Source organism: Flavobacterium sp. ov086 (genome assembly GCF_900187965.1).
Classification (GTDB): Bacteria; Bacteroidota; Bacteroidia; order Flavobacteriales; family Flavobacteriaceae; genus Flavobacterium.
Genome location: NZ_FZNL01000012.1, coordinates 1 through 115,343, shown reverse-complemented (window position 1 = coordinate 115,343; position 115,343 = coordinate 1). Strand labels below are relative to the sequence as shown.

Annotated in this window: 99 protein-coding genes, 3 tRNA genes and 2 pseudogenes; 71 read left to right on the top strand and 33 right to left on the bottom strand. The window is 33.5% G+C overall.

The window, feature by feature from the left end; translation table 11 throughout:
- The first annotated feature begins 234 nt into the window (after nucleotides 1–234).
- From CHB81_RS14340 to CHB81_RS14315, 6 genes are all read left to right on the top strand, one after another.
- A complete protein-coding gene (locus tag CHB81_RS14340; protein ID WP_089352545.1) occupies nucleotides 235–1,296 on the top strand; it encodes a sterol desaturase family protein in 1,062 nt (353 codons plus the stop codon).
- Nucleotides 1,297–1,301: 5 nt separating this feature from the next.
- Entirely contained in the window at nucleotides 1,302–2,021 is a 720-nt protein-coding gene (locus CHB81_RS14335) for a thioredoxin domain-containing protein (protein WP_089352544.1), read from the top strand.
- Nucleotides 2,022–2,096: 75 nt separating this feature from the next.
- Nucleotides 2,097–3,359 carry a YeiH family protein gene (locus CHB81_RS14330; protein WP_089352543.1) on the top strand — a complete coding sequence of 421 codons (1,263 nt, stop codon included), beginning with the start codon at nucleotides 2,097–2,099 and terminating at the stop codon, nucleotides 3,357–3,359.
- 175 nt (nucleotides 3,360–3,534) lie between these two features.
- A complete protein-coding gene (locus CHB81_RS14325) occupies nucleotides 3,535–5,178 on the top strand; it encodes an arylsulfatase (protein ID WP_089352605.1) in 1,644 nt (547 codons plus the stop codon).
- Between the two features lie 180 nt (nucleotides 5,179–5,358).
- Nucleotides 5,359–6,279, top strand: a complete 921-nt coding sequence (locus CHB81_RS14320) for a family 2A encapsulin nanocompartment shell protein (RefSeq protein WP_089352542.1) — start codon at nucleotides 5,359–5,361, stop codon at nucleotides 6,277–6,279.
- A complete protein-coding gene (locus tag CHB81_RS14315; RefSeq protein WP_089352541.1) occupies nucleotides 6,263–8,197 on the top strand; it encodes a family 2A encapsulin nanocompartment cargo protein cysteine desulfurase in 1,935 nt (644 codons plus the stop codon). The genes CHB81_RS14320 and CHB81_RS14315 overlap by 17 nt, the downstream gene beginning before the upstream one ends.
- A 148-nt stretch (nucleotides 8,198–8,345) precedes the next feature.
- Here the strand turns inward: CHB81_RS14315 and CHB81_RS14310 are convergent, their stop codons facing one another.
- A complete protein-coding gene (locus CHB81_RS14310) occupies nucleotides 8,346–9,422 on the bottom strand; it encodes a glycosyltransferase family 2 protein (RefSeq protein ID WP_217899730.1) in 1,077 nt (358 codons plus the stop codon).
- A gap of 215 nt (nucleotides 9,423–9,637) precedes the next feature.
- The gene (rocD, locus tag CHB81_RS14305) at nucleotides 9,638–10,891 is read right to left on the bottom strand and encodes an ornithine--oxo-acid transaminase (RefSeq protein ID WP_089352539.1); all 1,254 of its coding nucleotides are present in this window, start codon (nucleotides 10,889–10,891) and stop codon (nucleotides 9,638–9,640) included.
- Nucleotides 10,892–11,092: 201 nt separating this feature from the next.
- On the opposite strand from rocD, the gene CHB81_RS14300 reads away from it, so the two are divergent.
- The 4 genes from CHB81_RS14300 to CHB81_RS14285 all read left to right on the top strand — a co-directional run bounded on the left by CHB81_RS14300 (nucleotide 11,093) and on the right by CHB81_RS14285 (nucleotide 14,645).
- Entirely contained in the window at nucleotides 11,093–11,545 is a 453-nt protein-coding gene (locus CHB81_RS14300) for an Lrp/AsnC family transcriptional regulator (protein WP_089352538.1), read from the top strand.
- Between the two features lie 132 nt (nucleotides 11,546–11,677).
- Nucleotides 11,678–12,451, top strand: a complete 774-nt coding sequence (locus tag CHB81_RS14295; RefSeq protein WP_089352537.1) for a dienelactone hydrolase family protein — start codon at nucleotides 11,678–11,680, stop codon at nucleotides 12,449–12,451.
- Between the two features lie 159 nt (nucleotides 12,452–12,610).
- The gene (locus CHB81_RS14290; protein WP_089352536.1) at nucleotides 12,611–13,621 is read left to right on the top strand and encodes a DUF3667 domain-containing protein; all 1,011 of its coding nucleotides are present in this window, start codon (nucleotides 12,611–12,613) and stop codon (nucleotides 13,619–13,621) included.
- A gap of 7 nt (nucleotides 13,622–13,628) precedes the next feature.
- Entirely contained in the window at nucleotides 13,629–14,645 is a 1,017-nt protein-coding gene (locus CHB81_RS14285) for a M28 family peptidase (RefSeq protein WP_089352535.1), read from the top strand.
- A 173-nt stretch (nucleotides 14,646–14,818) separates the two neighbouring features.
- On the opposite strand, the gene rho is transcribed toward CHB81_RS14285, so the two are convergent.
- Entirely contained in the window at nucleotides 14,819–16,711 is a 1,893-nt protein-coding gene (gene rho / locus CHB81_RS14280) for a transcription termination factor Rho (protein WP_089352534.1), read from the bottom strand.
- 183 nt (nucleotides 16,712–16,894) lie between these two features.
- On the opposite strand from rho, the gene CHB81_RS14275 reads away from it, so the two are divergent.
- The 3 genes from CHB81_RS14275 to CHB81_RS14265 all read left to right on the top strand — a co-directional run bounded on the left by CHB81_RS14275 (nucleotide 16,895) and on the right by CHB81_RS14265 (nucleotide 19,083).
- Nucleotides 16,895–17,302, top strand: a complete 408-nt coding sequence (locus CHB81_RS14275; protein ID WP_089352533.1) for a DUF4293 domain-containing protein — start codon at nucleotides 16,895–16,897, stop codon at nucleotides 17,300–17,302.
- Nucleotides 17,303–17,461: 159 nt separating this feature from the next.
- The gene (locus CHB81_RS14270; RefSeq protein ID WP_089352532.1) at nucleotides 17,462–18,124 is read left to right on the top strand and encodes a response regulator transcription factor; all 663 of its coding nucleotides are present in this window, start codon (nucleotides 17,462–17,464) and stop codon (nucleotides 18,122–18,124) included.
- Between the two features lie 38 nt (nucleotides 18,125–18,162).
- A complete protein-coding gene (locus tag CHB81_RS14265; RefSeq protein WP_089352531.1) occupies nucleotides 18,163–19,083 on the top strand; it encodes a sensor histidine kinase in 921 nt (306 codons plus the stop codon).
- A gap of 7 nt (nucleotides 19,084–19,090) precedes the next feature.
- Here CHB81_RS14265 and CHB81_RS14260 read toward each other — a convergent pair whose 3' ends face one another.
- The gene (locus CHB81_RS14260; protein WP_089352530.1) at nucleotides 19,091–19,585 is read right to left on the bottom strand and encodes a metallophosphoesterase; all 495 of its coding nucleotides are present in this window, start codon (nucleotides 19,583–19,585) and stop codon (nucleotides 19,091–19,093) included.
- 223 nt (nucleotides 19,586–19,808) lie between these two features.
- A complete protein-coding gene (locus tag CHB81_RS14255) occupies nucleotides 19,809–21,725 on the bottom strand; it encodes an SPFH domain-containing protein (protein WP_089352529.1) in 1,917 nt (638 codons plus the stop codon).
- 494 nt (nucleotides 21,726–22,219) lie between these two features.
- Between CHB81_RS14255 and truA the strand changes: the two genes are divergently transcribed.
- The 6 genes from truA to CHB81_RS14220 all read left to right on the top strand — a co-directional run bounded on the left by truA (nucleotide 22,220) and on the right by CHB81_RS14220 (nucleotide 28,641).
- Entirely contained in the window at nucleotides 22,220–22,960 is a 741-nt protein-coding gene (gene truA / locus CHB81_RS14250; RefSeq protein ID WP_089352528.1) for a tRNA pseudouridine(38-40) synthase TruA, read from the top strand.
- 149 nt (nucleotides 22,961–23,109) lie between these two features.
- Entirely contained in the window at nucleotides 23,110–24,864 is a 1,755-nt protein-coding gene (locus CHB81_RS14240) for an ABC transporter ATP-binding protein (RefSeq protein ID WP_089352526.1), read from the top strand.
- A gap of 143 nt (nucleotides 24,865–25,007) precedes the next feature.
- Nucleotides 25,008–25,592: an NUMOD4 domain-containing protein gene (locus CHB81_RS14235; protein WP_089352525.1), complete on the top strand. Its 585-nt coding sequence runs from the start codon at nucleotides 25,008–25,010 to the stop codon at nucleotides 25,590–25,592.
- A gap of 328 nt (nucleotides 25,593–25,920) precedes the next feature.
- Nucleotides 25,921–27,309: a dihydrolipoyl dehydrogenase gene (gene lpdA / locus CHB81_RS14230; protein WP_017496030.1), complete on the top strand. Its 1,389-nt coding sequence runs from the start codon at nucleotides 25,921–25,923 to the stop codon at nucleotides 27,307–27,309.
- A 200-nt stretch (nucleotides 27,310–27,509) separates the two neighbouring features.
- Nucleotides 27,510–27,968 carry a copper resistance protein NlpE gene (locus CHB81_RS14225; protein WP_089352524.1) on the top strand — a complete coding sequence of 153 codons (459 nt, stop codon included), beginning with the start codon at nucleotides 27,510–27,512 and terminating at the stop codon, nucleotides 27,966–27,968.
- Nucleotides 27,969–28,149: 181 nt separating this feature from the next.
- On the top strand, nucleotides 28,150–28,641 hold the full coding sequence (locus tag CHB81_RS14220; protein WP_089352523.1) for a YgcG family protein: 492 nt from the start codon (nucleotides 28,150–28,152) through the stop codon (nucleotides 28,639–28,641).
- 116 nt (nucleotides 28,642–28,757) lie between these two features.
- On the opposite strand, the gene CHB81_RS14215 is transcribed toward CHB81_RS14220, so the two are convergent.
- Together CHB81_RS14215 and CHB81_RS14210 are read right to left on the bottom strand one after the other, a co-directional pair.
- Nucleotides 28,758–29,924 carry a thiol-activated cytolysin family protein gene (locus CHB81_RS14215; protein WP_089352522.1) on the bottom strand — a complete coding sequence of 389 codons (1,167 nt, stop codon included), beginning with the start codon at nucleotides 29,922–29,924 and terminating at the stop codon, nucleotides 28,758–28,760.
- Nucleotides 29,925–29,943: 19 nt separating this feature from the next.
- Nucleotides 29,944–30,777: a hypothetical protein gene (locus CHB81_RS14210; RefSeq protein WP_089352521.1), complete on the bottom strand. Its 834-nt coding sequence runs from the start codon at nucleotides 30,775–30,777 to the stop codon at nucleotides 29,944–29,946.
- A gap of 287 nt (nucleotides 30,778–31,064) precedes the next feature.
- Between CHB81_RS14210 and CHB81_RS14205 the strand changes: the two genes are divergently transcribed.
- The 22 genes from CHB81_RS14205 to CHB81_RS14100 all read left to right on the top strand — a co-directional run bounded on the left by CHB81_RS14205 (nucleotide 31,065) and on the right by CHB81_RS14100 (nucleotide 46,579).
- A complete protein-coding gene (locus tag CHB81_RS14205; RefSeq protein ID WP_089352520.1) occupies nucleotides 31,065–31,964 on the top strand; it encodes an arginase family protein in 900 nt (299 codons plus the stop codon).
- 120 nt (nucleotides 31,965–32,084) lie between these two features.
- Nucleotides 32,085–32,762 (top strand): carbonic anhydrase, encoded by a 678-nt coding sequence (locus CHB81_RS14200; RefSeq protein WP_089352519.1) that lies wholly within the window; start codon nucleotides 32,085–32,087, stop codon nucleotides 32,760–32,762.
- Between the two features lie 421 nt (nucleotides 32,763–33,183).
- Nucleotides 33,184–33,573 (top strand): DUF1801 domain-containing protein, encoded by a 390-nt coding sequence (locus tag CHB81_RS14195; protein ID WP_089352518.1) that lies wholly within the window; start codon nucleotides 33,184–33,186, stop codon nucleotides 33,571–33,573.
- 61 nt (nucleotides 33,574–33,634) lie between these two features.
- Nucleotides 33,635–34,315, top strand: coding sequence for a DUF4919 domain-containing protein (locus CHB81_RS14190; RefSeq protein WP_089352517.1), 681 nt, complete (start codon nucleotides 33,635–33,637; stop codon nucleotides 34,313–34,315).
- 9 nt (nucleotides 34,316–34,324) lie between these two features.
- Nucleotides 34,325–34,765 carry a GNAT family N-acetyltransferase gene (locus tag CHB81_RS14185; protein WP_254921107.1) on the top strand — a complete coding sequence of 147 codons (441 nt, stop codon included), beginning with the start codon at nucleotides 34,325–34,327 and terminating at the stop codon, nucleotides 34,763–34,765.
- 15 nt (nucleotides 34,766–34,780) lie between these two features.
- Nucleotides 34,781–35,281: a hypothetical protein gene (locus CHB81_RS14180; RefSeq protein WP_089352516.1), complete on the top strand. Its 501-nt coding sequence runs from the start codon at nucleotides 34,781–34,783 to the stop codon at nucleotides 35,279–35,281.
- Nucleotides 35,282–35,360: 79 nt separating this feature from the next.
- The gene (locus CHB81_RS14175; RefSeq protein ID WP_089352515.1) at nucleotides 35,361–35,951 is read left to right on the top strand and encodes a hypothetical protein; all 591 of its coding nucleotides are present in this window, start codon (nucleotides 35,361–35,363) and stop codon (nucleotides 35,949–35,951) included.
- Between the two features lie 343 nt (nucleotides 35,952–36,294).
- Nucleotides 36,295–36,894, top strand: a complete 600-nt coding sequence (locus CHB81_RS14170) for an NAD(P)H-dependent oxidoreductase (RefSeq protein WP_089352514.1) — start codon at nucleotides 36,295–36,297, stop codon at nucleotides 36,892–36,894.
- Nucleotides 36,891–37,250, top strand: coding sequence for a DUF4180 domain-containing protein (locus CHB81_RS14165; RefSeq protein WP_089352513.1), 360 nt, complete (start codon nucleotides 36,891–36,893; stop codon nucleotides 37,248–37,250). The genes CHB81_RS14170 and CHB81_RS14165 overlap by 4 nt, the downstream gene beginning before the upstream one ends.
- A gap of 35 nt (nucleotides 37,251–37,285) precedes the next feature.
- Nucleotides 37,286–37,747: a hypothetical protein gene (locus CHB81_RS14160; protein ID WP_089352512.1), complete on the top strand. Its 462-nt coding sequence runs from the start codon at nucleotides 37,286–37,288 to the stop codon at nucleotides 37,745–37,747.
- Nucleotides 37,748–38,072: 325 nt separating this feature from the next.
- Nucleotides 38,073–38,558, top strand: coding sequence for an SRPBCC domain-containing protein (locus CHB81_RS14155; RefSeq protein ID WP_089352511.1), 486 nt, complete (start codon nucleotides 38,073–38,075; stop codon nucleotides 38,556–38,558).
- A gap of 93 nt (nucleotides 38,559–38,651) precedes the next feature.
- A complete protein-coding gene (locus CHB81_RS14150) occupies nucleotides 38,652–39,548 on the top strand; it encodes an NmrA family NAD(P)-binding protein (protein ID WP_089352510.1) in 897 nt (298 codons plus the stop codon).
- Between the two features lie 12 nt (nucleotides 39,549–39,560).
- Complete coding sequence (locus CHB81_RS14145; RefSeq protein WP_089352509.1) at nucleotides 39,561–40,475, top strand: AraC family transcriptional regulator; 915 nt, start codon at nucleotides 39,561–39,563, stop codon at nucleotides 40,473–40,475.
- 65 nt (nucleotides 40,476–40,540) lie between these two features.
- On the top strand, nucleotides 40,541–40,957 hold the full coding sequence (locus CHB81_RS14140; RefSeq protein WP_089352508.1) for a hypothetical protein: 417 nt from the start codon (nucleotides 40,541–40,543) through the stop codon (nucleotides 40,955–40,957).
- A gap of 35 nt (nucleotides 40,958–40,992) precedes the next feature.
- Nucleotides 40,993–41,673 (top strand): aspartate/glutamate racemase family protein, encoded by a 681-nt coding sequence (locus tag CHB81_RS14135; RefSeq protein WP_089352507.1) that lies wholly within the window; start codon nucleotides 40,993–40,995, stop codon nucleotides 41,671–41,673.
- Between the two features lie 83 nt (nucleotides 41,674–41,756).
- Nucleotides 41,757–42,125 (top strand): nuclear transport factor 2 family protein, encoded by a 369-nt coding sequence (locus CHB81_RS14130; protein ID WP_089352506.1) that lies wholly within the window; start codon nucleotides 41,757–41,759, stop codon nucleotides 42,123–42,125.
- A gap of 80 nt (nucleotides 42,126–42,205) precedes the next feature.
- The gene (locus CHB81_RS14125) at nucleotides 42,206–42,628 is read left to right on the top strand and encodes a DUF1801 domain-containing protein (RefSeq protein WP_089352505.1); all 423 of its coding nucleotides are present in this window, start codon (nucleotides 42,206–42,208) and stop codon (nucleotides 42,626–42,628) included.
- 6 nt (nucleotides 42,629–42,634) lie between these two features.
- Nucleotides 42,635–43,732 (top strand): MBL fold metallo-hydrolase, encoded by a 1,098-nt coding sequence (locus CHB81_RS14120; RefSeq protein WP_089352504.1) that lies wholly within the window; start codon nucleotides 42,635–42,637, stop codon nucleotides 43,730–43,732.
- Nucleotides 43,733–43,779: 47 nt separating this feature from the next.
- On the top strand, nucleotides 43,780–44,307 hold the full coding sequence (locus CHB81_RS14115) for a GNAT family N-acetyltransferase (protein WP_089352503.1): 528 nt from the start codon (nucleotides 43,780–43,782) through the stop codon (nucleotides 44,305–44,307).
- Between the two features lie 20 nt (nucleotides 44,308–44,327).
- Nucleotides 44,328–45,452: a lactonase family protein gene (locus CHB81_RS14110; RefSeq protein WP_089352502.1), complete on the top strand. Its 1,125-nt coding sequence runs from the start codon at nucleotides 44,328–44,330 to the stop codon at nucleotides 45,450–45,452.
- Between the two features lie 18 nt (nucleotides 45,453–45,470).
- Nucleotides 45,471–45,998, top strand: a complete 528-nt coding sequence (locus CHB81_RS14105) for a GNAT family N-acetyltransferase (protein ID WP_089352501.1) — start codon at nucleotides 45,471–45,473, stop codon at nucleotides 45,996–45,998.
- On the top strand, nucleotides 45,998–46,579 hold the full coding sequence (locus CHB81_RS14100) for a TIGR00730 family Rossman fold protein (protein ID WP_089352500.1): 582 nt from the start codon (nucleotides 45,998–46,000) through the stop codon (nucleotides 46,577–46,579). The genes CHB81_RS14105 and CHB81_RS14100 overlap by 1 nt, the downstream gene beginning before the upstream one ends.
- Before the next feature lie 14 nt (nucleotides 46,580–46,593).
- Here the strand turns inward: CHB81_RS14100 and CHB81_RS14095 are convergent, their stop codons facing one another.
- A complete protein-coding gene (locus CHB81_RS14095; protein WP_089352499.1) occupies nucleotides 46,594–47,427 on the bottom strand; it encodes an AraC family transcriptional regulator in 834 nt (277 codons plus the stop codon).
- Between the two features lie 85 nt (nucleotides 47,428–47,512).
- On the opposite strand from CHB81_RS14095, the gene CHB81_RS14090 reads away from it, so the two are divergent.
- The 6 genes from CHB81_RS14090 (at nucleotide 47,513) to CHB81_RS14065 (ending at nucleotide 51,404) form a co-directional block, all read left to right on the top strand.
- Entirely contained in the window at nucleotides 47,513–47,905 is a 393-nt protein-coding gene (locus CHB81_RS14090; protein ID WP_089352498.1) for a DoxX family membrane protein, read from the top strand.
- A gap of 5 nt (nucleotides 47,906–47,910) precedes the next feature.
- Entirely contained in the window at nucleotides 47,911–48,861 is a 951-nt protein-coding gene (locus tag CHB81_RS14085) for a polysaccharide deacetylase family protein (RefSeq protein WP_089352497.1), read from the top strand.
- Between the two features lie 127 nt (nucleotides 48,862–48,988).
- A complete protein-coding gene (locus CHB81_RS14080; protein ID WP_089352496.1) occupies nucleotides 48,989–49,669 on the top strand; it encodes a porin family protein in 681 nt (226 codons plus the stop codon).
- Between the two features lie 109 nt (nucleotides 49,670–49,778).
- A complete protein-coding gene (locus CHB81_RS14075; RefSeq protein WP_089352603.1) occupies nucleotides 49,779–50,246 on the top strand; it encodes an SRPBCC family protein in 468 nt (155 codons plus the stop codon).
- Between the two features lie 102 nt (nucleotides 50,247–50,348).
- The gene (locus tag CHB81_RS14070) at nucleotides 50,349–50,717 is read left to right on the top strand and encodes an iron chaperone (RefSeq protein WP_089352495.1); all 369 of its coding nucleotides are present in this window, start codon (nucleotides 50,349–50,351) and stop codon (nucleotides 50,715–50,717) included.
- A 6-nt stretch (nucleotides 50,718–50,723) separates the two neighbouring features.
- Nucleotides 50,724–51,404: a 2'-5' RNA ligase family protein gene (locus tag CHB81_RS14065; RefSeq protein WP_089352494.1), complete on the top strand. Its 681-nt coding sequence runs from the start codon at nucleotides 50,724–50,726 to the stop codon at nucleotides 51,402–51,404.
- Nucleotides 51,405–51,505: 101 nt separating this feature from the next.
- Here CHB81_RS14065 and CHB81_RS14060 read toward each other — a convergent pair whose 3' ends face one another.
- The 3 genes from CHB81_RS14060 to CHB81_RS14050 all read right to left on the bottom strand — a co-directional run bounded on the left by CHB81_RS14060 (nucleotide 51,506) and on the right by CHB81_RS14050 (nucleotide 53,326).
- Nucleotides 51,506–51,883: a VOC family protein gene (locus CHB81_RS14060; protein ID WP_089352493.1), complete on the bottom strand. Its 378-nt coding sequence runs from the start codon at nucleotides 51,881–51,883 to the stop codon at nucleotides 51,506–51,508.
- Nucleotides 51,884–51,965: 82 nt separating this feature from the next.
- Nucleotides 51,966–52,667 (bottom strand): VanW family protein, encoded by a 702-nt coding sequence (locus CHB81_RS14055; protein ID WP_089352492.1) that lies wholly within the window; start codon nucleotides 52,665–52,667, stop codon nucleotides 51,966–51,968.
- The gene (locus CHB81_RS14050; protein WP_089352491.1) at nucleotides 52,664–53,326 is read right to left on the bottom strand and encodes a class I SAM-dependent methyltransferase; all 663 of its coding nucleotides are present in this window, start codon (nucleotides 53,324–53,326) and stop codon (nucleotides 52,664–52,666) included. The genes CHB81_RS14055 and CHB81_RS14050 overlap by 4 nt, the downstream gene beginning before the upstream one ends.
- A 329-nt stretch (nucleotides 53,327–53,655) precedes the next feature.
- Between CHB81_RS14050 and CHB81_RS14045 the strand changes: the two genes are divergently transcribed.
- Nucleotides 53,656–54,750 carry an acyltransferase gene (locus CHB81_RS14045; RefSeq protein ID WP_254921102.1) on the top strand — a complete coding sequence of 365 codons (1,095 nt, stop codon included), beginning with the start codon at nucleotides 53,656–53,658 and terminating at the stop codon, nucleotides 54,748–54,750.
- Between the two features lie 3 nt (nucleotides 54,751–54,753).
- On the opposite strand, the gene CHB81_RS14040 is transcribed toward CHB81_RS14045, so the two are convergent.
- The 3 genes from CHB81_RS14040 to CHB81_RS14030 form a co-directional block, all read right to left on the bottom strand.
- Nucleotides 54,754–55,179: an SMI1/KNR4 family protein gene (locus CHB81_RS14040; protein WP_089352489.1), complete on the bottom strand. Its 426-nt coding sequence runs from the start codon at nucleotides 55,177–55,179 to the stop codon at nucleotides 54,754–54,756.
- Between the two features lie 55 nt (nucleotides 55,180–55,234).
- A complete protein-coding gene (locus tag CHB81_RS14035) occupies nucleotides 55,235–55,912 on the bottom strand; it encodes a DUF2625 domain-containing protein (protein ID WP_089352602.1) in 678 nt (225 codons plus the stop codon).
- 97 nt (nucleotides 55,913–56,009) lie between these two features.
- Nucleotides 56,010–58,157, bottom strand: coding sequence for a cation:proton antiporter (locus tag CHB81_RS14030; protein WP_089352488.1), 2,148 nt, complete (start codon nucleotides 58,155–58,157; stop codon nucleotides 56,010–56,012).
- Between the two features lie 321 nt (nucleotides 58,158–58,478).
- Here CHB81_RS14030 and CHB81_RS14025 point away from each other — a divergent pair, with 321 nt between their 5' ends.
- From CHB81_RS14025 to CHB81_RS13985, 9 genes are all read left to right on the top strand, one after another.
- Nucleotides 58,479–59,906: an L-serine ammonia-lyase gene (locus tag CHB81_RS14025; protein ID WP_089352487.1), complete on the top strand. Its 1,428-nt coding sequence runs from the start codon at nucleotides 58,479–58,481 to the stop codon at nucleotides 59,904–59,906.
- Between the two features lie 138 nt (nucleotides 59,907–60,044).
- Nucleotides 60,045–61,241, top strand: a complete 1,197-nt coding sequence (locus CHB81_RS14020; protein WP_089352601.1) for an SH3 domain-containing protein — start codon at nucleotides 60,045–60,047, stop codon at nucleotides 61,239–61,241.
- A gap of 49 nt (nucleotides 61,242–61,290) precedes the next feature.
- Complete coding sequence (gene panB, locus CHB81_RS14015) at nucleotides 61,291–62,109, top strand: 3-methyl-2-oxobutanoate hydroxymethyltransferase (RefSeq protein WP_089352486.1); 819 nt, start codon at nucleotides 61,291–61,293, stop codon at nucleotides 62,107–62,109.
- Nucleotides 62,110–62,217: 108 nt separating this feature from the next.
- Nucleotides 62,218–62,568, top strand: coding sequence for a four helix bundle protein (locus tag CHB81_RS14010; protein WP_089352485.1), 351 nt, complete (start codon nucleotides 62,218–62,220; stop codon nucleotides 62,566–62,568).
- A 71-nt stretch (nucleotides 62,569–62,639) separates the two neighbouring features.
- Entirely contained in the window at nucleotides 62,640–63,329 is a 690-nt protein-coding gene (locus CHB81_RS14005) for an RluA family pseudouridine synthase (protein WP_089352484.1), read from the top strand.
- 76 nt (nucleotides 63,330–63,405) lie between these two features.
- Entirely contained in the window at nucleotides 63,406–64,734 is a 1,329-nt protein-coding gene (locus CHB81_RS14000) for an aldehyde dehydrogenase (RefSeq protein WP_089352483.1), read from the top strand.
- Nucleotides 64,735–64,853: 119 nt separating this feature from the next.
- Nucleotides 64,854–65,648 carry a hypothetical protein gene (locus CHB81_RS13995; protein ID WP_089352482.1) on the top strand — a complete coding sequence of 265 codons (795 nt, stop codon included), beginning with the start codon at nucleotides 64,854–64,856 and terminating at the stop codon, nucleotides 65,646–65,648.
- 96 nt (nucleotides 65,649–65,744) lie between these two features.
- Nucleotides 65,745–69,791: a PAS domain S-box protein gene (locus CHB81_RS13990; RefSeq protein ID WP_089352481.1), complete on the top strand. Its 4,047-nt coding sequence runs from the start codon at nucleotides 65,745–65,747 to the stop codon at nucleotides 69,789–69,791.
- A 91-nt stretch (nucleotides 69,792–69,882) separates the two neighbouring features.
- Nucleotides 69,883–70,734: a neutral zinc metallopeptidase gene (locus tag CHB81_RS13985; protein ID WP_089352480.1), complete on the top strand. Its 852-nt coding sequence runs from the start codon at nucleotides 69,883–69,885 to the stop codon at nucleotides 70,732–70,734.
- A 347-nt stretch (nucleotides 70,735–71,081) separates the two neighbouring features.
- On the opposite strand, the gene CHB81_RS13980 is transcribed toward CHB81_RS13985, so the two are convergent.
- The 5 genes from CHB81_RS13980 to CHB81_RS13960 form a co-directional block, all read right to left on the bottom strand.
- Nucleotides 71,082–71,155: transfer RNA gene (locus CHB81_RS13980), tRNA-His, on the bottom strand.
- Nucleotides 71,156–71,458: 303 nt separating this feature from the next.
- Nucleotides 71,459–71,532: transfer RNA gene (locus CHB81_RS13975), tRNA-His, on the bottom strand.
- Nucleotides 71,533–71,608: 76 nt separating this feature from the next.
- Nucleotides 71,609–72,325: a bacillithiol biosynthesis deacetylase BshB1 gene (gene bshB1, locus CHB81_RS13970; RefSeq protein ID WP_089352479.1), complete on the bottom strand. Its 717-nt coding sequence runs from the start codon at nucleotides 72,323–72,325 to the stop codon at nucleotides 71,609–71,611.
- Between the two features lie 156 nt (nucleotides 72,326–72,481).
- A complete protein-coding gene (locus CHB81_RS13965; RefSeq protein WP_089352478.1) occupies nucleotides 72,482–73,558 on the bottom strand; it encodes a chorismate-binding protein in 1,077 nt (358 codons plus the stop codon).
- Nucleotides 73,559–73,563: 5 nt separating this feature from the next.
- Entirely contained in the window at nucleotides 73,564–73,992 is a 429-nt protein-coding gene (locus CHB81_RS13960; RefSeq protein WP_089352477.1) for a PaaI family thioesterase, read from the bottom strand.
- 128 nt (nucleotides 73,993–74,120) lie between these two features.
- On the opposite strand from CHB81_RS13960, the gene CHB81_RS13955 reads away from it, so the two are divergent.
- The 12 genes from CHB81_RS13955 (at nucleotide 74,121) to CHB81_RS13900 (ending at nucleotide 99,370) form a co-directional block, all read left to right on the top strand.
- Nucleotides 74,121–75,632, top strand: a complete 1,512-nt coding sequence (locus CHB81_RS13955; protein WP_089352476.1) for a hypothetical protein — start codon at nucleotides 74,121–74,123, stop codon at nucleotides 75,630–75,632.
- Nucleotides 75,633–75,659: 27 nt separating this feature from the next.
- Nucleotides 75,660–76,244, top strand: coding sequence for a hypothetical protein (locus CHB81_RS13950; protein ID WP_089352475.1), 585 nt, complete (start codon nucleotides 75,660–75,662; stop codon nucleotides 76,242–76,244).
- A 171-nt stretch (nucleotides 76,245–76,415) separates the two neighbouring features.
- Nucleotides 76,416–78,275 (top strand): endonuclease, encoded by a 1,860-nt coding sequence (locus CHB81_RS13945; RefSeq protein ID WP_089352474.1) that lies wholly within the window; start codon nucleotides 76,416–76,418, stop codon nucleotides 78,273–78,275.
- Between the two features lie 316 nt (nucleotides 78,276–78,591).
- Nucleotides 78,592–82,245 (top strand): phosphoribosylformylglycinamidine synthase, encoded by a 3,654-nt coding sequence (purL, locus tag CHB81_RS13940; protein WP_089352473.1) that lies wholly within the window; start codon nucleotides 78,592–78,594, stop codon nucleotides 82,243–82,245.
- Between the two features lie 511 nt (nucleotides 82,246–82,756).
- Complete coding sequence (locus CHB81_RS13935) at nucleotides 82,757–85,162, top strand: TonB-dependent receptor (protein ID WP_089352472.1); 2,406 nt, start codon at nucleotides 82,757–82,759, stop codon at nucleotides 85,160–85,162.
- Between the two features lie 143 nt (nucleotides 85,163–85,305).
- Nucleotides 85,306–85,737, top strand: coding sequence for a hypothetical protein (locus CHB81_RS13930; protein ID WP_089352600.1), 432 nt, complete (start codon nucleotides 85,306–85,308; stop codon nucleotides 85,735–85,737).
- A gap of 180 nt (nucleotides 85,738–85,917) precedes the next feature.
- Nucleotides 85,918–87,696, top strand: a complete 1,779-nt coding sequence (locus CHB81_RS13925) for a long-chain fatty acid--CoA ligase (protein ID WP_089352471.1) — start codon at nucleotides 85,918–85,920, stop codon at nucleotides 87,694–87,696.
- Nucleotides 87,697–88,149: 453 nt separating this feature from the next.
- Nucleotides 88,150–89,664: a reverse transcriptase family protein gene (locus CHB81_RS13920; protein ID WP_089352470.1), complete on the top strand. Its 1,515-nt coding sequence runs from the start codon at nucleotides 88,150–88,152 to the stop codon at nucleotides 89,662–89,664.
- Between the two features lie 18 nt (nucleotides 89,665–89,682).
- Nucleotides 89,683–92,973 carry a WGR domain-containing protein gene (locus CHB81_RS13915; protein WP_089352469.1) on the top strand — a complete coding sequence of 1,097 codons (3,291 nt, stop codon included), beginning with the start codon at nucleotides 89,683–89,685 and terminating at the stop codon, nucleotides 92,971–92,973.
- Between the two features lie 3 nt (nucleotides 92,974–92,976).
- Nucleotides 92,977–94,623, top strand: a complete 1,647-nt coding sequence (locus CHB81_RS13910) for a hypothetical protein (RefSeq protein WP_089352468.1) — start codon at nucleotides 92,977–92,979, stop codon at nucleotides 94,621–94,623.
- Nucleotides 94,624–94,943: 320 nt separating this feature from the next.
- The gene (locus CHB81_RS13905) at nucleotides 94,944–98,036 is read left to right on the top strand and encodes a DUF6493 family protein (RefSeq protein WP_089352467.1); all 3,093 of its coding nucleotides are present in this window, start codon (nucleotides 94,944–94,946) and stop codon (nucleotides 98,034–98,036) included.
- A gap of 5 nt (nucleotides 98,037–98,041) precedes the next feature.
- Nucleotides 98,042–99,370: an SWIM zinc finger family protein gene (locus CHB81_RS13900; protein ID WP_089352466.1), complete on the top strand. Its 1,329-nt coding sequence runs from the start codon at nucleotides 98,042–98,044 to the stop codon at nucleotides 99,368–99,370.
- Nucleotides 99,371–99,463: 93 nt separating this feature from the next.
- On the opposite strand, the gene CHB81_RS13895 is transcribed toward CHB81_RS13900, so the two are convergent.
- The 14 genes and pseudogenes from CHB81_RS13895 to CHB81_RS26880 form a co-directional block, all read right to left on the bottom strand.
- Nucleotides 99,464–101,359 carry a tetratricopeptide repeat protein gene (locus CHB81_RS13895; RefSeq protein ID WP_089352465.1) on the bottom strand — a complete coding sequence of 632 codons (1,896 nt, stop codon included), beginning with the start codon at nucleotides 101,357–101,359 and terminating at the stop codon, nucleotides 99,464–99,466.
- On the bottom strand, nucleotides 101,349–103,907 hold the full coding sequence (locus CHB81_RS13890) for a ribosomal protein L7/L12 (protein ID WP_089352464.1): 2,559 nt from the start codon (nucleotides 103,905–103,907) through the stop codon (nucleotides 101,349–101,351). The genes CHB81_RS13895 and CHB81_RS13890 overlap by 11 nt, the downstream gene beginning before the upstream one ends.
- Before the next feature lie 7 nt (nucleotides 103,908–103,914).
- Nucleotides 103,915–104,613, bottom strand: coding sequence for a hypothetical protein (locus CHB81_RS13885; protein WP_089352463.1), 699 nt, complete (start codon nucleotides 104,611–104,613; stop codon nucleotides 103,915–103,917).
- Nucleotide 104,614: 1 nt separating this feature from the next.
- On the bottom strand, nucleotides 104,615–105,745 hold the full coding sequence (locus tag CHB81_RS13880) for an AAA family ATPase (protein WP_089352462.1): 1,131 nt from the start codon (nucleotides 105,743–105,745) through the stop codon (nucleotides 104,615–104,617).
- A 42-nt stretch (nucleotides 105,746–105,787) separates the two neighbouring features.
- Nucleotides 105,788–106,414: a hypothetical protein gene (locus CHB81_RS13875; protein ID WP_089352461.1), complete on the bottom strand. Its 627-nt coding sequence runs from the start codon at nucleotides 106,412–106,414 to the stop codon at nucleotides 105,788–105,790.
- Between the two features lie 249 nt (nucleotides 106,415–106,663).
- A complete protein-coding gene (locus tag CHB81_RS13870) occupies nucleotides 106,664–107,209 on the bottom strand; it encodes a 3'-5' exonuclease (protein ID WP_089352460.1) in 546 nt (181 codons plus the stop codon).
- A gap of 20 nt (nucleotides 107,210–107,229) precedes the next feature.
- Nucleotides 107,230–107,796, bottom strand: a complete 567-nt coding sequence (locus tag CHB81_RS13865; protein ID WP_089352459.1) for a metallophosphoesterase — start codon at nucleotides 107,794–107,796, stop codon at nucleotides 107,230–107,232.
- A gap of 91 nt (nucleotides 107,797–107,887) precedes the next feature.
- On the bottom strand, nucleotides 107,888–108,394 hold the full coding sequence (locus CHB81_RS13860) for a hypothetical protein (protein WP_089352458.1): 507 nt from the start codon (nucleotides 108,392–108,394) through the stop codon (nucleotides 107,888–107,890).
- Nucleotides 108,395–108,503: 109 nt separating this feature from the next.
- Nucleotides 108,504–108,662, bottom strand: coding sequence for a hypothetical protein (locus CHB81_RS26890; RefSeq protein ID WP_176427529.1), 159 nt, complete (start codon nucleotides 108,660–108,662; stop codon nucleotides 108,504–108,506).
- A 52-nt stretch (nucleotides 108,663–108,714) separates the two neighbouring features.
- Nucleotides 108,715–109,845, bottom strand: a complete 1,131-nt coding sequence (locus CHB81_RS13855) for a slipin family protein (protein ID WP_254921099.1) — start codon at nucleotides 109,843–109,845, stop codon at nucleotides 108,715–108,717.
- Nucleotides 109,846–110,751: 906 nt separating this feature from the next.
- On the bottom strand, nucleotides 110,752–111,537 hold the full coding sequence (locus tag CHB81_RS13850; protein ID WP_089352598.1) for a hypothetical protein: 786 nt from the start codon (nucleotides 111,535–111,537) through the stop codon (nucleotides 110,752–110,754).
- A 234-nt stretch (nucleotides 111,538–111,771) separates the two neighbouring features.
- The gene (locus CHB81_RS13845; RefSeq protein WP_089352457.1) at nucleotides 111,772–112,341 is read right to left on the bottom strand and encodes a DUF5565 family protein; all 570 of its coding nucleotides are present in this window, start codon (nucleotides 112,339–112,341) and stop codon (nucleotides 111,772–111,774) included.
- Nucleotides 112,342–112,798: 457 nt separating this feature from the next.
- A tRNA-Asp gene (locus CHB81_RS26885) sits at nucleotides 112,799–112,871 on the bottom strand.
- Between the two features lie 20 nt (nucleotides 112,872–112,891).
- Nucleotides 112,892–112,962 (bottom strand): annotated as a pseudogene (locus CHB81_RS26880).
- A 1,142-nt stretch (nucleotides 112,963–114,104) separates the two neighbouring features.
- Here CHB81_RS26880 and CHB81_RS13835 point away from each other — a divergent pair.
- Both CHB81_RS13835 and CHB81_RS27155 read left to right on the top strand, forming a co-directional pair.
- Nucleotides 114,105–114,980 (top strand): hypothetical protein, encoded by an 876-nt coding sequence (locus CHB81_RS13835; RefSeq protein ID WP_089352455.1) that lies wholly within the window; start codon nucleotides 114,105–114,107, stop codon nucleotides 114,978–114,980.
- A gap of 44 nt (nucleotides 114,981–115,024) precedes the next feature.
- Nucleotides 115,025–115,204: pseudogene (locus CHB81_RS27155) on the top strand (transcriptional regulator); the annotation flags it as partial.
- Between the last annotated feature and the right edge of the window lie 139 nt (nucleotides 115,205–115,343).

Here is a 115,343-nt window from a genome sequence, read left to right as displayed (position 1 = left end):
ATTAAATTCTACTAATTTTATAGAATTAATAGTTTTATTTTTAAATTTACGACTTAAAATAACTTAAAAGAGTTTTAAAAAACATACAACCATATAATATACATTAAGATGAAAAGAGTAGACTATGAAATTATAGGAAAAAAAATCATCGTGGGAGCGATCGTTTTTTTAGTTCCGCTAGTCATATTAGCGGGAGGTTTAGCATTAATTAATCAATTTTTAAAATAAGAAATCATGGCAATAGTTCAAAGAGAAAAACTTACAAGAGATCTAATTATCAGTCTTTTTATTTACAGTTTGCCTGTAGTGGCAATTTTCCTTTATTTTAAACTAACAAATGGTGTTGTAGCAGAATCGCATATTACATTACCATCATTTTTAGAATTTTCGAAACCCGCATTCGAACACATCAGAACTTGGGGATTAACCGTTTTTATGTTGGTTTTGGGTATTATCGAATTTGGCGCAGGTTTATATGATGATCAATGGACCGGTCAGGAACGCAAAGTAGATATCATTTGTTTCCTTGCTCCAAAATTGCTTTTACCACCGGTAATTGCTTTTTTCAGCTTAACAGCTTTACCATATTTAATCCCAAATCTTGCTAACACACTTTCATGGGTTCCGTTTTGGGGAGGTTTTTTCCTTATCGCAATTGCTGATGATTTAACGCAATACTGGTACCACCGTTTACATCATCAAGTCCCATTTTTATGGCGTTTTCATAGAACACATCATTCAGCTCCATACATGGGAATGGCAATGGCTTCAAGACAAAACTTTATATATACTGTTTTCTTTTCGCAAATTTACTTAACAGCAACACTAACTTATTTAGGTTTAGGATTACCGGCATTATTTGTTTTAGTGATTAAAAGTTTTATCACTTTGGGAGCGCATTCAAGTATTGCTTGGGATAAACCATTTTACAAATACAAAGTTTTACATCCTATTGCATGGGTTTTAGAACGCCTAATCTCAACTCCGGCAACACATCACGCACACCATGCTGATACAAGTGGTGACGGTGTTGGGCACTTTAAAGGTAACTTCGGAAACATGTTTTTCCTTTGGGATGTTATCTTCGGAACCGGGTTAATCACCCGTAAATTCCCGCAATCATACGGCACGAAATCATACAAACAAGAAGAATGGTATGCTCAGTTTTTATGGCCAATATTCAAATCTAAAAAAGAAGGAAGTCCGCTTGCCGAAGGTGTATTATCATTGCCAATAAAAGCAAGACCAGAGAATGTTACACCAAGTCCGGTTTATTACGAACAGGCTCAATCTTAAAAATCATGAAGAAAAATAAAACAATCAAAAACAGTATTACAATGTTAATACTGTTTTTATCTATAATTGGTTTTGCCCAAAATGAAAAATCAAACACCGTTTCGCTTGAGGTTTTTTACACGAAAATTCAGAGTCAAAAAAATCCGCAGATAATTGATGCCAGAGGTCCCGAAGAATTTGCTTTAAACCATATCATTGGGTCTATAAATTTTAACTCACAATCAGCCGATTACAATAAACAAATTGCTAAATTAGATCAGTCAAAACCCGTATTTATCTATTCGATTGGAGCGGGAAGAAGTGTACAGCTTGAAAAAGAATTACTGAAAATCGGTTTTTCAGAAGCATATACTTTAGAAGGTGGAATTGCCAATTGGATTGGTGGCGGGAAACCATTTTTTGCCAATTCAAAAAGTAAATTAAATTTAGCCGAATACAAAAAAATCATTTCTGAAAATAATGATGTTCTGGTTGATATTGGTTCTAAATATTGTGGCGCCTGCAAAAAAGTAAAACCAGTTTTAGAAACCATCAAGGCACAATATGGAGATAATTTAAAAATCGTAGAAATTGATTTGGAAGATAATCCGCAAGTAATCGCTGATTTAAAAACAGTGAAAGTCTTCCCTACTTTGATTTTATATAAAAAAGGAAAAATTGCATTTAAAAAAGATGGTTTAGGTGATTTGAAAAATGATGTTGATGTGGCTTTAGCTTCAAAATAACAATTTAAAATCATTGATTTAATCTCCTGCAAGGTTTTGAAAGTCTTGTAGGAAAACAAACTAATAAACATTAAAATGTCGACCCAAACAAAACAATTTACCCTTCACGAAGATTGGACAGTCGTTATTCTGGGATTTATCACAATCGGAATTTCTCTTTTTATTTTTCTTCCCGAAATTCCCATATTCAAATGGTCAAACACAACAGATCTGCACAATGATGTATTTGATTCCGGGAATCTAAAAATCATCGCATTGCAATTTTTAGATTTCATTTCTATTGGAACAATCGGCGCTTTTTTAGTTGGAAAATCGGTTAAGAATTTCTTGTTCGTTTTCCCTATAGTCTATATACTAACAATTCTTGCTTTGATTATCGCAGGAAACACAACTATAAAAGGATTCAATCTCGAAGCCGTAATTTTTAGTTTGATTATTGGTTTAGCGATCAGTAATTTTTTCAAACTTTCGGACTGGTTTCGTACAGCACTTTCTACAGAAATATTTGTAAAAATTGGATTAATTTTATTGGGAACCAGTGTTATTTTTTCAGACATTCTAAAAGCAGGTTCTTTAGGATTATTTCAGGCTTTGATTGTGGTATTATCCGTTTGGTATTTTGCTTTTTGGTTGTGTAAAAAACTAAAAGTCGATGACGAATTGACAATGATGATTTCCAGCGCTGTTTCTATCTGCGGAGTTTCTGCAGCAATCGCAACATCTGGAGCAATTAAAGGAGATTCTAAAAAACTATCGTATGTTATTTCGATTGTCTTGGTAACCGCAATTCCCATGATGATTTTAATGCCCATAATTGCTAAATATTTCAACTTTCCAGAAGAAGTTACCGGAGCCTGGTTGGGAGGAAGTATTGATACTTCGGGCGCTGTTGTCGCATCTGGAACTTTGGTAGGCGAAACAGCATTGAAAATTAGTACCATTGTAAAATTCTCTCAAAATGTATTGTTAGGATTAGCCGCTTTTGCCATTTCCGTTTATTGGACTTATACCCATAATAAATCAGCAGAAGCTGTTGAATCAAAACCAACTTTGGGTGTGATTTGGGAACGTTTTCCAAAATTTGTACTTGGATTTATCGCTGCTTCATTAATCTTTTCTTTTCTATTGACGTCAGAAGTTAGAGATGAAGTTAAAGACAGTTTGAAAAATATTCAGGGAATTTGGTTTGCTTTAGCTTTTACGAGCATAGGTTTAGAAACCAATTTTAAAGATTTATTGAGTAACAACAGCCGAAAACCTTTATACGCCTTTTTGATCGCACAATTATTCAATGTGATTATCACGCTGATTATTGCCTTTTTGCTGTTTGGTAAATAATCATATCTATAATCTTTGTCATCCTGAACGAAGGACGGATTAAAATCCATCCCTACAATATAATCCGTTCCTCCGGAACTCTTTATAAAATTCCGGAGAAATGATAAATTTTGTAGCAAGGGATTTTAATCCCTTGAAACGCAATGATTTCGACAAATTAAAAATATCAATCATAATGAAAAAAACACTTATTACATTCAGCCTTTTATTAGCCTTTAGCTTTACAATTCATTCGCAAAATCAAACAAAACCCAACATTGTTTTAATTATGGTGGATGATATGGGTTATTCTGATTTAGGGAATTATGGCTCGGAAATCAAAACTCCCAATCTGGATAAATTTGCTCAGGAAGGTTTGCGCTTACGCGAATTTTACAATAATTCGATCTGCGCGCCTACAAGAGGATCTTTGTTAACAGGACAATATCAACACAAAGCCGGAATGGGATTTTTTGATATAAATCTGGGATTGCCAGCCTATCAGGGATATTTAAATAAAGAATCGTTGACCTTAGGTGAAGTTTTTCGTTCTGGTGGTTACAGCACTTTACTTTCGGGAAAATGGCATGTTGGTTCTGAAGATCAGGCGCAATGGCCGAATCAGAGGGGTTTTGATAAATTTTATGGCATTTTAAAAGGTGCTTCAAATTATTTTGATACTAAACCTTTGCCTTTCGGAAAAACACCTTATCCGGTAAAACTGATCAGAAACAATGAAGAACTACATCCAAAAGATGATTCGTATTATTTTACAGATGAGATTGGAAACAATGCTGTGACTTTCCTGGACGAACAAAACAAAGAAAATAAACCATTCTTTTTGTATTTGGCTTTTACCGCTCCACATTGGCCCTTGCAGGCAAAACCTATTGACATTGCCAAATACAGAGGGAAATTTGATGAAGGCTGGGATGTTTTAAGAGAAAAAAGAATAGAAAAATTAAAAGCAAGCGGCATTTTACCTGCTGACCAAACTATAGCGCCAAGAGATCCTGAAGTGCCGGAATGGAACAAATTGACTTATGACGAAAAACAATTCTGGAAAGCAAAAATGGAAGTTTACGCTGCAATGGTAGACAATATGGATCAAAATGTGGGGAAAGTTTTAGAAAAATTAAAAGCGCTTAAAAAAGACAAAAACACATTGATTATTTTTATTTCAGACAATGGTGCCCAAGGAGGTTTTAATACTTATAATCCGCTAGGTCGTGGTTTGGTTCGAAATGACGGACCTGTTGGAACTTCGGGATCATTTGATTATCAAGAACAAAACTGGGCTTATTTATCAAATACTCCGCTTCAGCAGTATAAAAATAATATGCACGAAGGCGGTTTCAGTTCTCCTTTTATTGCTTGGTTTCCCTCTAAAATTAAAGCGGGCAGAATCGATAAAGGAACCGGGCATATCATTGACCTCGCTCCTACTTTCTATGAATTGGCCGGAATTGAATATCCCAAAGAATATAATGGTGTGACGACAAACCCCTTGGTTGGAAGCAGTTTGTTGCCTGTTTTATTTAATAATGTTTCGCAGGTCGATAGAGGCGCACCATTATTTTGGGAAAGAGCAGGAAACAGAGCCGTAAGAGATGGTAAATGGAAATTAGTTTCGACATATCCATCCTACGAATGGGAACTTTATAATATAGAAACTGACAGAGGTGAAACCACAAATGTAGCACAGCAAAATCCCGGAATTGTAAACAAACTTTCGGCTGCCTATTTTGATTGGGCAGATAAAACCGGAGTTGTAGAATACAGCAAATTCAAATTGAAACCGGAAGTAATGCCTGGCGGAGCACTTTTAAAAAGGCAATAAGTAAAGATGCCGTAATTCTGACTATCAACAACTTATAAATTATTTAAAGCAAATTAAACCTCATTTCTTTTTGAGTGCTTTTATTTTTAACATAAATTTACTTATAGCGTAAAATAGGGCTCTGTCACTTGAAACCTATTAACATCTTAAAACAAAAAATAACCTTTAAAGCATTAAATCATGGCTGAATCAAAACAACAACAGACCGCATTAGGCGACGTAGCAGCAAGACAATTAGCAATTGCAACACGTACAGTTCCTCAAATTGGAACTATATCTCCGCGTTGGCTAACGCATCTTTTGCATTGGACTCCGGTAGAATCAGGTGTATTTCGTTTGAATAAAGTAAAAGACGGAAGTCACATAGAAGTAGATTGTTCTGCAAGAGACGAAAGAGTTTTACCAAACACTTTTGTCGATTATATTGATAATCCAAGAGAATACAATCTAGCCGCTGTTCAGACAATTGTAGAAGTTCATACACGTGTTTCTGATTTGTACAGTAAACCGTACAATCAAATTTCAGAACAGCTTCGTCTGGCTATCGAAACCATCAAAGAACGTCAGGAAAGCGAATTAATAAACAATAAAGATTATGGTTTGTTGAGCAATGTTGCTCCTTCACAAATTATAAAAACCAGGACTGGCGCACCAACACCAGACGATTTAGACGAATTATTGACTAAAGTATGGAAAGAACCGGGTTTCTTTTTGTTGCATCCTTTGGCAATTGCCGCTTTTGGCCGTGAGTGTACACGTCGTGGTGTTCCGCCTCCAACAACTTCTTTATTTGGATCACAGTTTTTGACCTGGAGAGGAATTCCGCTAATTCCATCAGATAAATTACCTATCAAAAACGGAAAATCTAAAATCATTCTTTTAAGAACCGGAGAAAGCCGTCAAGGTGTTATCGGATTGATTCAGCCGGGATTACAAGGCGAGCAATCTCCTGGATTATCGGTTCGTTTTATGGGAATAAATGAAAAAGCAATTGCTTCTTACCTTGTATCTCTTTATTGCTCATTGGCAATTTTAGTAGATGACGCCATCGCTGTTCTTGAAGATGTAGAAATAGGAAAGTATCATGAGTACAAATACTAACAACAACGGTTTACCAAACATTGACGATTTGCAAAATTTAGCAAACGAGCTGTTCAGGACTTTACCCAATGAGTTTCCGAAAGAAATTTCGTTGACTCCGGATAAAAACGAACATCCTCGTGCTACTAAAATTGCAGAAACGTTATTGCAGTCCGGAAATGTAGGTAATACAGCTCCGATTTCTGCACAAGATCCGTTGAATATTCAGCCAACCCAAAATTCATTTAGTGGTTTTGGAACGACTCCAACAGTTGCTAATTATGGCAATACAGGAGCTTCGGCTTTATATCCAAATGCCGGTGCCGGATTTAATCCGCAAAGTGGTGTCACAACATCAGGAGTTCAGGAAGATTACAATCTAAATATGAATAATCCGCATACGGGTTTTTATGATACTAATTTAAAAAATGGAGCATCGCCACAATTGAACGAAGACTCGTTTTTCTCCCAATTGCTTCTGAATAATGAATATTTGCCATTTCAAACGGAGAATTCTTCTTTTGAAATCGAATTACAAACGGCTTTAGCAACAGTTGATACACAATTTAAAAGACGCGACATTTCTCCATTAAATGGAGATGGAGCGGGAAACAACTATTATTTCTTAGATCAGAATCCTTTTGCTTTTGATAAAAAAAGCCCAAATGCGATTGTTGGAAATACTTTTGGCTCTAAAGAAATTACTGGTATTACAGGTTCACATTTTAATGCAGAATTAATCAAAAAAGATTTCCCGATTCTAAGAGAAACCGTAAACGGAAAACCTCTGGTTTGGTTTGATAATGCAGCAACAACTCAAAAGCCACAATCGGTAATTGATCGTATTGCGTATTTCTACGAACATGAAAATTCAAATATTCATCGTGCAGCGCATGAATTAGCGGCACGAGCTTCTGACGCTTATGAAGCTGCACGCGAAAAGGTAAAAACCTTTTTGAATGCTAGTTCTGTAAACGAAATTGTATTTGTTCGCGGTGCAACGGAAGCAATCAATCTGGTAGCGCAAAGTTGGGGCGATCAGAATTTAGCTGCCGGAGACGAAATCATTGTGAGTAATCTGGAACATCACGCGAATATTGTTCCGTGGAAACGATTGGCTGACAAAAAAGGATTAAAGTTAAGAGTGATTCCCGTTGATGATGACGGTCAAATTTTATTGGATGAATATGCTAAACTGCTCAATCCGAAAACACGTTTGGTCGCTTTTACGCAAGTTTCAAATGCATTAGGAACTGTAACTCCTGCTAAAAAAATTGTTGAAATGGCACATTCTGCTGGAGCGAAAGTTTTAATCGACGGCGCACAATCCGTTTCTCACATGAAAGTGGATGTTCAGGATTTAAATCCGGATTGGCTTGTTTTTTCGGGGCACAAACTATTTGGTCCAACTGGAATTGGTGCATTATACGGAAAAGAAGATTTACTGAACGAAATGCAACCGTATCAAGCGGGCGGAAATATGATTCAGGATGTGACTTTTGAGGAAATCAAATACCACAAAGCACCCAATCGTTTTGAAGCAGGAACAGGAAATATCGCTGATGCAATTGGTCTTGGAGCCGCTATCGATTACGTAACAAAACTAGGAATTGAAGCAATCGGGCAATACGAACATTATTTGTTAGAATATGCCACAAACCTCTTAAAAGAAATTCCTGACGTGAGATTGATAGGAACGGCTAAAGATAAAGCAAGTGTGCTTTCTTTTACTCTTCAAGGTTATTCAAATGACCAGGTTGGTCAAGCGCTTAACAAAGAAGGTGTTGCTGTAAGAACCGGACATCATTGTGCACAGCCAATTTTACGACGAATGGGTGTTGAAACAACTGTACGTCCTTCATTGGCATTTTACAATACCACTCAAGATGTAGATACGTTTATCAAAACCTTATGGGAACTTAAAAAAGTTAGGTTTTAAAATAAAAAAAGAGTCAATGCTTTATAAACATTGACTCTAAAGAAATAGTTACTTTTTTTGATATTTTAAGTAATTATAACCAGAAGGCGTTCGCTGTGGCGAACGCCTTTTTATAGTATAAATATAACGATTTAAACTTTCAATATATTTAATGTTTATACTCTTTATAAAAAAAATCTTTAGATCTTTCCTTCTTAAAAAATTCACGGTTATGTAAAACCGATTCATGTTTATCTTTAAATTTTCCTGCCATTTCATTATAGTAAACAGCTTTTTCAATATCACCATTGTTGTAATAACAAACTGCTAACTCTATAGCAGGAACAAAATTCCAAGAGTCAACCATGATTATACTAGCATCATTAGGAATTTCCAACGTTAATATATGTTCATACCAATAAATGGCTTTTCGATAATCTTGATTTTCTTTATAAATAGCTGCTATTTCACAGCAAGATTCTGCTCTGGGAATATCATAAGAAAAACTTTGGAAAAAATATTTCAAGGCATTATCATTATCCCCTAATACCTTATAAATTTTACCAATTTCTAAACAAGCATTTATATTATCACCAGGGGCACCTTGTTTTGTATCTAGAAATTTATTAAAGAATTTAATTGCTTCTATATGCTTCTTGTGATCTCTTAATTCTCTTGCATAATAGTATAATGATCTTGAAGAAAAAGGTAAATTCTTTCGAAGCTGTTCTTCATAAATTTTTAAATTTCTATCTGAAAAGGCATCTATTTTTTTATGTGTTACAGCAATTTCAGATATTAAGTAATTGTCACGATATTCAATGTATTCATGAACAGGATCATTCCATTGATAATTATTAAGTCTCTTTAGTAATCTTTCTCTATGAAAAGAATATATCGGATTATTATTATTGTCTACAACATAGTTATAGTTCATCAAAACTATATCAATTTCTGGACTAAGCGTCTTCTTTAAATCCAAAAATGCTGCTTTATCCTTTTCAATTATAATATCGTCTGCATCTAACCACAACTGATAATCCATTGTGGCTTTAGAAAAGGCAAAATTTCGTGCTGCAGCAAAATCATTTATCCACTCAAAGTCATAGACTTTATCAGTAAATGAATAAGCTATTTCTTTCGTTCGATCATTAGAACCTGTATCAACAATTATAATTTCATCAACAATTTCCTTTACAGAATTAAGGCAATTTGCTAATGTATCCTCTTCGTTTTTTACAATCATACATAAACTTATTGTTACCATATCTTATCCGAATAAATTAATAATTTGCTTATTTGTGATTTTTTTTGCAAAATTAATTCACCTAACAAGTTCTTAATAGCCTTCAAAAGGTTTAATTATGTTAAAATAGTACTTTATTTTAAAGCTCAAAAAAAAAACCATATTCGGTGTTCCGAATATGGTTTTTACAGTTTTACAAACTAAATATTTACGAATTAATCTCTAAACTCATTTAGGGATTTTTCTATAATTTCAAGACATTCCTGAATTTGCTCTTCGGTCATAACCAAAGGCGGTGCCAAACGAATTTTATTCCCGTGAGTTGGTTTTGCTAATAATCCGTTATCTCTGAATTTTAAACAAATTTCCCAAGCCAAATCAGAATCCTCTCCACAATTAATCACAATGGCATTCAATAAACCTTTTCCTCTAACTAAAGTAATTAGATTGTTACGTTCTGCAATTTCGTTCAAACCTTTTCTCAAAAGGATTCCTAAACGTTCTGCGTTTTCTGCTAAATTTTCGTCTTTAACCACTTCAAGAGCAGCAATTGCAACCGCAGCAGCAACAGGATTTCCTCCAAAAGTAGATCCGTGTTGTCCAGGTTTAATTACATTCATGATTTCGTTATTTGCTAAAACTGCCGAAACTGGATAAACTCCACCAGAAATTGCTTTTCCTAAAATCAAGATATCCGGTTGTACATTTTCGTGATGAACAGCTAATAATTTTCCGGTACGCGCAATTCCCGTCTGAACCTCATCTGCAATAAACAATACATTATGTTTCTCACACAACGCTTTTGCTTTCGCCAAATATCCTTCTGATGGCACATAAACTCCCGCTTCACCCTGAATTGGTTCTACTAGGAATCCTGCTATATTTTTTGATGATTCTAAAACTTTTTCAAGAGCTTGAAGATTATCATATTCTATTTTTATAAATCCTTCTGTAAATGGACCAAAGCTTTTACGGGCAGTTTCATCATTCGAGAAAGAAATAATTGTAGTTGTTCTTCCGTGAAAATTATTCTCACAAACAATAATCTGTGCAAGATTTTCGTGGATTCCTTTTACTTCATAAGCCCATTTTCTACAAAGTTTCAAAGCCGTTTCAACCGCTTCTGCACCCGTATTCATTGGTAATACTTTATCAAAACCAAAATAATTGGTTACAAATTCTTCGTAGTTTCCTAATTTATCATTGTAAAAAGCACGAGAAGTCAAAGACAATTTCATTGCCTGATCCGTCATTGCTTTTACAATTTTTGGATGGCAGTGACCTTGATTTACTGCAGAATAAGCCGATAAAAAATCATAATACTTTTTTCCGTCAACATCCCAAACATATACTCCTTCTCCTCTTTCTAACACAACTGGAAGTGGATGATAATTGTGAGCTCCGTATTTGTTTTCTTTTTCGATCAAAACCTCAGACTTTGATGAAAGTACTTCTTGCTTATGTCCCATGATAATTTATTTTTATTGAAGCAAAAATATAAAATTTATTTATTTAAATGCAATAATCAACATGTTTTAACTCAATAATAGCTTTTATAAAAACAAAATAACTTATTTTAACACAATTATAAGTCATTTTACCTTTCATATTTAAACAACAAATGATAGTTATTTTTATCTTTACATAAATTAAACGAAAAAAAATATTGCATGGATATCTTAGACGAGTTTGACATTAAAATTATAAAGGAATTAGAAAAAGATGGACGAATTGCATATTCTACCATTGCCACTAATTTAAAAATTTCAAATACTATGGTCCACCAACGTATTAACCGTTTATTTGAACAAGGAATCATAACAGGCATTAAACCTATTTTGAACGAAAAACAAATTGGTTACGATTGGGCTTCTTTTACAGGTATTACACTAAATAAAGATTCCGATTCAGAGCGAATTATCGAAGCATTAAAAGAAATACCTGAAATTACCGAATGTTATTTTGTAACCGGATCTTTTACACTATACCTTAAGATTACGGCAAAAAACCACGAACATATGCGTAGAATATTATATGAAAAAATCGATAATATTCCCGGAATTGCCAAAACTGATTCTATGATTGAATTAGGATGCGCTTTTAAACGAAATATCACCTTATAAAGCATAAGAATAATTTTAGAATTCAATAGATTATTAATTCCGAAAGCCAAATGTTATAAACCTCAGAAGAAATGACTTTTGAGGTTTTTTTGTAACATATTATTTCTGATATTTGTTAAAAATTGTGAGAACATGAAAAATTCTGCCCTATTACTTTTTGCGACTATATTGTTTTCTAACACTATAAATGCACAATTAAAACCTGTGAAATACGCCGATGGAAATCAGGTATTAAACGGTTTATTAATAAAATCAACTAAAAAAAGCAGCAACAATCCCGGCATTCTTCTTATACCTGCATGGCTTGGAATCGACAAAGCCTCGAAAGATATTGCCGAGAATTTATCAAAGCTGGGGTATACCGTTTTCATCGCTGATATTTATGGTGAAGGAAACTATCCGAAAAACACAACAGAAGCAGGAAAAATAGCCGGTCACTATAAAACTAATTATGCCGAATATCAAAAACGCATCAATCTGGCTTTACAGGAATTAATAAAATCGGGGGCAAATGCAGACAATATTGTAGCTATCGGATATTGTTTTGGAGGAGCGGGAGTTCTGGAAGCGGCTCGTGGACATTTGAATCTAAAAGGTGTTGTTTCATTTCATGGAAGTTTAGCCAGAGATGCCAGTCGTTCTGTAGAACCAATTACTGCTAAAGTTTTAGTTTGTCATGGTGCTGATGATCCATACGAATCTAAGGAAGAAATTACAGCTTTTCAGCAAGAAATGCGTGACGCAAAAGCAGATTGGCAAATGATTTACTATGCAAATGCTGTTCACTCTTTTACAAATCCGGAAGCCGGAAACGATAATTCTAAAGGCGCTGCTTACAATGCTGTAGCTGCAAAAAGATCATTCGAACATTTACAGCTTTTTTTAAATGAAGTTTTAAAAAAATAAGGTTTAAGCCCACAGGTTTAATAGATTTACACAGATTATTTAAAAAAAGTGATCCCACAGACTAAAAAGAAACCAGCGTAAATCCGTTTAATCCGCGTCATCCATGGGCAAAAAAAACATAAAAACCCAACCATAAACCACATATCAATAAAATAACCAATGTCACACAGTCCGATTAGAAAAGACAAAACCTGCTTAAATTGCAGACATGTTGTCGAACAAAAATTTTGTCCAAATTGCGGACAGGAAAATACAGATAGCCGAAAAACATTTCATCACTTGTTTATCCATTTCTTTGAAGATTTGACGCATTATGAAAATGCTTTTTGGAAAACCATCAAAAACTTACTTTTCAAACCTTCTACTTTAACCAAAGAATATCTGTCAGGAAAACGATTGTCTTATCTGGCTCCAGTTCGTCTTTATATTTTTATCAGTTTTATTACTTTTCTTTTAATTGCTTTATTTCCAAATAAAGTAAGTGAAAATCTTAACAAAAGTCAGGAAGAAATTAGTTCAAATTTTGAAAAACCCAGCAAAGACAAAACTAAAAATCACAGTGATAAAAACTATGTGCAAGAAAAAACGATGAAACAAATCGATAAAAAGTACTTTCAAATAAAATCAATGAAAGAGATCGATTCGATTCAAAAGTATGGTAAGGAAAGTGAAAAACTTTCTGATTTTGGATATTGGATTTACGAAAAGGCTGTTCATGTTACGGAGCATAATACTAAAAAGGAAATCATTGAAAAATTTATAGAATCTTTTCTTCATAATATCCCAAAGATTCTCTTTATCATAATGCCTTTCTTCGCCTTTTTCTTATGGATTTTTCATAACAAAAAGAAATGGTATTACTTTGATCATGGTATTTTTACCTTACATTATTTCTCATTTCTTCTTTTAATATTTCTGATCTTATTTATTATCAACAAAATAATTGGCTTATTTGGAGAAGATACTCCACTTACGGTTGTAGGCAATATTATTAATTTTGTAGGTATTCTCTGGATGTCTTATTATTTTTATCCCGCACATCATCGTTTTTATGGAGAAAGCAGAATAGTGTCGTTTGTTAAAAGTTTTATCTTATTTTTTATAAACTTCTTTTTTATCCTATTTTTACTCGTTTTTTATATGTTATACATATTTATCAATTTACACTAACTAATCAATGAAAAAAATTATAGTCTTATTATTAGTTGCATCGGCGTTTTCTTGTAAAAATACGCAGGCTGTTGCTTCTAAAGATAACTCAGATCCGACTAAATACATAAAAGTCATTACCGAAAAAGATCTTAAAGAAATGCTTTATATTGTAGCTTCTGACGAAATGGAAGGCCGCGAAACCGGATCAAAAGGTCAGAAAAAAGCAGGTTTATACATGATCGACCAATACAAAAAAAATGGTATTTCGTTCCCAAAAGGAGCAACAGATTATTACCAACATATTCCTGCTTCGTTCCTGAATGCAAAACGTAACGAAAACTTACCTGATTCAGAAAATATCTGGGCTTATATTGAAGGTTCTGAAAAACCAGATGAAGTTTTGGTAATTTCAGCACACTACGATCACGTTGGAATTAAAAATGGTGAAGTCTATAACGGAGCTGATGATGACGGTTCCGGAACTGTAGCTGTTATGGAAATAGCTAAGGCATTTGCAAAAGCTAAAAAACAAGGTCATGGCCCAAAACGTTCTATTTTATTCCTTCATGTAACTGGTGAAGAACACGGTTTACATGGATCTCGTTATTATTCTGAAAATCCATTATTTCCAATTGCCAACACTATTACTGATATCAATATCGATATGATTGGTCGCCGCGATGTAGAACATGCTAAGACAAACAACTACGTTTACGTAATTGGTGCTGACAGATTATCTACCGATTTGCACAATATTGTAGTAGCGCAAAATGATAAATACACCAAATTAGATTTAGATTTTAAATTTAATGACCCAAAAGATCCAAATCATTTTTATGAACGTTCTGATCATTACAACTTCGCAAAAAACGGTATTCCGGCAGTTTTCTTTTTCAACGGAGTTCATGAAGATTACCACGGTAAAGGCGACGAACCTCAAAAAATTGAATACGATGCTTTAACAAAAAGAGCACAACTGGCTTTTGTCATTGCCTGGGATTTAGCCAATAGAGAGAATAGACCGGTAGTTGATAAAAAGTAGGCTCAAAGGTTCAAAGTTACAAAGGCTCAAAGTTTTTTTTATAGACTAAAGTCTATTTAGAGCAAAACAAAAAGGGATGAGTTTTAAAACTCATCCCTTTTTTATATTATAGATTTCAAATGAAAACCTCAGAACCTTTGCCACTTTGAACCTTTGAGCCTTTGTCCCTTTCTCTAGTCATTCATAGAAATCAAAAACTCTTCGTTATTTCTAGTTTTCTTGAAACGATCGTTTACAAAATCCATAGATTCAACAGGGTTCATATCTGAAAGATACTTACGCATAATCCACATTCTTTGTAAAGTTTTTTCGTCTAATAATAAATCATCACGACGTGTACTTGACGAAGTAAGATCAATTGCAGGGAAAATACGTTTGTTAGCGATTTTACGATCCAATTGAAGCTCCATGTTACCTGTACCTTTAAATTCTTCAAAGATAACCTCATCCATTTTAGAACCTGTTTCAGTCAATGCAGTTGCGATAATACTTAATGAACCACCGTTTTCTACATTTCTTGCAGCTCCAAAGAAACGTTTTGGTTTTTGTAATGCATTTGCGTCAACACCACCACTTAATACTTTACCAGAAGCTGGCTGAACAGTATTATAGGCTCTTGCCAAACGTGTAATCGAATCTAATAAGATTACAACATCATGCCCGCATTCTACCAAACGTTTTGCTTTTTCAAGAACGATATTAGCAATTTTTACGTGCTCTTGCGGTTCTCTGTCAAATGTTGAAGCGATAACTTCACCACGCACGCTACGTTGCATATCTGTAACCTCCTCTGGACGCTCATCGATCAAAAGAACAATAAGGTAAACTTCCGGATGGTTGGCAGCAATTGCATTTGCAATGTCTTTTAACAACATTGTTTTACCCGTTTTAGGCTGAGCGACAATCATACCACGCTGTCCTTTTCCTATTGGAGAGAATAAATCGATAATACGAGTTGAAACTGAACTGCCTTTTTCGGCTAATTTGAATTTTTCTGAAGGAAAAACCGGTGTCAAGTGCTCAAAAGAAACTCTGTCACGAACAACTTGCGGATCGTGACCATTAATTTTAAGTACACGAACTAAAGGGAAAAATTTCTCACCTTCTTTTGGAGGACGAACCACTCCCTTTACAGTATCTCCGGTTTTAAGACCGAATAATCTGATTTGTGAAGTTGATAAATAAATATCATCCGGAGAAGCTAAATAATTATAATCTGATGAACGTAAGAATCCGTATCCGTCAGGCATCATTTCAAGAACACCTTCACTTTCGATAATTCCGTCAAATTCAAAATCTGAATCTCTGAAATTACTCTTTTTATTTTTATGATTTGGATTTTGATTCCCAGTATTCACATTTCCGTTCCCATTTGGATTTGGATTTGGATTTTGGTTTGGGTTTTGATTCGGATTCTGGTTTTGGTTTGGATTTTTCTGATTCGGATTTATCTTTTTTACCGGAGCAATACTCTCTGTTTTTTCTGCAATTTCTTTTTTCTCTTCTACTGGAGTCTGTGCTTCAGGAGCTGTTTCTTCAATTTCTTCAGAAACTACTTCTTTTGCAGCTTCTTTTTCTTTTTGAAGGGCAACCTTTTTCTCGTAAGCTGATTTATTAAACTTTACTATTTTTGGTCCTTTTTTCTGTATTTCTTTATTTTCAGAAACTTCCTGAGTTTCTTGTGTTTCTTCTGCTTTTGGTGTTTCCTCAACCTTTGGAGCTTGCTGAACTTTAGAAGCTGCCGGTCCTTTAGGATTTGCTTTTGAAATCGCAGGAGTTTTAACTTTTTCAGGAGCTTCCTCTACCTTATCAAATTCTAACACCGGAGCATCTTTTGAAATGGCTGCTTTTTTCGCAGGAACAATTCTTGCCCTTTTCGGTTTATCATCTTCTACTTTTTCGGCCACAGCATTTACCGGCGGCGCTACAGTCGCTTCCTGATGTGCTAAAATCTGACTTATTAAGGTCTCTTTTTTAACGCCATTAAACTTTATAGTTTTAGCTAACTTAGCTATTTCTTGAAGCTCAGAAAGCTTCATTTCTTTTAATGCAGAAATATCAAACATGAATGTTCTATGAATTTAATTATTTTAAAGGAAATACTGTAAAAAGAATAGGTAGATATTTTATTTCAATTGCCCGCAGTATGAAGTGCTTACGGTATTATGATGCAATAATACGAATAAAATTTAATCATACAATAGTATTTTAAAAAAAGAAAATATATTTTTGTAAAACAATTTTAGATCATGATACAAAGAATTCAAACTATATATTTACTTCTTGCCTTTTTAGTGACAGGAGTTTTAATGTTTTTTATTCCGCTTTGGACATTAAACGGTAAAGCATTTTATTTTATGCAGGACCAGTTTTATACCATTTTATTAGGTTTAAGTACAATGCTAACTATTGTTAGTATCATTTCATTCAAAAAAAGACAAAATCAGTTTGTGATGAACAGACTGAACATAATATTAAATTTAATTTTATTAGGATTATTTGTATATCGATCTCTAAATTTATCTGGAGAAACTAACGTTTCTGAGAAAGGTATTGGGATGTTTCTACCTATTGTTGCTATCGTATTATTAGTTTTAGCTAATAAGGCCATCAAGAAGGATGAAGATCTCGTAAAATCTGTAGACCGTTTGAGGTAAACCTATAAACTTAATTTTTTTGTGCGAAGAGAACCCGAATTTTATATTCGGGTTTTTTTGTGCCTTTTTTATACCTTATAAAGACATAAACTAATCTTATAAAGGTAATCGCAAAGGATCTTTCCTGTTTAAATTTGCTGCTTATTTCCATGAGTACCAATGACACATAAAACAAGGATCCATCTTGCCGATGATCATCAAGTACTTATTGATGGTTTAACTAACTTATTACGTACAGTCGAAAATTTTGAAGTCGTAGGAAATTCCAAGAATGGTATAACTATTTACGAAGATGTTATAGAAAATAATGCCGATATTTTAGTTTTAGATATAAGTATGCCACAAAAAGATGGTATCGAAGTACTAAAAGAATTTAGTCAAAAAGGATTTCCCTGTAAAGTAATTGTGCTATCTAGTTATGATGACTTAAAAATCATAAAAGAAGTAATGAAATTGGGTGCTAAAGGGTATTTGACTAAAAAATGTGCCGGTGAAAATATCATAGAAGCTATTGCAGCAGTTTTTCAGGGACAGGAGTATTTTTGCAATGCCGTGAGAGAGAAAATATTTAATAGTTTCACTCAAAACAATCCAAAATTAAACAAAAGAATCTATACCGAAAATCACATTTTAAGTCCAAGGGAAATCGAAATTATTACTTTGGTTTCACTTGAATACAGCGGTAAAGAAATCAGCGAGCAACTTTTTATTAGCCCCCATACCGTTGAAACTCACCGAAAAAATATCATGAAAAAATTACAAGTCAAAAGCACAATTGGTCTTGTAAAATATGCGCTAAAAAACAACTTGATCAATCCTTAGCTTTATTCAAAAGAACCCCTCTTAACCACTATTCTTTTATGTTTATTTTCAGAATTTTTACGGCATTTTTGATTTTTATTTCTCTAGATGGGAATTTTGCCTTTAGTCAGCAAAATCAAACCTCTTTAGAATTAGGCATTACATCCGTCGAAATCACCCAAAAAAGCATTACTTCTGAGGCACAAAAATTTAATCAATTGGGCAACAAAAAAGTAATAAGTTTATCTGTTGTACTGGCGATTACCTTATTTTTTCTCTTCTACCTTTATTATCAGAACAATAAATTAAAACAAAAAATCAAACGAAAAGACATCAAGCAAAAAATACTTCTGAATGTTATAAATGCTGGAATCGACACTCAGGAAATCGAGCAAAAAAAAATTGCATCATTTCTACATGACAACATCAATTCGCTATTATCTTCGGCAGGACTGCATTTAAATGCCTTTACGATACAGAACAATTTAAAATCTGAAGAAATTCAGAAAGCAAAAAGTATTTTAGGAGAAGCCCACGATCTTTTGCGCGATATGTCGCATGAGTTGGTTCCTACATTACTGCTCCGTTTTGGTTTAATTTATGCTTTAGAAGATTTGTGCGAAAGAAACTCCAATTCAAGCATTAACTTTGCGTATAAAAGCACAATATCTTCTCAAAAAAGATACACCGAAAAATTTGAAATGAAGCTTTACTTTATTGCAACCGAATTATTCAACAATATTATAAAACATAGTGATGCAAAAAATGCTGAAATTTCATTATCCGAAAAACACAATCTTTTCACAATTATCATTCGCGATGACGGCAAAGGTTTTAAAACTCAAAAACTAAAAGAAGTCGAAGGTTTTGGCTTAAACCGAATTAGGGCAAGAATTAAGAAATATAAAGGAACAATCTCTATTATTTCAAAAGCAAACGAAGGAACCGCCATCAAAATACAAGTTCCGCTACCACATTAAAAGGCAATTATTTTTTACCTATTTCGATAATCTCCAAGTCCTTAATTTTATCATCATCAATTACAAATCTAAGCATTGTACGAACTTGATGAAAACCGCTCTTACCTGCTGCACCAGGATTCATGTGCAATAAATTGTTCTTTTTATCGAAAATCACTTTCAAAATATGCGAATGTCCACAAATGAATAATTTAGGTGGATTTAAAGCTATTTCTTCTCTTATCGCCGGATTATATTTACCCGGATAGCCACCAATATGCGTGATCCAAACGGAAACATTTTCGCATAAAAACCTATTGTGTAATGGGAATTCTAATCTCGCTTGCGCATCATCTATATTTCCGTAAACACAACGCAAAGGTTTTAGTTTTTTTATAGTATCTGTAACATGCAAATCACCAATATCTCCAGCATGCCAAACCTCATCGGCCTGAACTACATATTTTAAAATAGTATCGTCAATATGACTGTGAGTATCGGAAAGCAGGAGGATTTTTTTCATTTTTTTTAGGTACAAAGGCTTAGAGTTGCAAAGGTACAAAGGTTTTTTTTGTAGAGACGCACAGCAGTGCATCTTTCCTGTATTTTTCAAATGCTCTTTTCTATTTTAAACAAAAAAATCCGATCTGCTTTCGCAAATCGGATTTTTGAATTGGATGTTAGATGCACTGCCATGCATCTCTACGTTTTAGATCTAACCTCTAACGTTTCACACCTATAAACAATTATTGTTTTTTAGGACCTTTACCATCTTTAGAATCTTTGGTATCCATCATTTCCATTAGTTTTAATCCCAATAAACCACTGATAGAACCATCAGAGCCAGCATTTCCTGAGATTAAAACATCCGGAATTACTTTGATATTTCCTTTACCAATTTCTTCGGTTACTTTATATCTGGTAAAGTTATCTCCACCCATTGCGCTAACCTGAAGTTGGTACGACTCTGCGGTAGATTTACCAATTGCCATAATTTTCTCTGCTTCCGCCAAACCTGTTTTTGAGATTCTTTCTGCCTCAGCGCTTGCATTTAGTTTTGTAGCTTCTGCCTGTGCTCCTGCTCTTGCTTTTGTAGCTTCAGCTTCTGCATTTGCGCGCATTTTTGTTGCTTCGGCTTCAGCGTTTACATTCAGTTTTAAACTGGTTGCATCTCCTTCTGCTTTTTTAACGGTTGCATCTGCAGTACGCTGTGCAATCTCAACACTTTGCGAGGCACGAACAATTTCTTTTTGCATGTCTGCAATTGCCGTTTCTTTCTCCATTCCCTGACGTTGTTCCTGCGCCATCCTTTGCGTTTGATATGTTTTTTGTTCTTCTTCGGCTAATTTTCTATCTGTCAAAGTTTTCATCAACGAATCTGGCGGAACGATATCTCCAATCAATGTATCAACGGCATTTACATTATACTCATCAAGTACTAACTTAATATGATTTTTAGCTGATTCCTGACGCTCTTTTCTGGTAGACAAGAAAGAAATAACATCGCTGTCTTGTGCCGAGTTTCTAAAATAGTTACCAATTGTAGGTTCTAAAACCTGAGAAACCAAATTGTTCATGCTTCCAAAACGTGCAATTACTTTTGGCGCTTCGGCAGCGGGAACGTGGATAATCTGAGCTACGTCAAGATTAAACGGGAAACCGTCTTTTGAACGAACTGTAATCGTAGAAAGATTTTTATCCAAATTATGAGATTCACTTCTGGCATTTGCCCAGTTTAGAACTAAGTTTGTTGTTGGAACGGCTTCCAGTTTCGTCGTGTATTTATTAAGAGCATATTTTCCTGGTCCCAGCGGTTCCATCCAAACACCACGTTGTCCTTTTGAAACAATATTTCCGTGTTTAAAAGTATCTCCGGTAACGTCTTGTCCGTCTTCTCCAATATATGAAATCACAACACCAACATATCCAATAGGCACATCTGTCATTGGGTTTTGCTCAATCAAGATTGCCCATGTATTAATATAGTACGATCCTGCCAGCATAACTTGTGGCTGTAAACCACGATTTCCGCCTTTGTCCAGAAATTTATCAAAATCCTGAAAGTTATTATGACCTTCAACAAATTTTCCGGCAATTTGTCCTTGCGGAATTGGTTCTCCATCAAGAGCCGTTACGATCCCAATCATGTTCTCGTAAATCTTGATTTGATCTGCAATTACGATTTCAAACAAGAATGTATTAATACGATATGAACCTGTTGTAATAAATGCAGTCTGACGTCCTTTTTGTCCGCCGTTGTTTAAGAAAAAAGTAGCATCCTGAAAATTATCACTGTCTACTTTTCGGGCTAAGATTCGTCCTGTTGGGATTTCCTGTCCGTCTTTACTTAAAACCAATCCAATTTTTCCTTCCGGAATAACCGTAAATCCTGACATATCGATTGAATATTGCCAGATCCACATTCCCCAGTACAAACCCGGGGCAAGCGTTTTTGCCTGATAACCGGCTTCGCCTTTTGTTGCAATAATACGCCCATCCGGAAGCGACTTATCAGCTCCAAACAAAACGAATTTCTTGGTCACTAAACCAATTTTATCCTCAGGAACCATTACCATTCCGAAGAAAACACGCAAAATAAACTTGTAAAAAATAATGGAGAATAAGATTAAAATTATCCACCAGTAAGAAGTAATTTCATTCATAGTTTTGATATATTAGACTACAAACATAGGAGAAATACTTCCTATTAAAATGAAATATTTTCAAAATTAACTTTTGCCAATTTTTCTTAAATAATGTTAAAAAAACCTTCATTTTCTAACGTTAGAATTGTCAATTTCTGACACGATTTTTTGCTGGATAAACTATGATTGGTATTTTGAACGTTAACAGTTTCTGGAAAGGTACAGAGGTACAGAGAGGCAAAGGTTCAAAGGTTTCTTTTGCGCAAAATAGAATTGGCGCATATATTTTTTATCCGGAATGTTAGACATCTCACTATACATCTTTACCACAAAAACCTTTGTCCCTTTGAATCTTTGCTACTTTGAACCTTATAAAGAAAAACCTTTGAACCTTTGCTCCTATGTTTCTTTGAACCTAAAAAAGAAAAACCTCAGAACCTTAGCAACTTAGTACCTCAGCAACTTAAAAAAAACCTTTGTACCTTTGCACCTCAGAACCTCTGCACCTTAAAATGAGATATTTTATTCAATTTGCTTATAACGGAACACATTATCATGGTTGGCAATTTCAGCCTAACGCCTCTTCTGTTCAGGAAACTTTAAACAAAGCACTTTCGGTTTTACTAAACGCTCCTATAAATGTTATGGGTGCCGGACGAACGGATACTGGTGTTCATGCAAGTGAAATGTACGGTCATTTTGATTTTGAAACTCCAATTGACGTTCCGAATTTGGTACACAAATTAAATTCGTATTTACCAAAAGACATTGCAATTTTTAATCTTATCGCCGTTCATGATGACGCTCATTGCAGATTTGATGCGACAAAGCGAACATATGAATATCATATCAACACTGTTAAAAATCCATTTTTGGAGGAATTGAGTTGGTACTTTAATCAAAAATTAGACGTAGCTTTGATGAATGAAGCCGCTAAAATCTTATTGAAAAATACTGATTTTCAATGTTTTTCAAAAGTCAATACAGATGTAAACACATTTGATTGCACGATTTTTGAGGCGTATTGGAAACAAGAAAATAATAAGCTGATTTTTACCATTTCGGCAAATCGTTTTTTACGAAATATGGTTCGCTCTATTGTAGGAACTTTGGTAAATGTTGGGTTGCATAAAATTACTCTGGCTGACGTTGAAAATATCATCGCGAGCAAAAGCAGAGAGAAAGCCGGATTTTCGGTTCCGGCACACGGATTGTATTTAACCGAAATTTATTACGATTACATCATAAAATAGCCCTGATTGAAGTGGAAAGCTTTTTTGAAAAAAATATAGTTTTTGTAATTTTTATGGAGCGACCAACAGAAGCTTTATAAAAATAATACAAAAACATATTTTTGAGAAAAACTTGTAACGAAAAGCAGGAAATAGCTCCTAAAAAATAAATGAAAGCAAAAGCATTTGATACCGGATTATTCAAACGAATTTTAAAATATACTAAACCTTATAAATGGCGCTATTATGGCGTTATTATTTTTGCAGTTTCCCTTTCGATTTTTGCAGCACTTCGACCATATTTATTAAAACAAACGGTCGACGGCTATATCAAAACGCATGACAAACATGGTTTATTGATGTACATTATATTAATGGGCGTGGTTTTATTGTGTGAAGTTTTCTCGCAGTTTTATTTTGTGTTTTGGGCAAACTGGCTTGGACAGGATATTGTAAAGGACATTAGAACTAAGCTTTTCAAACATATTCTGAGCTTTAGAATGAAGTATTTTGATTTGGTTCCGGTTGGACAATTGGTTACCAGATCAGTTTCGGATATTGAATCGATTGCACGTATTTTCAGTCAGGGATTGTTTATGATCATAAGCGATTTGATGAAAATGCTGGTGGTACTTATATTTATGTTTTACATGAACTGGAAACTGACTTGGATTGTAGTTGTTGCAATGCCGATTTTGGTTTATATCACGAGAATTTTTCAGCGTAAAATGCAAGTCGCTTTTGAGGAAGTTCGTACACAAATTGCCAATATGAACTCGTTTGTACAGGAACGTGTTACAGGAATGAAGATTGTACAGCTTTTTAATCGTGAGAAAATCGAAGCCGAAAACTTTAGAGTTATCAACGACAAACACAGAGTTGCGTGGATAAAAACGATTCTGTACAACTCGATATTTTTCCCAATTGCCGATATTATTTCGTCTATTACTTTAGGATTAGTGGTGGTTTATGGCGGATTTAAAATTCTGAACGGAGATCATTTTACCACTTTTGGAGATCTGTTCTCTTACACTATGTTTATAGGTATGTTGTTTAATCCGTTGCGTCAGATTGCGGATAAATTCAATGAGATGCAATTAGGAATGATTGCTGCCAATCGTGTTTTTGATATTATTGATACACAGGATCATATTCAGGATACCGGAACAATTGAAGCACCTATTTTTAATGGAAGTATCGAATTTAAGCAAGTCCGTTTTAGTTATATTCCTGAAGAAGAAGTCATAAAAGGTATTGATTTATCTGTGGATGCAGGACAAACCATAGCAATTGTAGGTTCAACAGGAGCCGGAAAATCGACAATCATTAACTTGCTGAATCGTTTTTACGAAATCAATAGCGGAACTATTTTTATTGACGGTCATAATATTGAGAACTATACTTTAGCTTCTTTACGAAAACAAATTGCGGTGGTTTTGCAAGATGTATTTTTGTTTGCCGATACGATTTACAACAATATAACTTTGCACAATCCTGAGATTACTCGTGAACAGGTTTTGAATGCTGCCAAAAAAATTGGCGTGCACGATTTTATTATGAGTCTGCCTGATAATTATGATTTTGATGTAAAAGAACGCGGTGTAATGCTTTCGTCAGGGCAAAGACAATTGATCGCCTTTTTACGTTCATACGTTAGTAATCCAAGTATTTTGATTTTGGATGAAGCAACTTCTTCGATTGACACTTATTCTGAAGAATTGATTCAGCGTGCAACAGAAACAATTACGAAAGGCAGAACTTCTATTATTATTGCACATAGATTGGCAACAATTGTAAATGCTGATAAAATTGTGGTGATGGACAAAGGTTTGATTGTAGAACAGGGAACACATCAGGAATTACTGAATAAAGTCGACGGATACTATAAAAATCTCTACGACTCTCAATTTTCGGTCGCTAACTAGGTTTTCAAATGCTAAAAAAGTTCTTAAAAAAGTTAAATTAGCGTTATAAGAATCATAAATGTGGCAGTTCAGAACCAGCAGGATAGCTGTCTTTTTTGATGGATTCTTTATCTTTGAGAAACAGAAATCAAATGTAAAAGAAAATGCCACAAAACAGATTTTATCCCAACGAACAATTCAAAGAATTAGAAATAAATGCTTCATTACAATTGCGTTATGCCATTTCAAACAGAGGCCGATTAATAAGCTTTACTGATGAAATTGAAAACGGCCGTCTCTTGAAAGGCGGATTAAGTGATGGATACCCAACTTTTAGATTTAAGGTAAAAAAAGACGACAAAATTGTCAACAAATATCTTTTTTTATACAAATTAGTTGCCCAGTATTTTATTCCGAAACAATCAGAAGAACAAACCTACGTACTGCATCTGGATTACAATAGAAGTAATGATGATGAAAAAAACCTGCGTTGGGCAACAAAAGCCGAAATGATGGAACACAGCCGCAAAAGCCCGCGTGTGATTCAGGCAAAGAAGAATCTGATCGAACACAACTTAAAAGCCGACGGACGAAAATTGACCACTACAAAAGTTATGCTGATCAAGAAAATTCTTGCTCGTCCGGAACAAAAAACTCGTCTAAAAATGATCGCAAAACAATTTGGCGTAAGCGAAATGCAGATCAGACGAATTGCCAGCGGAGAAAACTGGGGACACGTTAAAGTTTAATTATTAATTGATGATTGATGTCACTCTGAGCGAAGTCGAAGAGCTTTTCAGCAAGAAAGGTTCTTCGACTTTGTTTATTTTGGCAAACTCTTCAATTTTGAAATTTAGTGTCTCAATATCAATTTACAATCAATAATTCACAATTTACAATTAACAATTTGCTCTATCTCTGTGAAAAGATCAAAATGAGTATGGGTAAAAATAAAATTTCAAGTGTTTTTTAAAATAATTCCTTAAATTCGCAATCACAAATAACAAAAGAATAAATCGGAGAATGAGTTTCGGAATTAAACCTCATTTTCGGTATTAAATACTAAAAACCAAAAAAATGAAATACGACGTTATTGTTTTAGGAAGTGGTCCTGGCGGATATGTAACAGCTATTAGAGCTTCACAATTAGGCTTTAAAGTAGCTGTAGTTGAAAAAGAAAACCTTGGTGGTGTATGTTTAAACTGGGGATGTATCCCAACAAAAGCATTATTAAAATCAGCTCAGGTTTTTGATTACTTAAAACACGCTTCTGACTACGGATTGAAAGTTTCTGAATTTGATAAAGATTTCCCAGCAGTAGTACAACGTAGCCGTGGTGTTGCTGAAGGAATGAGCAAAGGAGTTCAATTCTTGATGAAAAAAAACAAAATTGACGTTATTGAAGGTTTTGGAAAACTAAAACCAGGAAAAAAACTTGACGTTACAGATAAAGATAACAAAGTTACTGAATATAGCGCTGACCATATTATTATTGCTACAGGTGCTCGTTCTCGTGAGTTACCAAACTTACCTCAGGATGGCGTAAAAGTTATTGGTTACCGTCAGGCGATGACATTACCAACACAACCAAAATCTATGATCATTGTAGGTTCTGGAGCAATTGGAGTTGAGTTTGCTCACTTTTATAACTCAATGGGAACTGATGTTACTATTGTAGAATTTATGCCAAACGTTGTTCCTGTAGAAGACGAAGATATCTCAAAACAATTTGAGCGTTCTTTGAAAAAAGCAGGAATTAAAGTAATGACTAACTCATCTGTTGAGCGTATTGACACAACTGGTGCAGGAGTAAAAGCATTTGTTAAAACGGCAAAAGGTGAAGAAGTTCTTGAAGCTGACATCGTACTTTCGGCAGTTGGAATCAAAACAAACATTGAAAACATAGGTTTAGAAGAAGTTGGAATCGCTGTTGACAGAGATAAAATCTTAGTAAACGCTTACAACGCAACAAATATCCCTGGATACTACGCAATTGGAGACGTTACTCCAGGACAAGCTTTAGCTCACGTAGCTTCTGCTGAAGGAATTAACTGTGTTGAAAAAATTGCTGGTTTACACGTAGACCCAATCGATTACGGAAACGTTCCTGGTTGTACTTATGCAACTCCAGAAATTGCTTCTGTAGGTTTAACAGAAAAACAAGCTAAAGAAAAAGGATACGAATTAAAAATTGGTAAATTCCCATTCTCAGCTTCAGGAAAAGCTAAAGCTGCCGGAACTCCAGACGGATTCGTAAAAGTAATCTTCGATGCTAAATACGGAGAATGGTTAGGATGCCACATGATTGGTGCTGGCGTTACAGATATGATTGCTGAAGCAGTTGTAGCTCGTAAACTAGAAACTACAGGTCATGAAATCCTTAAATCTATTCACCCTCACCCAACAATGAGTGAGGCTGTTATGGAAGCTGTGGCTGATGCTTACGGCGAAGTAATTCACTTGTAATACAAAACCGTCTTTCGGTTACATATAATTTTCAATTTAAGAAATCCGATTTGTGAAAACAAGTCGGATTTTTTATTCCATATTAAAAAATATAATTATAACAAAAATATAAAAACCTCACTACAGAAAAGTAATAAAAAAGCTACTTTTACGTTGTTATGTAATATATAAATTTACTTAATCTAACACAACTCAACAAAATGAAAAAGCAAATCGTAACACTAATAATGGCAGGGCTATTAATGGCGAGCTGTAAAGATAAAAACGCCAAAAAACAAGAAACAGTTACGCAAGAAAAAGAGGTAACTCATGATGAACATACATCTCAAAATTCATTAGATTGGGCAGGTACCTATAAAGGAATCTTACCATGTGCAGATTGTGAAGGAATAGAACAGGAAATAACAATAAATGAAGATGAAACTTTTTCTATAAAAAAAACTTATCTAGGCAAAACAAAAGATAATAAGTTTACTGATGCAGGAACCATTACATGGAATAAAGAAGGAAACACAATCACGACTATAACTAAAGATAAGAGTAAAACAACATCTTACTTTGTTGGAGAAAGAAAATTAATACAGCTTGATAAGCACAATAAAGAAATTACCGGTCCTCTTGCTAAAAATTATATTCTAAACCAAACAGAAGCCAAATAAACTATTCTTTTTATAAAGAATCATTAATCATGTTTCTAAAATATTTAAAATCCGATTTGTGAAAGCAAGTCGGATTTTTTTATACAATTCCATAAAAATAAATATTTAATTATGGTAACAATCGGAAAGCTGATTTTTAATAATAAAGCACTAATTTTGCAGCGCCCAAAACAAATTTGCCATGAAAAAAATAATGTTCTTTTTTGCCATTTCTCTTTTTTTATCCCACAACCTAATTGCCCAAACAAAAATCGAATCACAAAATAATTTTGCAAAATCATATACTTATGTAAATGATTTCGAAAAAATTCTTACTTCTGATCAAATCAAAACGTTAAATGATTTTTTAAAATCAAGCGAAACAAAAAGCAAAAATAAAATCGTAATCGTAACAACACCTTCTATCGCTCCATATACTGATCTAACCGATTATTCATTAGACTTAGATCGATATTTGATCTCTAAATTAAATATTGACACCACAGTTTTAATTGTAATTAGCAAACAGTTAAGACAAATTAGAGTTCAGGGAACTGATAAAACGCACTCTAAAATGACCGATCAGGAAATAAAAGACATCGTATCTGCTTATGTAATTCCCGAATTAAAAAAAGGCGATTATTACCAAGGTCTGCTTGAAGGTTCACGCCAGCTTATCAAGAAACTGGAATAAAAAATATAGCAAACCAAAAAAATCCGACTTGTTTTCACAAATTGGATTTTTTTTATTGTCCATTTTTAACATTAACAAAGTCTATAAAAAAGTATTTTCTATAGTAAGTTTTTTTCTTAGTTGGCCTTTAATTCTTTAAATTGTTCTGTGTACATGTCTTTTACTTCTACTTCTGTATTGTCTTTTAACCTACGTATTTTGTATGATATGGGAGCCGATGAAGAAACTAAGTCATTTGGAGTAGGTGCTTGCAAGAAATTCACGAAACTATTGTAATCAGTAACTTTTCCTCCTAATGCTAAAGGACCTCCAACAATCATTACTTTTACTTTATTTTGCGCAAATAATTTTTTAAACTCTTCAGAATAGTTTACATCCACACCAATATCAACTACTTTTAGTGCCACACCTACTGATGCTTTAACCATCGTACTATTATAAGATTCATCTTTAGCTGTTTCAATCAGTATATAAGCAACTCTACCATAATCTACATTACTAACATATACGGGTTCATGAGTTCCAAAATTGTTGCTACTAATTTCTCCATCTATCCAATCTTTAGAATATTTTGGATCAATAGTCATACTATACAAACGCTGTCTTACTTTTACCATTACATAAGACTTGGTATTTGTTGAACCGCTATTTTGTGTATAACCAAAATTTACTTTTACTAAACCTCCTAATACATTTACATTTAAATGAGCATCAAGTGCTTTTTTAAAACTATTCTCTGTGGTAATCTCGTCACTTTGATATTCATAGTAAGTTGGAATTGCTTCGTAATCAATAAAACTTTTATTTTTATTGACTAAACCATTAATTGTATTTCTTACTTCACTAGGAATAGGTAAAGTATTTGCACTAACTAATAAATCTCCTCTTAAAGACATTGATAAAGTAACAGGTTTGAAGGCATTCTTTAGCACCAACGGATCATAAGTTGCATTCATAAAACTTGAACCACGCAAAATACTTCCGGGGTAAATAACATCCAGATTTGCCTCATTTATAATAGACAAGGGAGAAAGCGTTGTTTGTTTCTCTACTTCAGTCAGGTAAACATATTCGTTATTACCAGTCGTAGGGTTAAGTTCTTGCACACCTGTTTTTTTTGAACTTAATACATTATCTGGTTTATCGGCAAAAACTACAGGTTTTAAACTGTCCAAAGTAACATTGGCATCATTATTTTTGTTATCATCGCTACTGCAAGAAGTAAATAATGTGGCGCTAATAGCTAAAGCTAAAATAGCTGTTTTCTTCATTTGGTCTTTCATGTTTGATTTGTTTAAATTATTATTTCTGTTTAATATTCAAATTGTTATATGAGATGATATTATCAGGCTCATGATTTCTTTTTTGCGTCACTTTAAGCTCAGACAATATCCAGCTAGGCACTACTTGTGCGCCTTTTTCGGTATTGACTTTTTCACTAAATGTTAATACCTCTTTAATAGAAATGTTTCCGTTATAATTTTTATAATTATAAAGTGCTATATAGCTATTCTGTTTAGACTCACTGTTTGTTAAGTATGTGTCGTTACTCTGATCACCGTCATCTACAGTGAATTCATAAAAACGACTGTGCTTCGAACTAGAAAACATCGTAGAATTATCTGTTTGTATATTTCTGGTATAAACATCTATTTTTACCGCCGAAAACAACATTTCCTGCGTCGATCCCGCAACGTACTTGTTCGATTTCATTTTGCGAAGTTCATACTGCTGCACAAAGTTTCCAGGTTTCAAAATCGCAACAAAAAATGAAGAATTTGCATTCTTAAGGATAATACTATCACGCACAACTTTAGTAATAATGCTGTCTTTTAAAGATTCTGGAAGAGTTTTTACTTCTTCCATAAAATTGTAATCAATTTTATTCTGCTGATGTTTGGTCACATCTGCTGTTATTGGTTTTAGTACATACACTGTACCATTAGACGAATCGAAATTTTTGATTTTAATATCAAATTTTAAAGTTTCACCAACCTGAATATTATTCCAAACTGATCGTTCGATATTCTTAGACAAAGTAAAGTTGGCTTCATTTTGCTGAACAGTTTGTGATGAACTATTTTCTTCACTGCAAGAAGTAAATGCTACAAGGATAAAAAGAAAGTATTTTCTCATATTTTTTCTTCCAAAACTATCCCTTTACTATACCGTTTTCGTACACCATAAGTTTTTAAACTAATAGAATAAGCTTTATTTTTTTGAGATACTTGAAATACAGATATTTTGAAAATGCTTTTTTAGACTAAAAAGGACCATTACACATTAATGACTTTATTTTCAATATCAAGCTATGATTTTTGATAAACAAAATGAGCATATTCAAAACAAATCGTTTTATGTAATGACCAAAAAAACGTAGTCAAACTTTTATTTTCATAACTTTACATCAAAACAACATCATAATGAAAGAAATATGTATTGTTGAGTTTCCGTCTAATTTAGGTCTGAAAGAACCTCAACCTGGAAGAGAACCTGGCGTAAAAAAATTACCGGATTGGTTATGGAAACATAATTTACATAAAAACATACCTAATCAAAATATTCTAAGACTCGATCCACCTAAATACTCCAATATTAGAGAGATCGAAACTAACATTCTCAATTCAAATTCTCTAGTCGATTATTCCAGAGAACAAGCCTATTTAATCAACAATTTATTGAGCCAAAACAAATTTCCTTTTGTACTTGGCGGCGATTGTAGTATTCTTTTAGGGGCAGCGATTGCTTTAAAACAAAAAGGCAATTATGGATTATTTTATCTTGACGGACATACTGATTTTATGGATGTTTCCCTTTCAGAAACTGGCGGAGTTGGTGGAATGGCAGCCTCTATAGTAACCGGAAACGGACCAGAAAAGCTAACAAATATCCTAAATTTATCGCCTTATATAAAACAAGAAAACCTTTGGTGTGTAGGCAATCGCGAATATGATGATGAATACGAAAATGAAATCAGAAATTCTTCAGCAACCTATATAAGTCTTCAAACCCTTCGAAAACAAGGTGTCATAAACACCATACAATCATTTCTCTCAGAAATCGAAAGCAAAAATCTCGATGGTTTCTGGCTTCATATTGATATCGATGTTTTAAACGATTCTATAATGCCATGCGTAGACAGCCGTACGCCAGATGGTTTAACTTATGCTGAATTTAATGAACTTACCTCCTATTTATTTCAAAGTAAAAAATTAAGCGGACTCGAAATAACAATTCTCGATCCGGATTTAGACCCAACCGGACAATACACAAGAGATTTTGTAACAAATATTACCACGACTTTCAACTCCTTTAAAAATTAGATTTATCTGATATAAAAAAAACTTCTGGTGGCGGATTTATGCTTAAAAGCGAAATAATTTTGCACAGTTCTTTTAAATAAAAAAGAACATCAAAAACATTTTAATTTTAAAATCCACATCATGAAAACAAAAATAGCAATACTGGCGCTTATCGCATTTTCAGTACTTGGTTGTAAAAGACACCACGAACAAAAAAATAGTACTACACAAGCAAACAAAAATCTAACTTGCCTGGAACAACTAACAGAAGGTAACAAACGATTCTTAGACGAAAAATCAATTCACCCGCATCAAAATAAACAAACCGTTTTAGCGAATCAAGACGGACAAAAACCCTTCGCAATTGTAATTACTTGTTCAGACAGCAGAGTTTCACCAGAAATTGTATTCGATCAGGGACTCGGAGATTTATTTGTGATTCGTAATGCCGGAAATTTAATTTCTAATATCGACATGGGAAGTATCGAATATGCCGTAGAACACCTCGATGCAAAATTAATTGTTGTTTTAGGACACACCGAATGTGGCGCCGTAAAAGCCTATATTAATGATAAAGACGGAGCCTACAAAAAACATTTTACTCATATTGACGACATAGTCGAAACCATTTCGAAAGAAAAAGAAGAGATCGACGCAGATAAAACCACTCCCAAAGCAACCAATTATTTAGGAGCAATTAATGCTAATATCATACATTCGACAAAATTAATTCAGGACAATCCTATCATAAAAGAACACAAAGTTCAAATTGTTTCTATGCGCTACGACGTACATACCGGAAAAACGACACAATTATAAGCAATTTAAAATATCAAAATCCGATTTGTGAAAACAAGTCGGATTTTTTTATTTGGGCATGCCCCTCCGGGTAATGTCATTAAGTTAAGCTTTTAGAAAATAAAATTATTGCAAATCAAATCCGTTTTTATCCGCATCAAAATTAGACACTGTTTTTACTGATTCTCTAAAGCGAAAACGCTGATAAAAACGGATTTTTCTAATTACTTTCTTGATTAAATTGTTAAGCAATTTTATAAATTTCCCCTTAACTTAACGACATTCACTACTATCCCTCACGCAAACAAACATTTCTATAAAAACATTCCTTTTTCAGATGAAATTTTCTTGATAAAAAAGATTATTTTAGCTACAACAATAACTTCAAAAAAACCAACAAAGTTGTTTCGTAATTCTAAAGCAAATAAAAAAGCTCATTATCATGAATACAGCCATACAAGACTATAACAATTTGCAAAGTAGTTCAGACAAGGAAATCTGTGATCAGTTGGTAATTATAATCAACGAGAATTTACCAGATTCCGAAAACAAAATCTGGCATGCACATCCTGTTTGGTTTCTCGACGGAAATCCAATTGTGGGTTACAGCAAACTAAAAAATTGTATTCGGTTATTATTCTGGAGCGGACAATCCTTTAACGAAGAAAAACTTGCAAATGAAGGTTCTTTCCAAGCTTCTGAAATTCGTTATACAACTCCAGAGCAAATAAATCCAGAAGACTTAAAACGCTGGCTAAAAAAAGCAACAGAAATACAATGGGATTATAAAAACCTCGTTAAACGCAAAGGAATTTTAGAAAGATTAAAATAAAAATCCATTTTAAACCACAATAATACTTACCTTATTTCAATCAAAATCTAAAACCAAAACCATGATTAGAAAAATTTTACTCCTCACAGTATTATTAGTAACAATCACGTCTTTTTCACAAGAAGCCAGTTTTAAAGCACCTGATTATAAGGCAATCGAAAAAGCAATTAAAGACAAGAAATCCCCTTTTTATTATCCCAAATTAATGGAACGATTTGTCAGCAACGATACACTTTTGACCACAGATGATTATCAGCATTTATATCTTGGTTATGTTTTTCAACCCAAATACAACGCATTCTGGAAATCTCCTGACGAAGAAAAACTTCATGAATTTTATAGCAAAGAAAAACTCGAAACCCAAGACTATGACGAAATCATAAAACTTGCCAATCATTCCCTAACCGATTTCCCTTTTGATTTAAGACAACTCAATTTCCTTACTTATGTTTATCACCTAAAAGGAGACAGTAAATCATCTGATATGACTTCTTTAAAATTTCATAATATCATGAACGCCATTTTTTCAACCGGAGACGGAAAACAATGCGAAACCGGTTTTCATATTATATTAGTCGAACATGAATATGTAATGCTAAATGTTTTCGATATTGAATCTAAATCTCAATCCCTCGTTGGTAATTGTGATTATTTAAGTTTCGAAAAAGGAAAATATAATGTTGATGGTATTTATTTTAACATCGAAAAAATGCTCGAAAACGAATCTAAATCCTTAAAATAGAAAACTGTTTTGCATCAGATAAAAATAATACCAATTCGAAAAAGTGACTACGAATCTTTAAGAAACTTATTTCTAAAAGAAAGACAAAACACCTTTCATTGGCTTAATCCCGTAGAATTTCAGTTAAAAGATTTTGATCGTTATACAAAAGGAGAAATTATTCTAGTGGCTATTATTGATAATATTCCGGTAGGTTTTATTTCAGTTTGGATGAAAGATAATTTTATACATCATCTGTATATTGATCAAAACCATCAGGAAAAAGGCATTGGAACACAATTACTAAAAGCAGCAATCAAAAAAACTAAACTTCCCATTACTTTAAAATGCCTTGAAAACAACACAAAAGCTGTTGAATTTTACCTTAGAAAAGGCTTCTTTGCAGTAGAAAGAGGACAATCTGAACATGGAGCATATATATTATTTGAATTATTAAAAAACATTGACTAACAACCAAAATAAAAAATGAATACACAAACTACAATTCTTCTAATTGGTCTACTACTTATTTTAATTTCCATATTTTCCTCTTATCGAAAAACTCAAAAAAATAAAAACTTACAAACATTAAATCCAAATGAGTTAATACCGGGACCAATTGTTCACGAGCAGCTAACTAACGAGCAGATTGAAAAAATAAAAAAAATCCAATCTACTTTTTCAGATGTTTATCCTATATCTTTAGAAGATAGCATTACGAATTTTAAGAGAGATAGAAACCCTGATAATGAAATCAGGATTTGGTTTAATATGATGCAAGCTTATGAAAAATTTCTCTCTAAAAATCTGGAAATTACTCTAGAAAAGAAATCTGAAGTTTTCAAATTAATTTTATCCCGTTCTATGATGGATGAAAATAAAGTACGAAGTCAAACTGAATGTAAAATATTAACTGAAAATGAAATGAATGAAATCTTTGAGTACTATACATTTGAATCCAAACCAATAATAACAGCAAAGGAATAAATTATATCGTAAGATTTTTAACCTCAGATAGTACTTTAAAAAAATCAAATAACCAATAAAAAACAAACCAAAACCCCAAATGAAACCAATTACAAAAAAAGACATTGACAAACCAATTGGAGGCTTATTCTTCATGATTATTAACACTGCAATCTGGGCTTTTATAGCCGAGTATTATCTTGAAAATAAAGATTACAGACTTATTGGCATTCTCTTAGGCTTTATCATTACAGCCTTTTTATATTTCTATTTTACATTTACCAAAGCTCAAAAAACGCTGGCCGAAAGTATTGAAGAAAAAACTGCCGAAGAAAAAAGTAAGGAAAAATGGTTCTTAATCATCTTTGGTTTAGAAGGTTTAGGGATACTTGTTGCCAAGAATGTTTTAATGAACATAAATCACGACGAATTATTTATTGCATTTTTTGCTTTAGTTGTAGGATTGCATTTTTTTCCGTTAGCCAAAATATTCAACCGTACTTTTGATTATTATATGGGAGCCTGGACTTGCCTATTTGCCTTAATTGGTATTTATTTAATAACGCAAAAAACTATAACGGTAAATCTTGCAAATGTAGTGGTTAGTTTAGGCTGCTCAATTGCAACTATTTCTTATGGCGTTAGAATGATTAATGAAGGCAGAAAGTTGTTGCAAATACAAACCAAATAAGAGAACCATAAATGAGTTTGGTTTTATAAACACTCCAACTAAAAGTTTTTTTGAATGAGAGATTTCTGGTATAGCCCCGAATGAAACGATATCCTTTTTATCCGCTTTATACGGATGAAAAGATTTAGTGTAAAGCGGGACAAAAGGTCTTATTGTTTTTTTTTATGCTCCTAAAAAAAACTCCTGCTTTTATTGAATTTGATTTTTGTTTAGGAGGAATCTTTAGAAATTTTCATTTAAAAAGTCATAACATAGTCTTAGATTTAATTCGTACTTTAGTAGTAGACAAAACATTACGTTCTCTGTTTTAGTTTTATTCCTTTCTAAACTTAAAACCATACCAATGAATATCTTAATCGTTTATAGCCATCCGAGCAAAAAATCCTATACTTTTCAGGTTTTAGAACGTTTGAAATCTATCTTGGGAAAGCAAAACTGGAACATTGAAGTTTCTGATTTATACCAAATGAATTTTCAGAGCGATATGTCTGAAGAGGAATATGAAAGAGAAGGTTTTGCCAAAACTGATCTCCCAATTTCTAAAGACGTCTTGGCAGAGCAAGAAAAAATCGAAAAAGCCGATTCTATTATTTTTCTATATCCGGTTTGGTGGAGCGATTGTCCGGCAAAACTAAAAGGTTGGTTTGATCGGGTTTATTCCGTTGGATATGCTTACGGACAAAATGAAACTTCTAAAGAGATGAAAACAATTCCGGTAGGCCTCGCAATTTGTACAGCAGGACATCCAAATGAGTTTCTGGAAGAAATAGAAATGGCGCAAAGTATGCAAACCATTATGTTGGAAGATCGTCTGGGAAAACGATTTGAAAATAAAGAAATGATAATTTTGGGTGGAACTCTGGAATTGGAAAAAGTTATGGAAAAACATTTTTCGCAACTTGATACTGTTGTAGAGAAAATAAAAAATTACTTATTGAAATGAAAATAAAAACGCATACGGTAAACAATACAAGAATTGCCGAAGTAATTGCCGAAAATAGCATAATTGAATCTATTGAAGATGGTTTTCAATTAGTTGCCGATATTTATTATCAGGACTTTGATGGAATTGTACTTTATGAGAAAAATATAACACCTCTTTTCTTTAATTTAAAAAACGGAATTGCGGGCGAAATACTTCAAAAATTTTCGAACTTTCGCGTGCGTTTGGCAATAATTGGTGATTTTGAAAAATATGAAAGTAAAAGTATCAAAGATTTTATTTTTGAAAGCAATAAAAATCTTCAAATCAACTTTGTAAATAGTTTAGAAGAAGGTTTACGAAGACTTTCTAATTAGCGAGATCATAAAAAGCCAATAAATATTAACTTATAATGAATATTAAAAAAATTAAAGTTTATCACTTATTCTGGATTGTTACGATTCTAATTTTATTGATTGGATTATCTGAAATCAACAATCCTGACAATACATTTGACATTAATATTCATGATACCTATTTTATTGTACCTCATTTTTATGCAACAGTTGTAATGTTTTTATTTTACTTTACATTGGGGCTTGGATATTGGTTGGTTCAAAAAGTATACAAGAAACAACTTGTAAAATCTTTAACTTTAATTCATTCAGTTATTTTGATTGGGAGTTTTATCTTTTATTGGATCATTCTCTTTTATTGCAAATTATTATTAACAGATCCTTTTGCTCCTCTTACTTCTAACAACCTAATTAATATAACTTTAGCTCTTGAGTTGTTACTTATTGTTTTTATTGGAATACCAATTTATATCGTTAATTTATTAATTGGATTGTTTAGAAAAAGTTATATCTCTTGATTTTTTAGAATAGTTGTTTCAGTACCTCGAAATGACCTTGCTCCCTTCTTTATCATTTCGACCGAAGGGAGAAATCACACAAGTAACTATACAAAGATTGTACTTTTTCTTCGCGTAATTTCTAAGCCTCACAGAAATGACAAAATTGGGCACAAAAGCTAAATTACAGATTCCAACAATCTAAAATCTAAAGTCTAAAATCTAAAATTCTAAAACTCTAAAACTCTGTCTGAAATCCCCCTTACAATTGTCTTCTTAACACCCTAACATTCTGATCATTAAAAAGTAACTTTGTTATTATACTAATCTATAAAAACAATTAATTATGAGTGCTTTAGATTTTACCACAACTCTAATTGTAGACCATTCTCCTCAAGAAGTTTTTAATGCCATTACCAATGTTCGTGGTTGGTGGTCAGAACAAATTGAAGGTCCTACAGCCAAACTTAACGACGAATTTAACTATCATTACGAAGATATTCACCGCTGCAAAATAAAATTAATTGAGGTGATTCCCAATCAGAAAATTGTTTGGCTCGTTGAGGAAAACTATTTCAAGTTTACCGAAGATGAGACTGAATGGACTGGTACTAAACCTACGTTCGAAATCTCTGAAAAAGATGGGAAAACAGAACTTCGCTTTACACATGTTGGTTTAGTTCCGGAATATGAATGTTTTGACATTTGTAGAGATTCCTGGACAACTTATATTCAGAAAAGCCTAAAAAACTTAATTGCAACCGGAAAAGGAAATCCAAACGGAAAAGACAAACCTCAAACAGAAAATGAAAGAAAACTATCGGCCAAATAACGATAATCTTATTTTAGACTAAGACAATCGTAGATTTGGCTAAAGCTATTGCTTTGTTGTTGCGCAACTTTGTATCAACAAAAAAATAGAACGATGAAAATTATAATTACAGGTTCTTTAGGGAACATTAGCAAGCCACTGGCTACAGAATTAGCACAAAAAGGACATCAGGTCACTATAATTACCCGTGACGCCGGAAAACAAAAAGAAATTGAAAAGTTAGGCGCAAAAGCGGCAATTGGATCTGTAGAAGATGCAGCATTTCTGACGCAATCTTTTACAGGGGCAGATGCCGTTTATTGTATGATTCCGCGAGCCAATTATTTTGACCCTAATCTTGATTTGGATGCTTTTACGCGTAAAATTGGAAACAGTTATGCAGAAGCTATCAAAAATTCGGGTGTGAAACGTGTTGTTTTTCTAAGTAGTGTTGGTGCCCATTTAGAGAAAAATTCAGGAATAATTCAGCGTTACAATGAGATCGAAAGTGTTTTGAACAAACTTTCAGATGTTGCAATTACCTTTATGCGTCCAACTTCTTTCTTTTATAATCTATTAGCCTATATTCCGGTTATAAAAAATCACGGCTTTATTGCTGCAAATTATGGCGCTGACAGAATGATTCCGTGGGTTTCTCCAAATGATATTGCCGAAGCTATTGCAGACGAAATCACAACTCCGCTTGACGGAAAAAAAATTCGTTATGTAGGAAGCGAAGAATTAACAGGTCATGAAACCGCTCAAATCATAGGCAACGCGATTGGAAAACCTGATTTAAAATGGGTTTTAACAACAGATCAGGAAACTCTGGACGGTTTGGTAAATGTTGGAATACAGCCAAAAATTGCTGCAGGTTTGGTTGAGATGTATGCTGGACTTTATAACGGTACACTTGCCGAAGACTACTATCAAAACAGACCTGCCATAATGGGAAAAACAAAACTGGCTGAATATGCAAAAGAATTTGCTGCTCTGTATAATCAAAATTAAGTAACTTGTAGCATGGCAAATCAACAACCTTATCGCATTAAAAGCATCAGCGAATTTCATGAATTTAGAGATTTGCCAAAACCGGAACATCCGCTAGTGAGTGTTTACAATTTTGAAGATCTTAAATACCTCAACGAAGCTGAACCTAAAAGTCTGATGCTCGATTTTTATTCGATTGCACTAAAACGACATGCAAATGCAACGATGCGATACGGTCAGCAGGAATATGATTTTAATGAAGGGGTTTTGCTATTTATTGCACCAGGTCAGGTTTTTTCTATAGAAGGAAATGCAGAACTTCAACATACAGGATGGTCCTTATTGGTCCATCCTGATTTTTTGTGGAATACGCCACTTGCTAAGAAAATCAAGCAATACGAGTATTTCGGATATTCGGTTCATGAAGCTTTACATCTTTCTGATAAAGAAGAAAAAATGATTATTGGTATCATCAAAAACATTCAGCAGGAATATCAATCTAATATTGATAAATTCAGTCAGGATGTAATTATTGCCCAAATCGAACTATTACTTACTTATTCTGAGCGTTTTTACAATCGTCAGTTCATTACCAGAAAAATAAGCAATCATAAGATTCTGGAACGTTTAGAAAAATTATTAGACGATTATTTTACAAATGATTCCTTATCAAAAAAAGGATTACCAACGGTTCATTATGTTGCCGAAAACTTAAACGTTTCGCCCAATTATTTAAGCGGATTATTAAAAATGCATACAGGTCAAAGCACCCAACAACATATTCATGATAAATTAATCGAAAAAGCCAAAGAAAAACTTTCTACAACCAATTTATCCATTAGCGAGATTGCCTTTGAATTGGGTTTTGAGCATCAGCAATCCTTCAGTAAATTGTTTAAAACCAAAACAAATGTTTCACCTTTAGAATTCAGACAATCTTTTAATTAATTAACATTCTTCAATCAGATATCTAAAGATATTATCCATAAATTCGCTACAAATAAGCGAAAGTTATGAATCCGATTTTTAAAAATATTCTGGCCGTTATTATCGGTCTTTTTGTGGGAAGTGTTGTCAATATGTTCATCCTATTATTGAGCAACTCAATTATTCCTGCTCCAAATGGCGCTGACGTTACCACTGTTGAAGGTTTAAAAGCCACAATACATTTGTTTGAACCAAAACATTTTATCTTTCCGTTTTTAGCACATGCCATCGGAACTTTTGCAGGTGCTGCAGCTACTGTTTTAATTGCCTCAACTCACAAAACAAAACTTGCCTTAATAATTGGCTGTTTCTTTTTATTAGGCGGTATTGTAAATACTTTCACCTTACCCTCTCCTCTTTGGTTTACCGTTGTAGATTTAGTTTTTGCTTATTTACCAATGGCTTATCTGGCAATAAAATTATTTGCAGGAAAGAAATCATAAAACATTTTAGCCATTAATCTACTAGTATTAAATCAATGAAAAAAATTGGACTTGTGGGCGGAATCAGCTGGGTTTCGACTATCGATTATTATAAATTAATTAACGAAGGTGTCAACAAAAAACTAGGCGGATTGCAATTTGCCGAATGCCTTATTTATTCCTTGAATTTTGGTGATATACAGGAAAAAACCTGGCAGAACTCTTATGAGCTTTTACTAAATGCCTGCTTAAGCTTAAAGAAAAGCGGTATTGATGCCATAGTTTTATGTGCCAATACAGCTCATCTTTATGCAGATGAACTCGAAAAAGAAGTTGGTTTGCCTTTAATTCATATTGGTACCGAAACAGCAAAAGCCATAACACAAAAAAACATTACTACAATTGGACTTTTGGGAACTCAGTTTACGATGGAAATGGATTTTTATAAAGATCGTCTTAAAAGTTTTGGTCTCCAAGTACTCATTCCTGAAAAACAAGAAACCCGCGATTATATACAATATGTTCTAAAAGAAGAACTGGGAAGAGGAATTGTAACTCCAGAATCCAAGCAGAACTATATTAAAATTGCAAACGAATTAATTTCTCGCGGAGCCCAAGGTATTATTTTAGGTTGTACCGAAATTCCAATGTTAATTGATCAATCTGATTTTTCGGTTCCTGTTTTTGACACCACAAAAATCCATTCAGAAGCTATTGTAGACTTCATTTTGTCCTAAAAATAAAAGACAATAAATCCATCCCTGTTTCTATTTCAAAGAAGTAAATTTCATAACTTAGTTAGCTTTTAAATTCTAAAATCATGACTAAGAAATATATTGCGCAGGAGTTTTTAAAACTCGCAGCAAAAGGGCATTCTCACGAGGCTTTTCGACTTTATGTAGGCAAGAATTTTAAACATCATAATGCTTACTTTAAAGGCGATGCTCAAACTTTGATGTTGGCAATGGACGAATCATCACGAAAAAATCCGTACAAAACTTTAAAAATACATCATGCATTAAGAGACGGAGATATGGTTGCCGTGCATTCGCATGTAAAACAAAATTCGACTGATTTAGGTGCTGCCGTGGTGCATCTTTTTAGATTTGAATCAGACAAAATAGTAGAACTTTGGGATTTGGGACAATCGATTCCAACCGAAATAAAAAACGAAAACGGAATGTTTTAGAAATCTGTTTTTTACACGCAGATTTTGCAGATCAAACAGATTCTATTGAAAAATAAATTATTCAAATCAAATAATTCGTGATGGCAAAAAATAAAACAACTGAAACAGAACAAAGTGTGACCGATTTTGTAAATGCTGTTGAAGATGAAACTAAAAGAAAAGACTCTTTTGAACTCATCAGAATCATGCAGGAAGTCACTGGTTTTGAACCCAAAATGTGGGGACCAAGTATTATTGGTTTCGGAAGTTATCATTATAAATATGCCAGCGGTCATGAAGGCGATGCGCCACTCGTAGGGTTCTCACCCAGAAAAGCTGCAATCTCACTTTATGCCTATGCTTCGTCTGAACAGAAGGAAGAATTGCTTTCTAAATTCGGAAAATACAGGGCTACAAAAGGTTGTATTTACATTAAAAAAGTAGCCGATATTGATGTCGAAATTCTAAAGAAAATGATTGCTGCTTCGGTCGAATATTTAAATAAATTATATCCCTCAAATTAAGACACTATGGTTCTTACAATACTTATTATTTTAGTCGCAATCCTTTCTTTCTTTTTACTACACCCAAGATATGGAAAAAGACCATCAGGCGAAAGACTGGCTTTAATACAAAAGTCTCCTCAATATAAAAACGGAAAATTCGAAAATATCAATTATACGCCCGAACTTGCAGAAGGTTACGGCTACTTTGATATAATTTCTGATTTTTTATTTAAGAAAGTAGATCGAAAAATCCCGACTGACATAATCCCATCAATAAAAACAAATTTACTGGAACTTGATAGCAATGAAGATATCTTAGTTTGGTTTGGACATTCTTCTTATTTTATTCAGCTTGAAGGAAAACGTTTTTTAATAGATCCCGTTTTCAGTGGCAATGCCTCTCCTATTATTGGAACTACAAAAGCATTTAAAGGAACTGATATTTATACCGCCAATGATCTTCCGGAAATTGACTATTTATTGATTACACACGATCATTATGACCATTTAGATTATACAACGATAATGGAATTAAAACCTAAAATCAAAAAAATAATATGTCCACTTGGTGTTGGTTCACATTTTGAATTTTGGAAATTTCCAAATCAAAATATCATCGAAAAGGATTGGTATGAAAAAATAGAACTCGATCAAAATATTACGCTTTATACCACTCCGTCAAGACACTTTTCCGGTAGAAGTATTAAACGTTGTAATACTCTTTGGACTTCTTTTGTATTAGAAACCAAAGACTTTAAAATGTATTTGGGTGGCGACAGTGGTTATGATTCTCATTTTGCTGAAATTGGTGCAAAATACGGTCCTTTTGATATTGCGCTTCTCGATAACGGCCAATATAATCCCGCCTGGAAATACATTCACAATCTCCCCGAAGATGTCATAAAAGCCATGAAAGATTTAAATACAAAAAGAGTTTTCCCGGTTCACTCTTCAAAATTTTCACTATCGCTTCATGCCTGGGATGAGCCTTTGATTAAAGTAACAGAATTAAACGCGGCTTCAGCAAATCCGATTCCGTTAATTACGCCAATGATTGGTGAATTGGTCGAACTAAAAAATGAAAAACAAGAATTTAAACAATGGTGGAAAGGAGTTAAATAGATTTTAGATTTGAACACGTTTACTTTGTCATTAATAAACATAAAATAATGAATCAATCAGATTGTACTATTCGAAATGCTTCTCCATCAGAATTTGAAGAAATTGGGAAATTACTCATCAGTGTTTATTCGCAATTAGAAGGTTTTCCGAAAGAAAATGACCAACCCAATTATTATAAAATGCTGGCTAATATTGGCGATTTCACCAATCATCCTGAAACAGAACTTTTAGTAGCAATCGATAATAATAAAATTCTTGGCGCTGTGGTTTATTTTAATGACATGAAATATTATGGCTCAGGCGGAATTGCAACTCAGGAACAAAACGCAGCAGGTTTCCGATTATTAGGCGTTGATACAAATACACGCGGAAAAGGAATTGGTAAATTACTGACGCAGGAATGCATCAAAAAAGCCACTGACAATAAACGCGAACAACTTATAATTCATTCAACATTAGCAATGAAAACAGCTTGGAAAATGTATGAAAATATAGGATTTAAAAGATCTGAAGATTTAGATTTTATGCAGGGAGAATTGGCTGTTTTCGGATTTAGATTAAAGATTAACTCATAAAAATAATACCTTATTAAACCTTGAAACTAAAAATATACTTCTTCGCAATTGCATTCCTTCTTGCATTAAATGCGTTTTCACAAAATACCTATGTTTTTCTGGGATCTTACAACAGAGATAAAACTGCAGAATCTATTCAGGTCTATCAACTAGATACTTTAAACGGAAAACTTAGCAAAATAACTTCTGTAAAGAATGTTGTAAATCCGTCGTATTTGACTTTGTCACCAAACGGAAAATATTTATACGCCTGCACCGATACCAAAACACCAAATGCAGGAAGTGTAAACAGTTTCGAGTTTAATCCCGAAAATAAAACTTTGACTTTTTTGAACAGTCAAAGAAGCGGCGGCGAAAATCCCGTTTATGTGTCGGTTCATAAAAATGGGAAATGGCTTGTGAATGGTAATTATACTGAAGGAAGTGTTTCGGTTCATCCGCTTTTAGAAAATGGAAAAATAGATTCTATTGCCCAAAATTTTCAATATATGGACGGAAGCGTCAATAAAGAAAGACAAGCCAGATCGCACATTCATTCGACTGTCTTCTCGCCTGAAAATGATTATTTATTCATGCCGGATCTTGGTGCTGATAAAATACGCTGTTATCGATTTGATGAAACTCAGAAAAAACCTTTGGTCGAAACAGATCATCCTTTTCTTAAAACCGATTTAGAAGCCGGACCACGGCATTTTACGTTTCATCCCAATCAAAAATTTGGTTATTGTATCGAAGAAATGGCAGGCGCAATAAGTGTTTATCAATATCAAAATGGCGCTTTGACAAAGGTTCAACACATCAATACACATCCGGATAAAATTACAGAAGGTTTTGAAAGTTCAGATATTCATGTTTCGCCCGACGGAAAATTTCTGTATGCGACAAACAGAGGAAAAGAAAACAATATTGCGATTTTCTCTATTGACGAAAATGGTCTTCTAAAAAACATTGGCTATCAATCGACTTTAGGGAAACATCCCAGAATTTTTGCGATCGATGAAAACGGAAAGTTCTTGGTTGCAACGAATGTTAACACTGGAAATATTGTAGTTTTTAAAAGAAATTCAAAAACAGGATTGCTAAAGAAAACTGGGAAACAGGTTAAAATGGAGAATGTTTCTTGTGTTCAGATAAAAAAAATATAACTTTAAAAACAGCTCAATATGAATATATCCCCTTTAAATCTGCAACCTGAGATTCTAGAAGACGATCTAACCAAATTAATTCCGCTTCAGGAAAGTGATTTTAATGCACTATATAAAGTAGCATCAGATCCTTTAATTTGGGAACAACACCCCAATAAAAACCGCTACGAAAGAGAAGTCTTTCAAAATTTCTTTGAAGGTGCCATGGAAAGCAAAGGTGCTTTTCTGATAATTGATAAAACTACAGGCGAAATAGCGGGAAGCACACGTTTTTATGAATATGACGAAGAAAACAGAACTGTTTTTATTGGATATACTTTTTATGGAAGAAAATTTTGGGGTACCGGATTTAATACTCACGTTAAGAAAATGATGCTCGAATATGCTTTTAAAGACGTCAACAAAGTTCAATTTCATATCGGAGCAGAAAATTACCGTTCCCAAAAAGCGATAGAAAAACTAGGGGCAGTAAAAGTAGAAGAAATAGAGGTTGCGTATTATAATGAACCCTCCCGTCATAATTTTGTATACGAAATAAAAAAATAATGAAAAGAATAACAGTATTCTGCGGGTCCAGTTTTGGTACCGAAGAAATTTATAAAGAACAAGCAACTTTGCTCGGGCAAACCTTAGCAAAGCAAAATATAGAATTAGTTTATGGTGGCGCAAATGTTGGTTTAATGGGCGCTGTTGCAGATGGAATTCTGAATGAAGGTGGAAAAGCAATTGGAATTCTTCCAAACTTTTTACGCTCTAAAGAAATTGCGCATCTTGGTTTAACCGAATTAATTTTGGTAGAAAGTATGCACGAAAGAAAAACTAAAATGAACGATTTGTGCGATGGCGTTATTGCGCTTCCGGGTGGTTTTGGAACTCTCGAAGAGCTTTTCGAAATGGTGACCTGGGCACAATTAGGCTTGCATAAAAAACCAATTGCCATTTTAAATATCAATGGTTTCTATGATTCATTAATTGAATTAACGCAAACAATGGTCGAAAAAGGTTTACTGAAAGAAGCCAATCAAAGTATGCTTTTGGTAAGCGATAACATTGATGATTTACTGGATAAAATGAGAAATTATGTTCCGCCAACTACCGGAAAATGGATTGATAAAGATCAGTCTTAAAATCAAGGTCAATTCTAATTCTTAAATTGCTTTTTATAATCGCTCGGATTTAATCCTGTGTATTTTTTAAACAATCGATTGAGGTGACTCGCATCGCTAAAACCAAATTCATAAACAATTTCATTGATTTGCAAATTGGTAAACTTCAATCGGGTTTCGATCAGTTTTACTTTATAGGCAATTGTGTATTGTTGAATACTTTGCCCGGTTTTGGTTTTAAAATATTCACTGATGTAAGTGGGAGAAACATTAAACTTTAAAGCCATTTTTGTTGCTTTTAATTCCTCTGGCTGATAAATATTGTGATGTACATAATTCAGCAAATCTAAACTCGGTTCAGCATTAGATTGGTTCAGAGCAAGCGGTGAAATAAGCGAAATATTTCTGGCAGCAAGCGTAATAATCGTATTTAGTATTTGCTTTATTACTTCTTGCTGTTGCGGAAAATTACTATCCTCTTCTCTAATCAACGCTTCTACCATGGCTCGCAACAAAGGTTTATCGGTGACGGTTTTTAAAATACAGCCCGGTAAATGATTGTGATTATGAAAGATAAATTCCAATTTCTGAATCCAATCACTATTTTGCGTTTTAAGATAACTATCATGAAATCTGATAAAGAAAAACTTCGTTTTCTCGATAACTTCAAAACTATGCGTGTCCTGAGGAAAAATCAAAAACAACTTATCGCTGCTATAAGGCAATCGGTGATCGTTGATAATCTGAATGCCTTTTCCTTCTAAAACAAAAACCATTTCAAAAAAAGTGTTTTTGCGTTCTTTGGCTTCGTATTCTGAAACTTCCAGAAACTGAAGTTCAAAAGGGCGGTATAAATTTCTAATTTCCATCTTCCAAAAATACAAATTAATCCAATGATTGTACAAATTTAAAAAAGTTGTTCTTCTCAACTTTGTACTATAAAATCATACAAAAATGGAAACAACTTCTTTTTTATTATTGCGCCTTGCGATCGCCATAAGCATGTTTGGCCACGGATTGGTACGTCTGCCAAAACTAACTACTTTTAGTAACTGGATGATTGGCAGTTTTGAAAATTCTATGCTGCCAAAAATCATTGTAACACCTTTTAGCTACATTTTACCAATAGCCGAATTTGTGATTGGCTTACTCTTATTGTTAGGGTTATTTACAAGACCTTCTTTAATCGCCGGAGGATTTGTAATGTTAGCATTATTATTTGGAACTGCGATGATTGAGAACTGGGAAGCCGTTCCATCACAATTAATTCACATTGCATTTTTTGCTTTACTTTTACATTTCATTGATTCTAACAGTTGGGCAATTGATTTATTAATCAAAAAATAATTACCATGAGTTCAAGACGAAATTTTATAAAACAAACCGGAATTATAGGTATGGTTGGGATGATAAATCCAATTGAAACTTTTTCAGAAATTCCAAAAATAACTCCTTTCTTATCTCCTCAAAAAACAAAATGGGCCGATGGTTCAAGATTAGTTGTTTCGATTTCAATGCAATTTGAAGCTGGCGGACAACCTGAAAATGCAGAAAGCCCGTTTCCTCAAAATATACAAAAAGGTTATATTGATCTTCCTTCAGCAACCTGGTACGATTATGGATATAAAGAAGGGATTCCGAGAATGTTGGACAATTGGGATAAACTTGGTGTAAAAGTTACTTCGCACATGGTAGGAACTGCAGTTCTAAAAAATCCTCAACTAGCCAAAGAAATTGTACAGCGAGGTCACGAAGCTGCTGCTCACGGAATGAGTTGGAGCACACAATATACAATGCCTTATGACGAAGAGAAAAAATTCATTAAAGACGGTGCTGATGCAATAAAAACCGTAACAGGCTTTACTCCTGTTGGTTATAACGCAAACTGGCTTCGACGCGGTACAAACACACTCGATATTTTACAGGAACTTGGTTTTAAATATCATATCGATGATTTAAGTCGTGATGAACCTTTTATAATTCAGGTGAAAAACAAAGATTTCGCCGTTATTCCCTACACGATTCGAAACAATGATATTGTTTTGATTGAAGGAAAAAACTTTTCGGCAGATCAATTTTTACAACAGGTCAAAATGGAATTTGATCAGTTATATGCCGAAAGCGAAACACAACGCCGACAAATGTCTATCAGTTTTCATGATCGCATTGGCGGAACTCCACAAATGGTAAAAGCAGCAAACGATCTTATTAAATACATGCAGCAACACAAAGGCGTAAGTTTTAAACGTAAAGACGAAATCGCCGAAATGGCGCTGCATGACAAAACAACAATAAGAGAATAATTTTATATGTTATTCCTTAAAATTTTAAAATCCAGACAAATACTAATTGTCTGGATTTTTTTTGATTATAGATGATTTTTTAATAAGAGTAATTATATATTTGACATAAAACAATTAACCCAAAAACATGAAGAATATTACGTTTCTATTTTTTACCATTGCTCTTATTACATTTAAAACTTCAGCTCAGGAATCAAAAATTAAATTTGGAATACAAGGAGGTTTAAACTACTCAAATTTCAGAGGTTATCACTCTTTTACAGATGAAAAACCGGGCTTTTCCTATTTATTTGGAGTTTCATTTCAATACGCATTAAATGAAAGTCTCTCTTTAAAAGCTGATTTAAATTATGACAGAAAAACACAAACTACAAAAGGGACAACGCTGGATTGGTACAATTCGGATACACCAATACTAACACCCGAAATTACTCATACTTTTAAGTCAACTAGCTACCTAAACTATATTACACTTCCAATAATGCTAAAATTCAGTTTCACCCGTAATAAGAGTTTTTACATAAATGGTGGACCTTATTTAGGTTATTTACTCAAATCTGGAATGACGTTTGAGTCTTCTAGTGAAGGATCTCAGGATGAGGATCTCGAAAATACAAAATATAGAAAGTCTATGGAATTTGGAATTTCAGCAGGTTTTGGAAAAGAATTTAAATTAAACGATAATCATTGCATCTATGTTGAATTACGAGAAAATTTAGGCTTAACAGATATTGCTAAACCTGCTATGCCAACGGATGAATCAATGAAAACAAATTCTCTTAATTTGATTACCGGATTTACGTTTTGATTAATTTTTGGTACATATAATTTCTTAAATTAGAGGTCCAAAAAAAATGTTTCAAGTTTCAAGTTCTACAATTAATAATTCAAAAACAACCTTTTTTCACAAATCAAACATGAAAGCAGAAAACAACCACTTCGCAAAAGCCGAAATGCTGATTAGAAAACCTGTTTCAGAAGTTTTTCAGGCCTTTACAAATCCGGAAATTACTAGTAAATTTTGGTTCACAAAAGGTTCCGGAAAATTAGAACAAGACACAACAACCGAATGGACATGGGAAATGTATGGTTTTTCGCTAACTGTTACGACACATGTTTTGCAGGAAAATAAAAAGATCGTAATCGAATGGGGAAATCCTGATGAAACAACAATAGTCGAATGGATTTTTACTCCGTTAAACGAAAATGAAACATTTGTGAGCATTACCAATTCCGGTTTAAAAGGAGATTCAGATAAAATAATAGATCAGGTTCGAAATTCTACTGAAGGTTTTACTTTAGTTTTAGCTGGAGCCAAAGCTTATTTAGAACATAAGATTCAACTGAATTTAGTTTTGGATCGCTTCCCGAAAGGTCTTGCATAAAAAAAAGTTTATTTTGTTTCAGGTTTCAAGTTTCAGGTTTTCGCAACGAACTTGAAACCTGAAACTTGAAACTTTTTAAACCTAAAACAAAAACTAACCACAATGGATACGAAAAAACCAGAAAACATAGACGAATACATTGGAGCATTCCCAAATGATGTTCAGGGGATTTTAGAGAAAGTTCGGATGACCATTCAGAAAGCAGCTCCGGACGCCAAAGAAAAAATCAGTTATTCGATGCCGGCTTTTGAGCAAAACGGAATCGTGGTTTATTTTGCCGCCTTCAAAAATCATATTGGTTTGTATGCTTTGCCAAGCGGTCACGAAGCTTTTAAGGAAGAACTTTCGAAATACAAATCAGGAAAAGGTTCTGTACAATTTCCACTAAATCAACCAATGCCTTTTGATCTGATTACTAAAATTGTAAAATTCAGAGTCAAGGAAAATTTGGAAAAAATGAAACAGAAATGATAGTAAATGAATTTACAAGAACATTATAACGAACTCTACAAACAATCTTCGGAAGCTATTTTAGCTGGTAATTACAAATTAGATTCTCAAATTAATGACCAAAATGATTCTCGTTTTGGGATTACCTTATTAATTCGTCCAAATGAAGTAATTAAGGCAAATATTCAGCTGTTTTTAAATGAATTAAAAGCCATAGATCCTTTGCAATATTATTACCCTAATTCAGATATTCATATTACTGCAATGTCCATTATTTCATGTTATGAAGGTTTTAGTTTAGATAAAGTTTCGATTCCGGATTATGTCGAAATTATCCAAAAAAGTTTACTTGATTTAAACGAAATCAAAATTGAATTTCGTGGCGTTACAGCCTCACCTTCTGCAATAATGATTCAGGGTTTCCCAACGGATGAATCTTTGAATAATCTAAGAGATAAATTACGGGAGAATTTCAAAAAATCAACTTTAGAACAAAGTATCGATAGTCGTTATGCCATTTCAACAGCACATGTAACGGTTGTAAGATTTCAGGAGAAACTTCAAACTCCAGAGAAATTAATCGCGATTACAGAGAAGTTCCGTGATTTTGATTTCGGAACATTTACGGTTGATAAAATAGAATTGGTTTATAATGATTGGTATCAAAGAGAAAAAAACACAATTCAATTGGCAGATTTTCATCTGTAGTTTTTCGCCACGAATTTCACTAATTAAAATGTTTGATAATTTGAATAAGTACTCTATCGTGCGCCAAAACAATTAGTGAAAATTTGTGAAATTCGTGGCAACTATTTTTTATACTCTTTCCCTGAGAAATTTCCAAAATGCCACAAAACACCGGATGGATCGTGTAGAAAACATTCGCTTCCCCAATCGAGATGGCGTATTGGAGTTAATTTTACACCGTATTTTTCAGTCAGATTGAGTTTTAGAAGTTCATTGTAATAGTAATCAACATCTTCGACTTCCAGAAAAATCATCGTGTTTTCATTCCAGCTTTTATCATAATAATCCTGAAGATAAAAAGCTAAATCTCCCGTTTTAAAAACAGAAAACTTTGAGTCTAAAACTCCTTCTTCGAAACCTAAATCTTTGTAGAAACTTCTGGAGATTTCAAAATCTTTGGCTCCAATAAACGGTCTGATTGATACTGCTTTATGTTTCATTTTAATCTCATTTAATAGTAATTAGTTTTTATAAATCTTCCATACAATAAAACTACGAGGGTTGATCCGATAAAAGGTGTTATTACTCTAAATTTACTACCTTATATTTAGATTGATTCAACAATTTTCTGTCATTATTGAAAACACTTACATAAACAAAATTTTGATCCATTTTAGATTCAAAAGCTAATTCTCTCTTCTCAATTGCTTTTACACTAAACAAAGTTGCGTGTAAATAATTATCAACTATTTTAATTTCAAATTTAACCGGAAACGGCAAGTTGTTTTTTATTCTCAAATCCTTATATCCATAAACAATTGTTGCATCACAACCTAAGGGCGCAAACCTTGTTTCTTCAGTATAAATATCAACGGAATGATTGTGTCTCTCTAAAATTTCTAAACCAGCAATTAAACTCATCTGATATACAATTCCGGATACCTGACACATCCCTCCTCCATTCTCTTGTTTTAACTTCCCGTTTACTAAAGTTCTGCTTTTCTTAAAATTCTGATTTGGATTTCCAATAATTTTTAGGAAAGAAAGGATTTGATTTGGTTTAAGAACATGTCGATTTATTCTTTTCGAAGCCAATTCAATATTGTGTAACTTGTTTTCAAAAGTCAGACCTAGTTTTATTTCCTGCGATATTGTTAATGCATAATCAAAAACAAATTCATGTTGCATTTCTTCAGAAAACTTGAAAAAATCTCTACTTAGCAAATCATTTTTAAACCGAATAAGTAATTTTAAATGTATTTTTATATGTTTCCAAGTTCTCATTTCTTCTCAAATTCAATGATTAAATAAGAACTATATTCTTTCAGAAATGAAGTGGCCAAAAATGAATCTATTGTTATGAGAAACTTTCTGCAAAACTTAGGAAATCTATGAATGGGTAAAAATAGAAAACCTATAGTTCTTTTAATCTCAAAATTTGATTTTAACTTTAAATCTTCAATCGAAAAACTACTTGCTCCATGCCAATCTTCCTTTTTATAACCTAGAAGTTGTCTTCTTTTTCGCGAAGGAATATCAAAAATAATTCTTCCATTCTTTTTTAAGACTCTATTGCATTCTTCAAATATAGCATCAATTTTTCTCTCCTCTAAGTGCATGAAAAAATGAAAACTAATAATGGTATCAATACTATTATTCTCTATTATTAGTTGATCCGCTTCATTCAATAAGATTGTTTTTTTGGGGAATTTTGCTTTTGAAATTTCAACCATTGCACTACTCGCATCAACTCCTAAAGAGGCATAATTTAAAAGTCTTCCTGTACCACAAGCCAAATCAAGAATTACTTCATTTTTATTAGTTAATAATCGATCTAGAATTTTTCTTTCTTGATTATCGATAAATTTACCATAAGTATTGTTAAATCTATTTTCATCATATGTACTTGCCAAAGTATCATAATAACTTACAATTTCATTCATTTAGATTCTTTCAGGTTAAAAAAACAATTATCCTTTCTTCAAAATATTAACCAAACCTCTCCTAATTACTTCCATTCATTTTTGATAATAGTTACCCGAATTTCAAAATCTTTGGCACCAATAAAGGATCGGATTGATGTGGCTTTGTGTTTCATTTTTACTTTGTTTTTATTTCTAAAATTATCAAAATCGGGCAAAAAAAATGTTAATAAAATCCTTTTTTTTGAGAAAGAAACTTTTGTAATTCAATTATCTTTACTGTCGAAAAATTCTTTTTTCATTCGATAAGCTATCAAAAAATATTCATAAAAAAACAAATCGATTCCAAAGTGCACAAAAAATTATATGGATTAGATCATTTACGCGCTTTTGCAATATGTTTTGTCTTTTTATTTCATTATCAACTTTTCGAATGTCCTGAATGGTTACCAAATATAGCAAAATTTGGTTGGACAGGTGTAGATTTATTTTTCGTTTTAAGCGGCTTTTTAATATCTTCTCAGTTATTTTTTCAAATTAAAAATGACGTTAGAATTTCATTTAAAGATTTCTTTTTAAAACGTTTTTTCAGAATACTTCCTTTATTTTGGTTTATAACAGGAGTTTATTTTTTAATTCCATTATTTAGAGAGCGTGAGGCGCTTCCTCCAATATGGAAACTACTAACATTTACCCAAAATTTCGATCTAAACCTTCGCGATTTCGGAACTTTTTCGCATGCCTGGTCACTTTGTGTCGAAGAGCATTTTTATTTTCTTTTACCAATTGCACTTATTCTTTTGCAGAAATACAAACAATTTCATAAATCATATTGGGTTTTAATCGGACTTTTTACTTTCGGTTTTATTATTCGATTTTATAGCTGGAAAATCTTATATCTTCCTCATATTGCTGACGAAAATGCATGGCTCTTTTGGCAAAAATACATCTATTATCCAACTTATAATCGTTTAGATGGGCTTTTGACAGGAGTTTCGATTGCAGCAATATATCAATTTATGCCTGCTTTATGGAACGTAATTTCTAAGTATGGAAATCATTTTTTAATAGTTAGCTTGATTACATTAGTTATAGCTTACTTTTTATGTTATGAAGAACATTCCTTTTATGCTTCTATTTTTGGATTCACTTTAGTAGGAATCGGATATGGATTTATGGTTATTGGCGCCATTTCACCAACGAGTTTTTTATATCAGATCAATTCAAAAATCACTACTTTCATCGCCACATTATCTTATGGAATTTACTTAATTCATAAGGGAATTATCCATATTACACAGTTAATTTTAAGTTATTTTGGTTTCGATTCAAGCAGTACTTTGAGTTTAATAATCTGTATTATTTCATGCATCGCGATTGCCTTTATACTTCATCAAATAATCGAAAAACCATTTATGAAATTAAGAACAAAATGGGTTGCTTAAAAATCACAAAAACCAATCAATTCCATTATTTAGACGAACAAGAAAATCAGTAAATGATATCCCAATTTCAATATTATATTTACTATTCAGGTCAATAAATGGCGAAAGAATTATTTTTACATTATCAAATTGATCTATTTCAATTCCTATAAATTCTCCACTCCCATTTGAACCAATTCCAATAGTTCTGGTCATTTGTTCAACAATATTATAACCTTTATTGGTTTCAATAATTTCCTCTAAACTCCAAAGGTTTATAAATTCAACACCAATAAATTGATCAATCCCAAAATAGTTTTCAAGATAAAAAATGTAATCTTCAGGAAGTTTTAAATTGGCATATGATTCAACCTCTGAAATACTAACAGAAGCATTTATATCTCTTTTAGGAAAACTATATTTTACAATTATTTCTTGCAGATCTTCCATGAATTAAATTCCGTTTTACAAATATATTTCAATACAATACCCTGAAAATTAATTTTCACTGATCAAAACCAAGTTGTTTTCTTAAATCCAGATTAAAACTATATTGTTCCTCTATTGGAATTATTTTTCTTGCACTTTTATTGATATCACTTCCTTCAGCTGTCCATAGAAATGGATAGAAATTAAAAACCTCATCGCCTTTTAATTTCGAAACTTCTTCTCTCCAGTCCTTCCATCTGTTACCTTCGTAGAACTTATCCAAATCATTATTAAAACAGAATCCCAGAAACTCAGAATATGTAATATCCAGTTGCTCATATTCGAGATTGTCAGGCGAGAAATAATAAATCTTCCCTAAATCAGTTCCTAATCCGCCACCGTTTAAAAGATAAAAACCACCAATCGCATCATCAGCAATTAATAAAAAAGGAGGTGTTTCGCCAAATTCTTTAAACGATTTTCCTTTATTCCAATCTGGAAGTGTGCGGTTAAATTTTGAATTTCCTGAACCCAAAATTCTAATCCAGCCATTATCAACTAAAATTCCTCCGGTCATAAAAACAACTGCTCCCATTGTCGAACGGGTTGTAACCTGAGTTTTATATAAGGTTTCTTTTGCTTTTACAGCATCAACGGGTAAAACCTCAACTTTGTTTTTTGCCGTTTTAATCCAGTCTTCGACAGTCGTCCAGGCAGGATCTTTTTTATCTATAAGTTCTTCCGTATTTTTCATTTTGTTTTGCGCCGTTACAGCAAAACTTAAAAATATCAATATAATTATTGGTAACTTCGGTATCATTTTTATCTATGTAAATATTTACTCACAACAACTATCCTTTCTTCAAAATATTGCCTAAACCACGACCAATTTGCTCGATTGCTTCAAGACCTTTTTGTAATGGCGTAGCGGTAAAATCTTCGTAGGCATCCATCGCAGTTTCTTTACGATCGTCTTGGGCATAAACCAAAATCAGATTATTACCGCTAAATGATTTCTCGAATTTCTGTGGTAGTTTATCAAATATGGTTTGGTACGAAACAGAACCTTTTCTGGATAAGTTGAAAACAATTAAATCAGTTGGTTTTATTTCATCTGAAATAGCTTCAAAATCATCCCAATCCAAAATACTTTTAAAACCTAATTTAGCATTCAACTTCAATTTAATTGCAATTTGCTGAATAGCCTGATGCGTTTTATACTCGGCATAAATTACAATCGGAATACTTAATTCCTGCGATAATCTGCAGATTTTCTGTAACAGAAGATGAAAACCAACGCCTCTTTCTGAAAATGGCGGACAAATAAAAACCAATCTTTTCTCTTCGATAAATGTTTTTTGAAACCTGCAAATAAATAAACTTTTGTCTACATTATTAATGATCGAATCTACGTTTTCTCCAAATATTTTATCCAGGAAACCTGTTTTTCTTGGCCAGCCAACAATCACAATATCAGACATAATTTCTTTAGAAGTTCTTGCAATTCCACTCGCAGGATTGTGATCAATTCTGGCAATTGTATTTATTTTTACTTCTGATGCAGAACCTTGAATTACAAATTTATCAACCGCCTTTCTATACTTCAAAATATTAATTTCCGCCTGATCATTATTCGGAACAATCGTTAACAAAGTCACCGGATTAGACGATTTTTTATCTTTTATCAAAAGTGCAAAATCTAATAAACTGGCTGTCGCCGAAGTTTTTGCTAACGGAATCAATATATGTTCGTCCAAAATTTGGTCGCTATGTGCATCTTCGTGTGAAACTTCTTCTTCGCAAATGGCAATTTTTTTAGCAGCTTTTTCAGTAGCAAACGAAGCTACGATACAAGTAATCAGGATTAAAATAATGGTTCCATTCAAGATGTTTTCGTCCAGAATTTTAGCTTTAAATCCAACCAAAATAACCGCCAGAGTTGCAGCAGCATGCGCACTACTTAATCCAAATATAAGCTGTCTCTCGGTCTTTGTATATTTAAAAACAATTTGAGTAAAAAATGCTGCAATCCATTTTCCAAAAATAGCCACAACACTCAAAGTTCCGGCAACAATTAAAGCCGTTGGACCGCTAAGAATCACGCTAATATCAACTAGCATTCCCACAGAAATCAGGAAAAACGGAATAAACAAAGCGTTTCCAATAAACTCAATTCTATTCATTAATGCTGACGAATGCGGAATTAAAGGGTTCAGTGCCAAACCAGCAACGAATGCTCCAATAATGGGCTCTACTCCTGCTACTTCTGCCAAAAACGCAGCGAAGAAAACAACTGAAAGTACAAAAATATAATGGGCGTGTTTCTCACTTTCTAATTTCTTAAAGAACCATTTTGCAACTCTCGGAATAAGTAAAAACATAATTGCCGAGAAAATAGCCAATGAAACGGTTAGTTTTATCCAAAAAGCCTGATTCAGATTTCCCTGACTGCTTCCCATAATAACCGCCAAAATAATCAAAACAGCAGTATCTGTTAAAATCGTTCCTCCAACAGTTATGGCAACCGCCTGATTTTTTGCAATTCCCAGTTTACTCACAATTGGATACGCCACCAAAGTGTGTGTTGCAAACATGCTCGCGGTTAAAAAACTGGCATTGAAATCGTAATTTAAGAGGTAAAAGCAAACCGGAAACCCAATCGAAAGCGGAAAAATAAAGGTAAAAAAACCAAATAATAAACTCTTATTTTTATTGGCTTTAAACTCATTCATGTCGAGTTCCAGACCGGCAATAAACATGATATAAAGAAGTCCAATTGTCGAAAATAAATCAACGGCGGAGTTTTTTGCCAGAATATTTAATCCGTGAGGTCCTATAATTACACCCGAAATAATAAGTCCGATAATTCCCGGGATATTTATTTTTTTGAGTAAAATTGGGGACAAGAGTATAATAAAAAGTATTAACGAGAAAATCAATACTGGGTTATTAAGTGGTAATTCGAATTCGTGTATTAAATGCTTGAAAAATTCTATCATATTATATTTTTATCTTCTTGGTGGTATTCTAAATTTTCGTAAAAAGATACTTTAAAATCAAAACGAAATCCTTGAAGGTATGGTTAATTTCGATTCTTTTAAGGAATTAAAAAAAATCGGGGTGTTTTAGTAATTGCTTTTATACAAAAATACCTAAAAAACACGAACTTTCTACGAAATGCCTATATTAAACAATTAAATTTATTTCGTTATCAAATTATTAAAATTTAATATTTATTTTAACAAAATCGCAATATTTACAAACTAAATTTAATCATCTTTGCATTATTCAATTATCTTTGTCTTAATAAAAATTACACGATGGAAGAATGTATCTCTGTTTTTGATATGCTTAAAATTGGTGTTGGTCCCTCAAGTTCACATACTTTAGGACCTTGGAGAGCCGCAGAACGTTTTTTGGAAGAGCTGAAAGACGAGTCAATTTTAGACCAGATTAAACGAGTAAAAGTCGATTTGTACGGATCGCTTTCTCTAACCGGAAAAGGTCACGCAACTGATTTATCTGTTATGTTAGGTTTAAGTGGTCAGGATCCTGAATATATTCCGGTTGAGAATATTGCCGGGATTATTAAAACGATCGAAGACACGAACGAAATTATTTTGGGTAACCAATATAAAGTTCCGTTTTATTTTCTACAGGATATTGTCTTCAATAAAGAGTTTCTTCCCTTCCATGCAAATGGATTAAAATTTACGGCTTATAAAGCAGATGATTCTGAGTATGAATCTACCTTTTATTCTATTGGAGGAGGTTTTGTGGTTAAAGAAGAACGCACAAATGCCAAAATCAAAGAGGAAATAAAATGTGCTTTTCCCTTCCCGATTCAAAATGCTGTTGAGCTTTTAAATTATACAATTTCAGAAAACAAATCCATCTCGGAAATTGTTTATGAAAACGAAAAATCAATGCGTCCTGAAGCCGAAATTCATTCAGAATTAATGCGTATCTGGAATACAATGCTCGAATGTATGTACATTGGCTGTCATACCGGAGGAATTCTTCCCGGCGGATTAAACGTTCGCAGAAGAGCTTTTGATATGCACCAAAACTTAATAGGTTTATCTAATTATTCGAATCCGCAAAGCTGGCTGGAAGAAATTAGAAAAACCGAAGTGAAATTTCGTCAGATCCTAAAATGGGTAAGTTGTTTTGCACTTGCCGTAAATGAAGTAAATGCTTCTTTAGGCCGCGTTGTTACTGCACCTACAAACGGAAGCGCAGGAGTAATTCCTGCTGTTTTAATGTATTATTTGGTGATTGAAAACCATAGTGCAGGCGAAAAAGAAATCAAACAATTTTTGATGGTTGCCGGAGAAATTGGCAGTATTTTCAAAAAAGGCTCTACAATCTCCGCTGCAATGGGTGGTTGTCAGGCCGAAATTGGTGTTTCGTCATCAATGGCTGCAGCAGCTCTTTGCGAATTAATGGGCGGAACTCCTGCTCAGGTTTTAATGGCTGCCGAAATTGCTATGGAGCATCATTTAGGTTTAACCTGTGATCCTATTGGCGGTTTGGTTCAGATTCCGTGTATCGAAAGAAATACAATGGGTGCCATAAAAGCCATAAACGCTGCCGAATTAGCGCTTGAAACAGATTCTAAAAATGCAAAAGTACCTTTGGACAAAGTTATCAATACGATGTGGCAAACGGCAAAAGACATGAACTCAAAATACAAAGAAACCTCAGAAGGTGGATTAGCAATTGCCGTAAATATGGCTGATTGTTAGAAAATAAAAGTTGCCACGAATTGCACGAATCTACACGAATTAATATTTTATTTATGCTTCATGCAGAAAAAAATTCGTGTTAATTCGTGAAATTCGTGGCAAAATTTATTCATGGCAAAAAAAATTAAAAACTACTTTATGAAATACTGCTTTCTAATAGCATTATTATTTTGCACGGTTTTACTACATTCTCAAGATCGTCGTTTTCTAAATTCAGACACCAGATTATATACTTCTAAAAATACCTCATCAGAGTTTTTGGGCTATTTTAGATACGGTGCCGAAGTACAATTACTTTCAGAAAATGAAAATGGCTGGTACAAAGTAAAAGCAGATAATTTCACCGAAGGTTATGTTCCTGAAAATTTCATTGCCGAAAGATTAAATGCCAGAGATATTAAAACAAAAGACAACGAGAACCCTATTCTGGAAGGCGGTGACAATTATTATGGCGGAAATCATCTTTTCGTTTTAGTTGCCGGTTTAAAAGCGAGGGCGCTTCCTGATAAAAACTCAAAAATCAGAGAAATTTTATATACCGGAGATCCTGTCCCTGTAAATTATCTTCCTAAAAATCAAGACGAGTGGGTAAATATAAATGGTAGTTTTAGTGATGAATATGCACAATTTACCCTTAGAAAATTCATTAGTAAAAGACCTGATTTTAATGCTTTAATAAAAGAATTCGATAAACTCGACGTTAACGCTATTACTGATCGCAAAACGATTGGCGAACGACTTGTAGAATTAGCTTGGAACAGTGAAAACACCACTTTAGCTCCTGCATACCAAAGATATTATGAAGTCGTAAAACAATTAAACGACCCTAAACTTCTTACCGATACAGAACTAAATATGGCTATTGCCAAAGGCTTAGGAAATCATAAAAAACCGGAAGAAATTACTGCTTTTACCAAAAAAGTAGAATTTATACTGAAAGGCGTAAAAACCAAATCTTTATTCTTCTCTCAAAAGGACTTGGTGAAAATATTTGGAAAACCTTCTAAAAAAGCAACCGTAGGCGACGAATGCGGTATTTACCTGAGTGATTCTTTTTATTACTATCCTGACTTAGAAGCTTCTGTAGACGAAACCAAAAATCAGGCAGAGATTACGAAAGTTTTTATCAACGAAAACAACAAACTAATTTTCAATGCAAATGCAGTAATAGACAATACAATGTCTGAAAAAGTATTTATAGAAAAATACGGGACTTATATTGGCGCTTCTATAAAATCGCCACACACTTATTCTATTCAATTAGAAGACAGTGAATTTAGAATTGATTTTAAAGACGGAAAGTTATTTACTATAGAAATAATCTTCTATTGCTGATTTCAATTTATAATTATTCAATACTTTTACACCTTCAAAAAAACACAAAATGTCAGTAGCAAAAAAAGATTATAAAAGAATCACAACAAAGTCATTAATTGAAATGAAAAGTAACGGAGAAAAAATCTCTATGCTTACCGCTTACGATTTTACAATGGCAAAAATTGTTGATACCGCAGGAGTCGATGTGATTTTAGTGGGCGATTCAGCATCAAATGTTATGGCGGGTCATGAAACGACGTTGCCAATTACTTTAGATCAAATGATTTATCACGCTTCATCTGTAGTTCGCGCTGTAGAGAGAGCTTTAGTTGTGGTAGATTTACCTTTTGGAAGTTACCAGTCTGATCCAAAAGAAGCTTTGCGTTCTGCTATTAGAATCATGAAAGAAAGCGGTGGTCACGCCGTGAAACTTGAAGGAGGAAAAGAAATAAAGGAATCTATCAAAAAAATATTAAACGCCGGAATTCCAGTTATGGGACACTTGGGTTTAACACCACAATCGATTTATAAATTTGGAACTTACAGCGTTCGCGCCAAAGAAGAGGAAGAAGCGGAGAAACTAATCGAAGATGCAAAATTGCTTGAAAAAGTAGGTTGTTTTGCTGTTGTTTTAGAAAAAATTCCAGCCGAATTAGCACAAAAAGTTGCCGAAAGTATTTCAATTCCAGTTATCGGAATCGGTGCCGGAGGTGGTGTTGACGGACAAGTTTTGGTTATTCATGACATGTTAGGAATGAACAATGAATTTAGTCCGCGTTTCTTACGCCGCTATTTAAACTTATACGACGAAATGACAAAAGCAATCGGTCAATATGCTGCTGATGTGAAGTCTCGTGATTTTCCGAATTCTGGGGAACAATACTAGATTAGACTTCTTAGACTAGCTTAGATTTTTAGACTGACTTAGACTAGGTTTTATAAAAAACAACAAGTCTAAAAATCTAAGCTACTCCAAATAAATAATCTAATAAAAATGCATCAATTTAAAGAACTTCAAATTTGGAAGAAAAGCAGATTGTTTTGCTCCAAAATTTATAATGTAACAGCAACTTTTCCAAGTGAAGAAAAGTTTGGAATTATAAATCAATTAAGAAGAGCATCTGTATCAATCCCTTCAAATATTCCAGAAGGTTCATCAAGAAATTCAAATAAAGATTTTGCCCGATTCTTAGAAATTGCAATTGGTTCTGCTTATGAAGTGGAAACACAACTTTTAATTTCATCTGATCTGGGATTTATCAATGAAGAAAACACTACAGAACTGATAAGTCTATTAGGAGAAATCACAAAAATGACATCACGATTTAGAGCAACTTTATTATAAATAAATTTAAAATCTAAAAAAGTCAAACTCTAAGAAGTCTAAGTAAGTCTAAAAATCTAAGCAAGTCTAATATGAAAATTCTTTCCAACAAAAACAATCTCCAAGTTCTCCACGAAGACAACCATATTATTGTGGTTAACAAACGTGTAGGCGATATTGTGCAAGGTGACAAAACTGGAGACAAACCTTTGTCAGATGTTGTAAAAGAATATATTAAAGACAAGTATAACAAACCTGGTGACGTTTTTCTGGGTGTAATTCATCGTTTGGATCGACCTACAACCGGAATCGTTGTTTTTGCCAGAACCAGTAAAGCATTAACACGTATGAACGAAATGTTCAGCAATCGTGAAACTCAAAAAACTTATTGGGCAGTTGTGAAGAATAAACCTCAGGAAACAACTGCCAAATTGGTTCACTATCTTAAAAGAAACGAAAAAAACAATACTTCAAAAGCACATTTAAAAGAAGTTCCGGATAGTAAAATTGCCAGTTTAGATTATACGGTTTTCAAAGAACTTCAAAATTATGTGGCGCTAGAGATCAATTTGCATACCGGTCGCCATCACCAAATTAGAGCACAATTGGCAGCAATTGGATCTCCAATTAAAGGAGATTTAAAATATGGTTTTGACAGAAGTAATCCTGATGGCGGAATTCATCTTCATGCCAGAAAATTAGTTTTTGTGCATCCTGTTTCCAAAGAAAACATTACAATCATTGCGCCTACCCCGGATGAAACAATTTGGAATGCGCTATGATTTTTATGATACAATTGTTAATTTTTTAATTTTTATCGATTAACTTGCATAGTCAAAAATCAAGGTAATCATAAAAATGGACTATAAAAACGACATCGGATACAGAAAAGAAACGCTTAAAAAATTGTTGTATAACATTCAAAAAAGCGAGGATTTAATTGTAAAAGCTTTGTACGATGATTTTAAAAAGCCTGAATTTGAAGCAGTTCTAACTGAGACAAATTATGTCATATCGGAACTTAAAGACACCATCAAAAATATCCATAAATGGGCAAAGCCAAAACGTGTTTTACCGTCTCTTCTTAACTTTCCTTCTACAGATTATATTTTTAAAGAGCCATACGGAAACGTTCTGGTTATTGCACCGTGGAATTACCCTTTTCAACTAGCTTTGTGCCCTTTAATTTCTGCCGTTGCTGCAGGAAACAGAGTTGTTTTAAAACCATCTGAACTTACTCCGAATACCTCATCAGTAATTGCAAAAATTATCGAAAAAACATTTCACATTAATCATGTCGAAGTTTTTGAAGGCGGCATTGAAGTATCTAATAAACTGCTGGCAAAACGCTGGGATTATATTTTCTTTACCGGAAGTGTTTCTGTTGGTAAAATCATTGCCAAAGCTGCTGCCGAAAATCTGACTCCGGTAACATTAGAATTGGGCGGAAAAAATCCTTGTATTATTGATGAAACTGCCAATTTAAAATTAGCCGCAAAACGAATTGTCTGGGGGAAATTTATAAACGCCGGACAAACCTGTATTGCACCTGATTATATCCTGATTCAGAAGAACATGAAAGTTAATTTTCTTTCTTTTTTAATGGAAGAAATCATAAAGGCTTACGGTAAAAAGATGGAAAAATCTCCCGATTTTGCTCGTATTATCAACACTAAAAACTGGGTTCGTCTGGATAGTATGATCGAAAGAGAAAAAGTAGTTTTTGGAGGAGAAACTGATGCCAGTAAACTTTATATTTCTCCCACAATAATTGAAGAGCCAGCTTTGGATAGTCCGGTGATGAAAGAAGAAATATTTGGTCCTATTTTACCAATCCTAACTTACGAAACCCAAGCCGAGATTCAAAATGTAATTAGCCGATATGAAAAGCCTCTTGCCTTTTATGTCTTTAGCGAGAATAAATCGTTTGCAAAAAAGCTAATTACCACTTATTCTTTTGGTGGTGGCTGTATCAACGATACTGTTGTTCAATTTTCGAATAAAAGATTGCCTTTTGGCGGAGTTGGTCATAGCGGAATTGGTGCTTATCACGGTCAATTGAGTTTTGACATCTTTTCGCATCATAAAGCTGTGGTCAAAAAAGGAAACTGGCTAGATTTGCCCATGCGATATGCTCCTTACAAAGACAAATTAACCTCTATTAAACGTCTATTAGACTGGATGTAAGTAATAAAAAACGATTTCGTAATGTTTTGTAGATTATCATAAGAAATTGATTAAAAATATTATATTTACGTCACATTAAACAGCTTAAATTACAAGAATATAAAATAATTTTACTCCGAATGAAATCTACACTTGACCAAATTGAAGACATCAAAAAAAATGGATACACCATAGATTTTGGGTCAACTTTTAATTACGCCTTCGAGAATTATAAAAAAATCGCACTTTATTCCGGACTTATCATATTGGTATTTTCAATTGTCGTTGGAGTCCTTGCTTTGGGATTAGCGACAACCTATTATGGCGTAGGCGCTATCAATAAAGAATTTATTCAAAGTCTGGAAAACCAAAAACTAACTTATGCACAGCAGCTTCTGTCTGTGGTTGGTATTTCGGTATTTGCAGCTTTACTGGCTCCGTTTGGTGCAGGATTTCTTAAAATGGCAGATTGTGCTGATAAAGATGAAGAATTTAATGTTTCAACCATTTTTACCTATTATAAAGCTCCTTATTTTACTCAGTTATTTATAATGGCTTTAATTCTGGGATTAATAAGCAATGCTATTGCAACTGCTCTTGACAGTCTTGGAATCATACTTTTAGGAAATGCAATTTCTGCTTTCATCTCCTATTTTACGTTTTTAGCTATGCCGCTGGTAGTTTTTGGAAATTTGAACGCAGTAGACGCACTAAAATCAAGTATAATAGTAGTAACTAAAAATCCATTGCTAATTTTTGCATTGTTTGTCACTGGCTTTCTGGGCTCTTTGGTAGGTATTTTTGGATGCTGTATTGGAATACTTTTTACGGTTGTTTTTAATAGTTCTATGACTTATGCAACGTATTTCTCCATTTTTACTGTAGAAGACGATAAAGATGTAATTGACTCCATTGGACAATCGGATTTAGAATAAAATCGAAATTTCTAAACAACAAAAAGAGCCTAACCTACTCTTTTTTAGAACTTTCAAAAAAATGCTGTTTTACTAAACCAACATACCCCGAATTCTATGGTAGTCAACTATAGTTTCTTCAATTCATTGATTTCAGGAATTGCCTTATTTGGCAATGCCCTGAAATCATTTATAACCAACTGGTATGTTTTTAACTCGAACATAATTTTTTACAACAATCCTAAACTCATCATTTTAGGACTGTCTCTATTGGCTTTTCTTGCCTTGTTGATTTATCAGTTTTTTAGAATAAAAGCCAGAATTGGTTATTTTATTGAAAAAAAGAAAGAGGCCGAAACCGCCAGTAAAGAATATCAATTGTATATTTTGTTCTTTGGCATTGCGGTTATTGTAATAGAAATCATTAATGAAATTTTTAAAATAAGACCAAAAAGTTTATTAGCCGTAAACGTTTCCATTGGCTGTTTAGTTCTTATTATTTATCTCATAACCGATAAAGTTAAATGGCTTAGAGATAAGATTCAGCAAATATTTATATGCTGTTTCTTTTTGTACATTTCCTATGTTTGCTACAATATTGTCCGTCTTTCAAATGATGTTGTACCAATAATCGTTTTTTTAATCTCCTTTTTCTTTTCTTACAACATTTTAAAACCAATAAAAATTTACTGGTTTTTTGTTGCGCTGGTATTTACATTCCTGCTTATTACAGTTGTTTTTCATTTAATTCCTATAAAATCATCTGTCTTATTAATCAATTTTTGCATTCTTATATTCATTATCAATCAGGTAAAATATGCCGTTTTATTAAACAATCGGGATAATTTTAGATTTGCAAATGAAATAGTTCATAAAGGAAATTCATTAACGATAGCAACAGATCAAAAAGGTGCAATATTATTTTGCAGCGAAACAATAAGCTCCATTTTAGGATATTTGCCAGACGAAGTAATGGGTTTTAATTTCTGGAAACTCACAAAAGATGAAGGTTTTATGGAGAAAAATTTCCCGATAAAATATCAGGAGAACAAACTTTATATCCGAAAATTAAAAAGTAAAAACGGAGAGTATAAATACATCCAATGGAAAGATAAAAAATTCTCTGATGACTTAATTATCAGTATAGGTCAGGATGTAACGGAGCAAATCAATGTTCAGGATCAATACAAAAATCTAATTCAGACTGCTACCGATATAATTTTTGAAATTGATGCTTCCGGACATTTTACTTTTGTAAATGAATTTGGATTCTCAATTTTAGGTTATTCTGAAAATGAAATTATATCAAAACATTATTCTAATTTCATTCATGAAAATTACATCAGAGGCGCTGTAGATTTTTACGAAAATCTGGTTATCAATGAAAACGACTTTCCAACAATAGAAATTCCGATTATAAAGAAAAACGGATTAGATGTATGGATTTCGCAAAAGATTATTATTCGTAAAAATGATCTGGGCGAAACCATTGGTTTTGCAGGTATTGCAAGAGATATTACAGAGATTAGAAATATCGAAAACGAGAAAAAAAGACGTCTCGAAAAAATTGAAGCTTACAACAATTCAACAAAAAAACTATCAACAACCGACTTTAGCAAGTATGACAACTTAAACACCGTTATCGATTATATTGTTCAGGAAGCCGCAACGGTAAGCAAAACAAACAGAGTAAGTTTCTGGAAATATTACAAGGACTTAATTACCTGCAAAAATCTGTTTAGTATTGACAATCAAAAACTAACGGACAAAAATATACTAGATAAAGAATCGTATCCTATTTATTTTGAGACTTTAAAAAACAAAGCCATAATCAATGCCCCGGATGTTTTTAACAAATTAGAAACCTCTGAATTTCAAAAACTGTATTTCACCAAGAATCATATCAAATCGATGCTGGATGTTCCAATATTTCTAAGCGGACAATTGGCTGGCGTTGTTTGTTTTGAAAGCACCGAGGAACAAAGAGAATGGGACAACGAGGATATTAATTATGCCCGAACGATTTCTGATGTGATATCATTGGCTATTTCGTCTCAAATGCGTCTGGAAGCAGAACGGAAATTAGAATTTAAAAGCCAATTGCTTTATGCACTTTCGCTTTGTACGGAGAAATTTTTATTGAGTAAAACCACCCAGGAAATGTTTCAGGAAACGTATGATTTAATTGGTAAAGCTGCCAAAGTTGATCATATGTATTACTATGAACGAGATTTTACAACTAATACGGTTAGCCAAAAATACAAGTGGTCTAAAAAAGGTATTTCACATCAAATTACCAAATTAAAACAGCTTACAGCCGAGAATTTAAAAGAAATTTATGATGCTGCTCAAAACAAAAAAATCCTTAATACGCTTACGCGAAAGCTTGACGATACGTTTTTTAAACAACTACTGATTGATAACGAAATCAAATCAATTTTGATTTTACCACTTTATATCAATGATGTTTTTACAGGTTTTATAGGTTTTGATGATTGTACGAATGAAAAAAAATGGTCTGAAGAGGAGATTTATATTTTTCAGGTTCTTGCCAATAATATTTCATCTGCTTTAGAACGAAATCGAAATGAGAACAGAATTCTCGAAAGTGAAGAAAAATTCAAATTAATAGCCAATAACATTCCGGGAACTGTTTATTTATCCAAATTTGATGCTTTTTCGACCAAAATATTCCTGAACGATGAAGTTTTAAATTTAACCGGTTATTCTAAATCAGAGTTTATTGAGAATAACTTATCGTTTTTATCCCTAATTCATCCGGATGATAAAGACGAAGTAATCAATAATCAAATCGATAATCTGCAAGGCGGAACACCGCTTCATAACATATATCGCATTCAGCGAAAAACAGGCGAGTATATTTGGGTAGAAGAATTTGGCGATGTGATCAAAAAAGGGGGGCAAATTGAATTTGTTGGTGGAATCTATTTCGATATTACAAACAAAAAAGAAACGGAAGATGCCATCAAAGCCAAACAATTGGCGGAAGCTGCCAATAAATCTAAATCTGATTTTCTTGCCAATATGTCACATGAAATCAGAACACCATTAAATGGTATTATAGGTTTTACGCATTTATTGATGAAAACAGATCTCGAAGAAATTCAGGAAAAGTACATGACCACGATCAATCAATCAGCACATTCTTTGTTGGAGATTATCAATGATATTCTTGATTTTTCTAAAATTGAAGCCGGAAAACTGGAGCTTTTCATCGATTTATATGATATTAAAAAAGTACTAGGTCAGGTTTTTGATCTGATTGTTTATGAATCGAATCAAAAAAATCTTCAATTAGAATTAAATGTAGATCAGGATGTTCCTAAATACATCTGGACAGATATTGTCCGAATCAAACAAATCCTGATTAATTTGCTTTCGAATGCAGTAAAATTCACCAATGAAGGTTCTATAAAACTTAATGTTTCAGTTTTAGAAAAATACAAAAACAATAATTGTGTAATTCGATTCTCTGTAATTGATACCGGAATTGGAATTCTGGAGAAGAATCAAAAGAAAATTTTCAAGGCATTTTCGCAAGAAGATAGTTCTACAACGAGAAAATTTGGAGGAACCGGTTTAGGACTAACTATTTCGAACCAACTTCTTGCTCTTATGGAAAGCCGATTACAGCTCGAGAGCAAAATAGATATTGGAAGTAATTTTTATTTTGATTTAAATCTAAAAACCAGCAACCAAAGTATTAATGAGAAATACAATGCCGAGTTACAAAAGATAAATTCAGATGCTTGTGCCACTAAATTAAGCGATAAAGACATTACCTTTTTAATTGTCGAGGACAATAAAGTTAACATGATGCTGTTAAAAACTATAATTAAAAATTTATATAATAATGCTTTTATCTATGAATGCGAAAATGGCTTCGAAGCGGTGCAGCAATTTGAAAGCATAAATCCAAATTTGGTTTTTATGGACATTCAAATGCCTATCATGAATGGTTACGAAACCACAAAAGCAATCAGAAATACTGTTCACGGTAGAGATATCCCTATAATTGCAGTAACTGCAGGTGCTGAAAAAGAAGAAAGAAACAAATGCATCTCAGCAGGAATGAACGATTATATTTCTAAACCAATAATGAAAGGAACCGTCGAAGAAGCTTTGAGAAAATGGCTAAAATAAATTAAAGTTAATCGTTTGAATGAAGTATATTTTCAAAAAAATATATAAATTCGTACAACAAATTCTATAACAATCAATAATACAATATACTATGAAGTGGAGAGGAACAAGAGAGAGTGACAATGTTGAAGACAGAAGAGGTGTCTCTGGCGGAAAAGTAGCCGTTGGTGGTGGAATCATTGGTATTATCATCTTATTGGTGAATATTTTCGGTGGTGAAAATGCTCAGTTGATAACACCTGTTCTGGAACAAATGCAAGGCGGACAACAAACGCAAACTGAAGCAGCAGCTCCCTTAAGCAAAGAAGATGAAGAAATGGGACATTTTGTAAAAACCGTCCTGGCTAAAACTGAAGACACCTGGGGCAAAATTTTCACGGAACATGGGATGACCTATAAAAATCCAAAATTAGTACTTTTTAAAGGCTCTGTTAACACTGATTGCGGTGGTGCAACATCTGCATCCGGACCGTTTTATTGTCCGGGAGATCAAAAAGTATATATGGATCTAGGTTTCTTTGAGGAGCTAAAAACTAAATTTGGTGCTCAGGGTGGTGACTTTGCAATTGCATACGTTATTGCACACGAAATTGGCCATCACATACAAACCTTATTAGGAACCTCAGCCAAAATGCGTCAGGCACAAGAAGGAAAAAGTGAAGCCGAAGCCAATAAACTTTCGGTAGCATTAGAACTACAAGCCGATTTTTATGCAGGAGTATGGGCTCACGATAACCAACAGTATATAGAAGCCGGTGATATTGATGAAGCTTTGAGTGCCGCAAACGCCGTTGGTGATGACGCCATTCAAAGTAAAATGCAAGGTCATGTTGTTCCGGATTCCTTTACACACGGAACATCTGAGCAAAGAATGTACTGGTTTAAGAAAGGTTTTAAAACCGGCGATATCAAACAAGGAAATACTTTTGAAGAAATAAGATAATTCATAAACCAAACTATAATAACCAAATGAGCATGACTTAATCGTCATGCTTTTTTGTTTTTTTTTGAACCATATAAGTCATGTAAGTTCATTTAAAGATAAGTTCGTGATAATCTTCTTTTTTATATCCGTCGCCATTTTTGTCATTTAGGAACGAGAAATCGCACTAGAAACTCCCCAATCAAAATCGCCAATCTTTGTCGAGCTACCAGTGCGATTTCTCGTTCCTCGAAATTGACAAAATTATGCATAAAAGAAAAAACTAAAATGAACTTATATCACTTAAATGGTAAAAAAATACAACGCACAAAAAAAGCCTTGAATTTCTTCAAGGCTTTAAATTTCTGGGTGGCTGACCGGGTTCGAACCGGCGACCCGCGGCACCACAAACCGCTACTCTAACCAGCTGAGCTACAACCACCATATTTGCTTAGCGGTTGCAAATATACAACTAATGTTTACTTCCGCAAATAAAAAAAGGTTGAAAACCGAAGATATTAAGCACGAAAGTACTTTTAATGAAATAAAATGATTTACAAACCAAACCATAATAACCAATAAACCAAGACTTAAACGTTGTTCTTTTTTTGTGAAAAACAAAAGAGAAATCCCGAAAATTAAATCCCAAATTCCAAAATATTAGTTACTGTAATATTCACCATCTTGGAATTTAAATTATAAGCACAAAAAAAGCCTTGAATTTCTTCAAGGCTTTAAATTCCTGGGTGGCTGACCGGGTTCGAACCGGCGACCCTCGGCACCACAAACCAATACTCTAACCAGCTGAGCTACAACCACCATTTTTCTTTGCGGTTGCAAATATACAACAAAGGTTTACTTCCGCAAATAAAAAATAGAAAAAATATTAAACTTTTTACATCAAATCTTCTAAACTATTGACTGCCAAACATCTTTCAACAGTGAAACCTTCAGCAAAATCTTTCCCAACTAACCTTCCTAAGTCCTGCGCGCGGTAATTTAGGCTTTCAAAGAAATTTTTACTCGTTATTGGTGTAGCTGGTTCTTTTGAATTTGGGTCATAAAATTGTGTTTTATACGCCGAAATAGCTTCGACCTTCTTTTTTTCGAAACCTGTAATATCAACTACAAAGTCCGGTTGGATATTTTTCCACTGAATATAATGATAAACCACCTTTGGTCTCCATGCTTCCTGATTTTCTCCATCAACAGAAGTTTCTATTTTTATCAATCCGGATAAAAAGCAAGCATCAGAAACTAATTTACTTCCTTTTCCGTGATCAATATGACGGTCGTCTATTGCATTACACAATACGATCTCCGGTTTGTATTTACGAATCATTTTTATAACCTCTAATTGATGCTTTTCGTCATTTACAAAAAAGCCATCGCGCATCTCTAAATTCTCACGAACCAAAACACCTAATATTTTTGCTGCATCTTTTGCTTCTGAATCCCTGGTTTCAGCCGTTCCGCGTGTACCTAATTCGCCACGCGTTAAATCAACGATTCCAACTTTTTTACCAAGAGACACTTCTTTTAAAATTGTTCCGGCACAACCCAATTCTACATCATCCGGATGTGCACCAAAAGCTAATATATCTAATTTCATAACTATTCAATTTCAAAAATCAATTTCAATTTCAATCTGAAAACTAAAATCAATTTTTTGTTATCTTATTTTCTTTAATCTTTCTTCTATTTTCTATTTTCTTTCTTCTTTCTTCTATTTTCTTTCTTCTATTTTCTTTCTTCTATTTTCTTTCTTCTATTTTCTTTCTTCTATTCTCAAAACTCTTTTCATTGTCATCGATTTGTTGACGCTTTCCTCCCATTCTTTTTCTGGAATACTTTCTTTTGTAATACCACAACCCATGTATAAAATCGCTTTATTATCCTGGATTTGCATGCTGCGTAAATTTACAAATAAATCAGAACTAACCGTCTTATTCGCAAAACTGCTATTTAATTCCCCCAGAAAACCAGTATAAAAAGTTCGGTTATAATTTTCGTTCTCAATGATAAAAGCTTTTGCTTTCTTTTTGGGTAAGCCACAAACTGCCGGCGTTGGATGCAAAGTATCGATAACCTCCTCTAAAGTCGAATTATCGTTTAAAACTCCCGAAATATCTGTTTTAATATGCCAGATTGATCCGGCTTTGATACTATACGGTTCTGTCACCACAACAGACGAAGCCACTTCGCGCAATCTTTTTACGATAAAATCAGTCACATATTGCTGTTCGTCTTTTTCTTTTTGCTGCCAGGAAATTTCGGTTTCCAAATTCGCTTTCTGCGTTCCGGCCAAAGCTGTAGTTTCAAAAACATTTCCGCTCGCTTTCAATAATTGTTCCGGCGTTGCCCCCATCCAAAGCCCAATTTGAGGATGAAAAAAACAATACGAAAAAGTCGTTGGATATAAATGAATCAAACGTTGAAAAATGGTGCTAAAATCAAAATTAACTAAGTCGATTTTCTCGCTTCTGGAAAGAACCACTTTTTTGAATTCGTCGTTTTTGATTGCTTCAATTCCTTTTAAAACCAAATCTTCATATTGATTTCTAGCTTCTAAATCAAAACTAGCATCCTCAATTTCATTAAAATCAAAATTGATTTTAGTTTGTTCGGCACTAATAATTTTTGATTCTTCTTCCGGAATTAAAATCAGTTGTTTTTCATCAAAAGAAGCAAAAACAAACCCTTTCTCGCTATAATCCGAAACCGTGTACAAAGTATCATTTTGCTGCAAGAGCCCAAAAATAGCCGAAGAATTAGGTTTAGAATAAATTACAAAAGGTAAATTTTGTTCTTGATGTTTTTTTATTGTAGAGAAAAAGTCATTCATATTTTCTACTCTTTCTTTTTATCCAAAACCATATTGGTCAATTTGCAAAGCGAAATCAGGTTTCCGGCTTCATCGGTAATTTTAATTTCCCAAAGATGAATACTTCTTCCTTTATGAATGATGCGCGCTGTACCAAAAACAAATCCTTCGCGAATACTTTTTAAGTGATTTGCAGAGATTTCGATTCCGCGAACTTCTTGTTCTTTTGGATTGATAAAAAAGAATGAAGCTGCACTTCCCACACTTTCAGCCAAAGCCACTGAAGCGCCTCCGTGTAATAATCCTAAAGGTTGGTGAACACTTGGATTTACAGGCATTCTGGCAGTTAAAAAATCTTCGCCTGCATCTATATATTCAATTTTTAGCGTTTCCATCAAAGTGTTTTTAGAAAACTGATTGCAACGCTCTAATATTTGTTCTTTTGTGTAATTCATTTAAAATAGGCTTTAAAATCGTAAAATTAAAGAAAAGATGAGATACAAATTAGAAAATACATTTCTATTATTTAAAATCAGCTTCAAACATGTAAGTTTTTTGTTATTTTTACAGAAAAAGATTTTAAATGCGTCACTATTTTGCACTCTTCATTTTCGGTATACTTTTAGCACTTAGTTCCTGTCGAACAGATTTTGATACTGTTGCCAGTTCCGGAGATTTAAAGTTTTCAAAAGACACGGTTTATCTGGATACTGTTTTTAAAAACATTGGTTCCAGCACATACCAGCTTAAAGTGTACAACAGAAGCAAAAACGATATTTCGATTCCGACCGTTCAGTTCAAAAAAGGTTTAAGTTCTAAATACCGAATGACCGTTGACGGAATGAGTGGAAATAATGGTAAAATTTTTACTAATGTTACGCTTCTCGCCAAAGACAGTTTGTACATTTTTATAGAAACCACGGCAGATATTACAGACGCTAATCCAACTGATTTTTTATACACCGATGAAATTCAATTTGACAGCGGAGCAAATCTTCAGGAAGTTGCTTTGGTAACCTTAATTCAGGATGCTGTTTTTTTATATCCAAAACAAAACGCTGACGGAACTAAAGAAAAAATCAAAATAGACGGCAAAGATGTCGATGGTTTTTATTTGAATGAAACTGATCCTGTTAACGGAAATGAATTGATTTTTACTAATCAAAAACCATATGTAATTTATGGTTACGCAGGAGTTCCGCAAAATAAAACTGTCACTTTTAATGCCGGAGCACGAGTATTTTTTCATGCCAATTCAGGACTTTATGTCGACAATAACGCTTCTTTGCAAATTAACGGAACAGCTTCAACAACCAAAAAATTAGAAAATGAAGTTATTTTTGAAGGCGATCGATTAGAATCGCTCTACGATGATATTCCCGGACAATGGAAATCTGTGATACTATCAAACGGAAGTACCAATCATGCTATAAATCATCTGACATTAAAAAATGCTATTACCGGTTTGGATATTAAAGGTCAGGACGATACCACAATTCAAATTAAAAACACTCAGATTTACAATTGTGCTGAATATGGGATTCAGGCTCAAAATGCCAAAATTAATGGCGAAAATATTGTAATTAATTACACTGGTTTAGCAAGTTTATCTTGTGTTTATGGCGGAAACTATCTTTTTACCCATTGTACTTTTAATAACAATTGGTCAAGTTCACAATTCGCTGTGAATTTAAGCAATACCCTGGCTGGTGCAACTCCGGAAACCAGTCCGTTGACTCAGGCAACATTCAACAATTGTATTATTTATGGTTCAAACACCAACGAATTTAATTTGAACAAAAACACCAATGCTGCATTTGTATATCAATTAAACAATTGTCTATTAAAATTTAGCAGTTCATCAACAAATCCTGATTATCAGTTTAAAACAGATCCTGTTCATTACAATCAGATTATTCTAAATGAAAATCCTAAGTTTTATGATGCTTCAAATAATAAATTCAATATCGATAATACGTCGTCCGCTTTCGCGAAAGGAAATCAGACTTATATCATTCCATTAGATATTATTGGAGCCACAAGAACTTCTCCACCAGATTTGGGTGCTTATCAGAGCAAAGATTTCCCTAAATAGTTAAAATTTAAAATACAAATGGATTCTATGAAATTAACTATTTTATGTATAATTTTCCTTTTAATTTACAACAATTCATTTGCACAAAACACAACTATAATTAATTGTGATTCCATTTATAAAGACAAAGGAATTACAATAAAACTAGTAAACTTTGAGACCGAAAAAGATGGTTATGAAAATGAAAAAAATTCAATTCTAATAATCAATCAAAAACTAAATAATAAGAATTTAGTTTTAATAAAAGATTCTATTTTTAGCAGCGCCCAAAAAATAGAATTTAAAGATTTTAATAATGATAAAGTAAAAGATATTTTAGTTCAAAATATCTCTGATGTACGAAGCAATTGGACTTATAATTTATATTTATATAATCCCAAAACAAATAATTTTAAAAAAGTCATTGGTTTTGAAGAGATAAAAAACCCAAGTTACAATTCAAAACATAACATTATCGAAAGTCATGTGGTTTCTGGTACAAACTGGGCCGCATTCTACAAAATCAAAAACTTCAAAGTTTATGATTATAATATTGAGATAAATGATGATGGCAGTTCTAAATCTGAAAAAGAATACAGAAAAGCCATAAAAAAGATATCAGAAACAAAATAAAACTTTGCGTCTTAGCGACTTCGCAGCCAAAACCCACCCGTAAGAAAATATAGCTAAAAATAATCTTCCCTTAACGCAACGCATTCATAAAAATACTAGATTTGTTACAACAAATAAATTAACTTACTAAAAATCAATTTATTATTAACCCAAATCTTAAACCTATTTTTTATGAAAAAACTCTACTCTTTTCTATTATTATTCGTTTTTACGGCAACTTTTGCCCAAATTCCATCCGGTTATTACAGCACTGCAACCGGAACAGGTTACACTCTAAAAACACAATTATACAATATTATTAAAGGCCATACCGATAACGGATATGCTGGTTTGTACACCACCTACCAAACTTCTGATGTTGATAATTTTTATGAAAACGATGGAACTGTTCTGGACATGTATTCAGAAAATCCAGCAGGAACAGATCCTTATAATTATAGTACAGGAACCACACAAAGATGCGGAAGCTATTCTGTAGAAGGCGATTGTTATAACAGAGAACATATTATTCCACAATCTGTATTTAATGAGCAATCTCCAATGGTTTCCGATGCTCATTTTATTACTCCAACTGACGGAAAAGTAAATGGTGTTCGTTCAAATTACCCACACGGAGTAGTGAGCACACCAACTTACATTTCTCAAAACGGCGGAAAATTAGGTCCAAATTCAACTTCCGGATATTCAGGAACTGTTTTTGAACCTATCAACGAGTTTAAAGGTGACATTGCCAGAATGTATTTCTACTTTGCAACTCGTTATGAGAACACTGTTGCAGGATATACATACGCGATGTTCGACGGATCCAGTAATAAAGTATTTACAACAGCATTTTTAAATATTCTTTTGGCATGGAATGCACAAGATCCGGTAAGCGCAAGAGAAATTGCAAGAAACAATGCAATTTATGCCCGTCAGAATAATAGAAATCCATATATCGATCATCCTGAATATGTAAATCAAATTTGGAATCCTTCTGCAGATACTCAGGCTCCAACCGCTCCAACAAGTTTAGCTTCTACTACAAAAACAGCTACTTCTATTACTGTTGCATGGAATGCTTCTACAGATAATGTTGGCGTGACAGGATATAATGTATATTCAAATGGCGTTTTAAAAACTACAGTAACTGGCTTAACAGCTACCATTACAGGTTTAACAGCTTCTACAAGTTATAATATAAATGTTACAGCAATAGATGCTGCAGGAAACACATCGGTATCAAGTAATACAATCGCCGTTACAACTAACAGCAGCGGCGGAACTGGCGGAACAGCAATTGACCTACTTTTCTCTGAATATATTGAAGGTTCAGGAAACAATAAAGCGCTGGAAATTGCTAACAATACTGGTGCTTCTGTAAGTTTATCTGCTTATACTATTAAAAAACAAACAAACGGTGCCGGATCATGGAGCACAGGTTTAGCTTTGAGCGGAACCTTAGCTAGCGGAAGTAAATTCACGATCGTAAACAGTTCAATGGCTTCAAGCTGTTATCCAACAAGCTCAGCAAATATATCAACCACTGCTACTGAATTAACTTTTAACGGAAATGATGCTGTTGGTTTATTCAAAAACGGAGTTCTAATTGATATCATCGGAACTTTTAATGGTGGAACCGCAAATTTTGCGATCGATGTTACTTTAAGAAGAAAATCAACGGTTACAGCTCCAAGCACTACTTTTAATCTGGCTTCTCAATGGGATTCATTCACTACAGATACTTGCTCAAACTTAGGAGCAAAACTAGTAAAAGATACAACAACTCTTGAAACAGCGACAGAAACTACTCTTGATTATAAAGGAATTATTTTATATCCAAATCCTTCTAACGGGAACTTTACAATTTATTTTAATACTATAGAAGCACCCTATTCTATCGAGATAATTTCAATATTAGGTCAGAAAGTATTTGAGAAATCAAACATCACTGATTCATTATCTACGATAAATAATTTGCCAAAAGGCATCTACATTGTTCGTATTAATAAAGGTTCTGAAACTTTTAATAAAAAGATCATTATCAACTAATTTAAAACGAGTGCTTACTAAATTTAAGAGCGGCAATATTGCCGCTCTTTTTTTGTTTTACTAAAATTCAAAAAAAGTTCTCTCGCAGATTTGGCAGATTGAGCAGATTTTTATTGATTGGATTTTTATTTTAAATCTGTGTAAATTTTTCATTCAGTTCTTTGATCTGCTCAATCTGCCAAATCTGCGAGAAACAAAAAAACTTTGCGCCTTAGAATCTTTGTGGCAAAAAGTTTAAAAGAGTTTGTTTTCAAATTTGCGCTTACTATTTATTTAAACTAAATTTGCACTTCAATACAACAAACTACACATCACAATGATCCATTTCTTTGAAAACCAAAGCAAAACTGTTTTTGCAGTACAAACGCAAAACGAAATTTCGGCTCAAGACATTTCAAAACTAAACTGGCTTTTTGCCAACTCTAATAAGATCGAAAAATCCGCCTTGTCGGATTTTTTTGTTGGTCCTCGTGCCACTATGATTACACCTTGGAGTACAAATGCTGTAGAGATTACTCAAAATATGGGTATTCCGGGCATCATCAGAATTGAAGAATTTCATCCTGCAACGGAAGATTTTACTGATTTTGATCCGATGCTTTTTCAAAAATTTAATCAATTAGATCAGGAGATTTTCACTATCAATGTTCAACCGGAACCAATATTGGAAATCGATGATATTGCCACTTATAACAAAGTAGAAGGTTTGGCTTTAAGTCAGGAAGAAGTAGATTATTTAGATAATCTTGCTGTAAAACTGGGAAGAAAATTAACGGATTCTGAGATCTTTGCTTTCTCACAAGCAAACTCTGAGCACTGTCGCCACAAGATTTTCAACGGAACTTTTGTTATTGATGGTGAAGAAAAAGAAACTTCTCTTTTTAAATTAATCAAAAAAACATCACAGGAAAATCCTAACGATATCGTGTCTGCTTACAAAGACAATGTTGCTTTTGTAAAAGGACCAAAAGTGCAGCAGTTTGCACCAAAAACAGCTGACAAACCTGATTATTACGAGATAAAAGAATTTAATTCGGTTTTATCTTTAAAAGCAGAAACACACAATTTCCCAACAACAGTTGAGCCTTTCAACGGAGCTGCAACAGGATCTGGAGGAGAAATTCGTGACCGTTTAGCTGGAGGACAAGGTTCATTGCCACTAGCAGGAACTGCCGTTTACATGACTTCTTATTCTCGTTTGAACGACGACAGAAAATGGGAAAATGCAGTTGAAGAAAGAAAATGGTTGTACCAAACTCCAATGGATATTTTGATCAAAGCTTCAAATGGAGCTTCTGATTTTGGAAATAAATTTGGTCAGCCACTTATTACAGGTTCGGTTTTGACTTTTGAACATTCAGAAAATGACCGTAAAATTGGTTACGATAAAGTAATCATGCAAGCTGGTGGAATTGGATACGGAAAACTAGATCAGGCTATTAAAAAGAAACCACAAGAAGGCGATAAAATCGTAATCTTAGGTGGAGAAAATTATAGAATCGGAATGGGTGGAGCTGCGGTTTCGTCTGCAGATACAGGAGCTTTTGGTTCAGGAATTGAATTAAATGCAATCCAACGTTCGAATCCGGAAATGCAAAAACGTGCAGCAAACGCGATTCGTGGTTTAGTAGAAAGCGATCACAATCCAATTGTTTCTATTCACGATCACGGAGCTGGAGGACACTTAAATTGTCTTTCGGAATTGGTGGAAGAAACTGGTGGATTAATCGATTTGGATAAACTACCTGTTGGAGATCCTACACTTTCTGCAAAAGAAATCATCGGTAACGAATCTCAGGAAAGAATGGGATTGGTTATTGGTCAAAAAGATATTGATATTTTGCAAAGAATCGCTGACAGAGAGCGTTCGCCAATGTATCAGGTTGGAGATGTAACGGGAGATCACCGTTTTACTTTCGAATCAAAATCAAATGGTTCAAAACCGATGGATTATGCTTTAGAAGATTTCTTCGGAAGTTCTCCAAAAACGGTTATGACAGATAAAACTATCGATAGAAAATATGCTGATGTTTCTTATGACAAGGCAGATTTCGAAAAATATTTACAAGATGTTTTACGTCTTGAAGCTGTTGCCTCAAAAGACTGGTTGACTAATAAAGTGGACCGTTGTGTGGGTGGAAAAGTTGCGAAACAACAAAATGCAGGTCCATTGCAATTACCTTTAAATAATGTTGGAGTTATGGCTCTGGATTATTTAGGAAAAGAAGGAATCGCAACTTCTATTGGGCACGCTCCTATTTCGGCTTTGATTGATCCGGTTGCGGGAAGTAGAAATGCTATTGCAGAATCGTTATCAAACATTGTTTGGGCGCCAATTAAAGATGGTTTAAAAGGAATTTCATTATCTGCAAACTGGATGTGGGCTTGTAAAAACGAAGGTGAAGACGCTCGTTTATATGCTGCTGTTGAAGGTTGTTCAGATTTTGCAATCGAATTGGGAATCAATATTCCAACAGGAAAAGATTCACTTTCGATGAAACAAAAATATCCAAACGACGAAGTAATTGCGCCGGGAACGGTTATTATTTCTGCCGGAGGAAACTGTACAGATATTAGAAAAGTAGTTGAACCTGTTTTACAGGAAAACGGAGATTCTATTTATTATATCAATTTGTCTCAGGATGATTTCAAATTAGGAGGTTCGTCTTTTGCACAAATTAGAAACACGATTGGAAACGAAACTTCTACTATAAAAGACGCTTCTTTCTTCAAAAATGCTTTTAATACGATTCAGGAATTAATCGGCGAAAGCCAAATTTTAGCAGGTCACGATATCGGAAGCGGTGGTTTAATCACAACTTTATTAGAATTGTGTTTTGCTGATGTAAATTTGGGTGCAAAAATTGATTTCTCAGCTTTCGCGGAAAAAGATCTTTTGAAAATTCTTTTCGCAGAAAACATCGGAATCGTTTTTCAAGCTAAATCTGATTCAGCTGTTGAAGCAAAATTAAAAGCGAACAATATCGAATTTTTCAAAATTGGTTCAGTTCAAAGTACTGCAACTTTAGAATTTGGAGAATATAAATTAGACATTCCAACTTACAGAGATATTTGGTTTGAAACTTCTTATTTATTAGATCAAAAACAATCTAAAAACGGAAGAGCTCAGGCACGTTTTGAAAACTATAAAAATCAAGTTTTACAATATACTTTCCCAGCACATTTTACAGGAAAAAAACCAGAAATCGACAATTCTAAACCAAGACCAAAAGCAGCTATTATTCGTGAAAAAGGAAGTAATTCTGAGCGCGAAATGGCAAATGCAATGTATTTGGCAGGATTTGATGTAAAAGACGTTCACATGACGGATTTAATTTCGGGTCGTGAAACCCTTGAAGATATTCAGTTTATTGGTGCTGTTGGAGGATTCTCTAACTCGGATGTTTTAGGTTCTGCCAAAGGTTGGGCGGGAGCTTTCTTATACAACGAAAAAGCAAAAACGGCTTTGGATAAATTCTTCAAAAGAGAAGATACATTATCTGTTGGAATCTGCAACGGTTGTCAATTGTTTATGGAATTAGAAGTAATTAATCCGGAGCATGAAGTTCATGGAAAATTATTACATAACGAGAGTCAGAAACACGAAAGTATTTTTACATCTGTAAAAGTTCAGGAAAACAATTCAGTTATGTTATCTACATTGGCCGGAAGTACTTTAGGAGTTTGGGTTTCTCACGGAGAAGGAAAATTCAATTTGCCTCTTGCAGAAGAAAACTACAACATTGTTTCTAAATATGCTTACGAAGGATATCCTGCAAACCCTAATGGATCTGATTATAACACCGCTATGATGTGTGATAAAACTGGTAGACATTTGGTTATGATGCCGCATATTGAGCGTTCAACTTTCCAATGGAACTGGGCTCATTATCCAAAAGACAGAAACGACGAAGTTTCGCCTTGGCATGAAGCTTTTGTTAATGCAAGAAAATGGATTGAAAAAATCTAAGAAATATATTTTATGAAAAAAGCGTTCGAAATACGAACGCTTTTTTTTTTACTACGACCTGAACGATTGCAGGTGAAGCAATTTTACGAATTTCCCCCAAAAAATTCGTACTCTATTTCGAAGCATAAACCGGCCTCAGATTTTGTGTAAAAATACCTCAGCGCTATCCCTAAGCTGAGGCATTTTTATTTTATTTTTTTTGAAAATCGTGGAAATATTGACATACGATTCCCCACCAGAACATTGCTAAAAGAGCCGTTAACATCTTATTTTAGTTTAAAATTAATACCTACTCTTTTGCTTTTCGGCTTACGCATTTTAATAAAATAAAAATAGTATTACTGCATTTTAAATCATCAGTGGTTTTTCCTGTTTCTTATAGGGGAAAAACACCCTTTTTTTATTCCGAAAAAAAAACTATAAAATAAATTAAATATCATCTAAGACTAATTTAATAATATCTTAAGGCAGTTTAAGCAAGCGTATTTACAGGGATAAATATCTTTGTTGCATGAAAAATTGCAAACAAAACCTCTTACTATTAATTCTCTTATTTACAATAAGCCAGTTTTCTTTTGGTCAAAACCAGTCTTCTATAAAAGGGACTATTTCTGACGGAAAACTTCCAATAGAATTTGTTGACGTTATTTTAAAAACCGCAAGTGATTCTACAAAAGTGGCCAATTATGCCGTAACAGATGCTTCCGGGAATTTTTCTTTAGATAATGTGCCTTCCGGAGATTATCAATTGCAATTCAAATTGATTGGGTTTAAAACCAATATTCAAAAAGTAAAATTTACAGGTTCGCCAATTTCTATTGGAACCATTACGCTACAAAATGACACCAATTTACTGAATACTGTTGTGGTTAATTCTGCCAAAAAACAAATTCAGAAAACAGATGAAGGCTTTATTTTTAATGCTGTTTCGAATATTTCGCAATCCGGAGGAACAGCAACCGATATGCTTAAAAGTATTCCGACTGTTGCAGTAGATGCCGAAGGCGGAATAACTTTGCGAGGTAAGTCTCCGATGATTTTGATAAACGGAAAAAACTCGGCAATTACCAACATGGATCAAATTGCAGCAAGCAGTATAGAAAGCATTGAAATAATCAGTAATCCAACAGCAAAGTATGATGCTAATGCCGAAAGTGGAATCATTAATATCAAACTGAAGAAAAACAACCAAAGTGGTATGAACGGCGCAATGGTTCTGGGCGGTGGTTTTGGTGCCAAAGGAAGAGTAAACAGCTCGATACTTTTAAATCATAAAACGGAGAAATGGAATTTTGGTCTGGGATATGACAATCGCTTTGCCGGCCGAACAAAAAAAATAAATGCGGAAAGAACAAACTATTTTATTGATGATGAACATTTCATTAATCAAAAACGAAATGACGAACGCACTGAAGGTTTACAGAATTTAAAACTGAATATCGATTTTTCTCCTAACGAAAGAAACAGCTTTTCATTTGAAGCTCTAGGAAATCTGGAAACTCAGGATAATGATGAAACTTTGTATACACATGTCAATACGAGCGCGAATCAATTTTACTCAGACAACAGAAGACATTCATTAGAATTAGAACGTTCAAAAGTTGGTGAACTGGCTTTTAATTATGATCGAAAATTTTCGGATGATCGAAAAAGTCTAAACGCGAGCATTACCTCATCATTCAATAAAGACAAGGAAAACACCAACATTGATACTTATAATTACGATCAGTATCAGGAACAGCTTGGTGATATTTTATTACAACGAACACATAATTATGATAACGAAAATATCTCCAACGCAATTGTAAATTATGCCTTTCCAGTTTCAGAAAAATCAATCATAGAAACTGGTTACAAGGGAACATTTCGCTTTTTTGATTCAGATTTTGAAACTGCTGATTTAGTTAATGGCGAATATGTGGTCAATCCAATTTCGAGCAATACTTTTAAATTTAATGAGCAGATAAATGCGATTTACGGAATGCTGAATTCTTTTATTGGTGACAAGGAAAATCCAAAATGGAAATACAATTTAGGATTACGTGCAGAAAATGTTTCTAACAATGGGGCAACAAAAAACAATAGCGACAAGTTTAACAATGACTATTTAAAACTTTTTCCTTCGGCTTCTTTACAATTGAATTTAAAATCTGATGCTTTCTTTAAAATTGGCTATAGTAAACGTATCAATCGCCCGGAGTTAGACCAGTTGAATCCATTTGTAGATATTACAGATGCCTTGAACCCGCATAGTGGAAATCCATATTTGAAACCTGAAATTATTCATATTGCCGAAATGAGTTATAATAAGGAGTGGACAAAATACTCTTTCTCTACCAATGCTTTTTATAGAAATGCTACCAATACTATTAAACAATACGCTGAATTGATGGACAATGGTGTGATTTTATTAATGCCGAAAAACATCGGAAGTACTATTACTTATGGAGTAGAAACAATTTTCAGTTTAAAACCAATTGGTTTTTATGATGCTAATATTAGTGTAACAGCTTTTCAGCAGAATATAAATGCTTCAAATCTGGCTCAGGATGTTGTGAGTAATGCATTTAGCTGGTACGGAAAAATCATCAATAATTTTGTTCCCTGGAAAGGTGGAAAACTTCAGATTATTGGAAATTATAACTCCGCATTAGCGACTCCGCAAGGAAAAAGAATTCCGATTTATAATGTCGACATAGGTTTTCAGCAAAAGCTAGGAAAGGGAAATGCCCGTTTAGGATTGGTTGTCACCGATATGTTTAATACGCTTGAAAGTGGATACAAAAACAATACTGCTTTGTTTAGCAACAATCGAACTAATAAATCAGATACACGTGCTTTGATGCTTACGTTTGCATATACATTTAAATCTGATTTTAAGGAGATTTTATTAGAAAATCAATTTTCGACGGAGTAATATTCCGGCAGAATCAAAATGTTAAAAAATAAACTCATTCTTGTAATTTGGATTCATTTTTCTACAGAAATTTGAACTATATTCGCAAAAAAATCCTGCCACTGATTTTTTTTGCAACTCCAAGAACAATTAAACCTACAAGAATGAAAGTTTTACATGTACTATTTATTTCGTTATTTTTTATTTCTACACATTCTTATTCTCAAGTTCATGTAGATCAAATTAACTACAACAATCGAGAACATTTTATTACCACCACTATTGGTTATCCAGTTCCGGGAACTTATTTAATTTCAGGACAAAAAGAACCAACTACGGTTTTAAATCCTGATGGCACAGGAGTTATTCAGTCTGATGATTTATCTAAAAAGAAGATCAATTGGGGAATCGAATGTACAGATGAAGGAATTCCGGTATTTAGAGAAGGTTTTAATAGTGCCACATATACATTTTGGTACAGAACCAATGATAGTGAAACATGGAATTATTCTCAATTTTCTATTCATTTTACCAAGAAAAAAATGTTTCTGATGGGAGAAAGAGTAAAAGAATATGTAGACTACAATGTTCAATAATTTACTCAAAATTTATAGTGACAAATTAAATATTTCTTGATTTTTCTAAAAATTACTACAAAAAAGAAAACGTTTTCGTTGATTTTTAAGAGTACCTATAATTTTTGCTATAAAATTTCACAAAATTAAAAATTATACCTATTTTTTAGTTAATTTGCGATAAAATTCAACATTTTAAACATGGTTTCAATCACACGCCTTTTTGATTTTCCCTATTATCAACAAGAAACTTACAACCTTCCAGTTGCTCTGGCAACTAAAAAAAACGGGGTCTGGGAAAAAACATCTAGCCAGGAATATATTGCAAAAGCAAATGCTGTTTCGAGAGCATTACTGCGTATTGGTGTTCAAAAAGATGATAAAATTGCATTAATCACTTCTAATAATCGTACGGAATGGAATATCATGGATATTGGTATTCTGCAAACTGGAGCACAGAACGTTCCAATTTATCCAACAATTTCTGAAGAGGATTACGAGTACATATTAAACCATAGCGGTAGTATTTACTGTTTTGTATCTGATGACGAAGTACTTCAAAAAGTAAACGCCATCAAAGCGAATGTACCAACTTTAAAAGAAGTTTATTCTTTTAACGAAATCGCAGGCTGCAAACACTGGAGTGAACTATTATTATTAGGCGAAGACGAAAGCAATCAAAGCGAAGTTGATGCCAGAAAAGATAGTATTCATACTGATGATTTAGCCACTATTATTTATACGTCAGGAACTACAGGAAGACCTAAAGGTGTAATGCTTTCACACAAAAATATTGTTTCGAATGTTTTAGACAGCGCCCCAAGAATTCCATTTGATCCGGGAAAAAGTACAGCTTTGAGCTTTTTGCCTATTTGCCATATTTTTGAAAGGATGATTTTGTACATCTATCAATATTATGGTGTTTCAGTTTATTTTGGAGAATCAATTGACAAGATTAGCGACAACCTAAAAGAAGTTCGACCAACTGTTATGACAGCGGTACCAAGACTTTTAGAGAAAGTTTACGATAAAATTTATGCAAAAGGAACTGAATTAACTGGTATCAAGAAAAAATTATTTTTCTGGGCGATTGATTTAGGCTTAAAATACGAACCATACGGAGCCAATGGTGCCTGGTATGAATTTCAATTGAAAATAGCACGAAAACTTATTTTCAGCAAATGGAAAGAAGGTTTAGGAGGAAATCTTGATTTAATGGTTTCCGGAAGTGCTGCTTTGCAACCACGATTAGCAAGAGTTTTTGCTGCTGCCGAAATTCCGGTTATGGAAGGTTACGGCTTATCTGAAACTTCTCCCGTAATTGCGGTAAACGATCAAAGAAATAAAGGTTTCAAAATTGGAACTGTTGGAAAAGTAATTCGCAACGTTGAAGTTAAAATTGCTGCAGATGGAGAAATCCTTTGCAAAGGACCAAATGTAATGCTAGGTTACTTCAAAGATCCTGAGAAAACTGCCGAAGCTTTGCAAGACGGATATTTCCACACAGGAGATATTGGAGAAATTGACAGTGAAGGTTTCTTGAAAATTACCGATCGTAAGAAAGAAATGTTCAAAACGTCTGGCGGAAAATATATTGCTCCTCAATTGATCGAAAACGCAATGAAACAATCTCGTTTTATTGAGCAAATTATGGTTATTGGTGAAGGCGAAAAAATGCCGGCAGCTTTTATTCAGCCAAATTTTGAATTTGTAAAAGAATGGGCAAAAATTCACAAAATAACTTTAGGAAGCACGGACAAAGAAATCAGCCAAAATCCTGATGTCATTAAACGTATCGACGAAGAAGTTGAAGGTATTAATGAGAAATTTGGACACTGGGAAAAAATCAAACGTTTTGAGTTAACTCCTGATGTTTGGTCTATCGATGGCGGACAATTGACTCCTACATTAAAATTAAAACGTAAAATTATTAAAGAAATTTACAAAGATCTTTACGTTAAGATCTATGGTCAGAATTAATAAATCAAAATAATATAACCAACGAAAAAGGCTGTTCTTTTGGAACAGCCTTTTTTAATTTTTCGCAATATAAAAGCCTTATTTTACGTGATTAATAAAGTTTGAAAAAATGTTAAAAAAAGAGTACTCTATTTTTCATTTTGGTAGCATTCAATTAAAAGTTTTTTAGTATGTTTGTTTTGAGTTTAAGAAATACCTTGCTTTTCTTGTATAAAGAAAATGATGATGTTTCGTCATCGATGTAAAATTATTTAACATTCAGCACTACTTCTATCTTATGGATGAGAAAGGGTACTATACGTACAGTTTCGGTTCCACCTCCTCGAGATTAACTGTACGTATAGTACCCTTTCTCGGGAGTTGATAGACATAGTCCTTAGAAAATACGAAGGTTTTAAACTTTAAGCCCTATTGCTGCAATAGGGCTTTTTAATGTAAAATAGCGATTGTAATATGTCTGAACAGCTTAGTAAACAACAAATTTATGATAGAATAAGAGCTACCTCAAAGGATAGCTACATATTAGAAGAAATGCAACGTTTAGGATTTTGGCAATCAGGATCTGAACCTACTCTATCTGAAATTCTAATTAATCAGGAAGTAAGGATTGAGAAGGAATTAAATGAACTTCTGGCACAAGATAGAAAGTTTAGCAACAGAGAAGCAATGATTCTTGAAATGCGTAAAGCACGAATGAAACTTGCCAAAGAAAAAAGGGTTGAAACCAAATTAAACCAAGAGAAAAAAAGAATAGAGAAAGCCGAAAACTGGAAATTATTGCAAGAGCAGCAAATTCTATATTTAGGGGAATCCGTTTCAAAAGGTTTAAATATTAAAGAAACCAATTCTGATATTTTACAAAAATATAATTTGCCTGTTTTCGAAGATGCATTAGCATTGGCAAAAAGCATGCAAATCGATTTGAAAGCATTACAATATCTTGCTTACAACAGAAAAGTATCTAAAATTAACCATTACCATACTTTTGAGCTTGAAAAAAAATCAGGCGGTAAACGCAAAATATCGGCTCCAAAACCAAAATTAAAAGAAATCCAAAACTGGATTTTAGAAAATATACTTCATAAAATACCTTTTACAGATGAAGCGCATGGTTTTATAAAAGAGCGTTCTATTGTAACCAATGCCAAACCACACGTTAATAAAGACATTGTGGTTAACATCGATCTAAAAGATTTTTTCCCAACTGTAACCTATAAAAGGGTAAAAGGATTATTTCATAAAATAGGCTACTCAGAAGAGCTTGCTACAATTTTAGGTTTGTTATGTACCTACTCTGAAATTAATGAAACCACACTCGACGGAGTTACTTATTATGTACAATCCGGCGAACGCAAATTACCTCAGGGTTCTCCTGCAAGTCCTGCCATAAGCAATATGATTGTTTATAAAATGGATAAAAAAATCAACGGTTTAGCCAAGAAATTAAATTTTAGCTATACGCGTTATGCAGACGATATGAGTTTTTCTACAACGGAAGAAAATGCTCAAAATGTTTCCAAATTATTATTCTATACCAAAAAAATAATTGAATCCGAAGGTTTTGTAATTCATCCTGACAAAGTGCATGTTATGCGAAAAGGCATGCAGCAAAAGGTTACCGGAGTTGTTGTAAATACCAAACTAAATATCGACAGAATTCAGCTGCGAAAATTTCGCGCAGTATTACACAATATTGAAAAAAACGGATGGAAAGACCAGCAATGGGGAAAAGCCATTCACTTAATCAATGCCGTAGAAGGTTACATCAATTATGTCTTTATGGTGAATCCCGAAAAAGGAATTGTATTAAAGGAGAAATTGAAAACCATTATAAATAAACACGGTTTACCGCATATAGAAAAAACAAATGTTCCTGAAAAAGTGACTGAAATCCCTGTTCCTGTTGTTGCGGAAATAAAAGAAGTACTAACGGAAAACAAGCCGGAAAACTGGTGGAATATTTTTTAATTAATACCCTTTTCAATTATGAAATTAATTAAACAGATTAAACTTTTCTATAAAGAAGGGAATTCAGATAAAGTATACGAAATCGACCTTTGTGCTATCGATGCTGCTAATTATGTGGTAAATTTTAGATACGGACGAAGAGGAAGTGTTTTGAAAGACGGAACTAAAACACCGGAATATGTTTCGGCTGAAAAAGCACAAATCATTTTTGACAAACTTGAAAACGAAAAAAAAGTTAAAGGATATGCTTCAGAAATAGAAACATTAATAGATCTTCCTTCCTTAGAAAGCGTAGAACCTGATTCTATAAATGGTGTTATTCTTCAACGTCTGGAAGATGCTGTATTGGGCAAACAAACTTTTAAAACATACTGGAAAACCAGTCGTGTTATTTGGAAAGCGGGATTATTGAACATGCAGGAAGCCATTCCTTATATTATTAAATTAGTATCAAAAGGAGATGACTTACAAACCTATTCTGCAATTTGGGCTTTGATAAAACTTAAATCCACAACAGCAGAAGACGTTTTCAAATCATACGCTTTACAACAAGGCAAACAAAAAGAATATATCCGAAATCTGGCGCACGAAGGTTTATTAGGAATCTTAAAAGAGGTAGAATTACAAAAACATATTTCAACAATTCTTGAGACAATTCCTCAGGAAGCAAGATATTATGTCGATAAAAAAGATTTCGATTCACTAGTGATTTTTCTAAAGGAAGAACTAGGGAACAATTCTATCAATTATCTGACAGCTTTATACTTAGTTGCAAAATTTGAGAATAAACTACATGAAATCGTGGTTTTCTTACTGGAAGCAGTTCCGTTCAGGCCGCCATATTTCAAGCACATTAGAGCCATTTACAAACTGGCTCATATAAGAAACGATGCAGATGTTATCGCTGTTCTTGCGTATCGATTTGAGAATGAAAACCCAATGTTTACAAGAACCCCTTCATTGGGAGAACAGCTTCGCAGAGAAGATACCAGAATCGCTTTCTCGAATCTAACCAAACTTTATTTCCAGAAAAACAGTCTTCGCTTTTTGAAAGAAATGGATGCTGAAACAGATTCAAAAAAGTACCTCAAATTTGCTGTATCAATTTTATCAAAGTATACAGAGAATGATTATACCAAAGCCGATAAATCACCCATAAACACTTATGGACAATACAATTATAATGATAAAAAATATTATTATACCGTAGTAGATTATCCGGAGTGTTCGAATTTGGCATTACTTTCAACCATCTTATTTGGGAATGATAAGAAACGAATTTTCACTTCAAAGATGAAATTCATTTTAAATCAGGAAGTTTTCTCGAGCAAAAACTATTATTACGATCCAAATCAGGTAACCAAAATAAGTGAAAAAGTAACCAATCAGGAAAAAAACGTAAACAACTCGTCATCTGAGAGTTCCGGATCTGTATTGGATGTTGCTAAAAAAGCGTTTTCAACTTTTTTCGGTAAAAAAGAAACAGAGAAAAAACCTCAAAGTCTGATCGTTCCTGAAGAACCAAAACCAATCGTGGAAATTCCCACAACTCGTTTTGAATTGTTTCCGGAACATTGGGACGCTTTTCCTGAAGCTTACATTCAGCTTATAATGGAAGCGCAAATGAATGTGATTCATAACTTTGCTTATCAAAATTTAAAGTCTAGAAACGATTATAATACTTTAATCAATCGTTTTGATGAAGCAAGTATATTAAATTTATTGAACAGCAATTTTACGATTCCAAACAATTTAGGATTCGAAACAATTCTCTTAAAAAATGATACACTTTCTACTCAGGTTGGTTTTATTGCAGCTGTATTAAATTCTAAAACCTCAGTTGCCAGAAATTGGTCTAAAAACCACATTGAAGCAAACAAAGCGTTATTTCTGAATGATATTGAATGTGTTGTAAAATTGATATTTAACGAAATTCCTGATTTAAAAAACTGGATAACAAGCACCTTAGAAAACTTTGCATTTACAGAAGATAAAGCCAAAGTAATTACCGGAAAAGTAATCGTTGAACTCCTTACATTCGAAGAATCTGCAGTAAACAATAATCTCGCAACTCTGGCAATCGAAAGGCTTAAAAAAATAGCTACCTCACAACTGGAACAATTAAGCTGGGATATTGTGGCACGTTTAATTTCTTCTGATCTAAAAACTAATAATTTACTTGCCAGCAATATTTTAATTCTAAAATCTGAAAAAGTGGATTCTAAAGAAATTCCATTTTCGTTAATAGCACTCTTTTTAGAAGATGATAGTGTCGAAATTAGAAAAAATGGAATTCAGCTTTTAAACAATTATCAGCAGGATTATCTCTTAGCAAATAGTAACTTTTTGTTAGATTTATTCCACAATCAGTATCAAGATGTTCTTGAAGATGTTTTGGAGCTTATTACAAAGTTGGGTAAATCACAATCTACTATAATTGACATTGCACTTCCGGATGCAGTTTATGCTATGATTAGGAAAGAAAAATTTGAAGGCGCACATTTGGCTTTCAAAAAATATATCCTTGAAGAAACCGAAAGTCATTGGAATACCGCATTAAATCCTCGGGATGTTATCAAATTGATTCACGCTAATTACAGAGAAAGTCAATTGACCGGTTACGAGATCTTGAAAAAATATGCCCAAAAAGATGATTTTACAATTCGCCAGATTATCTCTTTAGGAAACCATGAAATCCTTGCTATCAGACAATGGTGCTGGAATTATTTTATGGACAAAAAAGAGCGCATTCGAGCAGAAAGAAATAATGCATTGGCAATATTAGATACAACCTGGGACGATACAAGAGCATTTGCTTTTCATTTTTTCAAAACTGAATTTGACGAAACCGATTGGGATTTAGAATGCCTGATTAGTATTGTAGATTCTGTATTGCCGGCTGTGGAACAATTTGGAAAAGAAATAATTACCCGATATTTTAATCCGGATGATGGTGTAACTTATCTAACGAAATTAAGCCAGCATCCTAGCGTAAACATTCAGTTTTTTGTAACGAATTATCTAAATACGTATGCTACAGATAATCTCCTGAAGTTAAAAGAACTTGATTTCTATTTCCGTTCTGTTTTGACCCGTGTGCACAAAGCCCGAATTGCCAAACAGCGTATTTTTGAATTCTTACATCAGGAAGGAAAAAAGGACGAAGAAGCTGCAATTTTTGTAACAGAAATTATTGATGCTGTTTCGGCGACTGTAACGATTCAGGATAAGGCAAATTGCATTGCTATTTTGACCGATCTAAAAACGCTTTATCCGCAATTGGACACCCATTTAATCCTTAAAAACTAAGTTATGTTATTTGATTATAAATACAGCGGAAGCACCATTGTAAATAACACTTCTACTAGTACGGGAATGAGTTTTTCTCCTGATACACTTAGGGAACCTACTTTTTTTGTTGGAAAACTAAATCAAAAAATAGCCTTTAGAGAAGCTATTTCTGCATTGCATGATGTGGTAATTTCTGATTTACGTTTTTCCCCTAAGGATAAAGAAGAATATAAATTATGGGCAGCAGAGCAAGAAAAACTTTGGCTGAGCGAATATATGGCGGACTTTCAAATTGAAAATGTCCGTGCCCGTATTCAGGAATTAAAAGAAGAATTAAGCGTTGTTCAAAAAGAGAAAAGAACCGTTTTAGGACCTTATAACAAAGCCAAAAGTGCCTATTTTGACTATTTATATAAAAACGATAAAGATGCCTGGTACGTTTTAGATCCGGTAATTACAGTACATCCAGACGAAGTATTTTTTGAATGTTTCAGTAAAGACGAATCTTCTTATGGAAAATTAAGCTGTAACTATAATATATTTACAGAAATCAGTGACTTTAAATGTGGTACGACAAATATTGATTATTCAGAAGGATTGTACAATGAATTCCAAAAAATAAGAAATTACAAAGAAACCGAGTTTAAGATCGATCCATCTGGTTTTGAAGCAAAAACAACTAACGAACAAGTTTATAAAGAGGTAAAAATAGATTTACCGGATTCCTGGGTTAGAGGATTTTTGCAAGTAAGTTCTGCTATGACTTTACCGGCAACTGTGCTTGATTTACATCCAATGGATATTTTTAGCTTGTGCCAATATTTGCGTCGTTTCAAAGAAAAGAAAGGACCAAGAGCTCTAAGATTTGTACTGGAACCGGACAAACCTATCAAAGCAATATTTGAGCCATCGCATGACGAAATTACCTTTCATCGTTCTGTTTTTCAAGGAAATGAGGCTAAAACAATTCGTATTTGGGGAAGACGCCGATTGCTTATTTTAGAAAGGCTTATTCCTATTGCACAAAATTTTAAAGTCGTTTTATTAGGCTCTGGTTTACCATCCTTTTTCATTGCTGATTTAGGCGATATGTCTTATACTTTAGGATTATCAGGATGGACTAAAAACGATTGGAGTACAGCAGGAAATTTTGATTTAATGGCGCCAAGAAGTACTGTTGATTTATTTACGCAGGAAAAAGTTTTCAATGCTTTAAAAGAAAACTGGTTTGATACTTCTGATAATTTATCTAAAAAACTAAATCTCGATCCTTCGGTAGTTTCGGCTTCATTGACAGCTTATACTCAGGCGGGACGAGTAATTTATGATTTGAATTTAGGATTATATCGTGTAAGGGAATTAACGCAGGAACCTTTGAATATGAAAACATTGCGTTTCGCAAGTCCGCAAGAAGAAATTGCAAATCAATATATTACCGAAAATCGTATAAGAATTACTTCTTCGGTAAAAGAAGATAAATTGCAGATCAAAGGAAAAGTAACCAGTAAAGAATTCACTTATAATACTTTGGCAGTTTTAGACAAAGACAACCGACTTATTGAGGGCAATTGTGAATGTTCTTTTTACAAATCAAATCAATTGCGAAAAGGACCTTGCGAACATATTCTGGCAACCAGAATGTCATTGCATACAAAAGCAACATCATAACATAAAGAAGCCGTTTCAAAATGAAACGGCTTTTTTTCTTTTTGTGCCTCGTCATAAAATAAGTTGACATAAAATTGACTTATTATGAATTTACCTGAAAACGAACCAGAAAGACGAAGTCAAAGAGATTATAATCATGGATTTAAATTAGCTGTTATTTCTCCAATAGGACGACTCCTCTAATTCTGAAAGACTTATGACACCTCTAACAATTTTAACCTAAATTTTGCTTTAAAAACACCCGATAAACCTTAATAATTTTATATTTTTGAGAATATACGCACACTTTCTTTTTAATCAATTTCAGTTCTTAAAACAGCATGAAAAAAAATTTAAAATACATAGACGGAAACTCAGATAAGTTTTGGCAAATTGAAGTTACGGGATTAGAATATACGGTGATTTATGGTAAAAACGGAACATCGGGAACTTCTCAAACCAAAAAATTCTCTACAGAGGAAGAATCTCTGAAATCAGCAGAAAAAATACTTGCCGAAAAAATAAAAAAAGGATATTCAGAAACTGGTGATGTTGCTGCAGCTTCAAAACCAAAAACAGCTAAAAGCGCTAAATCCGATGAAGTTCTTGAAGAATATGACGCTATTATAAAATCTAAAAATATAGATTTACTGTTACCTTTTCTAAAAGAAAAATCAAAAGGGAATATTGAAGCTTTAAAAAAACTCATCAAAAAAAGTAAACGTTATTTTATGACGTATACTGATCTTACAAAAGATCCGGGTTATGTAAAAAAAGACAAACACGATTATGGCTGGGGAACCCGCGGCGATAAAAAGCAAAACGACATTATTACGCTTAGTGCCATCGCTTTATTTGATAAAGCAGATATCAATTCCTGGGATGAAGCTTTGAGTTTGCTGAACGAAATTGACGAAAAACCTCAGGTTATGGAGGTTTTATTGTGGGCAAAACCCAATTGGCTCGATACTTTTATTTTAGAAAAAGTAAAAAGACAAGACTGGGTTGGTTTCAACTACCATACACTTCGCAAATTAGAAGAACACAATTTACTGCAATTTAATCCTGAATTATATGCGCTGACTCTGGCAGCAACAAATGAGTGGCGTGCCAAAATGAAGACCCGAAGATTTATTAATACGTCATTGAATGACCAACTAACCTGGCAAAGGGATATTCCGGAATTGTTTAATTATGAAACGATTCTGCACAACAGCTTTTTTAGGGAAAATGATAAGCAAAAACATGATGAATTTCAGACTTGGGCTATTATCTATAAATCATTATTAGACGAAAAAAAGATGGATCGTGCGTTTTTTATCGAAAATGCTATCCTGATTCAAACTAAAGAATGGAATAATAACCTGAAATCGTTTTTTAGAAAAAGAATAGATGAATTTAATGTTACACCGGATGAGCTTATTGTTCTACAGGAAAACATATTCTCGTATTTACACCATCCTTATCCGCCAATAACTAGTTACGGAATTGAATTGATTAAGAAAATATACGATCATCCAAAATTCAAAACCAAATCATTTCTCGAGTGGCTCGAACCTTTAATGATGCGAAGCGATTGCAAAGCAGCCATTAAAAATGTTTTGCCAATTCTGGAAAAAATCACCAAATCAAATCCTAAACTAAGCGCAACGATTGCATCAATTATTGCCGATGTTTATGTAATTGCCGATCTCGCTTTGCAGGAACGCGCTACCAAAATAATTACCAAAATTGCGAACGTAAAAGATAAAGTTCTTAAAGAGAAATTATCTTCTTATGTAACATTAATGCAGGGAAATATAAAATCAGGATTAACTCAGTTTCTAAATGAAGGCGATTTAGTTCTTGATGATTCTGCTTTAGAAGAATATACATTCGAACCTCAACAAGAATTATTGCTTACAGAAGAAGTTCAATTGCCTAAGGATTGGAATGATGTTGTTTTTCAATTTGGAAATTTCATAAATTCAGAAGAAACATTAGATTCAGAAATTCTATTGAATATTTACATTTCGCAACGAAATTTGTTTCCGACAGATTATTCACCGCAGTTGCAGCCTTACGAAAAACAATTGCAGAAAAATTATTTCGAAGCAATTCACAAAAATTTCGTGAAGGCATTTTTATTGCATAAAATCCCAAATATCGATAACAAATTCAACAGCAAAGTCAATCATTATTCAAAGATTAATACCACTTTGTTAATGCAGCCTTTACTCGAAAAAGTACAGCAAAAAATAGATACGAACTCTGCTTTGCCTCTACTTTCTTTTCCAAGTCATAAACCATATTGGGTTGCTCCAAAGGTTTTATTAGAAAGAATTATTGCCTACCAAAATACTAATGAAGAGATTGATTCTGTCGATTTGGCTATTGCAATCGCGCGTATGCCGAGAGAAAATGTCGAAGAGGCGATTCCGTTGTTGAATAACATAGAAGGCGAACTCAAACAGCTTTTATCGTTTTGTCTTGGTGCCGATGAAAAACTAAATTTAGATTCCACCTCTTTATTCTCAAAACTATTGGCAACAATGGGTAAAACGACAAAAGAAACCGGAAACTTATCGCTTTGGGCTGTTGCGGCAAGAACTTTTTATCCAAACGATACTTTCCCTGAATTCGAAAATACGTATCTAAAAGAGATTCCGTTTGTGGTATCTCCTTTTAAACCTCAGGTCGAGTTTAAGGAAAAATGGAACGAGTGGACGAATTATCAAACCAAAGAAAAAGAAAGAACGCCATCGTGGTACGAACTAGGATTTGACTTGCCTAATTATTCTAAAATCCCCAATTATTTGTTGTACAGCCAGGATGTTTACAAGAGATCAAACACTTGGGACTATAATCTAAATTATGCAGGAAACACCTATTTCTGGCACAGTCTTACACCACAAAACTCAGATGCGCTGGCATTGACTTTATTACATAATTGTAATATTGCCGATGGCGCAAAACCGGAATTAAAAGGTTTTCTGGACGTAGTTAACCGCCCTGAATTTCGATTCTCAGATATTAGTTTGCTTTTGTATGCTTGCTGTTTCTTTCAGGAAAAGAAAGATTTGCGATTACTGGCATCTGAAGTTTTGATTCATTTAATCGAAAAACAAGTTATAGACATTGAACTTTTTGCTCAGAAAATTGCATATCTCGCAACTGAAAAATATGGCGTATTCCTAAGATTAGTCGACGGATTAATCGCCATAAAAGATGTTTCGCCTTTGCATAATAATGCTTTATTGAAGTTGCTGAACTCTTTCTTTGCCAATCTCGATTTAAAAGAAAAATTACCAACCAACTTCAAGAAAATAGTAGAAAATTATCTTGATATCCTGACCAAAACCAATCAGAAACCATCCGCGGAAGCAATTGTTTTCTTCGAAAAATGGAAAGATAATGCATCGCTTAAATCATTGATTAAGCAAATTTTAAAATAAAGAAAATGACAGATCTCGAATATAATTACAAAGGAATTTCTACTTACAGTAAAACCAAAGGCATCAACAATCTGGTTCTCGCCCATCAAACCGAAATTGAAGAAGTCAATAACATTCCGTGTTTTTTCTGGGGAAGTCTGACTGATCCTTATGTTACGGCAAAATGCTGGACGACAATTGCCAAAGTCGTTCGTTCCAGTTTTGGACCAATTCCGCCAAGTCTTCGTGATCCCATCGTTTCAGCGGGATCTGAGCGATTGCGTTTTGAAGGTTTTTCGTCTTGTAATGGCGTTTATGTAAGACTGGATATGAAACCTGAAGCGATAGACGGAGAATTTATCGCCAACGGAACTACGAATGTCGATTTTAATGATCCGATGCTGAATGCCTTAAACGCAATTCAGAAAAATGAAAAAGTAACACTTGCCGTTGGTCAGCAGGACGTTCAGGTGATTACCAGCAAGGCAAAAGTGACGGAGAAAAAAGTGACTTTGCCCATGCGCTGGATAAAAGGTTTAACGAGCGTTCAGTTGTATCTGGCAGATATGGATATTAAGTTTGAATTGAACAAAATTCAGACAATTCAATTGTTTCAAAGTTTACCAAAAGGAACCGTAAAAGGTGATTTTTTTATTACCAAAAGAGCCGGGAAATTTATGTTTTCGACTTTGGCTACAGCCGACAGCGTTAGAATTGGCGGCGTGCAAAGATTGCGTTTGTTAGAAGGAATTCTCGCAATTGTAGATAAAATTTACATTTATGAATCATCAGACCAACAAACCTGTGCGATAATTGCTGAATTTGGAAAAATGCAGCTTTTAATGGCTTTTTCTCCAGATTCATACAGAGGATTTTCTGGCGAAGGAAATGTACTGGAAACCATGACCGAAAACTTACCAATAGAATGGGTTTACGGTTTGAACAGTTTACTAAAATCGAACGAAACTTTTGACCCAACAATGCTTTCTATCGAAAATGATATCGATTTTGGCACGATGGATAATCTGACTTCAAATTTATCTTCTATGGGATTATTGGGCTATGATTTAAGTGAAAAAGCACATTTCTATCGTCGTCTTCCTTTTAAAACCGAACGTATTTTATCGCTAAATCCAAGACTTAAAAATGCAAAAAAACTAATCGATAACGAAGATATCGAAATCGTCGAACGAAGAGCTGATTATATTGAAGCCAAAGTAAAAGGTTCCGGCGTTGTACACAAAGTAATTATCGATAGTAATTCGCAAAGATGTACTTGCGATTGGTTCACCGCTTATCAGGGTAAAAGAGGAATTTGTAAACATATTTTGGGAGTTAAAATGACGATTTCTTAAAACAACTTTTTAATTCAACTTGAAATAAAATAACATAAAGAAGCCGTTTCATTTACTGAAACGGCTTCTTTTATTTTTGTTTTAAAGTAATCATTACGCCTTCTTTCGCTTCCATTTATACTTCATAACATCTTTGAGTATTGCTTTATTATTAGGATTAAAACTCAGTAATTCTGAAGCAACATCCGGTTTTTCATCAATACGTTCAGCCACGATTTCGTAAGCAATGTTTTTGGTAACTTCTTCGACAGCTTCAAATCTGCTAAACTCATGTTTCAATAAATTAAGAAACGTTATCGCATTGTCTGAGGTCACCTCGCTTTTGTAAATATTTGGTATCGCAAGAGATAAATCTTCTGCCGATTTAATATTTGCAAAATAATTATTAAGACATCTTCCGGCATCTTTATTCGTTCGCCAACCCACTATAAGTAATTCCTGTGCTTCGGTTATATCTTCAATTTTATCTCTGTAAACCAATGATGCTTTTACATATTGAAAATTCTCTTTGTAGCTTTCGATTACTTTTCTAAAATGTTTGTTGGCTTCTTTCCTGTTTTTTAAAACCAAGTATAAATCACCCACTTTTTCATCATTATCGAGTTCTTTATAGAGCTCAATTGCCTCATTATAAGCGCGTCCTTTTTCATAACATTCCGCAGCTTTTTGCCTGTTATTGCAATACTTTAAATAAACTGCTGCTGCTTCTGTATACAACTCTCCTTTTTCTAAAATATCTGCCGCCTTAGGATATTTTTTTAATAATTTCAAATAGATATTAGCAGCTTTCTGATAGTCTTTTTTGGCTATAAATTCTTCTGCCAGTTTTTCATATCTATTTTCCAAAGTACTAAATCGATCTGAATCTATCAATGCTGAACCACCTGAATACGCTGGTCTCCCAGAAGTCATTGGAGTATTTCCTCCAATATTTGTACTCTCACTACTACTATTACTACTGCTTCTACCGGAAAAAAGCGAAAAAAAGAACCACACAATAAGTGCTAAAATCAAAAAACCGGAAAACCCCTTAAATAAGGAACTAAATTCAAAATGTGAGTAATCCGGATCAAAGCTCCTCATCAGTATGATAAAAAGGATTACGGAACCAAATCTGAAAACTTTAAGAAAAGGATTAACTCCATCAGATAAAACAGGAGATTCTCTTCGTGTATCTGCATCATATCGATTTCCATTAATATCCCTAAACCCGCCGCCATTATCTACAATACCACTACTAGATCCATTAAATCCACCAGCTTCATTAAGTCCTCTTGTATCAAAAGAAAACTGTCCAAAGTGTCCGCCTCTTGAAGTTCCCATTGTATCCAAAGGAATCGCCAATTGCAATGCCAACTCAGGATTTTTATCCATAAGTTCTAAAAACTTATCCATTTCCTGCTGATTTCCATTTACTAATTTTTGCAAATCAAAAGGCAATTCTTCAGGGATTTCCTGATCAGAAGTCGGATTTTCTATTGCTTCCAGGATTTTTTCCTTATCAACCTCAATGCGCAAAGAAGAAATAAAATTGGGGATCGAAACCGTCTTTGAAGGTTCAATAACATTCTTTTCTTTTACTGCCGGAACTTGTATCAGATTTTCCCATTCTACAGCTTCTTTCAGCTCGACTAAACCAATTTCGGGATGCAAAAAATGATAATTATCCGAAAACAATTTACGCCACTCTTCTTTTGCAAGTTGCGGTACAATCGTAGTGTTTTCAGGAATAAACAACTTGTTTTCTACCAATTGATAAAAGTTATTTTTACCAATATCTCCTGCCTTTATTTTATTTTGGTTCAAAACCACTAAACATCCATAAAGCTCATTTGCAGTAACATCCGGAACTGCAAAAACCTGTACCGAATTTAGGGATAAACCGATAAACTGAATTTGCTCCAGCCAAATTTTTGGCGATGTACTTTTAATAAAAATACCTCCTTTTGGAAATGCATTTTTAGAATCTATTTTTAGTTTAAGCTCCATGTTTCACGATATTTTGGATAAACGGATCCAGGTATTTTTCTTTGAACGCATTATCCTTTATACTCTCCATCAAATATTCTGAAATGAAATACTCATTCCCGGAATACTCCTCTTTTGTTGCCATAACAGTTCTTCCGTCAATAACAAAAGGAATATAGATCTTCTCGATTTCCTCATTACTACTTTCAAATATTAGAATTCCATCTTGATTTGTTACTTTACTCCCGTCTTTAGACTCAAAAAACAAGGTCTCGATGTAACAAATTGCTCCGTTACCTTCGATTATCCTTTTTAACTTTTCGGCTTCATCTTTTGTTACATCATTTAAAATAACTCCTAAATTTTCATCTACAATACTTTTGGCTTCAACCAAAGATTTGTCTGTGTTTGTTTTTATTACTTTAACAACATCCATAAATGATTCTCCTTTGTTTTTTAAAATCAGCCTGACTTTTTCTTCAAACTCTATATCCGAATCATTGGGTCTGTTACTATAGTAATGATGTGATTTCATGAACTCTAAATGAGCAAAACAAAATCCATTAATTTCAATGAAATTACTTCTTATTGAAAGACTTTTTATCCGTTTAACAAAGCTGAACTTGGATTTATTGTTCATGAAATTATGTTTAAACGAAAATTGCTTTTTAAAATAATTATCAAAAGCTTCTTTTACAGCATCTCCATGAGCCTTTTCTATTTTCAAATCATCACTAACACGCCAAAAATCTATATTATCAGTTAAATGAAATTCACCACTAAACACAAAAAAGCTAATTTTCTTTCCCTTTAGTTCATTATAAAAAACTTCGGCAGTTTTTAATTCCTCCGTTTCAATATTTATGATACTGATATTCCGTACCTCATCGCTAGAATAATTCAAAAATAGCCTTTGACCTTTGCTGTTTGTTTTAATTGCGAATTCTCCACTTGCAAAAGGAAGATTTGACATTATTTTTTTAAATCCTTTATCAAAATTATTACTTGCAAACAAAAACAGACTTCTGTTTACATACGTATAGAAAAGATTACCTTCATGAAAAATAGTATGGTAATTTCGTTCTACAGGATATAACAACGGAATATTTTCTTTCGACGAATCTCTTTCTGAAACAGCCTTTTTATCGTTGCTTTTAGTCCACAATTCATCTAATGGCATTATAATATGCTGAAGCATTTTTTTGCCATTATTGTGGTTCTTAAAAACCTTGACATCCTGCATTCCTACTGAAAATGTGTATTTTATATTTCCGAAATAATCATTTGTAATTTTTTGCATTGAAGTCATTTTTAAACTTTCTTCGGATGAAAAAAGAAAAACTTCCTGATTTTTACTGCTGATTTTATTCTCCAGAAAAAAAGAATCCAATCCGGCTGCACAATCCAGTTTTCCGCTAAGTTTACTTAATGCTTTTATCACGTGATGTACATTGTCAAAAGTCACTTCTTCGTAGCTTTCTCCAACAACAAAAGCTTTGCATTCTATATCCGTTTTTGGATGTCTGGCTATCGCAATTGCTGAAGCAAAGGAAAGAATCTTAGGATTTCCCCAGTTTTTCAAAGAACTATCTATCAATAAAATACGTTCAAATTTATCAGCCTCAGGCGGAACTTCTCTTTGTATATAAAGCGCTTCGTTATTGGCAATTCGGGACATAAAAACATCATCGTCATAAGCAAATTCAGAAATGACAAGTTTGTCAAAATCGCCTTTATTTGTCAAATCAGAAATTCCTCCCAAAGGCTGTTCGCTTGGATGATTGTGATGCAAAGGAATGTTTAATCCGGACCAAAGTCGCTTGATAAGACTTCCAACATGAAAAGTTTTATCCTCTTCGATAAGCTGATCTACAAAATCAGTTGCACTCTCAGATAGATTTTTTTCTTCTAAAACCTGCTCGTTCAATTTATCATGTACCTCTTCATAAGGAAGGTCTTCCATGGCTTTTAAAATAGAATGAACCGTGGGAAACTTTACTTTTAAGAGCGCAAGTGTTCTAAAATCTTTTATAAAATTAGCTTCGTTAAACGGATTTATACTATCATCGGCGATTACATCATATCTGTTTTTTTTAAAATCCTCAATGACTTTTTTTGCTTTATCTGATGAAATTCTATTATGACAATCCTGAAATATCGTCTGAAAAAGTTTCATCCTTTTCTCGCCTGTTTTATAATCCTCCGGTAAAGAAGAAAGTATTTTCATAAAACCAATAGTCGATCCTATTCTAAAAAAATTAGATGTTTCCATGGATTTTGCTGTCCGGAAAGAGTCTGCTGATTCTTTTCTTTTTACCAAATCATAAACCATCTGAATAGAAGGTCCATTTTCCGGATTAGTCGCAATTATAGCCAGCAATAAGGAGCCAAACGGAGGAATACTGTCATCAGATAAAAATTCTAAAATTTCAAAAACAAATTTCTCGTAACCAATAGTAGATCCATTAGGAATTGTTATTGCCTCAAAAACCTCATCTGGAGCATATATTTGATTGTCCCATTCCCAGAAATAGTCCTCGTATGATTGAAAATATTTTTGAAATTCCATTTTTATTTTATGAAAAAGTTAAGCGAAATGAACTGATTGACAGTTGTTTTATAGTTGTTTTTGGAATTACAGAATAGCTGTTATCTTTATTCCAGAGTATTAGGTTTTGTTTTGACAGATTTAGTTCTTCCTGAAGTTTTTTTGTTAAAGCAAACCATTCAAAATTATATCCCGTTGGCAACAAAAAATCATGATCTAACCAATAGGTTTTGCCTTTTATGGGTAACAATGGATTTCCAAGAATTAAGGCTTTGTTATCGAGTACAACCCATTGCAAAGGTTCAAGTCTATACTTTGGCACTGTCTCGATGTACAGTTTCAATTCATCATAATTCACCAGCAAAGCATACGCTTCTTTTATTTCTTGAGAAGTTTTGATTGTTATCTCAAGCTTTTCATCAATCCCAAAGAAGTTGTGATTAAATTTAGGTAGCGAAACCGGTAATGCACGCAAAATTGGTGTCCATAACAAACCTGACGGAAGTTTCTTTGAAGGCAAAAGATTCCCTTGTTCAAACAACAAATTCTCTTTTAATTCATACACTTTCTTATACGGAATTTGCTGAATTTCGGGCGTATTTATTTGTTCTGCCAAGAAATCTTTTACCCATACAACATTGGCCTCAAAAGCTATTTTCAGGTTTTCCCAATGCCGTATAGATCCTAAAAAATCTTTGTTTTCTTTTTTAATTTCTAAAAAATACATCTTAAATAGTTTGAAGGATTTTCTGCCATAGAGATTCTATATGATTCTGAATGTATTTCTTTTGTTCCGCATCTTTAATCCAGTCGCAACGCGTTTGAATGTATCTTAATTTATCTTTAATGACGTTTTGTTCTTCAAACGAAAGGCTATCATCCTGCCATTTTTCGATTAAATAATTAACCTCTTTCATCACGCTTTCGGCATCCGGAGCTTTATTGTACATCGCTTGTGGATGCGCCAAAACCGAATCATCTTTTTCAATTATCTGATTAATGATTCCTTCCAGGATTTCGATTTGTTCTTCGTTGTCCCAAATGTATTTCAATACCCATAAATCAGATAAAATTGCTTCATTTCTTCCGCACATTAAAGCACTTGCCGCAATTAGATTTTGAAGTTTCACCGCACGTCTGTCAGATACTTTTATACCTGTATTTCGAAGACTGTGAACAATATCAACGTATTGATTTCGTATTCCGGTTAAATCAACCTGACGACAAAGCAATTGCAATTCGCGAATTTCATCAGCAAGAATTGTTGGAACTTCTTTGTTGTTTCCGCCTTCTAATTTCCAACCTGCCAAAAGTACTTCGTGAAGTAAATCCGGTTCTACATAATCACATTTTATACGAATTAAAAAACGGTCTAATAACGCGTTTAGCGATTCATCTTCGGGCAAAACGTTACTTGCACCAACAAACATAAGTGCCGGTAACTTTTTGGTTTCTTTACCGCGACGAAATATTTTTTCGTTCAATGCCATCAACAAACTATTCAAAATTGCTGAATTGGCGTTGAAAATTTCATCCAGAAACACCATCGAGGCTTCTGGCATCATACCGTCTGTATTTGTGATCAGTTCTCCTTCTTTCAGTTTTCTGATATCAAAAGGTCCAAAGATTTCATTTGGTTCTGTAAAACGGGTTAATAGATATTCGAAATTTTTTCCGCCATCTATTCCATTTGATAAAGCTCTGATTATGGCACTTTTTGCCGTTCCCGGAGGTCCTAACAAAAAGGCATTTTCTTTTGCCAGCAATCCAATCCCTAATAAATCAATGATTTCATTTTTTCCAACAAAAGTTTCTTTAATATGCTTTAAAACAGCATTTAATTTGTCTGTAGTGCTCATTTACTTTGCTTCTATTTTGATCTTAATTTGTTTTATTTTCTTTTAAAGTTGTGGCCAGAATACTTTTTTATAATCACCAAAACCTATTTCTAATTGTTTCTTTATAAAGTCTGACTGAGCAAATTTTGTTGCTTTTCTTTCGACAATTCGATTCAGATAAAGTCCCTTTAAACACTCATTTACAGCCAAAATATCAAAATTTATATTCTCGATATCAATCTCATATCCTATAGCCGAATAATGGAACTGAATCAAATGCTTTTCTAAAATTGGTATCACTAAATCCTCTGGATCTACTCTTTTCAACTCTAAAATAATCTGTGGCAGAAACCTCAGACAAATATCCGCAGATAACAAAACAGAAGCGTTGATTTCGCCCATATATTCAGGCAAAAAATCATTCAAATCACTTATTTTATGTTCTCTGTATAATAATAACTGCGCAGCACTATATACTGTTCTTGCAGCCCATAATGCAGCACCTGGATTAAATTTTGGTGCAACATCCGGATATTCTAAAATTTCGTTTTCGTATTCAGTTTCCAGGAAAGAAGCCGTATCCGCTTCTTCCATTCGGGAAATAGTTAAGATTTTATTGTACAAGATAATCTGCTCAATGGTTCTGAGGTGAAAAATTGTATCTAAAAATGGTGTTTTTGTGCTTTCCATAGTACTTAAGCGTGATCTTGCCTCAAAACTTATAAAATGCTTTTATTAGTCTGTTTAACAAAAAAAGTATCCCAACAAATATATAATTATATTGGTAGTTTCTTAAAATTTCAAGAGCAATTATCTGATTAAATTGTAAATAAAAAAAGGTTTAAAATCGCAAAAAGGGAAGAACTGCAAATCCTAAAATTCACAGTTCCTTTCTTAAATTTCTCGCCATAATGGATTGATGTTTGTACAGATTGCTATCTAATTCTGTAAACACCAATGCAAAATCTTGGCGATATTCTTTGCATCATCAATTCCTCTGTGATGCGTTCCTTCCAGCGGAATATCCAATAAATGCAACGCTCCGTTCATTCCGGTTGGTTTTACCAAGCCAAATTTATCGCCAAAGGAGATTTTCACATTAATATGCTCGTCGCCCATTGGATACGGAATCCCAAATGATTTACATTGTTTTTGAAGCATATTGAGATCGTATTGACCGTAACTTGCCCAAGTATATAAATCCGGATTGTATTCGTCAACTAATTTCTCGATTGCTTCTTCAAAACTTACTCCGTTTTTATCCAGTAAGTCTTGAGTAATTGTTGTCAGTTCCGTACAAAACGGACTCACACTCGAGCGTTGTGGCTTGATCAAAATACCTTGATTTTGAGTTATCTCACCAGTTTCTGAATCCAGAACTGCCAAACCAATCTCAATAATTTCATTCTCCTGCCCTTGCGGGACAGCACTTTGCCAACATGTGGCTTCTAAATCGATAATAATAATTTTATCTGTAGTTTTCATTTGTTTACTTTTTAAATATTTTATAGTTCTCTATCTCCAAAAGGAGCTTTCCAATCTTTCTTTAAAATTAAGGTTTTTACTTCATCATAAGAAAGTGGTGCATAATTGTGGCAATCAACCCCAACATCAAAAGAACGGGATGTGGGATCATCAAATAAGTGACCGTGAGAGTGGCCGTACAAGTGCCAGGTACCTCTAAAGGAACTTCTCCAGACTTTCATCGCGTAGTGAAACAGAATTATTTTCTGTCTCTCATTTGGCGCATCTTCATCCGGAACACTTAATTCATAATAATCCTTAATCCATTCAAATCGTTTGTGATATGTCAAAGCCGATTTGTCGTGATTGCCTTTTACCAGAAAAATAGAACCATTTAACTGGTCGAAAATTTCTTTTGTTCGTTCTGGTCTTGCCAGAGAAATATCACCTAAGTGATAAACAACGTCTCGTGGACTTACCTTTTCATTCCAGCGCTTAATGAGCTCATTATCCATTTCTTCTACTGAAGCAAATGGACGCTCACTAAACCTGATTATATTGGCGTGACCAAAATGCTGGTCTGCCGTGAAAAATATTTTTTGATTCATTTTTAATTTTATGTTTTTAAACTAAAGCCATCAGCATTTTACTGATGACTTTCTTATTTCGCAAAGATTTCTTTCAATTGAAAGTAACGTTCTAAAAAAGAGCCATTACCTGACGAAGATTTTTTCCGATTGACTTGTAACGTTTCCGCCATTTGAAAATATTTATGACTTCTTTTTCTTTCTTAACAGCTTTCTTCGGTTTATCAATAGTTCCAATTTGTTTCGCTTCTTCAAGTCTGCACTTTTCGTGAAACTTTTTAAAAGGACGCGGATGAAAATCGACCATAACTGCTGCCAAATTTATCGCATCAATATTTGACGGATCTGTTTCTCCTTTAAAGAAAGTTTCAATAGGTCTGAACTTGTCTTTTTGTTCCTTGAACTTTTTCTTTTTGGTATCATCAAAATCCATAGAGAATAAATTTCTAAAAACTTTTAGATCATCTTCCGTTGGGTTATCCTCAAAGATAAGCCAACAAAAATCACGTAGTTTTCCACGAGAAGGTTTGTTCAAATAATCAAAGTATTCTCGTTCTTTCTCTATTTCATATTTCTTTCTGATCGCTTTTTTATATTCGTTTAATGTATTACTACGCATGATATATTTTCTTTTGGGAATCCATTGGAATCCTGGGAAAACTCGGGAATACTGGGAATCCCTTATCTGCAAAGCTTTTAAATACTTTCACTATATAAGAGAATATCAACTAAATAATACCCGTATTTCCAGAATTTACCTTTTCATTCCGTTGTTTCATGAGTTCCAAATCCATTTCTTTGATTGTGGCAAACGGACGCTCCTTAAACGGCATTATATTGGTCTGACCAAAATGCTGATCAGACATAAATAACATTTCCTGATTCATGTTTATATTTTATTTTTTAATTAAACCCTTCGACATTTACTGCGAATGGTTTTTATTTTACGAAGATTTCTTTTAATTGACCAATTACGTTTCCGCTTCCTGAAATTGTGATTTCTCCAATTTTGTCAGCGATTTTTTCAACGTATTCCATCTCTTTCAATTTCCACAACATTTCGTTTTCTTCCATCAGCTTTGCTGTGTTTAGTAAACTTCTTGTTGCGGCGGTTTCTTCTCTTCGCATGATGCTGTTGGCTTGCGCTTTTTTCTCGGCAACCAAAACCTGATTCATGATTTCTTTCATATCACCTGGTAAGATCACGTCACGAATTCCTGCATCAGAAATCACTAATCCCAACTCGTTGATTTTAGTAGTTACTTCTGCCAAAATTGCCTCAGCAATTGCGTCTTTTTTCGCCAACAATTCATCCAGAGTCAATCCTCCGACAAAAGCTCTTAAAGCCAATTGCATTGCCACATACAATTGTTTTTCAAAGTCTTTGTTATCAACCAACGCTTTCATAATATCAATAACCTGGTATCTCACAAAGAAATTGATTCTTAATCCCGCCTTATCTTTTGTCAACAATTCCTGTCCGGAAATCTCCACTTGTTGCTGTCTTGCATCAACAGTTTTAACTTCGATTGTAATGGAGTTATTCCAAAAATAATGTGTTCCGGCTTTTAACTCTTTCACAAAAGTTCCGTTTACAAACAATAACGCTTTATCATTGCTTGACACTATAAATTTTCTAACAAAATATTTTAAATGGTTGTTTTCCAATAAATTTACAGGAATATTCTCTGTGATTTCAATTTTGGAAAGATCTACTTTCGTGAATTCATTTTTTACAATTCCTTTCCAGAAAGCATATCTTCCCGCAGTTAAAGTTCCTTTGAAATTTCCGTTTACGAATTGCAAAACAATCTGGTTATCGGCAACTTCTACAACTTCTAACATTGAAGCCAATATTTCATTTTGCAACAAAATATTCAACTCAAATGGCGCTTGGAAATTGGCATTCATATCGTAAAGCATTACATTCTTGTCTCCAAAAATCCAGTGCAAACCTTCTTGAATTACATTCACTAATTTTCTGTTTTCGAACACCAAACCCACTTGGTACGCTTCGATTTTAATTCTTTTTATCATCTTATATTTTGTTTCAAGTTTTTTTGGTTTCATGTTTCATGTTTTGTAACCGTTAAAAAACTTAGTTATATTTTCTATTTTCTAAAATCTTTATTTTTGGTTTCAAGTTTTTTTGGTTTCATGTTTCGTAACCCACAAAAAACTCAGTTATATTTTTGTTTCAAGTTTCAAGTTCTGTAACCGTCAAAACTTAGTTCTATTTTCTATAATCTTTATTCTCAAGTCTCTTTTCTCAAGCCAATTTTCTAGTCTCAACAATCTTGCTTCTATATTCTAGCTTCTATTTTCTATATTCTATATTCTATATTCTTTTCTCTCTTTTTAAATAAAAAAACCTCATTATCTTTCTCCTCTGAGAAAAACGGACGAATAGTTTGTGGTTTGTTTACGCTAATTGTTTTGTAATTCTATTTTGTGACAGCGATTCTAAATTCTAAAAAAATCGCTAAAACAATCAAACTGAAAAGAAAAAGAGTATTTCAAAATACATTTCTGTTCGCACTGGTTTTATCATGAGTGTGAAATTTTGGATCCCCAAATCCAAATCTCACTGACAAAGACAAATCAGTTTTTTTTCAATGGTCATCTTTTTAAGAGTGATGGTCTCTAAAAAAACAGATTTTGAGTCTGATTTCTACTACTCTACCCGATTGAGTTATCGCATTGCTGCGAATGGGATTCGAACCCATAACAAATAGATTGAGATTGTTTTTTGGAAAACAACCAAAAACCTCCAAATCAAGTTGCATAGAAAAACATAATACGCTTTCGCGAAAAGTTCCCTACAATGGTGCTATACAGAAACACGCAACAGGACTTGTTTGATATTGTAAATCAAAGTTTCCTTTGATGATTTTCAGTCTATAAAAGAACTTGTTTTATTTCTTAAGCAAATATTCAAATTATACTGCGCAGTGATTCTGCGCAGCATAAAATAATTTAATTTATCCATTCGATTACAGTCGATAAATAGACTTGTCGAACGTCTTCAAAACGGGTTATATTAGGAATATGATTTACTTCTAATAAATATTTAGTTCCGTCTTTTGCAACGATATAATCATTCCCAATCATATCCATTTGCAACGTGTTTTTAATATGCAAAGTGTCTGCAAGCAACTCAGGATCAACTTCCATAAATCCCGCATCATCAGGGTGAATCGATTTTAACCAAGAATCACCTTCCAATTTAATTTGCCAATAAACATCCCCAATAATCATGATACGAACTGCTTCGCCTTCAAAATAAGGTTCTGTAGTTGCTGTAAATTCACTTTCCCATTCGCCTGTAAAACGATGTTTGTTTTCGCCACAATGCCAGTTTCCCCATTTTGCAACCGTATCATCCGATACTGTAACCGAAGCGCCGGCACTTATAAATCCGCGAGGGGCGCTAAATCTTGAATGTGATAAAGCTTTTACCAGACACGGTATTTTGAATCGGCAATCGAGCATCGCAGCGGCATTAGGATAACAAGCTCCTCGCCAGATCGCTAAACCAGAAATAAAATCAAAATCGTTGTCATAAATTCCGTAATAAACTACTTTATCAACCGGTAACATTCCAATTCCGTTGGCTTTTTCCATGTAAAGAACCTCATCTTTTACAACGATTTTCGGTATGGATTGATGCCAAATAATATGTCCTGAATAATTGGCTTTTATAATATCATATTCCTCCTGTTCAATACCAACTAGTGCTATTCTATTGTAATCTTGTTTCATAATAATTATTTTTAAATTAAACTTCATATTTGCAACGAAGACGCTAATTTTAAATTTTATTCTTTTTCCTTTGCGTCTTTGCGTCTTTGCGTCTTTGCGCGAAAATTGCTCTCTACATTTTTTTCCAATACTTTGTTGATCTCTCGCAAAGTCGCAGACTCACAAAGTTTTAATTTGATTTCGTAAAAATCCTTTGTGGCTTTGTGCCTTTGTGCCTTTGTGGCAAGACTCTTTTTAAACTACTTCTAATTCCAAGCGTTTAATTCCGAAATCAGTTTTTCTTAATTTGCACATTCTACCATCTGAAATATGGTGGAAAACAATTCCTTCGATATCATTCTCTGACAAGAATTCTCTTAAGTCATCAAATCCAAGGTTTACAAAATCAAGTACTTCGCTTCCGTGTTTAATTAAAGTATGTTTCTCTAATTTCTCCGGATTTCCCTGCACTTTTGGTCCGCACAATTCGTAAGTTCCATCTGTTTTTGGATCTAAAGAATCAAATCCTTCGAAGAAAAATTTATCTTGAGTTTTTGTTCTATCGCACTTTACCCAGTGTGGGTGATGTCCTGTAATCAAATCTGCTTCCTGACACGGAATCGCATTCGCCGGAATTGCACGTCCTTTTTTAGCATCAAATCGTTTGAACAATTCTCCATTAATAATCGCTACAGATGTTCCGTCAAATTTTCTTGTAGCAATGGCTTCACCGCTTATTACCCAAGCATTTTCAGTATTTATCTTGTCTATTACTCGTGCTAAATTCGTTGGGTCTTTAGCGAATAGTGTACTTATCTTTTTCATTTTTTAATATTTAATGTTGTTTTGCTGCTAAGGCACAAAGGCGCTAACTTTATTTATACTTTGTTAATCTCGCGCAAAGGTGCAGAGTCGCAAAGTTTTATCTTTGAATCTTTGTACCTCTGCATCTTTGTACCTTCAAAAAAAATTCTTTGTCTGGGAAGCAGTCCCGATAGCTATCGGGAGAACCTGTGACCTCCCGCGTCCAAGGCGGGTAAACAACCTCCGTTATCTTCCCAGTTTTTGTTTTGTTTTGTCTTGCCACTAAGGCACAAAGACACAAACCTTATTTTTCTTTGCGACTTTGCGTGAAAATTGCGCGCTAGTATTATTTTTATTAATCGCGCAAAGTCGCAATCCCGAAGCATCGGGAGCAAAGTTTTACCTCTGAACCTTTGTACCTCTGCAACTTTGAACCTCAGAACCTTAGCAACTCAGAACCTTAGCACCTTTAAAATAGCGGCTCATACGGGAGTCGAACCCGTTTCTCCCGAGAGACAATCGGGAAGGTTAGCCAGTAACCCCAATGAGCCTGTTCTTTCTAGAGAACGTGTGATTCCGGAAGGACTCGAACCTTCATTCCAGGTAAATTAACCTCCCTTCTACCAATTGAAATACAGAATCCTTAATTTTTGGGCATAAAAAAAACACCCGGTTAAAGGTGCTTCATGAGATTTAATACGATATAATTATCCTATTGCCTGCGTTGATGCACCTGTATTGTTAAACGTCCAAGATCTGAGCTCGGGTTTAGCAGTTGTTCGTTAGATATGTTTTTATTAAAAGCCATTTTATATGTTGTATTATATTTTGAAATCGTTGTTGTTTGAAATTCTCTATTGAAATTTTCTGAGGCAAAGATAATGTCGAAAAAATCAATTATCCAAATCATTTTTGAATTTATTTTACTGATAATCAATTAGTTAAACATATATTAAAATCATAAAAATCCCTGTCCGCATACTTATGCAGATCCTTAATTGTATCAAATAACTGTTTATCACCAGATTACTTTTCAAGATTATATTTCAATATTTAGTTTAGTCATTAAACATTTGGTCAATTATTTTTTTAATTATTTTTAGTTATCGGTTAATTATTATCATATTCTGTCACATTGAGCGAAGTCGAAATGTCTTTTTTGTCACACTGAGCGATCAATTTTGTCACACTGAGCGTCCCGAAGCTTCGGGAGAAGTGTATCTAAAACAAAAAAAGCGCCCTGATGAGGGCGCTTTTATATATTTATGCTGAGTTTCGAACTACAATTTCTCTTCTATTCCATAAAATACATATTACACCCGGAGTCTTTAGTCGGATAAAATCCCACTAAACGATCGTTATTTTTTATTGCTGACAGGTTCATATGTATGTTTTGTTTTTATTTCGGGAGCAAATGTAGTATATTTTTTGAATTAATATACCTTTTCTCTCATTGTTGTTAAAAAATAGTTAAAGAAAAATTATTAAGTCTAATTAATTTTAACACATAGAAAAATAGTTTTAATCAAGAAAGTAATTAGAAAAATCCGTTTTTATCCGCGTTTTTACGAAGTAAATCTGTTTTATCCGCGTCAAAATTAGACGCTGATTTTACTGATTCGCTAAAGCGAAAACGCTGATAAAAACGGATTTTATTTTCTAAAAGCTTAAATATGTATTAAATATCTTTTTTAAGAATTAGACCCAACGAGTTAAAGAAAACTTTCTAAGTCTTTTAGTTTGAATGAAAGTTTTGATTATTTTTATCACACTTAAATCAAAATATGAAAGAATTCATCGACAGTATTGCCTGGTCTGAAATTTGGGAAATATCGAAACAATATATTTTACCCAATATTGGCTGGTTTATTTTTTGGCTTGTTTTATTTATAGTTCTGGGATTGATTCTGGGAATCGTTTTTAATGTTTTCCTGTACCGAAAAAACATTTTCTTCCGAGACAAGAAATATTACAACTGGTTTGCCAAACTGTGGATTCCCTATTTTATGGTTGTTTTTATTTATTTCTTTTCGATGATTGGACTTTTTTACGGAGTACATTCGGTATTGAAATCAGAGAATAAAAGTATAACCGCCAATATTTATTCGAAAACTATTGGAACTACATTTTCATCCGAAAAAGAGAAGAAAGATTTTCTGCATACGCTTCAAACGTTATCCAAATCGTCTGAAGATGTGAGCAAATCCATGACCGAAGCTTTGGCAATTTATATCAAACAAAATAATAGCGGTTTCGCTTCTGTAGATAACTTTAAGAATTCGTCGACTTCGTATTTGCTCAAAAAATATGAATCCGAAGTTTACAGCGCGTGCGTATATGGTTTTATGAAAGTGGTTGACGATAAAGCCAACATGAAAAACGTAAAAGATATTGATTACACAGAATTCAAAACGCTTTTGCAAAAATTAGATAAAATTGAACCTCAACGAATTGAACTTTCGATTCAATCAGAAATAGGACACAAATTGCAAGCTGTTTTAGATTATATCTTTAAAGAAATCCTGAAACATGAATTGTTGTTTTTCTTGTTGTTTCTGATTATTCCTTTTGTTGAATATTTTATTTATTTGAAGTTTGTCAAAACTAAAGAATCTGATTTAAGCGGACCGAAACCTGTTGAAAATGTGATCGAACATTAATCATTTACGCTTTTTCTTTATTTTTGATTTGCTTACCTCACTAAGCCATTTTTAATTATTTCAATAACTTTTATGACAATAGTGCGAGTAATGGTCAAATAAATGGTCCAAACAATAATTGTACTTTCAATCCTCTTGATAAAGTTGTTGAGCTTTACGAACGTTTGGTTCAGTCTGAAAAAGAAAAGATTGAATATTTAGAAAAGTTGTTGAAAGGGAAATAATATTCTTCGATAATAGAATTTCTTATATATAAAATGCGCAATGGGTGAACTGCCCCCAAAAAGTTAGACACTATTTGGGGGCATTTTTATGGAAAGAAAAGTAAAATATAATTATGAGTTTAAACTTCGTTGTGTTCAG

Bases quoted from the DNA above. Each gene is read 5' to 3' on its own strand.
- CHB81_RS14340 (WP_089352545.1), top strand. From the start codon at position 235: ATGGCAATAGTTCAAAGAGAAAAACTTACAAGAGATCTAATTATCAGT.
- CHB81_RS14335 (WP_089352544.1), top strand. From the start codon at position 1,302: ATGAAGAAAAATAAAACAATCAAAAACAGTATTACAATGTTAATACTG.
- CHB81_RS14330 (WP_089352543.1), top strand. From the start codon at position 2,097: ATGTCGACCCAAACAAAACAATTTACCCTTCACGAAGATTGGACAGTC.
- CHB81_RS14325 (WP_089352605.1), top strand. From the start codon at position 3,535: ATGAAAAAAACACTTATTACATTCAGCCTTTTATTAGCCTTTAGCTTT.
- CHB81_RS14320 (WP_089352542.1), top strand. From the start codon at position 5,359: ATGGCTGAATCAAAACAACAACAGACCGCATTAGGCGACGTAGCAGCA.
- CHB81_RS14315 (WP_089352541.1), top strand. From the start codon at position 6,263: ATGAGTACAAATACTAACAACAACGGTTTACCAAACATTGACGATTTG.
- CHB81_RS14310 (WP_217899730.1), bottom strand. From the start codon at position 9,422: ATGATTGTAAAAAACGAAGAGGATACATTAGCAAATTGCCTTAATTCT.
- rocD (WP_089352539.1), bottom strand. From the start codon at position 10,891: ATGGGACATAAGCAAGAAGTACTTTCATCAAAGTCTGAGGTTTTGATC.
- CHB81_RS14300 (WP_089352538.1), top strand. From the start codon at position 11,093: ATGGATATCTTAGACGAGTTTGACATTAAAATTATAAAGGAATTAGAA.
- CHB81_RS14295 (WP_089352537.1), top strand. From the start codon at position 11,678: ATGAAAAATTCTGCCCTATTACTTTTTGCGACTATATTGTTTTCTAAC.
- CHB81_RS14290 (WP_089352536.1), top strand. From the start codon at position 12,611: ATGTCACACAGTCCGATTAGAAAAGACAAAACCTGCTTAAATTGCAGA.
- CHB81_RS14285 (WP_089352535.1), top strand. From the start codon at position 13,629: ATGAAAAAAATTATAGTCTTATTATTAGTTGCATCGGCGTTTTCTTGT.
- rho (WP_089352534.1), bottom strand. From the start codon at position 16,711: ATGTTTGATATTTCTGCATTAAAAGAAATGAAGCTTTCTGAGCTTCAA.
- CHB81_RS14275 (WP_089352533.1), top strand. From the start codon at position 16,895: ATGATACAAAGAATTCAAACTATATATTTACTTCTTGCCTTTTTAGTG.
- CHB81_RS14270 (WP_089352532.1), top strand. From the start codon at position 17,462: ATGACACATAAAACAAGGATCCATCTTGCCGATGATCATCAAGTACTT.
- CHB81_RS14265 (WP_089352531.1), top strand. From the start codon at position 18,163: ATGTTTATTTTCAGAATTTTTACGGCATTTTTGATTTTTATTTCTCTA.
- CHB81_RS14260 (WP_089352530.1), bottom strand. From the start codon at position 19,585: ATGAAAAAAATCCTCCTGCTTTCCGATACTCACAGTCATATTGACGAT.
- CHB81_RS14255 (WP_089352529.1), bottom strand. From the start codon at position 21,725: ATGAATGAAATTACTTCTTACTGGTGGATAATTTTAATCTTATTCTCC.
- truA (WP_089352528.1), top strand. From the start codon at position 22,220: ATGAGATATTTTATTCAATTTGCTTATAACGGAACACATTATCATGGT.
- CHB81_RS14240 (WP_089352526.1), top strand. From the start codon at position 23,110: ATGAAAGCAAAAGCATTTGATACCGGATTATTCAAACGAATTTTAAAA.
- CHB81_RS14235 (WP_089352525.1), top strand. From the start codon at position 25,008: ATGCCACAAAACAGATTTTATCCCAACGAACAATTCAAAGAATTAGAA.
- lpdA (WP_017496030.1), top strand. From the start codon at position 25,921: ATGAAATACGACGTTATTGTTTTAGGAAGTGGTCCTGGCGGATATGTA.
- CHB81_RS14225 (WP_089352524.1), top strand. From the start codon at position 27,510: ATGAAAAAGCAAATCGTAACACTAATAATGGCAGGGCTATTAATGGCG.
- CHB81_RS14220 (WP_089352523.1), top strand. From the start codon at position 28,150: ATGAAAAAAATAATGTTCTTTTTTGCCATTTCTCTTTTTTTATCCCAC.
- CHB81_RS14215 (WP_089352522.1), bottom strand. From the start codon at position 29,924: ATGAAAGACCAAATGAAGAAAACAGCTATTTTAGCTTTAGCTATTAGC.
- CHB81_RS14210 (WP_089352521.1), bottom strand. From the start codon at position 30,777: ATGAGAAAATACTTTCTTTTTATCCTTGTAGCATTTACTTCTTGCAGT.
- CHB81_RS14205 (WP_089352520.1), top strand. From the start codon at position 31,065: ATGAAAGAAATATGTATTGTTGAGTTTCCGTCTAATTTAGGTCTGAAA.
- CHB81_RS14200 (WP_089352519.1), top strand. From the start codon at position 32,085: ATGAAAACAAAAATAGCAATACTGGCGCTTATCGCATTTTCAGTACTT.
- CHB81_RS14195 (WP_089352518.1), top strand. From the start codon at position 33,184: ATGAATACAGCCATACAAGACTATAACAATTTGCAAAGTAGTTCAGAC.
- CHB81_RS14190 (WP_089352517.1), top strand. From the start codon at position 33,635: ATGATTAGAAAAATTTTACTCCTCACAGTATTATTAGTAACAATCACG.
- CHB81_RS14180 (WP_089352516.1), top strand. From the start codon at position 34,781: ATGAATACACAAACTACAATTCTTCTAATTGGTCTACTACTTATTTTA.
- CHB81_RS14175 (WP_089352515.1), top strand. From the start codon at position 35,361: ATGAAACCAATTACAAAAAAAGACATTGACAAACCAATTGGAGGCTTA.
- CHB81_RS14170 (WP_089352514.1), top strand. From the start codon at position 36,295: ATGAATATCTTAATCGTTTATAGCCATCCGAGCAAAAAATCCTATACT.
- CHB81_RS14165 (WP_089352513.1), top strand. From the start codon at position 36,891: ATGAAAATAAAAACGCATACGGTAAACAATACAAGAATTGCCGAAGTA.
- CHB81_RS14160 (WP_089352512.1), top strand. From the start codon at position 37,286: ATGAATATTAAAAAAATTAAAGTTTATCACTTATTCTGGATTGTTACG.
- CHB81_RS14155 (WP_089352511.1), top strand. From the start codon at position 38,073: ATGAGTGCTTTAGATTTTACCACAACTCTAATTGTAGACCATTCTCCT.
- CHB81_RS14150 (WP_089352510.1), top strand. From the start codon at position 38,652: ATGAAAATTATAATTACAGGTTCTTTAGGGAACATTAGCAAGCCACTG.
- CHB81_RS14145 (WP_089352509.1), top strand. From the start codon at position 39,561: ATGGCAAATCAACAACCTTATCGCATTAAAAGCATCAGCGAATTTCAT.
- CHB81_RS14140 (WP_089352508.1), top strand. From the start codon at position 40,541: ATGAATCCGATTTTTAAAAATATTCTGGCCGTTATTATCGGTCTTTTT.
- CHB81_RS14135 (WP_089352507.1), top strand. From the start codon at position 40,993: ATGAAAAAAATTGGACTTGTGGGCGGAATCAGCTGGGTTTCGACTATC.
- CHB81_RS14130 (WP_089352506.1), top strand. From the start codon at position 41,757: ATGACTAAGAAATATATTGCGCAGGAGTTTTTAAAACTCGCAGCAAAA.
- CHB81_RS14125 (WP_089352505.1), top strand. From the start codon at position 42,206: ATGGCAAAAAATAAAACAACTGAAACAGAACAAAGTGTGACCGATTTT.
- CHB81_RS14120 (WP_089352504.1), top strand. From the start codon at position 42,635: ATGGTTCTTACAATACTTATTATTTTAGTCGCAATCCTTTCTTTCTTT.
- CHB81_RS14115 (WP_089352503.1), top strand. From the start codon at position 43,780: ATGAATCAATCAGATTGTACTATTCGAAATGCTTCTCCATCAGAATTT.
- CHB81_RS14105 (WP_089352501.1), top strand. From the start codon at position 45,471: ATGAATATATCCCCTTTAAATCTGCAACCTGAGATTCTAGAAGACGAT.
- CHB81_RS14100 (WP_089352500.1), top strand. From the start codon at position 45,998: ATGAAAAGAATAACAGTATTCTGCGGGTCCAGTTTTGGTACCGAAGAA.
- CHB81_RS14095 (WP_089352499.1), bottom strand. From the start codon at position 47,427: ATGGAAATTAGAAATTTATACCGCCCTTTTGAACTTCAGTTTCTGGAA.
- CHB81_RS14090 (WP_089352498.1), top strand. From the start codon at position 47,513: ATGGAAACAACTTCTTTTTTATTATTGCGCCTTGCGATCGCCATAAGC.
- CHB81_RS14085 (WP_089352497.1), top strand. From the start codon at position 47,911: ATGAGTTCAAGACGAAATTTTATAAAACAAACCGGAATTATAGGTATG.
- CHB81_RS14080 (WP_089352496.1), top strand. From the start codon at position 48,989: ATGAAGAATATTACGTTTCTATTTTTTACCATTGCTCTTATTACATTT.
- CHB81_RS14075 (WP_089352603.1), top strand. From the start codon at position 49,779: ATGAAAGCAGAAAACAACCACTTCGCAAAAGCCGAAATGCTGATTAGA.
- CHB81_RS14070 (WP_089352495.1), top strand. From the start codon at position 50,349: ATGGATACGAAAAAACCAGAAAACATAGACGAATACATTGGAGCATTC.
- CHB81_RS14065 (WP_089352494.1), top strand. From the start codon at position 50,724: ATGAATTTACAAGAACATTATAACGAACTCTACAAACAATCTTCGGAA.
- CHB81_RS14060 (WP_089352493.1), bottom strand. From the start codon at position 51,883: ATGAAACATAAAGCAGTATCAATCAGACCGTTTATTGGAGCCAAAGAT.
- CHB81_RS14055 (WP_089352492.1), bottom strand. From the start codon at position 52,667: ATGAGAACTTGGAAACATATAAAAATACATTTAAAATTACTTATTCGG.
- CHB81_RS14050 (WP_089352491.1), bottom strand. From the start codon at position 53,326: ATGAATGAAATTGTAAGTTATTATGATACTTTGGCAAGTACATATGAT.
- CHB81_RS14040 (WP_089352489.1), bottom strand. From the start codon at position 55,179: ATGGAAGATCTGCAAGAAATAATTGTAAAATATAGTTTTCCTAAAAGA.
- CHB81_RS14035 (WP_089352602.1), bottom strand. From the start codon at position 55,912: ATGAAAAATACGGAAGAACTTATAGATAAAAAAGATCCTGCCTGGACG.
- CHB81_RS14030 (WP_089352488.1), bottom strand. From the start codon at position 58,157: ATGATAGAATTTTTCAAGCATTTAATACACGAATTCGAATTACCACTT.
- CHB81_RS14025 (WP_089352487.1), top strand. From the start codon at position 58,479: ATGGAAGAATGTATCTCTGTTTTTGATATGCTTAAAATTGGTGTTGGT.
- CHB81_RS14020 (WP_089352601.1), top strand. From the start codon at position 60,045: ATGAAATACTGCTTTCTAATAGCATTATTATTTTGCACGGTTTTACTA.
- panB (WP_089352486.1), top strand. From the start codon at position 61,291: ATGTCAGTAGCAAAAAAAGATTATAAAAGAATCACAACAAAGTCATTA.
- CHB81_RS14010 (WP_089352485.1), top strand. From the start codon at position 62,218: ATGCATCAATTTAAAGAACTTCAAATTTGGAAGAAAAGCAGATTGTTT.
- CHB81_RS14005 (WP_089352484.1), top strand. From the start codon at position 62,640: ATGAAAATTCTTTCCAACAAAAACAATCTCCAAGTTCTCCACGAAGAC.
- CHB81_RS14000 (WP_089352483.1), top strand. From the start codon at position 63,406: ATGGACTATAAAAACGACATCGGATACAGAAAAGAAACGCTTAAAAAA.
- CHB81_RS13995 (WP_089352482.1), top strand. From the start codon at position 64,854: ATGAAATCTACACTTGACCAAATTGAAGACATCAAAAAAAATGGATAC.
- CHB81_RS13990 (WP_089352481.1), top strand. From the start codon at position 65,745: ATGGTAGTCAACTATAGTTTCTTCAATTCATTGATTTCAGGAATTGCC.
- CHB81_RS13985 (WP_089352480.1), top strand. From the start codon at position 69,883: ATGAAGTGGAGAGGAACAAGAGAGAGTGACAATGTTGAAGACAGAAGA.
- bshB1 (WP_089352479.1), bottom strand. From the start codon at position 72,325: ATGAAATTAGATATATTAGCTTTTGGTGCACATCCGGATGATGTAGAA.
- CHB81_RS13965 (WP_089352478.1), bottom strand. From the start codon at position 73,558: ATGAATGACTTTTTCTCTACAATAAAAAAACATCAAGAACAAAATTTA.
- CHB81_RS13960 (WP_089352477.1), bottom strand. From the start codon at position 73,992: ATGAATTACACAAAAGAACAAATATTAGAGCGTTGCAATCAGTTTTCT.
- CHB81_RS13955 (WP_089352476.1), top strand. From the start codon at position 74,121: ATGCGTCACTATTTTGCACTCTTCATTTTCGGTATACTTTTAGCACTT.
- CHB81_RS13950 (WP_089352475.1), top strand. From the start codon at position 75,660: ATGAAATTAACTATTTTATGTATAATTTTCCTTTTAATTTACAACAAT.
- CHB81_RS13945 (WP_089352474.1), top strand. From the start codon at position 76,416: ATGAAAAAACTCTACTCTTTTCTATTATTATTCGTTTTTACGGCAACT.
- purL (WP_089352473.1), top strand. From the start codon at position 78,592: ATGATCCATTTCTTTGAAAACCAAAGCAAAACTGTTTTTGCAGTACAA.
- CHB81_RS13935 (WP_089352472.1), top strand. From the start codon at position 82,757: ATGAAAAATTGCAAACAAAACCTCTTACTATTAATTCTCTTATTTACA.
- CHB81_RS13930 (WP_089352600.1), top strand. From the start codon at position 85,306: ATGAAAGTTTTACATGTACTATTTATTTCGTTATTTTTTATTTCTACA.
- CHB81_RS13925 (WP_089352471.1), top strand. From the start codon at position 85,918: ATGGTTTCAATCACACGCCTTTTTGATTTTCCCTATTATCAACAAGAA.
- CHB81_RS13920 (WP_089352470.1), top strand. From the start codon at position 88,150: ATGTCTGAACAGCTTAGTAAACAACAAATTTATGATAGAATAAGAGCT.
- CHB81_RS13915 (WP_089352469.1), top strand. From the start codon at position 89,683: ATGAAATTAATTAAACAGATTAAACTTTTCTATAAAGAAGGGAATTCA.
- CHB81_RS13910 (WP_089352468.1), top strand. From the start codon at position 92,977: ATGTTATTTGATTATAAATACAGCGGAAGCACCATTGTAAATAACACT.
- CHB81_RS13905 (WP_089352467.1), top strand. From the start codon at position 94,944: ATGAAAAAAAATTTAAAATACATAGACGGAAACTCAGATAAGTTTTGG.
- CHB81_RS13900 (WP_089352466.1), top strand. From the start codon at position 98,042: ATGACAGATCTCGAATATAATTACAAAGGAATTTCTACTTACAGTAAA.
- CHB81_RS13895 (WP_089352465.1), bottom strand. From the start codon at position 101,359: ATGGAGCTTAAACTAAAAATAGATTCTAAAAATGCATTTCCAAAAGGA.
- CHB81_RS13890 (WP_089352464.1), bottom strand. From the start codon at position 103,907: ATGGAATTTCAAAAATATTTTCAATCATACGAGGACTATTTCTGGGAA.
- CHB81_RS13885 (WP_089352463.1), bottom strand. From the start codon at position 104,613: ATGTATTTTTTAGAAATTAAAAAAGAAAACAAAGATTTTTTAGGATCT.
- CHB81_RS13880 (WP_089352462.1), bottom strand. From the start codon at position 105,745: ATGAGCACTACAGACAAATTAAATGCTGTTTTAAAGCATATTAAAGAA.
- CHB81_RS13875 (WP_089352461.1), bottom strand. From the start codon at position 106,414: ATGGAAAGCACAAAAACACCATTTTTAGATACAATTTTTCACCTCAGA.
- CHB81_RS13870 (WP_089352460.1), bottom strand. From the start codon at position 107,209: ATGAAAACTACAGATAAAATTATTATTATCGATTTAGAAGCCACATGT.
- CHB81_RS13865 (WP_089352459.1), bottom strand. From the start codon at position 107,796: ATGAATCAAAAAATATTTTTCACGGCAGACCAGCATTTTGGTCACGCC.
- CHB81_RS13860 (WP_089352458.1), bottom strand. From the start codon at position 108,394: ATGCGTAGTAATACATTAAACGAATATAAAAAAGCGATCAGAAAGAAA.
- CHB81_RS26890 (WP_176427529.1), bottom strand. From the start codon at position 108,662: ATGAATCAGGAAATGTTATTTATGTCTGATCAGCATTTTGGTCAGACC.
- CHB81_RS13855 (WP_254921099.1), bottom strand. From the start codon at position 109,845: ATGAAACCAAAAAAACTTGAAACAAAATATAAGATGATAAAAAGAATT.
- CHB81_RS13850 (WP_089352598.1), bottom strand. From the start codon at position 111,537: ATGAAACAAGATTACAATAGAATAGCACTAGTTGGTATTGAACAGGAG.
- CHB81_RS13845 (WP_089352457.1), bottom strand. From the start codon at position 112,341: ATGAAAAAGATAAGTACACTATTCGCTAAAGACCCAACGAATTTAGCA.
- CHB81_RS13835 (WP_089352455.1), top strand. From the start codon at position 114,105: ATGAAAGAATTCATCGACAGTATTGCCTGGTCTGAAATTTGGGAAATA.